We start from the raw sequence: 113,313 nt of genomic DNA, 5'->3' as shown, positions 1-113,313 counted from the left end.
CACGGGACTGCGGGTGATCCGCGCCTTCGTGCGCGACCACGCCGAGCAACAACGCTTTGCCCAGGCCAATGACGCCCTCACCGAGACGTCCCTGCGCGCAGGGCGCCTCATGGCCTTGAACATGCCGGCCGTCACCTCGGTGATGCACCTGACCGGCGTGGCCCTGATCTGGGTGGCCGCCGACCGCATCCGCGATGGACAACTGCAAGTGGGCGCCCTGGTGGCCTTCCTGTCATATCTGGCCTTGATCCTGATCTCGGTGATGATGGCTGCCATGCTGTTCGTGATGGCCCCGCGCGCCCTGATCAGCGCCCGGCGCATCAGCGAGGTGATGCACACCCCGGTGTCGATCCAGTCGCCACAGCCAGCGCTGCAACTGCCCGCCGCCCCACGGCTCGAATTGGCCTTTCATGACGTCAGCTTTGGCTACCCCGGTGCGCAAGCCATGGTGCTGGAACACATCAGCTTTCGCGTTTGCGCCGGCGAAACGCTGGGCATCATCGGGGCCACTGGCTCGGGCAAGAGCACATTGCTGAGTCTGATCCCGCGCTTCCATGACGTCACGGCAGGCGCCATCACGCTCAACGGTGTGGATGTTCGCTCGCTCGACAGTGCCGCGCTGTATCAACTCACCGGGCTGGTGCCCCAGCAAGCCTTCCTGTTTTCCGGAACGGTGGCCGACAACCTCCGCTATGGCTGCGCCGATGCAACCGATGAACAGCTCTGGCAGGCCCTCTCGCTGGCGCAGGCGCGTGATTTCATTGAAGCCATACCCGAAGGCGTGCAAGCCCCGGTCTCCCAGGGCGGCGGCAATTTTTCGGGCGGACAGCGCCAGCGCCTGACCATCGCCCGCGCCCTGGTCGCACAGCCCGCCATGCTCTTGTTCGACGACAGTTTTTCGGCACTCGACGCAGCCACCGATGCCCAGCTGCGTGCGGCACTCCGCCAGCAACTCGGCGCAGACACCCTCACCCTCATCGTGGGGCAGCGCGTGGCCAGCCTGCGCACGTGCGACCGCATCCTGGTGCTGGACAAGGGCCGCGTGATCGGCGAAGGCCCGCACCAGCACCTCTTGACCCATTGCCCGGCTTATGCCGAGATTGTGGCCAGCCAGTCTGGAACCGGAGGGGCCGCATGAGTCGCCCCGCCACACCCATGGGCATGCGTGGCCCGGGCAACATGAATGCCACCGGCGCTCGCGCTCGCGACACTGGCGCAGCTGCTCGTCGTCTCGCTCGGTTCCTTCTGGGCAGTCGCGGCCTAGTCGGGGGCAGCCTGCTGCTGACAGTGGGCAGTGTGGCCTTGACCACGCTCGGGCCTTGGCAGCTCGGCAAGGCCACCGACCTGGTCATCCACGGCATCGGTGCCCCGCTGGACAGCCAGCGCTTGCTGCACCAGTTGGGCTTCGTGGCCCTGCTGTATGTCGGCGCCGGGCTGATGAACTGGGCACAGGCCTGGGTCATCAACGGGCTGGTGCAGTCACTGAGCCGACGCCTGCGGCAGGATGCCGAAGACAAGCTGGCCCGCCTGCCCCTGGCCTGGTTCGACGGGCAGCCCCACGGCGAGGTGCTCAGCCGTGTCACCAACGACATCGACAACGTGACGCAGAGCCTGCAGCAGTTGCTCAGCCAACTGCTCATGTCGGCGCTCACCCTGGCCGGCATCATGACCATGATGCTGGTGCTCTCGCCGGCGCTGTTCGTGATCGCCATCGTGGCCCTGCTGGCCTCGGCCCGTTTCAGCGCCTGGGTCAGCCGGCACGCCAGACGCCATTTTCAGGACCAGTGGCGGCTCACCGGTGCGCTCAATGGCCAGATCGAGGAAACCTTCACCGGCCACAGCCTGGTCAAGGTCTTTGGTCACCGCGATCGCACCGTGGTCACTTTCCAGCAAGCCAACGAGGCCCTGGCCCGCAGTGCGGCGAAAGCACAGGTGATCGGCAGCATCGCCCACCCGGCCACCATGTTCATTGGCAACCTCAGCTACATGGCCGTGGTGATTGGCGGGGCGCTGCGCGTCATCGCCGGGCAACTCACCATTGGCGAGTTGCAGGCCTTCATCCAGTACATCCGTCAGATCGGCCAGCCGATGGCCCAGGTCACCAGCATGGTCACCATGGTGCAATCGGGCCTGGCATCCGCCGAGCGGGTGTTCGAGATGCTGGATGCCCCGGACATGCCTGTGGACCAGGGCAGCCCGATGGATACCCAGCAGGTGGCGGGCCACGTGCAGTTCAGGCAGGTGCGGTTTCGCTACCGACCTGAGCAGCCCTTGTTTGAAGACGTCAACCTGGAAGCGCGTCCAGGCCAGACGGTGGCCATCGTGGGCCCGACCGGCGCGGGCAAGACCACCCTGGTCAACCTGCTGATGCGCTTTTATGAAATCGATGACGGACAGATCACCCTGGACGGCACCGACATCCGACAGATCGAGCGTGAGGCCCTGCGTCGCCACTTCGGCATGGTGCTGCAAGACACCTGGCTTTTCACCGGCACGATCCGCGACAACCTGCTTTACGGCAACCCTCAGGCCAACGAGCAGACCATGCTGGAAGCCGCTCAAGCCTGCCACGTAGACGACTTCGTACGCACCTTGCCGAAGGGCTATGACACCGTGCTGGAAGAAAGTGGCGCATCGCTGTCAACCGGTCAGCGCCAACTGCTGACCATCGCGCGCGCCTTCCTGATGCGGCCCTCGGTGCTGATCCTCGACGAAGCCACCAGCTCGGTCGACACCCGCACGGAATTGCTGGTGCAGCGGGCCATGGCCAGGTTGCGCGAAGGGCGGACCAGCTTCGTCATCGCACACCGCTTGTCGACCATCGTCAATGCCGACCTGATTGCCTATATGGAACATGGCAACGTGGTCGAACAGGGCACTCACGCCGAACTGCTGTCCCGACAAGGGGCCTACTGGCGACTGCACCAGTCACAGTTCACCAGTCCCGATGAACCCTGAACGCTGCCACGGACAGCACTGTCACGAATGTGACAACTCTGCCAAACACGCTGTATATATTCATACATAACGCACAAACAGGCATGCGGACGAAGGACTTTCAGGCATTTTTCTAGCCGGCATGGCATTTGCAGATTCGCTATATATCTACATACATAGCAGTACAGCATGTCACGCCGCCGCTCAGCATCCCAAGCCGTCCCCTTGATCCTGGCGCTGTCGACCGCGCCCCATGTCCAGGCCGCAGATGGCGACAGCACACCAGCTGCCTCCGCTGCCCTGCCAACCATTGAAGTGCCAGCCGGCACCCAGCCCAAGCCGCCAGCCCGGCTGGCCACCGGTCGACCCGGCACCGTCTACGAGGTGGACGAAGACGGCATGGCGCTCTATGGCTCTGCCGGGGGAACGCAGCCTTACTCCATGGTCTCGGGCTTGCCTGGCGTCAAGGCCGCCTCGCTGGACCCCTATGGCATGACCAGCCGCATCGGCGGCAACAAGGGCATGCGGGTACGCGGGGTCGCCGCCTGGCACGGCGCCAATGGCACCGTCGATGGCCTGACGCTGTCCAACGTCAACCCCGGCCCGGGCTACCTGCACCTGTTCGATGAAGAAGCGCTGGGCGGGGTGTCGCTCGCCCAGGGGCCCATTGCCCCTGATCGCCCCGGCATCTTCAATTCAGCGGGCTCGCTCGACAGCGAGATCCTGTGGCCCAAAGCCCAGATGGGCGGGCAGATATCGGCCAGCGGCGGTGAGTACAACTTCCACCGCTATGCCCTGCGCGCCGACACCGGCAGCATGGGCGAGCACGACACCCGACTGGCCTTTGTCGGGTCCACTGCCGAATCGGACCTCTGGCGCGGGCCGGGCAAGTCCAAGCGGGACAACATGCTGCTGGCCATGAGCCAGCAAATCGGCGCGCTCGACTGGCGCGTGCTGGGTGTGCAAAGCCGACTCAACCAAAACAACTACCGGGCCCTGACGGCGGCACAAGCCAAGGACCTGAAGCACTACAACAACCTGGGGTACGACGCCACCCCCACCAGCGGCAGCTACCAGAACTACTACGACTACAACCGCCAGGCCTTCACCGACTACGCCTTCATCGCCGAAGCCGACTACCACTTCTCTGCAGACACGGTGCTGGGCGTCAAGGCCTTCCAGTTCAATGAATCAGGCAGCTCATTCGACGGCACCGCGACGAACCGCGTCCGCCAGTGGCTGATCGATCATGACAGCCGCGGCCTCTCGGCCGACCTCAGCACCAAGCTCGGTGAGGTCGGTCTGAAGACGGGTTATGCGCTGACATCGCTCGAACCGCCCGGCCCCCCCACCGCACAGCGCATGTACACGGCGACCGCCTCCGGCCTGGTGTGGACCAACGCCACCTCGAGCAGCACCAACCAGGGCTGGACCACGCTGAGCGAAGTCACCCACCGCCATGACATCCAGACGCTCTACGGTATGGCCGACCGCCAATGGAGCCAACTCAAGGTCACCGCCGGTGTGCGCTACTTCATCGAACGCTTCCCCAGCCTCACCGAATACCAGAAAGCGGGTGTCGGCGAGCTGTCGACCGACGACGCCATCGATGCCTCCAGCGGCGTGCGTGTCTCGGTCGAAGGCCAGACCGTGCGCAAGTGGCTGCCGTGGATGGAGTTGCGCTATGCCTTCACCCAGGAGGTGGAAGGCCGTGTCGCGGTGGGCCGCAATGTGGGCACCCCGTCGTTCGACCTGTGGAACAGCAACATCAAGAGCCTGGCATCGAGCCAGCAAGCCCGTGCCCAGGCCCTGTGGAACACCCTCAAGCCGGAAACCGATGACGCCATCGATCTGGGCCTGACCTTCAACTTCCCCAACGGTTACCTGGCACCGACGCTCTATTACGCAGCCATCCACGACAAGTCGGTCACGGTCTATGACGAAACACTGGGCCTGAGCTACGGACAGAACATCGCCGACGGCCACCTGGCGGGGGCCGAACTGGCCTGGTCCTGGTCTCCGCTGAATACGGTATCGCTGTTCGGTGCGGCCTCCTACAGCCAGGCCGTGTTCGACGACGATCTGCGCACGGCAGCTTCCACCACGCTGGCCGTCAAGGGCAAGCAGTTCCCTGACACCCCACGCTGGATGGCCAATGTGGGCGCGCAATGGCAGAGCCAGGGCTGGCAGGCTGGTGGTGTGCTGCGCTACCTGGGTGGCCGCTACGACGATTCCGTGCACACCAACCACTTCGGCGGCTACACCCTGCTCGACCTCAAAGCCGGTCACCAATGGCAACTGGGCCGCACCACCGTGAAGGCCGAAGTGAGCGTGCTCAATGCGCTGGACAAGCGCTACATCGCGGTCATCGACGTGGGCGACGTGCAAAGTGGCACCATCGGCTACTACCCTGGCGCGCCGCGCACCGCACTGGCCACACTGACCATCCAGTACTGAGCGGGGACACCATGTGGCATGCCACTTGCCGAGCCTTGCTGGTCCTCGCCCTGTGTTGTGCGACCGTCGTGCGGGCTGATCAGACCGTGCGCGTGGCCATCGTCGGCGGGCCTGTGCTGGCTGGCGTCTGGCCGCGCCTGGTCGAACGCGCACAACAGGCCACTCACCTGCACATCAGCACGGTGATGGCCGCGCCCAAAGACGGCGTGGTGCCGGCTTTCGCCCGCGGTGACGCCGATCTGCTGCTGATCCATGGCAGCGACGAGGCCTTCTTCCTGGCGGGCCATGGTCTGTCTGGGCCGCTGCGCCCCTGGGCCCTCAACGGCTTTGCCATCGTCGGCCCCCATGACGACCCGGCTGGTGTGCGACAGGCCACAGACGGCACCGATGCGATGCGCCGCATTGCCGCAGCCGATGCGCCGCTGCTGGCCTTCCGCGACCCCGGCAGCTTCACGATTGCCCAACGCTTGTGGAAGCGTGCCGGCATCCGACCGGGCGCGCGCCAACAGTGGCCCGATGAGTCAGCAAAACCGCAACAGGTGCTGGTGACCGCCGCGCAGCAAGGCGCCTATGCCATCGTGGGCTACATCCCCGTGCGCTTTGGCCGCATTCCGGATGCGGGCCTGGACGTGCTGCTGCATGGTGACCCACTCATGCAGCGCATGTACGTGATCCTCGAGCCCGGACCACGCCACCCGGCCAGCCGCGTGCAGCGGCAGCGGGCGGCCCGTCTGGCGCAGTACCTCGTCAGTGCTGCAGGCCAGGCCGCGCTGGTACAGGCCGATCAGGACGCGGGCGGCCCCTGGTTGCAGCCCTTGAGTCAAACCCCCGACCTTTACCCCTCCGGAGAATGAGCATGCCGCGTCTGCTGCTGTCTGCACTGTGTCTTGCATGGAGCCTCCTGTCCGTGGCCCACGCCCGTGTCGTCACCGACATGGCTGGCCGACAGGTCGAGATCCCGGAGCGCATCGAGCGCGTCTGGGGCTCTGCCCCACCCTTGAGCGTGCTGCTGACCATGGTGGCACCCCAGACCGTCGTCGGCTGGAACCTGGCATTCGAGCCCCAGGCTGGCCGTTATCTGCCGCCCGGTCTCACACAGAAGCCCGTGCTGGGCGGTGTGTATGGCATGGGCCGCACAGCCGATGCCGAAACGGTGCTGGCTGCCCGCCCTCAGGTGGTGCTGGCCTGGCAAAGTCCACTGGTTGACCCCGCCATGGTCGAGCACTTCTTCGCCCGGCTGCGCATACCGGTGTTGTTCGTCAAGCTCGACACCCTGGCAGACTGGCCCGCCGCCATGCGCTTCACGGCCCGCGCCCTGGGCATAGATACCGCCCAGGCCAGCAGACAGGCTGCCTATATCGAGCAGGCTCTGGCCCGCACCCTCGCCAAGACGGCCCGCCTGAGCGACAAGGACAAGGTGCGGGTGTACTACGCAGAGGGACCCGCAGGGCTGAACACCGACTGCCACCGGTCCTTCCACACCGAGGCCATCGAGCTGGCAGGCGGCTACAACATCTACCGCTGCGAACCCAGCACCCACATGGGCATGGAAGCCATCAGCCTGGAACAGGTCATCGCGGCCAACCCGCAGGTCATCGTCGCGCAAGACCCCCAGTTCGCGGCCACCGTGCTGAAAGACCCGCGCTGGCAGCAGATCGAAGCGGTTCAGAAAGGCCGCGTCTATGCGGTACCGCACTGGCCGATGAACTGGCTGGACCGCCCGCCCTCTGCCATGCGTGCACTGGGCATCCAGTGGCTGTCACAGGTCTTCTATCCGCAGGCGGCCCCCACCATCGATCTGCCCGCCGAAACACGCCGTTTCTATCAACTCTTCCTGCATGTCGACCTGGACCAGGCTGCCTTGCAGGCACTCATGCCCCACCCCTGAAACCCACGCCAACCGGAGGTCACCATGTGCCAAGCCCAAGCCAATGCAGCCTGTTCCCACCAGCGCGCCGACGCCCCCGTCCCCGAGGGCGAGCCCGTGGTGCACTGTCTCAAGGAAGCCCTGCAGGTCAGCGAGCAGCGCCGCTGGGTGCATGGCGGTCACGACATGGACTTCCCGCCCGTGCCGTTTCCCAGCAACCGCGTCATCCTGATCACGGGCGAGCCCCTGCTGCGGTCCGTGGTTCGAGAGCACCACGAACGCCTGCGCCGCTTGCCTGATATCGGCGACCTCTTCCCTCGCGACAACGCCACCTTCGACAAGGTGGTCGAACGGATTGCCGATTTCGTGGTCGAAGCCTGCGGCGGTCCCAGCCGCTACACCGAAGCGCAAGGCCACACCTGCATGCGCACCCGCCACTTCCCTTTCACGATCGATGAGTCCGCGCGCGAGTCATGGCTGAAGGCCCTGTGGTCCACCCTGGAAGACCTGAACTTCCCCGCTGAAGTGCGCGAGGAATACTGGGCCTGGCTTGAGGCCATGTCCATCCGCATGATCAACCGCCGCACCACCAAGGAGCAGCCCCGGCGCTATCCCTACAGTGCCATGCACATCCGGGCTGCGGCGTGAGCGCCAGCCGCCCCCTGCCCCTGCAAGCTGGTCTGGCGGGCTGCAGCACATGGTCGCCATGGCTGTGGTCCGTCTGGCTGGCAAGCCTGGTGTGCGCCGCCATGGTGCTGGCTCTGGGGCTGGGCCGCTACCCCGTCGCGGTCAGCGACATCCTGCGTTTCCTGGCAAGCAGTGTCGGGCTGGCCGACATGCCGGCAGACCAGTACGCGCTGCTGCACAACCTGCTGGTGCAGATCCGTCTGCCACGCGTGCTGGCAGCCGCCCTGGTCGGGGCCGCGCTGTCCGCATCCGGCGCCACATTCCAGGCCGTGTTCCGCAACCCACTGGTGTCCCCCGGCCTGCTGGGCGTGCTCGCAGGTTCGGCCTTTGGCGCCGCCCTGGGCATCTTGCTGGCCCTGCCGTGGTGGCTGGTACAGACGATGGCTTTTGGCATGGGCATTGCCGCGGTGCTCATGGCCCTGGGCATTGCCGGCACCTTCCGGCAAGGGGGGCTGGTGCTGCTCGTCCTCGGCGGCATCCTGGCTTCAGCCCTGTTTTCTTCGCTGCTGGCCTGCGTGAAGTACGTGGCCGACCCCTACAACCAGCTGCCCGCCATCGTGTACTGGCTGATGGGCAGCCTGGCGGTGGCCGACCTCCAGCAGTTGCGCTGGGTGGCGTGGCCCATGCTGGTGTCGACGCTCATGATGTGCCTGTTCGGCAAGGCGCTGGATGCCCTGACCATGGGCGACGAGGAAGCGCACACTCTGGGCATACCGGTTCGCCCATTGCGCTACACCCTCATCGCGGCCGCCACCCTGGCCTCGGCTCTCACCGTCTCGCTGGCCGGCATGATCGGCTGGGTCGGCCTGATCGTGCCGCACATGGCGCGCCTGCTGGCAGGCCCGGGCAATGCCCGCCTGCTGCCACTGTGCGTGGCCCTGGGTGCCCTGTTTCTGCTTGGGGCCGATGCGCTGTCGCGCACACTGGCCACCACCGAAGTGCCGATCGGCATCGTCACCGAGTTGCTGGGCATCCCGGTTTTCATCCTGATTCTGAGCCGGGCCCGACGCGCCTGGGTCTGACCATGCTGCATGCCCACCAGCTGCATTTCCGCTACGGCGGCCGCTCCGTTCTGAAGGGGGTCAGCTTCCACCTCGCAGCGGGTGAAGTGGTATCGCTGCTCGGAGCCAATGGTGCGGGCAAGAGCACCTTGCTGCGCCTGTTGCTGGGGCTCATCCGCCCGGACCAAGGCCAAGTCACGCTCGACGGCACCCCCATTGGCAGCATCGGCCGACGACAACTGGCCCAGGCACTGGCCTATGTACCCCAGGCTCATCAGGCACCCTTCCCTTACACTGTGCAAGAGGTGGTGACGCTGGGGCGACTGGCGCACCGTGGGTTGCTGCAGGCCAGCCAATGGGCAGACCGACAAGCCGTGCAAGCCGCACTGCAGCGCCTGGGCATCGTGCACCTGGCCCAGCGGCCTTACACCGACATCTCGGGGGGCGAACGGCAACTGGCCCTGATCGCCCGGGCGCTCGCACAAGGCGCCCGCATCCTGGTCATGGACGAACCGGTGTCCGGATTGGACTACGGCCACCAGATGCGCCTGCTGAGCCTGCTCCGGGAACTGGCCCGGGAGGGCTACGCCATCATCAAGAGCACCCACCACCCCGAGCACGCCCTGCTGGGCTCAACGCGGGTGATCGTACTGCAGGAAGGTCAGATTCGCCGGGATGACACGCCAGAGCGGGTGCTCACCAATGAGCTGCTCACCTCCCTCTATGGGGTTGGGGCCGATGTGGTGATCCTGCCTGATGGCCGCACCGCCCTGGTCCATCAGCACAGCGCCCCCGACGCCTGATCGCCACACCCCTCTGATTCTTGAACTGCTTCAAGGACAGGGGAACTCTCCAGTTTGACCATACCCAGGCATTCGACAAGGGTATCCCGCCGCCCTTGGCGCGTGTCTCGCCGAGACATTTCAGAACGGCTGGTCGGGAGCCCACTGTCCCTGGCTCCCATCAAAAATGGAGATACCACATGAGCACTCCGCGCATGGCCAGACTGGCCGCTGCCTTGCTGGCAGCCCTGGCATTGGGCGCACAGGCTGAAGACAAAAAAGCCTTTTCGCCAGACATGAAGTACCAGGAGGGAGGTACATCCCCCCTCATCAACGAGCCGATGTATCAGAGCACCAATCCCAAGGCGCCTCCGATGACACAGGCCGAATTTGACAAGGCACGCAACATCTACTTCCAACGCTGCGCCGGCTGTCACGGCGTGCTGCGCAAAGGTGCCACGGGCAAGCCACTGACCCCTGACATCACCCTGACCAAGGGCACCGATTACCTGAAGGTCTTCATCGCCTACGGCTCGCCAGCCGGCATGCCGAACTGGCAGACCTCGGGCGAACTGTCCGAGCAGGAAGTCGACCTGATGGCGCGCTACATCCAGCAGGATCCTCCGCAGCCGCCCGAATTCGGCATGGATCAGATGAAGGCCACCTGGAAGGTCATCATCCCGCCCGAAAAGCGGCCGACCAAGAAGATGAACAACTACAACATTGCCAACATCTTCTCGACCACGCTGCGTGATGCCGGTGAAGTGGCGCTGATCGACGGCGACACCAAGAAGATCATCAACATCGTCAAGACCGGCTACGCCGTGCACATCTCGCGCACGTCGGCATCGGGTCGCTATCTCTATGTGATCGGGCGTGACGCCAAGATCAACATGATCGACCTGTGGATGGAAAAGCCTGACAACGTGGCCGAAATCCGCGTCGGTCTGGAAGCCCGCTCGGTGGACACATCCAAGTACAAGGGCTACGAAGACAAGCTTGCCATTGCCGGCAGCTACTGGCCGCCTCAGTACACCATCATGAAGGGTGACACCCTCGAGCCCCTGAAGATCGTGTCGACCCGCGGCATGACAGTGGACAAGCAGGAATACCACCCCGAGCCCCGCGTGGCCTCGATCGTGGCCTCGCACTTCAAGCCTGAGTTCGTGGTGAACGTGAAGGAAACCGGCAAGACCCTGCTGGTTGACTACTCCGACATCAACGCACTGAAGACCACTGAAATCGGTACCGCCCGCTTCCTGCACGACGGTGGCCTGGACTCGACTCACCGCTACTTCATGGTTGCTGCCAACCAATCCAACAAGATTGCAGCGGTTGACCTGAAGGAAGGCAAGCTCGCAGCCCTGATCGACGTGGGCAAGATCCCTCACCCAGGTCGGGGTGCCAACTTCGTTCACCCGAAGTACGGCCCGGTCTGGGCAACGGGCCACCTGGGTGACGACAGCATTGCCCTGATCGGTACCGATCCGGTCAAGCACAAGCAGTACGCCTGGAAGATGGTGGACACCCTCAAGAGCCAGGGTGGTGGGTCGCTCTTCATCAAGAGCCATCCGAAGTCGAACCACCTGTATGTCGACAACCCGCTGAACCCGGATCCGAACGTATCGCACAGCGTGGCCGTCTATGACATCAAGCACCTCGACAAGGGCTTCACGGTGCTGCCAATCGCCGAGTGGACCGGCATCAAGGACGGTGGCGCCATGCGTGTGGTCCAGCCTGAATACAACAAGGCGGGCGATGAAGTCTGGTTTGCCGTGTGGTCGGCCAAGGACAAGCAATCGGCCGTGGTCGTGGTGGATGACAAGACGCTGAAGCTCAAGACCGTGATCAAGGACCCCAACCTGATCACCCCGACCGGTCACTTCAACGTGAACAACACCCAGCACGACATCTACTGATCAAGGCAAAGGAGTCTCGACATGATCAAGCAATTGCTGATTCTGAGCAGTCTGGCCGTGGCGGCCACCACCGCCCTGGCCGCCCCTGAAGATGCCATGAACAAGGCCGGCTGCATGGCCTGTCACGCCAAGGACAAGAAGATCCTCGGCCCGGCATTCAAGGATGTGGCCGCCAAGTACAAGGGTGACAAGGACGCCGTGACCAAGCTCACTGAGAAAGTGCGCAAGGGTGGTTCCGGCGTCTGGGGTCCCATCCCCATGCCAGCCAATGGTCCCGAGAAAATCAATGATGCGGACCTGAAGGCAGCTGTGGAATGGGTGCTGAAGTCCTGATCGGACCTGGCCATGCCCTCTGAGCGCTCCCCCATCCTGCGGCATCGCCTCATGCGGTGCACCGTGCTGGTGGTTGCGCTCGCCGGTGCCGTCCGGGCACCGGCCCAGGCTGCCCCAGAACTGGGGCAGCCTTCTTCATCTCGCCAGCAGGAATTGGTGCACGTGGTGCGCCAGGACTGCGGCTCCTGTCACGGCATGAAGCTGACAGGCGGCCTGGGCTCCCCCCTGACGCCTGAGCGCATGCGTGAACTGCCAATTGACACGCTGGTGGCCACCATCCTGCACGGACGTCCGGGTACGCCGATGCCGGGCTGGCAGACCATGCTCAACGAATCTGACGCACGCTGGATCGCATCACAGCTCCAACGTGGTTTTCCTGAAGAGAGCCGACCATGAGCTTGTGGACACGACTCACCACCTTGGCGATCTGCTGGACCCTGTCCGCATGCAGCACACTCGCTCCACGCACGGATGGAACCGGTGACCTGGGCGTGGTCATTGAGCGGGCCAACGGCACCGTGGCGGTCATCAACACCACCCAGCGCACCGTGCTGGCAGAAGTTCCCGGTCTCGGCGACCTCTCTCACGCCTCGGTGGTGTTCTCTCGCGACGGCGGTCACGCCTTTGTGTTCGGGCGCGATGGCGGCCTCACCAAGGTCAACCTCCTGACCCATCAGATCGAAGCCCGAACCCTGCAAGCAGGCAACAGCATCGGTGGCGCCATTTCGCAGGACGGGCGCTACGTTGCGGCGCAAAACTATGAGCCCGGCGGCGTCAAGGTGTTCGACGCTGCCACGCTGAGACTGGTGGCAGACATCCCCGCAGCATACGAGACCGGCAAACTGTCACGTGTGGTCGGGCTGGCAGATCTACCCGGTCAGCGCTTCATTTTTTCGCTGTTTGATGCGAACCAGATCTGGGTCGCCGACCTCAGCCAGGACCCGGCCCATCCGCGCATCCAGATCTTCAAGGACATCGGCAAGCAACCCTACGACGCCCTGGTCACCCCGGACGGCCGCTATTACATCGCCGGTTTGTTCGGCGAAGACGGCCTCGCCTTGATCGACCTGTGGGATGCACAGCCCCGTGCGCGCAAGATCCTGCAAGGCTATGGCCGCGGCCAGGACCCCCTTCCGGTCTACAAGATGCCCCACCTGAGGGGCTGGGCCGTAGCCGGGCATCAAGCCTGGTTGCCGGCCATCGGCCGCCATGAGGTCCTCATCGTCGACACCGACACCTGGACCGAAGTCGGCCGCGTTCCGGTCGCCGGACAGCCTGTTTTTGTGATGGCCCGACCGGACGGACGTCAGGTCTGGGTCAATTTTGCTGTGCCCGACTACCACCGTGTGCAAGTGATTGATGTGCCATCACGGCAGGTCATTCGCACCCTGGAGCCCGGCAAGGCCGTGCTGCACATGGAATTCACGCCACGGGGCGAAGCCGTCTGGATTTCTTCGCGGGATGCCAACCTCGTATCGGTGATCGACACCGCCACGCTGGACACCACCGCCACGCTGTCGCTGCCCTCTCCCAGCGGCGTCTTTTTCACCAGTCGTGCTGCACGCATGGGGTTTTGAATGGACCTGTCTGACCGCCCATCGCTGGACCAGATGCTGTTGAATGACTGGCAGCGTGATTTCCCGCTCAGCGAAGCTCCCTTTGCGGACATCGCCCACGAGTGCGGCTCCAGCGAATCGCTGGTCCTCGCCACGTATCGCACGCTGATCGACGAAGGCAGCATCAGCCGCATAGGCGGCATCTGGGGGGCCGGAGCCGGCGGTGCAGCGATGCTCTGTGCACTGGCCGTCCCAGCCCAACGCCTCGAAGAAGTGGCCGTCATGGTCAATTCACAGGACGGCGTCAACCACAACTATGAACGCGAGCACCACTACAACCTGTGGTTCGTCGTCACCGGCCTCGATCGCGTCGACATCCACGCACAGGTTGATCACATCGAACACCTGTCGGGTCTGATCGCCTTGCGTCTGCCGATGGTGCGCCCCTATCGCATCGACCTGGGCTTTGACCTGCGCCAGACCTCGGTACCCACCCACCCGGCGGAACATCTGCCCTGCACCCATCACAAGGCACAACCCGTGGCAGAAAACGAGCGGCAGCTCGCCGCCCTCGTCGAACACGGCTTGCCGATGGTGTCTCATCCGTATCAGTGGTGGGCCACCCAATTGCAGTGGCCTCATGCCCGTGTGATCGATACCCTGCGTCGCTGGTCTGACCAGGGAACCTTGCGCCGCTTTGGCGCCATCGTGCGCCATCACGACCTCGGCATCCGCGCCAATGCCATGACGGTCATCGACGTGCCGGACGACGAAGTAGATGACGCGGGACGACGCCTGGCCGCCCAAGCAGGCGTCACCCTGTGCTACCGGCGCCAGCGCCACCCGCAATGGCGGTTCAACCTCTATTTCATGGTGCATGGCCAATGCCGCCAGGCCGTATCGCAAGTCATTGACTCGGCGGTCAACCTGGCTGGCCTGGCTCATCACCCACGGCAATCACTTTTCAGCGGCCAGCGATTCAAGCAAACGGGTGGCCGGTACTTCCGTCAACCGGGCAGCGTAGCCAACAAGGAGGCCAGTTGTGTCCACACCGCATGACCGCTCATCCGCCTGGATGGATGCCACCGACGCCATGCTCATTGACCGCCTGCACGGCGGCCTGCCCCTCACCGAACGCCCCTTCGCCGAGGTGGGCATCGATGTGGGGCTGAGCGAAGACGAGGTCCTGCAACGGCTGCAGCGTCTGCTCGACGTGGGGTTGCTGACACGCTTCGGGCCACTCTTCCAGATCGAGCGCGCGGGTGGTCAGTTCATGCTGGCAGCCCTGGCGGTGCCAGACAGCGAGTTCGATCGCATCGCCGCCATCGTCAATGCGCTGCCAGCGGTGGCACACAACTATCGGCGCACACACCAGCTCAACATGTGGTTCGTGCTGGCCGGCGAAACCCCGTCCAAGGTGGCGCAAGCTTGCGAAGCGATCGAAACCGCGACCGGACTGAAGGTCTATGCCTTCCCGAAAGAGCGGGAGTTTTTTGTTGAACTTCGCCTGAGCGCCCAGGCTGCGCTGTCCGCGCATGAACGCGCCCGCAGCCTGCAAAGAGGAGCCCACGATGTCACTCACTGAATTCGATCGCCAATTGATCACCGCCACGCAGAGCGGCCTGCCCCTGGTGCCCCGCCCCTATGCGGCTGTAGCAGAGCAGCTCGGCGTCACCGAAGCTGCCGTGCGGGAGCGCCTGGCCAGCATGCTGGACGAGGGGCTGATCCGGCGCATCGGGGCCGTACCCAACCATTACCGCCTGGGCTACACCGCCAACGGCATGACGGTATGGGACGTTGACGATGAGCGAGTCGATGAGTTGGGCGCCAAGATCGGAGCGCTGTCCTCCGTATCGCACTGCTACCGCCGCCCGCGTGCCCTGCCACTGTGGCCTTACAACCTGTTTGCCATGGTGCATGGTCACTCGCACGACGAGGTCGAACGCGAGGCGATGCGCATCCATTGCCTGCTGGCCGATGCCTGCCGAGGCTTTGACATTCTCTACAGCACGGCCATTCTCAAGAAAACAGGTCTGCGCCTGTCTTCCCATTGAGCCCCAGAACAGGAGTCAACCGTGTTTCGCATCTCCCAATACCTCAGAGAAGTGGCACAGGCTGAGCGCGAAGGGCATTACCCGCAGCCACGCCGTCATGGCAACCCGCCGGGCCCCGTCGTCATCTGGAACCTGACCCGGCGCTGCAACCTGACCTGCAAGCATTGCTACGCCTTGTCGGCCGATCACGACTATCCGGGCGAGCTGTCAACCCAGGACGTATTCAGCGTGATGGATGACCTGCGCGCCTACCGCGTGCCTGTGCTCATCCTCTCGGGCGGTGAACCACTGTTGCGCCCCGATCTGTTCAACATCGCCACACGCGCCCGTGAAATGGGCTTTTACGTCGCCTTGTCGACCAATGGCACCCTGATCGATGCGCCCATGGCCGAGCGCATCGCTGCCATGGGCTTCGACTACGTGGGCATCAGCCTGGATGGGCTGAGAGAAACCCATGACCAGTTCCGCCGACAAGTCGGTGCCTTTGATGCATCGCTTCAAGCCCTGCGCCTGCTGCGCGGCCACGGCGTGAAGCTGGGCCTGCGCTTCACCATGACCTCGCTGAATGCCCACGATCTGCCCGCCTTGCTGCAGCTCATGCGTGATGAAGGCATCGCCAAGTTCTACTTCTCTCACCTGAACTACGCTGGGCGAGGCAACATCCATCGCGCCAAGGACGCCCACTTTGCCGCAACCCGACAGGCCCTGGACCTGCTCTATGAGACCGCGTGGCAAGCCGCCATGGCTGATCGCGATGAGGAGTACGTTACCGGCAACAACGATGCCGACGCACCCTACCTGCTGCAATGGCTGCAGCCCCGACTGCCGCAGTGGACCGATGCCTTGCGCGCAAGGCTGCAAGCCTGGGGCGGCAACGCCTCCGGCCTGTATATCGCCAACATCGACAACCTGGGCGAAGTGCACCCCGACACCATGTGGTGGCATCACAGCCTGGGCAACATCCGGCAACGCCCGTTCTCGGCCATCTGGTCAGACACAAGCGAACCCTTGATGGCGGGCCTGAAATGCCAGCCTCGTCCGGTTGAAGGTCGCTGCGCACGGTGTACCCATCTGGCGATCTGTGGAGGCAATACACGCGTACGTGCCGAGCAGGTCACCGGCAATCCCTGGGCGGAAGACCCAGGCTGCTATCTGGACGACCAGGAAATTGGTCTGACCGATGCTGCCACGTCGACCGCGCAGCGCGTCACCGTGTCGCCGTTCCGCTCACAGCGGCGGTCTCCACGCATCCCCATCACTTCCGAGACCTGATCAGGTCGTTTTCATCATGTACACGGATGTCATCTGGCGCCTGCTGGTCGCCATCGCGATGCTCGCCATGGGTTGGGATATCTGCCGTGCCGAGTCACTGCCGCCCACACTCTTTCAACAGCATTGCGCCAGTTGCCACGGCAACCAGCGCACCGGCGGCATGGGGCCAGCCCTGCTGCCAGAAAGTCTGGAGCGACTCAAGCGGGCCGACGCTGTCCAGACCATCACACACGGTCGACCCGCCACCCAGATGCCCGCCTTTGAAGGCAAGCTGAGCAGCGAGGACATCAACCAACTGGCCAACTGGATCTACAGTCCTGTCGTTCCTGCACCGACCTGGTCAGAACAAGACATCCGCACCTCTCACACGCTCACGGACAAACTGCCCACAGCCAGTGACCGCCCCCTGTGGAAAGCCGATCCGCTCAACCTCTTCGTCGTCGTCGAAGGCGGTGACCACCATGTCTCCGTTGTGGATGGCGACAAGTTCGATGTCATCACCCGCTTCGCCAGCCGCTATGCCCTGCATGGTGGCCCGAAGTTTTCACCCGATGGCCGCTTTGTCTATTTCGGCTCGCGAGATGGCTGGATCACCAAATACGACCTCTACACCCTGCGCGTGATCGCCGAGGTTCGCGCTGGCCTCAACATGCGCAATGTGGCGGTCTCGGGCGACGGCAAATGGGTTCTGGCAGGCAACTACCTGCCCGGCAATGTGGTGCTGTTCGACAGCGACCTGAATCTGGTGCGCCTCTACCCGGCCCAAACCCTCGACGGCAAGGCGAATTCCCGCGTGTCGGCCGTCTATGACGCAGAACCGCGCCACAGCTTTGTCGTCGCGCTCAAGGACCTGCCCGAGTTGTGGGAGATCTCCTACGACCCCAAGGCCGAGCCCATCCACGACGGCTATGTACATGACTTCCGCATGGGCGAGTCGATTGCCAAGCCGGGCTACCTGGGCGTACGTCGCACCCCCTTGAGCCAACCCCTGGATGACTTCTTCTTCGACCCACCATACCGCCATGTGATTGGGGCCGGCCGCACACCAGGCAGCAAGGACGCGCCACCGGTCACCCAGGTCATCAATCTGGACGCCCGTCAACAGATTGCCACGCTGCCCTTGCCCGGCATGCCACACCTCGGCTCCGGCATCGCCTTTACCTACCAGGGACGGCCGGTGCTGGCGACACCGAATCTGCAGCAGGGCCTCATCAGCGTGATCGACATGCAGAACTGGACCATCATCAAACAGATCCAGACACCAGGCCCAGGCTTCTTCATGCGCAGCCATGAGCGGTCCCGCTATCTGTGGACCGATTCGATGATGTCCCCCAAGGCACGCAACACGCTCACCATCATCGACAAGACGTCGCTCGAATCGGTTGCCGAGGTGAAGGTACCGGAGGGCCAGACCCTGGCTCACATCGAGTTCACACGGGATGGCCGCTACGCGCTGGCCAGCCTCTGGGAGATGAACGGTGCACTGATCGTCTACGACGCAGCGACCTTCAAGGAAATCAAGCGTCTGCCCATGAGCAAACCGGTTGGCAAGTACAACGTGTTCAACAAGATCACACGTTCTGAAGGCACCTCGCATTGATCGGGCGACATGGCCGGCCGCACCCTATTCTGATCTGGACACTTCATTTCCGTTGACGAGGGTCAACCAAGGCACCCAAGCAAGCAGGAACACTACCGCTAGCGTTTTGCAACCAACGCAAACACTACATCTAGTAGGAGACCTGCATGCCACCCATTCCAGAAATTGCCACTGGCAACGCCTTTCCCGTGGCGGTCATCAAGCGCCACGGTGCCACTGCCCGCTTCCAGCTCGACAAGATCACACAGGCCATTGCACGAGCGGGCAAAGCCACCGGTGGGTTCGATGAGACACAGGCGGGCGAGCTCGCCAGACAGGTTGGCGTGGCACTGCACCGACGGGTGCCCACCGTCGAGCAGATCCAGGATCAGGTCGAACGCACCCTGGTCGATGCAGGTCACTTCGACACAGCACGGGCCTACATCGTGTACCGCGAGCAGCGCAGCCACCTTCGTGCCGACAAGGCCTGCGCCGTCGATGTAGAGCGTTCAGTCAACGAATACCTTTCCCAGCAGGACTGGCGTGTCAACGCCAATGCCAACCAGGGTTACTCACTGGGCGGATTGATTCTGAACGTGTCCGGCAAGGTCATTGCCAACTACTGGCTCAACCATGTCTACCCACCCGAGATAGGCCACGCCCATCGCGAAGCCGACCTCCATATCCACGACCTCGACATGCTCTCCGGGTATTGCGCCGGCTGGTCACTGCGGACCCTGCTGCACGAAGGCCTGAATGGTGTACCAGGCAAGGTCGAGGCCGGACCGGCCAAACACCTGTCCAGCGCAGTCGGTCAGATCGTCAATTTTCTGGGCACCCTGCAAAACGAATGGGCCGGTGCGCAAGCCTTCAGCTCCTTCGACACCTATCTGGCCCCCTTCATCCGCAAGGACCAACTCCATTACGACCAGGTTCGGCAGTGCATCCAGGAGTTGGTCTACAACCTCAATGTCCCTTCGCGTTGGGGCACGCAGACGCCCTTCACGAACCTCACGTTCGACTGGACCTGCCCTGAGGACCTGAAGGAACAGGTTCCCGTCATCGGCGGGCAGGAAATGCCCTTTGCCTACGGTGAACTGCAAGCCGAAATGGACATGATCAACCAGGCCTATATCGACGTGATGATGCAGGGTGACGCCAAAGGGCGGGCGTTCACCTTCCCGATTCCCACTTACAACATCACGCGTGATTTCGACTGGGACCACCCGAACACCGAGCGCCTGTTCGAGATGACCGCCAAATATGGGCTGCCCTACTTTCAGAACTTCCTCAACTCGGATCTGCAGCCCAACATGATCCGCTCAATGTGCTGCCGACTGCAACTCGACCTGCGCGAGCTGCTCAAGCGCGGCAATGGTCTGTTCGGTTCCGCTGAACAGACCGGCTCCCTGGGTGTGGTCACCATCAACTGTGCCCGGCTGGGCTATCTTTATCAAGGGGATGAAGCGGCACTGCTGGCCCGCACCGATGAGCTGATCGAGCTGGGCAAGACCAGCCTGGAAATCAAGCGCAAGGTCATCCAGCAGCACATAGACAACGGCCTGTTTCCGTACACCAAGCGCTATCTTGGCACCTTGCGAAACCACTTCTCAACGCTCGGTGTCAATGGCATCAACGAGATGGTCCGCAACTTCAGCGGAGATCGGGAAGACATCACCACCGAACGTGGCGTGGCACTGGCCCTGCGCTTCCTGGACCACATCCGCGCACGCATCGCCGACATCCAGGAAGAAACCGGCCACCTCTATAACCTGGAAGCCACACCGGCCGAAGGGACCACCTATCGCTTTGCGAAGGAAGACCGCAAGCGCTTCTTCGACATCCTGCAGGCTGGCCCGAGCGACATGCCTTACTACACCAACTCGTCGCAACTGCCCGTGGGCTTTTGCGACGACCCCTTCGAGGCTCTCGAGCGCCAGGAGGCTCTGCAGGCGAAATACACGGGTGGCACGGTGCTGCATCTGTACCTGGGCGAACGGGTCTCATCGGCCACGGCCTGTCGTGAGCTGGTTCGCCGAGCGCTGAGCCATTTCCGTCTGCCCTACATCACGGTCACACCGACTTTCTCGATCTGCCCCGTCCATGGCTATCTGTCCGGCGAGCATGAGTTCTGCCCGCTGTGCGACGAAGAAGCTCTGGCTCGAAAACAGCGGACCGACATGTCTCCCGACAGCTGTTGCGCTCATTGAGCCCCGGCCCGATCTTCTGACCCCTGTTTCACACCAAAGGAGTTCTCCATGAATACGCTTCGCACCTCTGCACCCCATCCCATCCTGTCCGAGCAGGAACGTCAACGCTGCGAAATCTGGACCCGCGTCATGGGCTACCACCGGCCCGTGTCCTCCTTCAACATCGGCAAAAAGGGTGAATTCGCCGAGCGCCAGTATTTCCAGGAACCGTCTGCGCAGGCACCTGAATCGACATGCTGAAAGTCGGCGGGTTCACCCCCCTGAGCACCACGGACTGGCCCGACCAGCTCGCTGCCGTGGTGTTTGTACAAGGTTGCCCCTGGCGCTGTCATTACTGCCACAACCCCGAGTTGCAGCCACGGCAAGAAGCCAACGTGCCCGTTGGTCTCGTGCCGGACTGGCCGCATGTCCTGCACACGTTGGCACGCCGGCAAGGATTGCTCGACGGGGTGGTCTTCAGCGGAGGTGAGCCCACCCTTGACCCCGCATTGCCCGATGCCATGTTGGCCGTCCGCGCATTGGGTCTCAAGGTTGGACTGCATACCGCCGGCATCTATCCAGATCGCCTGAGCCAGGTGCTGCCCCACATCGACTGGATCGGTTTCGACCTCAAGGCCGGGTTTGCAGACTACGAGAAGGTCACCGCCATACCCCAGAGCGGACAGCCCGCCCTGCGCAGTCTGGAGGCCGTACTCCTTGCCCGCTCCACTGGCAGACTGGCCGTTGAAGTGCGCACGACCTACCACCCCCGTCTGCACCCAGGCGACACCCTGCCCGAACTGGCTCGGCAACTCGCTGCAGCAGGCCTGGACAGCTGGGTTTTACAGACATTCCGGCCTGCCTGTGACGGCCATGCGAGCTGGGCTGCCGACGCCAGCGCCGTATCGCACCGTCTGCTTGATCGGATCAAGGCTCAAGGCCTGTCGGTCACCGTGCGATGAGGCCGACAGCATAGGCCCCGATGATGAACACCGTCACGACAAGCAGCCACCCCAGGATCAACAGCCGCCACATCAGCGGCGCCCGTCGCAAGCCCATGTAGTCCTGCGTGATCAGGTAGCCCTTCACCAAGGTGAGCGAGAACATCAACAGGGTCGCCCACATGCCCATGCGGCCGGATGCACCGCTTTCACCCAGACCATAGGTGATCAGCGTCGCCGCCACCAATACCAGCCAGACCCCGTTGATGCGACGTATGCCTGTGATCGGCATGTCCTTTTCCCTCATGCCTCACCTCATCACATAGACCAGCGGAAACAGCACGATCCACAACAGGTCGACCATGTGCCAGAACGCCGCGCCACTTTCCAGAGCATGGTGGTCATGGCGTCCATAGCGGCCTCGCACCGTGAACACGAACAGCCACAACAGAAACAGCTCGGCCACCAGCACGTGCAGAAAGTGAAACCCTGTGAGGATGAAGTACAGGGTGTAGAAGTCGTTGGTCGATATGTCGATGCCATGGTGCAACTTGGCTGCATATTCCAGGCTCTTGACCAGCAGGAAGGCGCCGCCACAAGCCAGGGCACCAAGCAACCAGCGCGCTCCGGCACGGATGAGATCGTGCTGGATGGCCTGCACGGCACGCGCCACGCACCAGCTACCGGAGACCAGCAAAAGCGTGTTGATGACACCGCTGTGCAAATCCAGCGTCTGCTGGGCGGCAGAGAACACTGCCGGTTGCCGCACGCGTGTGACGGCAAAGCTCAGAAACAGGATGCCAAAGGTCAGCAACTCAGCCAGGATGACCAGCCAGATGACGAAGTCACCCGCCAACCTCGGCGGAACAGGAACCTCGTTGTCGGTAGACATCACGCAGGCACAACCCCATCAACCCGGACGACCGTCCAGACGCGGCCGGCCAAACCAGCGACCATAGCGAACGGACCAGCCCACGACTGCCGTGGTCCAGACCCCGGAAGCTGCCAGCAAACCCACACCGGCATGGGCACCCCACCAGGCCGAGGCCACGCGCAGCACAACGGCCAACTGCACCAGCCAGAACAGGCTCCAGGCGATGTTGTCGGCCGCCAGGGTACGTCCACCATGACCACAGCTGACGCGGGTCGCCATGGCAATCAGTACGCTGCCGAGAAAGCCCATCGTCAAGGCATGCAAGGCCGCCAGGTGGCTGGCCGTCGTCAGCCCCATGACCTGCTGTATGGCGTTGGCCCCATCCAGCAGGAAAGTGATGCCCAGCCACATAAAGCCAATGTGCAGCATGGCCAGCAGCCGCACGCTCAGACTTTGCACCAGCCCCCAGCGCACGGCCAGCGCCAGCAGCAGTGCACCAATGACGATGGAGCTGAACGCGCGGACCACCGACCACCCTGTCCCATCCAGCCCCACAGCATCCAGCACAAACCACAGGCCCTGCAGGCCGGCAGCCGCCAGCATGGACCACAGCAACCAGTTGGGTCGCCAGGCGTCCAGCGCCGGAACGACGGCCGCCGTGAAAAAAGGAATCATGCGATGGGCCACAGCCACATAGACCGGGACCACGAACCACCACAAGCCCAGCCATGTCGCCCAGCGCAAACAGTCAAAACGCCCCAAGGCCACACCTGCAGCAGTCAGCAGCAGCCCAGCCACACCGACCCAGGATGCCACCATCACCACGGTCCCATGCACCTTGTCCCTGGCCGGGCTCTGACGTACCAGACGGCTGAAGTGCACCGCCAGCCATCCCCATCCGATCGCCGCCAGCACCGCACCCAATGCAGCCACGCCGGCGTGCCAGCGGGCTCCGATCAGCCAGGCACACCACCCCATCAACAAGGCCATGACACCCGGCCGAATCGTGTTCGCCTCCCCCTCGGGCATCTGCAACCACCGCGGCCCTGCTGTGAACAGGAAGCCACTGAAAAACAAGGGCATGAAGCCATAGGTCATCAGCACGGCATGCACGAAGCTGGCAGGCACGGCCACAGCCAGTGAACCTGCACCCAATTGCCGAAGAATCAACTCCACACACCACCAGATGGCCGACGCGCTCATCACCAGGGCAGCAGCCAGAAAGCCCAGTCGATGGGGGGCTGCCATGATGGTCCCCAAGCGCCAGGGCGCTGCCACGCGAACAGCATCAGGTCGGGCTCGGCTGGCGCCCGCGCTCACGACAGAGGGAATGGACATAGGACCTCACTGCAGGTGATACCGCGACAGTCCTTGCACATCGAGGATGCGGATATCGCGGCGGTCGATGGCGATCAGTCCACCATCTTCCAGTTCGCGCAGGACGCGCGAGAAGTATTCGGGTGTCAGCGACAACAGCGACGCAATGGTGGCCTTGCTCACAGGCAAGGACACCGTGGTCTCCTGCACCGGCATGGCCTCGTCGATCGCCTGATCGCGCAAGAGGTAGCCGATGACACGCTGAATGCCGGAGTGCAAGGCGGCCGATTCGACGTCCTGAACCAGCCCATGCAAACGACGCGAGATGCCGGCCAGCATGCGCATCGAGAAACGGGGGTCCCGCTCGATTTCAGACAGCACAGCCTCCTTCCTCACCGTCATCACCACGCTGTCAGTCAAGGACTGTGCACTGACGATATAGGGCTTGCCGGTGAACATCAGCGCTTCCGCAAAAGTGTTGCCTGGGCTGATGATCTCAATGACCTTTTCATTGCCGGACGGCGACAGCGCGTACAGCTTGACCTGCCCACTCATCACCACATGAAAGCCATCACACGAATCACCCACCCGGAAGATCTCGTCGCCACGGGCGCAGCGTCGAATCACACAGGCATCGGCAATGCGCTCCAGCTCTGCAGGACGCATCTCGTGAAACAGCGGCAAAACCGACAGGTACGACGGGATATCCAGACTGGAAAGACGCATGGTGAGCTCCTTGGCAATCAGATGAATGAGGCGGATTCTGGAAACCCGACACCCTCATGGATTTGCGTTAGATCAAGCCACACCAGTCGGTGGATGCGCTTGACACCCACCCCTGGCCAAACGGCCTACTACCAAAGAACTATGCGCGGGCATACCCTGTAGACATGCTGAAAAGCCGCGAATGATCATGTCAGGTTGCCCCATCATGCAGACAGCTGTCCCACGATCTGTGTGAGGCGAGACACCAGGTCCTGAGGCTTGTGCACGAGTGCATAGCCACGCTGCCCAAAAAGGAAAGGCAGGTAGTCGGCAGCCTGCTCATCAATGGTGATGCAAAACGGCACCAGCCCTGCACGCCGCGCAGCCTGAACCGCATGGCGTGTGTCTTCCAGCCCAAAGCGCCCTTCATAGTGATCAAGGTCATTCGGCTTGCCGTCGGTCAGCAACAGCAGCAGGCGCTGACGCTCCGTCCTTGTCTCCAGCACCTGGGTGGCATACCGAATGGCGGCACCCATGCGGGTGTAATAGCCCGGCTTGATCGCGCCCACGCGGTCCCTGCTCACGTCGCTCCACCGCTCACCGAAACGCTTGAGCGCATGCACGCGAACATGCTCCCTCCGGACTGAGCTGAAACCCAGCATCTCGAAGGGGTCTCCCAGTCCGTCCATGGCCTGACCGAACACGTACAGAGCATCACGGATGACATCGATGACACGGGCATCCTGACTCGCCCAGGCATCCGTGGACAAGGACAAATCCGCCAGCAGAAGCGTGGCCAGGCTACGATCTTCACGTCGGGGACGCAGGAATGCACGAGGCTCATCCAGGGGAACATCTCCGCCCGCACCGCACTCAGCCTGCCAGCGCACCCACGCATCGACATCCAGCCGCTCGCCAACCACATGTCCACGCTCCCAGCGCGGCAAGGCCCTCAGGCTCTCAAGGCGCCGCCGCATGCGATGCGCAGTGGCACGCAGTGATGGCGGTGGTTGCCACGGCTGCTCGATGCGAGGCAACAGCAACTGCACACCACACCGGTCAGGCAACAAGGCTTGCTTGCGATGATCCCATTCGGGCAACCGAATGCCTTGCTGCAGGACAGTGTCATCTGCCGCGGCACTGGGCAGGTCCAGGTCGAAGCGAACACGTGAAGCCAATGTCTGACCATCCGGCGCCACGCTGAGCTGGTCCATGTCGTTGGCCACCTGTTGTGCGTCAGCCAGGTCCTCGTCATCGGTTTGCCGGTTGATGTTCACAAACTCCGACCAGGACAGGAGGGACTCGGTCCGGAAGAACATGATCAAGGCATGGCGCTCGGCATCAGAGCGCGCCTGCTGCGCCCGTCGACGCGTGCGATCGGCAGACATGTCCCGTGATGACCCGCCCCCGTCGTGCCCCTGCCTGGTTTCGGCTGACAACATGCCCTCTGCAGCCAACTGCCCCACCCCCACCCACATCGGCACAGGCGCCAGCCCACCCAGGTCGACATCCACATCGTCCGGGGGCCAAACTCCTTGCGCGGAGTCCACCAGAATCTGGCGCAAGATGCTTTCCGACTGCGCTGGCCTAGCCGCCTGGCGGCTGTGTCGGGTCTGCGGTGCCACGCGCTCATGGAGGTGCGCTTGCACCAGGCGCCGGTATCGTGGCCACCAACCTGGAAAGCTTTGCAACAAGCTGCGGGTGGCACCAAGGTGTTGCGACAGCGCGTTGCGTGAACCTTGCACTGCATCATCCAGCGCCATCTGCAGTCTCACGGCCCCCATGCCCGCCAGCCAGAAATACAGGTCCCGATTGAGCTGTTGATCAGGAAAGATGGCCAGCACCGGCGGCAAGGCCAGTGTCTCTGCATCGAGCTCGGGCTGCTCGGCACGCAAGCCTGTCCCTGCCACTCGCTGCAACAATGACCGAGCTCCAGCCTGCTGCTGCGCAGACGCCGTTGCCAGGCGCCATTCAGGTGAGCCGCCCAACGCCCTGAATACGACACCCAATTGAGATCGCACATCATCCAGACGAACGGCGGCAGACGCGTGACTGCGATCTGCCAAGCGCGTTGCAATGCGGTGCCACCACTGACCAACCCACTCTTCCATCAGTCTTCTCCGTGCGGCCGCTGAGCAGCTTTTTTCTGGCGCAGCGTTTCTCTTACCGCATCGACACCCACCGCCCAAGTGAGCACAGGTGTTCTAAGCTGCCGATCCTGAGACTGCGCGCACTGACTCAGGCACTGTCCGCACTGCACGCACGAAAACATCATGCGCTTGATGTTGCGGGGATGCAGACGCATGGGGCAGGTGTTGTCGCAGGCCGAGCCCGTTGGCGGGTTGCACGTTCGGCACTCCCGGGCGCGCTCCCGCTGGAATGCCACGACCATGCCCTTGGGATTGGCCATCCACATGAGGCTCTGAAAGAAGCCCACCGCACAGCCAAATCGGCAAAAGAGGTGGCGCGCAAGCAGGAATTCGGTTGAAAACACGGCCGTACCGATGACCAGAAAGCGTGCCTCGGCCGGCGTCAAGGCGCCATGCCACAAATGGCTCCACAGCCGCCAGGGTGGCAACAGGTAGCTCAACAAGGTGATGGCCCATGCAAACCCCAGCGACACGCACGCCACCAGAAAGACAGGCCACCAACGGGCATCCGGCTTCATCTCGTGCCCAGCACGGTCTGTCTTGCTGGTGCGATGGTTGTCCCATAGGCTGAACTTCCCAATGGCCTTGTGCAACAAGTCATTGAGCAACTCGACAACCGAAAAATGCGGGCAAAGCCAACCACAGTAGAGGCGACCATACCGCCAGGCAACGGTCAGAAACACTGTCACCACCAGCACGATGGGCATCAGGCCACGCCAAACCAGGCTCCAGGCAGCCTGAGCCGGTGAAACCTCATGATGGATCAGGGCATCAATCCCCAGTGACCAGGGCATGCCCAGCACCCACAAGCGGGTATCGGTCAAATCAAACCGAAACAGGTTGCATAGCGGGGCCAACAGGAAGAGCAGGAAGAAGCCCACCTGCCCGACCCGCCGGCGCGTTTGCAAATCAAGGCTGCGCCATGACACCACGCACGATCTCCATGAGCGCCGCGGCAGTCTCCAGATCGTCGGTCAGCGCATCGACCACGGCCGCACGACAGGCGGACTCGGTATCGACACCCGCGGCCATCAGCCGACCTGCCATCACCAGCAGACGGGTGCTGGCTGTTTCCTCCAGGTCGTGATCTGTGACCCGACGCAAAGCACCGGCCAAGCGCACGAGGCCCTCGGCCATCGCCGGCGACACACCGCCCTCGCTGCACACGATGTCGCGCTCGATCAAGGGCTGCGGGTAATCGAACGTCAGCGACACGAAGCGCTGACGCGTACTGGGCTTGAGGGTCTTGAGCAGATTCTGGTAGCCCGGGTTGTAGGAAATGACGAGCATGAACTCGGCTGGCGCCTGCAGCAACTCACCGGTCCGCTCGATGGGCAGCACTCGCCTGTCATCGGCCAGCGGGTGCATGACCACGGTCGTGTCCTTGCGTGCTTCGACCACCTCGTCCAGGTAGCAGATGGCTCCTTCCCGCACAGCGCGGGCCAAGGGCCCATCGACCCATACCGTACTGCCCTGGCCAATCAGATGACGACCGACCAGATCGGCCGCACTCAGATCATCATGACAGGACACCGTGATCAAGGGGCGCCCCAGCCTGGCTGCCATGTGCTCGACAAAGCGTGTCTTGCCGCAACCTGTGGGCCCTTTGATCAGGAGTGGCAACTGGCAACGCCAGGCCTGCTCGAACAGGGCACATTCCTGGCCTTGTGAAACGTAGTGGGGAGCCCCCTTCGGGGCCCCCACCAGCGCATCAGGATGAAGCATGTCCATGCTGCTGCTCCCTGCGCTGTCGTGCTCAGGCACGTTGTGCCGGTACGGCACGGGCGTCGCCGCCACTTGCAGGCACCACGGCAGGCTCACCACCGATGAAGAAGCTCGACAAGTAGGTCAGCAGACCGATCAGGAAGCCCACACCCGACCACAAACGGATCCAGTAGAAGAAATGCAACTGGTTCTGTGTGTCCATATAGGGCATGGGGTTCTCGGCCATGCGTTGCAGCCACACTTGCAAGATGCCAGCACCGGTCAGTGCCAGCACCATGGAACCCATGCTGATGGTCATGATCCAGAACGACCACATTTCCACGCTCTGTGCCAGCTCGCTATTGGCCACCCGACCGCGCATCAGCGGCATGGCATAGCTGATCATGGTGATCACCACCATCACGTAAGCGCCGTAGAAAGCCAGGTGACCGTGTGCTGCGGTGATCTGCGTGCCGTGGGTGTAGTAGTTCACCGAAGACAGGGTATGGATGAACCCCCACAGGCCTGCGCCCAGGAACCCCATCACGGACGTACCGACAGCCCACAGCACGGCGGCCTGATTGGGGTGGTCACGACGTCGACGCTGCACCATGTTGAAGGCAAACATCGTCATCATGAAGAAGGGGATGGGCTCCATGGCGGAGAACACCGACCCGATCCAGTGCCAGTAAGGCGGCAGACCGATGAAGTAGAAATGGTGTCCGGTACCAAGGATGCCGGTCATCAGTGAGAACGCGATGATCACGTACAGCCACTTGTCGATCACTTCGCGGTCGACACCCGTGGTCTTGACCAGCACGAAAGCCAGCAGCGCGCCCAGGATCAGCTCCCACACGCCTTCCACCCAGAGGTGCACCACAAACCACCAGTAGAGCTTGTCGCGCACCAGGTTGTGCGGGTTGACGAAGCTGAACAGGAACAACAAGGCCAAGCCCCACAGGCCCAGGTGCAACACCAGCGAAATCGCCGTCTTGCGGCCCTTCAACAGGGTCATGGTGATGTTGAACAGGAAGCCAAGGGCGACGACCACGATGCCCACCTTGGTCGGCAAGGGTTGCTCCAGGAACTCTCGCCCCATGGTCTGCAGGTACTCGTTGCCGGTCAACTCAGCCAGCTTGGCGTATGGCAAGGAGAGATACCCCACCACGGTCAGCGCGCCCGCCACCAGAAAGACCCAGAACAGCACCAAGGCCAGCTTGGGACTGTAAAGCTCCGTCTCGGCTTCTTCCGGAACCAGGTAATACGCCGAACCCATGAAGCCGAACAGCAGCCACACGATCAGCAAGTTGGTGTGGACCATGCGGGCCACATTGAAGGGGATGGCCGGGAACAGGAAGTCCCCGATGATGTACTGCAACCCCATGGCGAGACCAAATATGATCTGTCCGACAAAGAGCAGCAAGGCCGCCACGAAGTAGTACTTGGCGACCGACTGAGATTGATACTTGATGGTCTTGATCATGATGTCTTTCTCCCGATCAACCTTGGATATTGGGAGGCCAGTTTTCGGTATTGATCTCGCCTGACCACTTCAGGAAGTCAACCAGATCGTTGAGTTGCTGGTCGGTGAGGTTGAACTGCGGCATCTGACGGCGGCCCGGCGCATTGGTCGGTTGGCCCTTGATCCAGGCCTTGATGAACTCAGGGCCTCGGCGCTTGTACACATTGCCCAGTTCCGGCGCGAAATAGGCGCCTTCGCCCAGCAAGGTGTGGCAGCCGATGCAGTTGCGGGTTTCCCAGATGTACTTGCCGCGCACCACCGAATCGGTGATGTTCTGCGCATTGGAGCGCTGAGGAATCTTGCTTTCGCTGTCAAACACGATGCCGGCAAACAGCAGCGTGAAAAACACTGCGCCACCGTAGAAGATGTTGCGGGCAGCTTGCTTGGTAAAGCCGCCCTGGGTGCCCTGATTCATGGCCGATCTCCTTCTTGTATAGGGACGGTCGTGAGACTAGGCCCGGGGGCGATTCATTTCCTTGAAGCGCTTCAAGAAACCACATCCCCTACCGAGCGTGGGGGGTTTCACACGCAGGCCAGCCGCCCGGCATCCAGGATGTGGATGCGCCTGCGATCAATCGCGATCAGGCCACGGTCCTGAAGATCATGCAGGATGCGCGAAAAGTGCTCGGGCGTGACTGACAGCAGCGAGGCAATCGTGCCTTTGCTGGCAGGCAGCGCCACCGTCAAGTGGTCGCGATGCGCTTCTGCTGCTACCGGTGCGTGCAGCAGGTAATCAACCACCCGCCCAACACCCGAGCGCAAGGTCAGCGCCTCAATGGCCCTGGTCAGGCGGTTCATGCGTCCGGACATGCGGGTCAGCAAACTGATAGCCAGATGGCCGTTGCGCGCGATTTCACCCAACAGCACATCACGCGGCACACACAGCACCAGCGCATCGGTCAGCGTGGTGGCGCTCACCGTGTGGGTTTCATCGCTGAACGTGAGTGCCTCGGACACACAGTCCCCAGCACCGATCACTTCGATGACCTTCTCGTGTCCGCTTTCCGATTGCACGTACAGCTTGGCCTGACCGTGAGCGACAAAATAGAGCCCATCACAGGCTTGGCCGGCGCGAAACAGCGTGGCCTGACGGGGCAGGCTGCGCACCGTGACGGCATCGGCCAACCGTCCGAGTTCGCCAGCAGTCAGATCCTGAAACACAGGTTGGGCCGACAAAAAGGTCTTCACATCCAGTTGGATCGAGCGCATCTGGGTCTCCTTGCTGTTTGAATCGATGCGATCGATTGTGGAAACCTGTGGCACGCATGGACTTGATGCGGCGCAAATATACCCAAGCAGAACACTCGGCTAATCGAGCTAGTACTTTCGAACTAGGCGGCCGTCACCTGGTTGCGGCCCGCCTTCTTCGAGCGGTACATGGCCTGGTCCACGCGCTGCAGCACGGTGCCAAATGACTCATCGGCTTCAGTGATCTCGGTCACCCCAAAGCTGGCCGTGAAGCGCAGCTTCTTCACCCCGACCTCCAGTGCCGCCATTCGCTCACGCAGACGCTCGGCCGAGACCACAGCTTGTGCGGTATTCACCTCGGGCAGCAAGACGATGAACTCCTCGCCACCGATGCGCGCCACGAAGTCCACCGAGCGAACCGCATCCTTCACCAGACCTGCGGCCAACCGGATGACCAGGTCACCCATGGCATGTCCATAGACATCGTTGATCTGCTTGAACAGATCGATGTCGAACATGATGACGGCCAGGGGTTCGCCATAGCGCTTCACGCGCGTGAACTCCCGTGCAGCTACCTCTTCAAAATAACGACGGTTCGACACGCCGCTGAGTACGTCGATGCGCGCCAGATGCTCGGCCTCATCCCGGGCTCGTGCCAGTTCGGCGGTGCGCTCGGCCACGGTGCGTTCCAGCTCCTCCTTGGCCACCTCAAGCAGGGCGCTGGCCTTCAACTTCTGCTCGATGACAGCCCGCTCGGCTGCTTCCTTCTGTGCCCGCAGGAAATTGATGCGGTCCGCCAGGGCGAGCGCCAGCAGCACCACATCGGCCATCACACCGAATTCGGCAGCATGGAATGAGGCAAACGAATAGGGCACGAACCCACTGACCGTGAGCGCCGTGATCAGGGAACCGGCCAGGGATGCGATCGAGGCCAGCACAAAGAACCGGGCTGCGCGGTAGCCAGACCGCCATGCAGCGACACCACTGGTCAGCAGCAACGGCGTCATGAAGAAGAAGAAATAGACCGGCACAGCGTTGTACAGGACGACGTTGCCGCTGACCACGATGAGCAGCCAGGTCAGCACCACGGCCAGGAGGTAGCCTTTCAGGATGCGATGCAGCATGGGCATGCGGCTTTGCGAATCGAGAAAGCCCATGGCAAACACGACTGCTGCCATCTGGTACAGGAAGATCCAGACGGTGTGGCTCCAGTTGCTCCAGCGTGGTGACTCCGGCCACAGGTACTGAAAGGCAAACCCGCTGTACGAGAAATTCATGGCGAAGAAGCCCAGCAGGTTCAGGCAATAGAGAAGGTAGTTGCGGTCCCGCGTCGACACCCAGATGAAGCCGTTGTAGAGCACCATGACCAACAGCACGCCATAGAACATCCCGAAGTAGCCGGTCAGCAAGCGGTCGCTGTCGTGGAAGGCCTCTGGTTGCCACAGTTCGACGGGGGTCATGAACGCTTGCGTGGAGGTCACACGCAGGTAGTAGGTGTGGCGCCCCGGAGTGAGGTGCAGGTCCACCAGGTATTGCGGGTTGAGATGCGCCCGCGCGGCAAACGGCAGGGTGTCACCCACATGGTGAAGCAAATGGGGACCATCCGGCCTGTCTTCATAGATGTGGATCGAATCAAGCCAGGGCGTGCGCAGCACCAGCATCATGTCTTGCGCATCGGCAGCCGGGTTGTTCACCTCGAAGCGGAACCAATAGGCGGCCACCGTGAAGCCGTAGCTGGACAGGCCGCCTGGTGGTGGCGCGACGTCGGCAGCAGCCATGCGTACGCGAACGTCATCCATCGTCATCCGGCCGGAAGCGTCTTCCACCACATCCATCAGGTGGTTGACCTTGTAATGGGTCTCAGCAGGGGACAAGGTCAGGACACCCGCGACAGCACGCGCGCTGACCAAGGTGATCAGCAGCGTCGTCAACAGAAAACGGAGAACCGAATGAATCACCGACCGCACCAGAGGAGAAGCAAAACCGCACGCAGGGGATGGAGCAACACATTATCTGTGGCTGGAACTTGTACGGTTTGAGCGCTTTACAGACGTTGTGGGATTCCACACCGCACAGCAGTGCTCAGCTCGGTATTCTTTAACGCTTCGTTACTTGTTTGAATCGCGGTAGTCCATGAAGCGCCTCACCTCGCATCTGTATTTCTGGGTTGTGCTTGCCATCATTGCAGGCGGCACGCTGGGGGTGGTTGAACCGAAGATCGGTGTTCAGCTCAAACCACTGGGGGATGGCTTCATCGCGCTGGTGAAGATGCTGATCAGCCCCATCATCTTCTGCACCGTGGTGCTCGGCATCGTCAACGGTGGTGACATGAAAAAGGTCGGCCGCGTTGGTGCGAAGGCGCTGCTGTATTTCGAACTGGTGTCCACGCTGGCCCTGATCATTGGCCTCGTGGTCGTCAACGTGCTCAAGCCCGGCGCCGGCTTCAACGTCGACCCCAGCACGCTCGACAGTTCGGCGGTGGCCAACTATGCCAAGAAGGCCGGCGAGCAAAGCACGGTTGATTTCATCCTGCACATCATCCCCAAGACCTTCACCGATGCCTTCACCGGCTCGGGTGACCTGTTGCAGGTGCTGCTGCTGGCTGTGCTCTTCGGCTATGCCATGCAGCGCATGGGCTCAACCGGCAAGCTGGTGCACACCTTCATCGAAGAATGCAGCCATGTGTTCTTTGCCATGATGAACGTGATCATGAAACTCGCCCCCATCGGTGCGGGTGGTGCCATGGCTTTCACCCTCGGCAAGTATGGCTGGACGGCCCTCAAGCCGCTGGCCGCGCTGATGGGCAGCTTCTACCTGTGCTGCATCCTGTTCGTGCTCGTGGTGCTGGGCACCATCGCCCACTTCACCGGTTTCAGCATCCTGCGCTTCATTTCCTACATCAAGGAAGAGCTCCTGACGGTGCTGGGTACCTCGTCGTCCGAGTCCGCCCTGGTTCCCCTGATGAACAAGCTGGAGCGCCTGGGCTGCTCCAAGTCGGTGGTGGGTTTGGTGGTGCCTGCTGGTTACTCCTTCAACCTTGATGGCACCAACATCTACCTGACAATGGCCGCCATCTTCGTGGCGCAGGCCCTCAACATCGACCTCACCCTGACCCAGGAGCTGACGGTGCTGGGTGTCGCCATGCTGACCTCCAAGGGGGCCTCGGGTGTGACCGGTGCCGGCTTCATCACGCTGGCAGCCACCCTGGCCGTGGTGCCTGACGTGCCTGTGGCCGGACTGGCACTCATCCTGGGTGTGGACCGCTTCATGTCCGAAGCACGCGCCCTGACCAACTTCATCGGCAACAGCGTGGCCACCGTGGTGGTCGCCAAGTGGGAAGGTGAGCTCGACAAGGACAAGCTGAACGCAGAGTTGAGCCAAGGCAGCTGATCGCCACTGGCTTGCACTGTCGGGATAAAGGCGTCGCGCACGGGAGTGCCCGGCGCTTTTTTCATGGTGAACTCATCGACAAGGTCAGACCCGGGTTGATGTCCTGTACGGACAACGATTTGCGATAAAAGAGCAGCCAGCCCGGGGCATTCACTGCAACGGAACTGGAGCTGTTTCTTGGTCAGACCCAGCGGCCGCTGCGGGGCATGCGGATGATGTCCTGCGCACCATGATCGGACAGCACCACCGCGCCAAAGAACATGCTCAACAAGGCGATGAAGATGCTGGCGAACAGGGCTGTCCAGAAGCCCGACACCTTGAAGCCCTTGACCAGCGACGACACCAGCATGAGCATCAAGGCGTTGATCACCAGCAGGAACAGGCCGAAAGTCAGCAGCGTCAGCGGCAGGGTCAACAGCACCAGAATGGGTTTGACGATGGCGTTGGCAAAGCCCAGCAACAGCGCCGCCACAATCAGGTCGGACGTGCTGCTGATGCGGATGCCCTGGAACACGCGGCTGGCGATCCACAGGGACAAGGCCGTGATGCCCCAGTGAAGCAGGAAATCGACAAGATGGTGGTGCATGGTGTGAACAGCCGGAAACAAACAGACAGCGCCGATGTTAGCGCCCTGCTGATCACCCCACGTGCTCACGGGGCGGACAATTCCGCATTGTGCTCAGCCGCCCTTTCCACCACAGTGCGGCGCTATGAAATCCGCCCTGTTCGCACAGCCCGCCGCCCAGCAGGCCGAAACCCTCTTCCAGCAAGCCATGGCCCAGCATCAGCAGGGCTTGCTGGCCGAAGCCCTGCACAACTACCTCAAGGTCACCCAGCTGCAACCACGGCATTTCAATGCCCTCAATCTCGGTGGCGTGGTGGCCTTGCAGATGGGCCAGGCACAGCAAGCCGTGGACTTGCTCAACAAGGCAGCCAAGATCGAGCGTGAACATGCCGGTGTCTACCTCAACCGGGGCACGGCCTATCAGCAACTGGGCGAACTGGATCTCGCCCTCATCAACTTCAACAAGGCCGTTTCCCTGGCCCCGGACAACGGCAAGGCCTACGCCAACCGCGGCACCCTGCTGACACAGATGCAGCGCCCTGAAGAAGCGCTGGCCGATTTCGACCGTGCGCTGGCCATCCAGGACGACCATGTGCCCCACAACAGCCGCGGCCTGGCGCTGGGCGAGCTGCAACGCCACGAAGAGGGTCTGCACGCCTTCGAACGGGCGGTGGCCCTGGCACCTGATTCGGTCGATGCGCACTGGAACCTGGGCATGGCCCTGCTTCGGCTCGGGCAGTTCGAGCGCGGCTGGCTTGAAAGCGAATGGCGCCTGCAACGGCCCGCACACATCGGTCTGTGGGCTGAACAGCCCGCACCCCGCTGGCAAGGTGAAGCGCTCGAGGGCCGCACCATCCTGCTGCGACACGAGCAGGGGCTGGGCGACACCATCCAGTTCGCCCGCTATGTGCCGCTGGTGCAGGCCCGCGGTGGCCGGGTGCTGCTGCAAGTGCAGGCGCCGTTGAAGACCTTGCTGTCCGATCTGCCCGGTGTCGCGGTGTTCGCTACCGACGAGCCTCTGCCCGCATTCGATTGCCACTGCCCGCTGCTGTCACTGCCTCGTCTGTTTCAGACCGACCTGGGCTCCATGCCGGCACCCGTCTCCAAGCTGCTGATTCCCGAAGCGACCCAGGCCCACTGGCAGGCGCTGCTGGGCGAGCGGCAACGCCCGCGCGTCGGTCTGGCCTGGAGCGGCAACACGGCCCACGTGGACGATGCCAAACGCAGCCTGGCCTTCGCCCAACTGGCCACAGTGCTGGGCAGTGACATCGACTGGGTGGTCCTGCAAAAGGACATCCGATCCGCCGACCAGACAGCCCTGGCGCAACACCCGCATGTCTGCCACTTTGGCGCGCAGTTGAACGACTTCACCGACACGGCAGCCTTGTGCAATCTGATGGATGTGGTGGTCAGCGTGGACACCAGCGTGGCCCACCTGGCAGCTACCCTGGGCAAGCCCACCTGGATCATGCTGGCACACAACCCGGACTGGCGCTGGCTGCTCGCCCGCGAAGACAGCCCCTGGTATCCCGCAGCACGGCTTTACCGCCAAAGTGTGCCCGGTGACTGGGCTGGCATGCTGCAAAAAATAAGGGCCGATCTCTCGGCCCTGTTCATCACCCCATAGCGCCCGGCACCCTGCCGTCCACCGCCATCATCACGCTCAAGGCACAGATGGTGATGGTGGAAAACAGGAACACCTGCCGCGCCCAGAGGCGGTCGTCGGTCTCGGGCTTGTAGCCCGCCATCGCCATCTTCAGCCACCACAGGCTGGTGGCACAGGCCACCACCAGGTAGCCGTAGCCGGCATAGCCACCGACCGCCAGCATCACGGTCGCCACGGCAAACGCGATGATGTAGAGCACGATCTGGCGCTTGGCTTCGGGCACGCCCCGCACCACCGGCAGCACAGGGATCTTCGCTGCTTCATAGTCGTTGAAGCGGAAGATCGCAATGGCATACGAATGCGGCATCTGCCACAGGCAGAACATCAGCAGCAGGATCACGGCACCCATGTCGAACTGACCACGGGCGGCGCAATAACCGGCCACGGGCGGCACGGCCCCGGACAGCGAGCCCACCACCGTGCCATAGACCGAGTGGCGCTTCATGTAGAGGCTGTAGACGCCCACATAGATGAAGTAGCCAAACATGGCGCAAGCCAGGGCCAGCATGTTGGTCCAGATCGCCAGCGTGGCAAAGCCCGCCGCGCCCAGAACCACACCGTGGGCAAACGCCGCTTTCAGGCTCATCGCGCCCGTCACCAGCACGCGCTTTTGGGTGCGCGCCATGCGGGCATCGATGTCACGGTCAATGCAGTTGTTGATGGTGCAGCCCGACGCCACGACCAGCGACAGTCCCGCCATGGTGGCCAGCAACAGCCCCCAGTCCAGGGCATGACCCTGGCTGGCCAGCAGGAAGCCGCCGACGGTGGCGATCAGGTTGCCGGCGGTGATGCCGGGCTTGGTAACCTGCAGATAGCGCTTGGCGTTCAAGGCAGCCTCACTCAACGCAGCATCAGCGCGTCGGCCGTGGTGATGATCCAGATCGACAGACCCACCAGCAGCACGATCACGAAAGCCGTGAACAGGAAAGAGAAGCTGTTGACCTTGCCCTCGGTGGTCGTGAAGTTCAGGTGCAGGAAATACTTCAGGTGCACCACGATCTGCACGACCGCGAACAGGAAGATGCCCAGCGTGGCAGCCGACTTGCTGAAGCTGCCGCTCATCACCATCCAGAAGGGAATCGCCGTCAGGATGACGGACAGCACGAAGCCGACGAGGTAGCTCTTGACGCTGCCATGGCTGTCAGCGTGGTCATGCGATGCGCTCATCACAGGGCTCCTTTCAGGTAGACGACGGTGAAGACGCAGATCCAGACGATGTCCAGGAAGTGCCAGAACAGGCTCAGACAGCTCAGACGGGTCATCAGGCGGCTGGTCAGACCGGTCTTGACGGTTTCGATCATCAGCACGGCCATCCAGATCAGGCCGGCGGTCACGTGCAGGCCGTGCAAGCCCACCAGGCCGAAGAAGGCCGACAGGAAGGCACTGACTTGCGGGCCATGGCCCTCTTCGATCATGTGGTGGAATTCATTGAGTTCCATGCCGATGAAGCTGGCGCCAAAGGCGAAGGTCAGCGCCAGCCAGGCCAGCGTGGCCTTCTTGTTGCCCTTGTAGCCGGCAATCATCGCGAAGCCGTAGGTGATCGAGCTCAACAGCAGGGCTGCGGTTTCGACGATCACATAAGGCAGGTCGAAGATTTCCTTGGCCATCGGGCCGGTGGCGATGTTCCGATGCAGCACTGCAAAGCCCGCGAACGCCGTCGCGAACAGGATGCAGTCGGTCATCAGGTAGAGCCAGAAGCCCAGCACCGTCTGGGCACCACTGTCGTGGTGCGCGTGGTCATCGTGCGCGCCGTGCGCGCTTTCAACGTAGGTACTCATGTCACATCACTCACTGTCAGGCGGTGGCGGCAGGCAGAGCCTGACGCACCTTCTCCATGTGGGCGCCCTCGGTGGCGGCGATCTCGTCGGGCTGGATGTAGAAATCCTTGTCCGGGTCATAGGCACGCGCCAGCGCGCTGGCAAAGATGCCCAGCAGACCGACGATGGCCAGCCACCAGATGTGCCAGATCAAGGCAAAACCGAGCACCAGGCAGAAGCCACCGATGAACACGCCTGCCGAGGTATTGCGGGGCATGTGGATGGGCTCGTAGTGCGCCGGCTGCTTGTAGGCCAGGCCCTTTTCCTTCATGTCCGTCCAGGCATCGATGTCGTGCACGGTCGGGATGACGGCGAAGTTGTAGGACGGCGGCGGCGAGGCCGTCGACCATTCCAGCGTGTGGCCATTCCACGGGTCGCCGGTCAGGTCTTCCGCCTGCTTGCGCTGGATCAGGCTCACCACCAATTGCAGCAACTGGCAGGCGATACCGATGGCGATCAGGGCCGCACCGATACAGGCAATCCACAGCCAGGGCGTCCAGGCCGGGTTGTCGGTGTGGTTCAGGCGACGGGTCATGCCCAGGAAGCCCAACACATACAGCGGCAGGAAGGCGAAGTAGAAACCTGCTTGCCAGAACCAGAACGCAGCCTTGCCCAGCTTGGCATTGAGCTTGAAGCCGAACACCTTGGGGAACCAGAAGGCAAAACCCGCCAGATAGCCGAACACGGCACCACCGATGATGGTGTTGTGGAAGTGGGCAATCAGGAACAGGCTGTTGTGCAGCACGAAGTCAGCGCCCGGCACAGCCATCAGCACACCGGTCATGCCACCGATCGAGAAGGTGACCATGAAGCCCAGGGTCCACAGGATGGGCGGCTCGAAGCGCAGGCGGCCACGGTAGATGGTGAACAGCCAGTTGAACAGCTTCACACCGGTCGGCACCGAGATCACCATCGTGGCAATGCCGAAGAAGGCATTGACGTTCGCACCGGAACCCATGGTGAAGAAGTGGTGCAGCCAGACCATGAAGCCCAGGATCGAGATCACGCCGGAGGCGATGATCATCGAGGTGTGCCCGAACAGGCGCTTGCCAGTGAAGGTCGACACGACTTCCGAGAAGATACCGAAGGCCGGCAGAACCAGGATGTACACCTCAGGGTGACCCCAGGCCCAGAACAGGTTCAGGTACATCATGGCGTTGCCGCCAGCTTCCGCGGTGAAGAAGTGGAAGCCCAGGTAGCGGTCCAGGCTCAGCATGGCCAGGGCGCCAGTCAGGATCGGGAAGGAAGCCACGATCAGCACGTTGGCCCAGGTGCAGGTCCAGGTGAAGATCGGCATTTGCATGAGCTTCATGCCGGGGGCGCGCATCTTCCACACCGTCACCAGGAAGTTGATGGCGGTCAGCGTCGTCCCGATACCGGATATCTGCAAGGCCCAGGTGTAGTAGTCCACCCCCACATCCGGACTGAAGCCCAGTTCAGCCAGCGGCGGATAAGCCACCCAGCCGGTGCGGGCGAAGTTGCCCACGCCCAGCGACAGGTTCACCAGGGCCGCAGCAGCCACCAGCAGCCAGAAGCTCAGCGAGTTCAGGAAGGGGAAGGCCACGTCGCGTGCACCGATTTGCAGCGGCACCACGATGTTCATCAGGCCCGTCATGAACGGCATCGCCATGAAGATGATCATGATCACGCCGTGCGCGGTGAACACCTGGTCGTAGTGCTCAGGCGGCAGGAAGCCGGTGTGGCCGTTGGTGGCCAGCGCCAGCTGACCGCGCATCATGATAGCGTCGGCAAAGCCGCGCAGCAGCATGATCAGGGCGACGATGATGTACATCACACCGATCTTCTTGTGATCGACCGATGTGAGCCACTCGTTCCAGAGGTAGCTCCACTTGCCCAGTTTCGTGATCAGGCCCAGCAGGGCCAGGGCGCCCAGACCCACCGCGCCGAGCGTGATCATGATGATCGGCTCGTGGTACGGGATGGCGTCCAGGGTCAATTTACCCAAAAGCGTCGACATCGCTGATTACTCCTTCGCAGCCTTGGGCTGGCACAGCACACGGGTGAGTGCAGCCAGCTTCAGGTCTTCATCGCTGGCAGCCAGCGATTGCCGGCCAGCCATGTACTTGTGCAGCACGGCGTCAAACAAACGTGGCTCAGCCACGGTGTAGTACGCCGGCGGGTTGTTTTCGCTGGGGGCGGCCAGCGCCAGGTAGGACTGCGCGTCCAGCGGCTTGGCTTGGGCCTTCACCTGCTTCACCCAGGCCTCGAATTCTTCGGGGGTCTGGGTGGCGATGGCCTTGAACTTCATGCCCGAGAAACCACCGCCGCTGTAGTTGGCGGACATGCCGTTGTACTCACCGGCCTCGTCAGCCAGCAGATGCAGCTTGGTTTCCATGCCGGCCATGGCATAGATCTGCCCACCCAACTGAGGAATGAAGAAGGAGTTCATGGCCACATCGGAGGTGATGCGGAAGTTCACCGGCACGCCCTTCGGGAAGGCCAACTGGTTCACCGACGCGATACCCAGGTCCGGATAGATGAACAGCCACTTCCAGTTCAGCGCCACCACCTGCACGTTCACCGGCTTCTTGTCGGAGTCGAGCGGGCGATAGGGGTCCAGCTTGTGGGTGGTCTGCCAGGCCACAACGGCCAGAGCCATCACGATGATGATGGGGATGATCCACACCACCGCTTCGATCTTGTTGGAGTGCGCCCACTTCGGCGTGTAGACCGCGTCCGTGTTGCTCGCGCGGTACTTCCAGGCGAAGACCAGCGTCAGGATGATCACCGGGATCACCACCAGCAACATCAGCACGGTGGCCGTGATGATCAGGTTCTTCTCATCGGCCGCCACGGGCCCCTTGGGATCGAGGATGCCACCCGAGCAGCCCGACAGCAGTGCCGCCAGGCCGAGTGACACGCCCCATCGCCATCCGATGGTTCCAGCGTTTCTTGACATAGACATTCAAAAGTTGAAGGAAGAGAGCGGGGATCAGCCGGAACGGCAAGCCGTCAACAGAGGCTTCCTTCACCAGAACATCTCTAGAATTCGCGGTGGAGCAAGTCGACATCAGCGGCACCCAACACCCGAACTGCCCAATGTTGGTGCATTCTTGACGCACGTCAAGAAAAACTGCGCGAGTGTATTCTATAAACGCTGGTTTACCCTGACCAGAAGTCGGGTTTGTATCCCTATGCGCTCAGATTGCGCAGGGTTGCCACCATGTGGGAACGCGCATCCCGCGCCTCCCGGAAGCCCAGCAAGGGCCAGACATGCATCATGTCAGGCTGTACTTGCAGGTCCACCACCACGCCGGCTGATCGGGCCTGCGCAGCCATCTCGATGGCATCCGGGCCCAGCACATCGCACCCGCCCACATACATCGTCATCGACGGCAAACCGCGGAGATCGGCTCTGGCCGGACTGATGCTCGGATGGGCCACGCCCAGTTCACCCGCGTACAGCTCGCCCGCTGCGCGCACGCCATCCAAGGCCAGCATCGGGTCTGATGCTTCGATCCGTTGCGCCTTGGCGGACGGCACGGCCACATCCACCCAGGGTGTGATGAGCATGAGCCGTTCAGCCGCCACCCTGCCCTCATCCCGGCACGCCACAGCGAGTGCCAGCGCCAGGCCGCCGCCTGCCGAGTCGCCCATCAAGACCGTTGGCGCAGCAGCACGGCTTGCCCACTCGGTGTGGAGGCCTGACACGAAGTGCAAGGCACTCAGGCCGCAGGCCTCAGGCGCCAGCGGATACAGCGGCACCAGGATCTCTGCGTTGGCCCGCCGGGCCAGATCGATGAGCAGATGCCAGTGAAAGCGCGTGATCGGCCGACAGTAGGCGCCGCCATGGAGGTACAGCACCTGCACCTGGACCTCGCGCCGGGCTGGCCGCAACACATACACAGGGCATCCGTCCCGGGTGCCCATGGTCACCGACACATCAGCCAGTCCGCTTGGCGGTGCAGCCGGCCCTGCACGGCGGGTCTGTGCGACCCCTTCCAGCAACGCTGCCCTGGAGGCGTAGATGCGGCGACGGCGCATGAGGCGCAACAGCGTGAAGGTGGCGAGTGCGCCCAGGCTGCGGCTCATACCCGCATCAGAACTGGAACAGCATCACGCCCACACCCAGGCTGGTCTGGCGATGGTTGTAGTCGAGCAAGGTTTCGCCGTAGCCGGTAAACAGCTGCAAATACCAGCGCGGCCCCATGGGCTCGGTCTCATCGAAGGGGTAGCTCCAGTCGAGCTGCCAGGAACCACGCCCCAGGTTATCCGGGTTGATGCGCGCGGTCACAGTGGCCGTCGCTTTGCCAGGAAACCACACCCCACGCAATTCCAGTTTGCCGATGTAATCGAGCAGGTCCGGGTTGTCGTCATCATGGCGGGACTCGGGAATACGGAACATCGGCTGGACGAACAAACCAAACTCGCCTCGTTCAACGCCGAGCCCCGCATACAAACGGTTCCAGCTACGCGACAAGGGGTCGCTCTGCCCGTTCGACTGGTGGGCAAGGCCGACCTGCGCCATGCGCCAACGCCAGCCGCCCGGCAGGTTTCCCAGGCTTTCAGGGACCGGGGTCACGTAGATGGCCTCAGGCTGGTAGTCGGTGGTGCGAAACGGAGCAGAATCAGCGTGATCCCAAACCTGCCAACTGGATTTCTGTGTGTAGGCAAACCAGACACTGTCCCCCGAGAACAGCAGGCTGGTCGCCATCTTGGCCCGCAGCGAGATCTGCATCTTCGCTTCGGTGTTGAGGTAGTGCTTGTCGTCCGATGCGGCGCCTCGCGTCGGGCTGTACGGAGTCTGGTTCACCGAGCTGATGTAGTGAAGCGGCAGCAGGTAATTCGGCATGTAAGTGCGGATCACGAACTGTCGGCGCCGGGTTTCGGGCGTCAGCTCCCAGATCGCATCCATGGCTTCGGCCAGACTGAGGTCGACGCCCGGTTGGGGCGCTGCCTCCTCCACCGAGGTGGCCGTGCTCACCGAGTTGACCGCCGTGTCGACCACAGGGGTCGCTTTCTCAGGCTCGGCAGCAGGCACCTGTGGCGCACCGAAAATGCCGTCGTAGCAAGCCAGTCGGGTCTGGGCTTCCGTGAGCAAGCGGCAATCGGCCGCTGGCACGTCGACCACCGGCTCAGCCACAACCACCGAGGTACCCAACGCGCCCAGTGCGCTGGCCAGAATCCGCATTGACAGGTGCCCCACATCCGCTCCCTTCAAGGAAGCGGAAATGATAGTCGAGCGCGCATGACAAACCAATCAGCGTGACAAGGGCAAATCCAGACAAATCCTGGCCCCGTGGCCGGGCGTACTGTCCATGTGCAGGGCAGCCCCGAGCGTCGCTGCGCGTGACCTCATGTTGCGCAGCCCTCGCCCATCACGACCGCACTGTTCCGGGTCAAAGCCGCAGCCATTGTCGGCCAGCACCACGCGCACAGCATGGCTGCCGCGCTCGATGGACAACACCAACACCGAGCCCCTTGAATGGCGCAAGGCGTTGGCAATCATTTCCTGCACGATGCGCAGTATCTGCAGGGCACTGGGTGGATCGAGCCAGGGCAAGGGTGGCACATCCGGGTCAACCGCCCACTGCAGGCTCACCCCAGCCGCACCCAGCCGCTGGGCCACGCGCATGCGCAAGGTCCCCAGCAAGGTAGCCAGATCATCCTCAATCGGCTCCAGCGAATCGATCACCAGCCGCAGGTCATCAATGCATTCCGAGATGACCTGCACCAGATCGGCCTGCGTCAGCTGCCCTGTCTGCAGCAGTGCCTGCGCACTCAGCAGCGATGAACCCAAACCATCGTGCATGTCGCGCATGATCTGCTGACGCTCGCGCAGGCGCGTTCCCTCGAGTTCGGATGCCATCACGGAGCGGTGGATGGCTTCCAGCTCCGCCTGCTGCGCTGCGAGCTTGCGTTGCTGCTCATCATGCGCATGCTGCAAGGCCTCGAAGTTCTGCGCATGCTGGTTGGCCAGCACGTGCTGAAAGGCCAGCATCAGCAACAGATAGGCATAGGGCAACACATACACGTGGTCTGGCGGTAAACGCCCGCCCAGCAGCAACAGATCATGCACGGCCATGGCCGTACCGCCGATCAAGGCCAGTGCCAGCACACGCGGCGCCGTGTCGGCATACCGCCAGGCCCGAGCCACGATGAACCCACCCACCCCCAGCGCCATCAGCACCGTCGCCGCATGCTGAAACAGCAGGGTTTCGGCATGCAGAGGCCACAGCGGCACAGTCAGCAAGGTCACAGCCAGGCAATACACCACCAGCCCCTGCTCCAGCCTGCGCAAGCGGTCTGGCAGGAAGCGCAACACGAACAGGTGCAGGAACAAGGTCAACCAGTTCACAGAGACATTGGTCACCCACCAGAACCACTCGAAGGCTGCCGGCCCCGCCGGAGGAGCCACAAAGAAATGCAGGTTGCGCAGGCTCCAGGTGCCTGATATGGCCGCCAGCAACAGATAAGCGCCCGGCTGCTGGCCTCGCCAGGCCAAAGCCAGCGCCAGCGAGCCGAACAACAGACCCGCCAGGCTCATCACCCGGGGGCCTTCGACCTGCCAGAAGCGCCGCTCATCCAGCGACGGCAGCAAGGCATCGCTGGGACCATAGGCCACAGCACTCAGGCCGATGGGCGCCCCCTCGATCGCAGGCAAACCCAGCACCACGTCCCAGTGCTGCCCGGCAGGCCCCGGCAAGGTCACCATCACCGGGCGGTTCCATTGGGTCAGCCACCAGGGGCGGTTGTCCAGCAACCGCAGCCAGGCCCCGCCCGCCGGTGCCGATGGGCGCGCCCACACCACCAAAGGCCCGCCAATGGCCCTGGGTACATACAGCGCCCCCGGAGAGCGACCGGCCGGCTGCACCAGACCGACCAACCGGTACCAGCGCATGGACACCGTGTGGGCACGCGTCTCATCCAGCGCCATGGAGCGGGGCTGTTGGTCAGGCAGGGCAACCGGCTGCCACGAGGCGGCATCTGGCGGCAACATGTCGGTGTCCTCCAGATCCAGCATCGCAGACTCCGGCAGATGTCGCCCCAACTGAATGTGCTTGTCACCCAGGGGCACCACGGACAGCGACACCTCGCTGTACCAGCGTACCGAATCAGGCCTGACCGATCGAAAGTCGAGGAACAGGGTGGCCGCCACCATGGTCAACAGCAACAGCAACACCGCTGCAGCCGGCCATCGTGCAGGACGCTGTCCGTCAGTCATGCAGCAGGCCCAACTGCCGGGCCTCATGCAGCGCCTCGACCTTGGAGTTGACCTGCAACTTGCGGTAGCTGCGCTTCACATAGGTCATGACGGTGTGGCGTGACACCCCGATCAGTTGGGCGATCTCGTCATAGTTGAAACCTTTGGCCGCGTACTGCAACACCAGCACCTCCCGCTGGGACAGCGAGGGGTCACCACTGTCGCTGGCTACCGGCTGGTCTTTGGGTGCCCCCAGCCTCGTCAGCAGACGCCGGGCGATCACCGGGCTGATGGGGCTGCCGCCCTCTCGCAGCGCATGCAGTTGCCCGACCAGATCACGCGGCAGACAAGATTTCAGCAGGTAGCCAGAAGCACCTGCCTCAATGGAATCGAGCACGTGCTGCTCGTCACCGAACACGGTGATCACCATGACATCGCAATCAGGGCAATGTCGGTGGGCCTGCCGGATGATGTCCAACCCACTGCCCCCGGGCAGATCGAGATCGACCAGGAGCATGTCGGGGCGCAGCCGCATCAGCAGGTCCATGCCACCGCGCACATCCCCCGCCACCCCTGCCAGTGCAAAGTCGTCCTCGGCCGCAATGGCATCAGCCAGCGAGCGACGGAAGTCTTCGTTGTCTTCGACGATGCCAATCCGGGTCTGCGACATGGCCATGGCTCCTCCCTGGTGATGCCCGCACAGCAGCCTCCACAGTCTACCGACGAGTGCGCCGCCTGTGTCCCACTTTCATGGGACACCCGTACGCCAGCACATGCCCGGCACGTTGTTAGCTGCAATCATGCTTTTTTCCGGATCAACCCACAGGGAGCCGACCATGAACGCTGTTCGCACCTACCCCCATTTGCATGCCAGCCTCCTGTTGCTGGCCTGCTGCGCACTGACCGCTCAGGCGCAACCGCTGCAACGCAGAGCTGGCCTGTGGTCCATGACCGCACAAGACATGCCGATGGCCATGCGCCAATGTGTCGGCACCAGTGGTGACGACCTCGCCCAGGCACGCCCGACTGGTGGCAACAACAGTGTCCAGTGCGACAGCCCGAACTGGCAGCGTGACAGCAGCACGCGCGTGATGGTGTCAGCCCGCTGCCGCTCGCACGGCACGACCACCCTCACCAAGATGGTCTACACGGGCGACTTCAACCGGGCCTTCAATGCAGAAATCACCATGCATCAGGAATCACCGCGCACCAGCGAGCCCGACATGGTCATGCGGGCCGCCTACCGGTGGGAAGGAGCCTGCCCCGCAGGCGTTCGCCCCGGTCAGATGGTGATGCCCAACGGACAGGTCATCGATCCCGCCGCGATGGCGGCCCGACGCCGCTGAGCCCGACAGCTCGGCATTCTCACCGCAGTGCAACTCAACTCTGGAGGAATCCATCATGAAGACCACCTATCGCCTCACGCTCCTGGCTGCCTTGCTGGCCGCAGGCCTGGCTCAAGCCGCTTCGGCCGCAGAACAGGCAGAACCCCCGATCAAGAAAGCACCCGTGCACAAAGTCACCGCAGCCAAGGTCCAGACCGCGCAAGGTCTGAGTGGCACCGCCGCCGTTGGCAAGTCGGAAGGGGGTGACAAAGGCGGTGGCAAGGGTGGCGACAAGGGCGGTGATGGCAAACCGCCCAAGGGCCTGGCCCTCGGTGCGCAAAGCAAGACCACAGCCGGCATGTCCGCCCTGGGCAAGAGCGACGACGGTGGTGGCAAGGGCGGCGACAAGGGAGGAGATAAGGGTGGGGACAAAGGGGGAGACAAGGGCCCCAAGAAAGGCCTGGTCCAGAACAACGCCACCACAGCCGGCATGAATGAACTCAACTCGGCGAAGAACCTGGAATCTGCCCGCGGCGCCACGGCGGCCCAGCAGGCTCAGCGCGCCAACTCGGCCATGCACTGATGCCCTCACGCCTCATGCAATGGGGCTTCACAGGCTGGATGGGCTTCATGGGCCTGTCCAGCCTCGCCCTGGCTCAAACAGGAGTGCGGATGCTCGCCCCGCAATACAGCTGGACCATCGACAAGCGCTTGCACGTCGATGAGGTCGACGCGTCGGCCGCGCTCGTCCGCGTGACAGCGCTGCCCCCGCGCACAGCAGGGCAACCACCGCATTGGCCCCTGCTGACCGGGTGGCAAATCAGCCCCGCCGGTGGGACCGCCGAGGCGACATGGCACACCAGCGTGCAATGGCTGCTGGGTGCAGGCTATTCAGAGGCCAGCCGCCCCGGCCCTGTGGCGGCCGGCTGGACCATGGTGCTGAGTGACTTCGCCTGGCCCACAACCCCACAGCCGACCGACGGCGTCGCTCTGGGCTGGCTGCCTGATGTCGACACGGCCGGGTTGACCCCTCTGTCGGCCACCGCGGTGTCCATCCCCATGCTCAGGCTGTCGCGCTGTGTGGTCGTCACGGGCCGATGGCCTGCATCGACAGAGGCCACCGCCGGACCCGGCCCCCGCATTCCGGTAGCCGGCCAGCAGACGGCGCTCATACAGGGCCTGGCCATCCGGCCGGATCCCGGCCAGACGCCAATCACGCCCACCCACTTCGCGCTGCGACAGAAAGACGGTGCACTGACCCTGCAATGGCACGATGACGAAGGACGCAGCCCGGCCTACCAGTGGCTGGTTCGCTACTGCCTGCTTTGAAGACCAGTTGCCCCACCATGAGGCTTCGCACTGCGCATTGAAATTGCTTGGGTGTTCTCGTAGACTGTCTCCACACCCGAAGTTTCTGCGCGCTACCTCATGGCCTGCATCCCACCGTTCACGGCACTGCCCGAGCCGCTTCACACCGAAGCAAGGCTGGATCGCCCCCGCGATCAGGCTTTGGCGCGCGTGTGCGTACTCCGCGTGAACCTCGACTTCTGGGCCCTCTACCACTGTCGTCACGCTCGGCCACCGCAGCGCTGAGTCTCAGCCCAGCGCGCCCTTTGGCGCCCTCATCCCTTTTCCTTTTCTGATGGCATGACCGCCCTGGCGCCTGTGTGCGTGGGTGCGTCCGTGCGCGGCTGCATGCCTTGCCGAGGTACGACATGACTTTTGCTCCTGAACAAGAAGCGCTGGATTTCCTGGCGCGCCACCCCGACATCACCCTGTTCGAACTCTTCATCATCGACGCTGCCGGCGTCCCGCGCGGCAAGCTGCTGCACCGGGAAGAGTTGCTGACCGTCTTCCGTGACGGGCGCCCCCTGCCCAGCGCCATGATGAACCTCACCGTGCTGGGCGAAGACACCGATGGCAGCGGTCTGGTCTGGGACGTGGGCGACATCGACTGCCGTGCCTACCCGCTGCCAGGCAGCCTGGTTCGCCTGCCCTGGCGACAGATGCCCACCGGGGCGGTACAGGTCCAGATGCACCCGCACGAAGGCCTGCCCGCGGTGGTGGCCGACCCGCGCCACCTGCTGCAACAGGTCATCGGCCACATGGAAGCCGATGGACTGCACCCCATCATGGCCTGCGAGTTGGAGTTCTACCTGCTCGACGCACACAACGACACCCAAGGCCGCCCACAGCCCGCCCTCGATGTCGACGGCGGCCGCCCCGGTCAGACCCAGGTCTATGGCCTGCGCGAACTGGAACAGATCGAACCCTTCCTGGCTGACCTCTACGCCGCCTGTGAGGCACAGGGCATCCCGGCCCGCACGGCCATTTCGGAATACGCCCCCGGTCAGGTCGAGATCACCCTGGAACATGGCCCGGCACTCACGGCCATGGACCACGCTGTGCGCTACAAGCGCATCGTCAAAGGCGTGGCCCATGCGCATGGCATGCGGGCCTGCTTCATGGCCAAACCCTTCGCGCACATTGCCGGATCGGGCATGCACATGCACATCTCGGTGGCAGACCAGGCAGGCCACAACCTGTTTGCTTCGGACGACCCGGCCGGCACGCCCCTGCTGCGTCAGGCAGTGGGCGGCATGAAGCGCCATCTGCTTGATGCGCTGCTGATGTTCTGCCCCAACGCCAATTCCTATCGGCGCTTTCAGGCCAACAGCTATGCCCCGCTGACCCCGACATGGGGTGTCAACAACCGTACCGTGAGCCTGCGCGTACCAGGCGGACCAGCCTACAGCCGCCATGTGGAGCACCGCGTCTGCGGGGCCGATGCCAACCCTTACCTGGCCGCAGCGGCCATCATCGCGGCATCGCACACCGGCATCCGCGAACAGATCGACCCGGGTGCCCCCATTGAAGGCAATGGCTATGCGCAAGCCGACAGCCTGCTGCCCACCGACTGGCTGAGCGCACTCGATGCCATGGCGGCATCCGACTGGGCCCGCGGTGCCTTCGGCCCCGAATTCCTCAAGGTCTTCCTCGCCGTCAAACGCCAGGAGTACCGCCAGTACATGGGCGAAGTGGGTGAACAGGACTGGCGCTGGTACCTGAACCAGGCCTGAGCAACGAACACGAGATACACATCACATGAACACCCCGACACACAACGCCGTGGCCGCTGCACCCGAGCGCACCCGCTCTTACTACAGCGCCTCGCTGCGCGATGAAACCGCCTACCCCACCCTGCAAGGCACCGTGGCGGTCGACGTCGCCATCATCGGTGGCGGCTTCACGGGCGTGGCCACCGCCGTGGAACTGGCCGAACGCGGCCTCAAGGTGGCGCTGCTGGAAACCCACAAAGTCGGTTGGGGCGCCAGTGGCCGCAATGGCGGTCAGGTCACAGGCAGCCTTTCGGGCGATGGTGCCATGCGCAAGCAGATGCGTGCCACTCTGGGTCAGGAGGTCGATGATTTCATCTGGCACCTGCGCTGGCGCGGCCACGAGATCATCCAGCAGCGCGTAGCGACATACGGCATCCAGTGCGATCTGCAGCACGGCCACCTGCATGCCGCCATGACCCCCGCCCACCTGACCGAGTTGCGTGCCTCGTACGAAGAAGCCCTGCAGCACGGCATGGCGGACCAGGTCACCTTGCTGGACCAGACCGGCGTACGCGAAGCGCTGTGCAGCGAACGCTACATCGGCGCCATCCGCAACATGCGCAACATGCACCTGCACCCGCTCAATCTGTGCATCGGTGAAGCCCGTGCCGCCGAACAACTGGGGGTGCAAATCTTCGAGCACACCGAGGTGCTCGACATCGTGCATGGCGCCAAGCCCGCGGTGGTCACAGCCCAAGGCCGCGTCGAGGCCCGTCAGGTGATGCTGGCAGGCGACGTTTACCACCACCTCGAAAAGAAGAAGCTCGGCGGCAAGATCTTCCCGGCCATGGGCGGCATTGTCGCCACCGAACCGCTGGGCGACCTGGCCCGCCAGCTCAACCCCGACAACCTCGCCGTATACGACTGCCGTTTCGTGCTCGATTACTTCCGCTTCACGGCCGACCAGCGTCTGCTGTTCGGGGGCGGCGCCAACTACTCCGGACGCGATTCGCGTGATGTGGCTGGCGAGTTGCGCCCCTTCATCGAGCAGACCTTCCCGCAGCTGAAAGGCGTGCGCATCGATTTCGAATGGACCTGCGCCATGGGCATCGTCATCAACCGCATCCCCCAGTTGGGCAAGCTGTCAGACAACGTCTGGTACTGCCAGGGCTACTCCGGGCATGGCGTGGCCACCAGCCACATCATGGGTGAAATCATGGCTGAAGCCATCACCGGCACCCTCACGCGCTTTGACACCTTTGCTGCATGCAAACACATCAAGGTGCCTTTTGGCCGGGCCCTCGGCAACCCCCTGCTGGCCCTGGGCATGTGGTACTACACCCTGCTCGAAAAGCTGCGCTGAGCCCTCTGCTCACTGGCGCTGCCCACCTCGGTAGAAGGCGATCACGGGCGGATCAAACCGCTCGTGATCCAACTGCCACAAACCCAGCTTGCCGTGCACCATCGGGATCTGCACCACCGTGTCAGGCTCGAACTGGGCCCAGTACTCGGGTGCCCTTTTGAAACGCAGCACCGGCATGCCATGCTGCGTATCCACCGGGTACAAGGTGCCCACACTGGCAGACACCCGGTAAGCGTAGTTGACCGAGGGGCCCGCCGTCAGCTGGTCCACCCGCTTGAGCACCGGTGGGGTCACGAGCGCGGCCACCACCGCAACCAGAATGGCCAGCCCATAGGCTTCACGTGGCGGCACCGTGGCCCGACGCAATGACGTGAACACCAGCACCCCAACCAACAGCAGCCACAAGCCATAGCCTGCCAGCACGGTGGGCGTGCGCAAGAACTGCGCAATCTGGGCGTCAATCAACTCGAAGCGGCCCACCACAAAGGTGTCCACCACGGCAAACAGGAACAAGCCCAGCATCAGCACCATGGTGAACAGCGTGCCCTTGTGCTTTTCCAGCGCGAACTCATGGTCGGCACTGTCTGGCAGCAGCATGCCGGGGTACACCGAGCGCAGCATGTCGGCCAGCGCCTCACGCGAACCCAGCGTCTGCAGCCCGGTATCAATGGCCACCATCACATCGCCATCAGGGCATGGAAAACTCGCCCAGGCCATTTGTCCGGCCCGCAAGTTGAAAGGGCCTCGCCACTGGGGTTGCTGCGGCGCCTGCTTGGACAACACCACATCGGCATCTTCGTTGGCACCATGCCAGCGGCAGCGCAGCCGCACCTGAGCCCCCTCATCGACCAACACCCCCAGGGCCTGCACAGGCCCCAGCCGCCACAGCCGGTTAAGGTGCGCACTGCGGGCCAGCGCCACCCGCCAAAAGCGCACACCCGGAGGCAAAGCGGCCACGATGCGATTCTGATGCGCCTTCAGGGCACGACGCTGCAGGAACAAGGCCAGAACCAGGCCGAGTTGCAAGAGCACGATGGAGAGGAACAGCAGGGGTGTTTTCAGCATGGTGACCAGTATCCACTCAGGCAGGCTTGAATCCAACTCTATCAAGCGTTGCTCGCGCCCCTTGTCAGCGCGGCACGATGAACGTACTCGCCTCACTGACCAGGCTGCTATCACGGGCGGTGCGGCTGGCCACCTCGAAATGAATCGGTACCACGCGACCAGTCAACTGCACTGCCTGTGCCGGCGGCACCCGCACGGAAACCTGCACCATGCGGTCCTCGACCGGCCCCAGCACAACCGGGGGCGACGTCGTTGCAGCACCAGGCAAACCACGCACGCCAATCTGGATGCCTTGAGGCAGGTCGGTCTGGTTCATCAGCTGAACGCGGTAGACGTTCTCGATGGCACCGTCATCCACCGTGCGGGCCATCACGCCACGGTCACGGATCACGTCCACTCGGATATCGGGGCGACTCATCAAGGCGCCAACCAGGGCAAACAGTAAAACGCACATCACCCCGGCATACACACGCACGCGCAGCCTAGACCAGGACGATGCCTGACCGACCTGGCCACCTTGCCCCAGTTCACGCTGCGTGGCCACACGCACCAGCCCTCGCGGCTGCCCGGTCTTGTCCATGATCTGATCGCACGCGTCGATGCACAAGCCGCACCCGATGCAGGCGGCCTGCAGACCCTCGCGGATGTCGATCCCGGTCGGACAGACCTGCACACACATCGTGCAGTCGATGCAGGCACCCGCGGCCGAATGGAGTCTGCCGCGATGGGCGCCACGAGGCTCGCCACGCTGGGTGTCATATGCCACGATGCGGGTGTCACCATCCATCAGCGCCCCCTGGAAGCGACCATAGGGGCACATGTGCAGGCACACCTTCTCGCGCAGCAAGCCAGCGTTCATGTAGCAGAACCCGCCATAGAACAAGGCCCAGAAGCCATCCCAGAAGCTCAGCGTGCCCATGACCAGGCTGGGTACCAGCTCCCGCATCGGCGAAAACCAGCCGACGAAGGTCAACCCCGTCCACACCGAGATGGCGCCCCATGCCAGTTGCTTGCCACCACGCCGCCACACCTTATTGGCATTCCAGCCCGACTGGTCAAGCTTCAGGCGCTGGTAGCGATCCCCCTCCAGTCGCCGTTCGACCCACATGAACAACTCGGTGTAGACCGTCTGAGGGCAACTGAAGCCACACCACAGGCGGCCCCACAAGGTGGTGACCATGAACAGCCCCATGGCACAGAACACCAGCAGGCCTGCCAAAAAAATGAGGTCCTGGGGCAGCAGGATCAGGTTGCACAGATAAAAGCGCTTGGCCTCCAGGTCAAAGCGCACCATCTGGCGACCATGCCAGTTCAGCCAGGGCAAGCCGAAAAAAAACAGCTGTGTGGCCAGCAAACTGGCCCTGCGCCAACGCGAGAAGCGCCCCTGAGTGCTGCGGGCCTGAACCTTGTGGGCGGCCTCCACACCTGGAAGATCAAGTGACGGAAGGATGGGGACAATGCGTCGGGACTCGCTCATCGACGTGCTCCTAGATGTTCAAATTCATTGGGGCTGGATGGGGCAGCAGACACGCCGGACCAAAACGCCGCACGCAAGGCCTGATCCAATACACGCAGAGGTGTGCTCAGAGCTTCCGCATGGTCCGCCAGCAGCTCGTCTTCTCGGAAGTACACGGCCTTCAGGGTCACCGTGCCGCAGGCCGCCTGACGGGCCAGTGAACGGCTGCGATCCATCTCGTGTTGCAGCCCATCTTCTTCACCGCGCAGCAGGGTCCATCCCAAGCGATAGGTCGGTGCATCGGTCGCGGCGAACCACACCGGGCACAACACCACATAACCTCCCCACTGCAGGTTCAGCACCTGGTCCAGGCGGCCATCGAGGTGCCAACCTCTCTCCAGTGGCGTGGCGTGAACCGGCTTGGGTGCAGGGACCAAACCCAACTCGGTCACCCATGACACGGCACCGGCGCGCGTGCCATCGAGCAAATCAGGCAACACGGTTTCGCGCACCGCCACATTTGGCGAGCGGACCAGGGCCTCGATCACCAGGCCATGAGACCACGCCATCCAGGCTGCGGCCGGGTGGTGGCGGGCAAGACCTCGCAACGCTTCAGCCAACTGCTCTGGCGAGGCCCCCTCGCCCCCCATGTCGCGGGGCACGATCAGGCGCGGCCAACCCGACGTGATCACGTCGGCCAGCAAGCCCTCTGGGTCAGCTTCTGCGGTGGACGCCGGAAAGACAGTGCTTGTGTTCATGCGCACATGCTCCACCCAAGCCATCTGATACGCCAGATTCAGATTTCTATGAAAATAACCATATCAGTTTGACGCCAACACCATGTCTACCCTGTATGAACAGCTGGCCGATGCCGTGGCCCAACGCATCCTTGACGGCCAGTTGCAGCCGGGCGAGCGCCTGCCTTCGGTGCGGCAAACCTGCACCCAGGCACAGGTCAGTCCCGCCACGGTATTCCAAGCCTACGATCTGCTCGAAAGTCGGGGGATGATCGAGTCCCGGCCACGGTCGGGCTTCTATGTGCGCAAGCCGTTGCGCCGTGCTGCTGCGCCGGCACTGGCCGTGACGCCGCGGGCCGACAGCACCCCGGTAGCCGTCAGCGAACTGGTGTTCGACGTGCTGAACAGCACCCGGGATCGCGACGTGGTGCCCCTCGGGTCAGCCTTCCCGTCTCCCACGCTGTTCCCGCTGGAGCGCCTGGCCCGAGACGGTGCCCGAGCCATGCGGCAACTCGCCCCCCAGGCCCTGACCACCGAACTGACATCGGGCAACGCGCGCTTGCGCGAGGCCCTGCGCGCCCGCAGCGTGCGCCACGGGCTGCGCGTGGGCCATCAAGACCCCATCATCACCAATGGTGCCATGGAGGCCCTCAACCTGTGCCTGCAGGCGGTCACCCAGCCCGGGGACGTGGTCGCCGTGGAGGCCCCCACCTTCTACGCAGCGCTGCAGGCCCTCGAACGCCTGCACCTGCGCGTGGTCGAACTGCCCACCGATCCGCAGTCAGGCGTAGACCCTGATGGCCTGGCTGAGGTCATCCAGCGCCACCGCGTGGCCGCCTGCTGGCTGATGCCCAACTTTCAGAACCCACTGGGCGCGCTGATGCCTCATGCCCGCAAGCAGGCGGTCATGCGGGTACTGAATCAGGCCGGCATTCCCGTGGTGGAAGACGACGTCTATGGCGAACTGCACCATGGCAGCGCACGCCCCCTGCCGCTCAAGGCGTTCGACACCGAAGGGCAGGTGCTGTACTGCAGCTCGTTTTCAAAGTGCCTTGCACCTGGCTACCGCGTGGGCTGGGCCCTGGGCGGACGCTACAGCCACATGGTGCAAAAGCTCAAGATGATGAGCTCGCTGGCCACCTCCGTACCATCGCAGCTGGCCTTGGCCGAATACCTGGAAGAAGGCGGCTACGACCGCCACCTGCGTCAACTGCGCAAGACACTTGCCACCAGCCTGGCCCAACTGCGCCAATGGGTGCTGCAGCACTTCCCCAAAGGCACGCGGGTATCCAGGCCAGCCGGGGGTTACTTCCTGTGGGTGCAACTGCCCGATGGCATCGATACGCTGCGCCTGCATCAACTGGCCCTGGCACAGGGCATCAGCGTGGCGCCTGGCGCCCTGTTTTCAGCAGACCAGCGCTTTCAGTCGGCCTTGCGACTCAATGGGGGCCACCCGCAAGACCCTCGGGTGTTAGAGGCCGTGAAGGTGCTGGGCAGGCTGATAAGCCAATTGACCGCCTGACCCACAGGCAGCATGGCCTGTCATCCCGCATCAGCAAGCAAGCTCAATGACTCCTGCACCAAGTCATGCAAGGCCACCACGCGCTGCACCCCCAGCTTGTCGTTGACCTGATCTTGTGCCTTGCGCCAATGCCGTTGCGCCTGGTTGCGCAAGGCACGGCCCTCATCGGTGATGGAGATCAGCCGGCTGCGCTTGTCCTCTCCAGGCGCCTGCTGCAGCCAACCACCCGCCATCATCGGCTTGAGGTTGCGGGTAAGGGTTGAGGGGTCCATCTTCATCGCCACGGCCAGGTCACCGGGCCGGATAGGCCCCAGATGCAACACGCATGACAAGAGCGAATACTGGCTGGTCTTCAGACCCACCGCGGCCAGCTCAGCGTCATAGATGAGGCCCACTTGCCGCATGAGCTGACGCAACTGGAAGTGGGTACATCCACGCGGCGCCCTGGTTGTACAGTTGCCGGTCACAGGCTGAGCAGGGGCTTTCATCTGGCTGAGGGACAGTCTGCACGCGACAGGCTGACACGTGGACCAGGCCCTGGCGTCATTCACGCCGAGCATCTGAGCGGCAAGTCAGGGCTGGAAGTGATGCAGGCCATGCAGAAAGGCGAAGTGCCCCATGCCACGATCGGTGCCACGTTGAACTTCATGCCGCTGGAAATCGAACGCGGCCGCGCCCTGTTCCAGGGCCAGCCCGGCCCTGAGCACCTGAACCCGATGGGTACCGTCCATGGCGGCTGGTTTGCCACGGTGCTGGACTCGGCCCTGGGCTGTGCCGTGCACAGCATGCTGCCTGCCGGGCGTGGCTACACCACTGCCGAGTTGAGCGTGAACATCGTCAAGGCCTTGACCCCGAAAGCCGGCCCGGTGCGAGCAGAAGGCAAGGTGTTGCACTGTGGCAGGCAACTGGCCACGGCTGAGGCACGCCTGTTTGGTGCAGACGGCACCCTCTATGCCCACGCCACCACAACCTGCCTGGTGTTTGAGTTGCCGAAGAAAGCGTGAAGCAGTCACCTGAGTTGAGGCCCGTTTTGAGTGGACGACCCTCATCCACACCAGCCTGAGTGTAGATCGTCGGCTCTGCAGCGTCAGCGGCCTAAGGCATATGCGCCTGGCCCCTCCTTGCCCTGTCATGCCAGCGCAGGCTGGTATCCCAGGGCAAACCTCGGCGGCCGTTGGGCATGGCTGGATTTCAGCTTTCGCTGGGGGCGTGACGATCAGGTCAGACAAACATCCCGCCTGACACCTCTATCCGCTGTGCATTGATCCAGCCGCTACCAGGAGCCAGCAGCGCCGCAATCGCGCCGCCGATATCGTCGGGCAGACCGACCCGGCCGAGCGCAGTTTGTGCGGCGACAAAGGCGTTCAGTTGCGCGTTGTCCCGTACTGCGCCGCCGCCAAAATCGGTCTCGATGGCGCCGGGGGCTATGGTGTTGACCGCGATGCCTCGTTCGCCCAGCTCCTTGGCCATGTAGCGGCTCAGTACTTCCACCGCCCCCTTCATCGCGGCATAGGCGCCGTAGCCGGGCAGGGCGAAACGGGTCAGGCCGCTGGAGATGTTGACGATGCGGCCGCCGTCGTTCATCAAGGGCACCAACTTCTGGGTCAGGAAGAACACGCCCTTCAGGTGCATGTTCACAAGGTCGTCGAACTGCGCTTCGGTTGTCTCCATGATGCTGGCGTGACGACCTTCCCCAGCGTTGTTGACCAGATGGTCAAAACGGTCTCGCTGGAAGGTTTCGGGCAAGGCCTGCTGCACGCTGGTGGCGAACGCCGAGAAGCTGGCGCTGATGCTGGTGTCTAGCTGCAAAGCCACCGCACGGCGGCCCTTCGCCTGTATGGCGGCGACCGTGGCTTCTGCCTCCGCCTTGGCGCTGCGGTAGGTCAGGATGATGTCGCCGCCCTGGGCGGCCAGGTGCAGGGCGGTGTTCTTGCCAAGGCCGCGGCTGCCACCGGTGATGAGGGCGATGGGTGTGTTGCTTGCAGTCATGTGAAATGGCTCTTAGGTTGGAGTGATCGAAGTTTATTAATTGATTTAATGAACATAAAGTTGCTAAATTTGAATTAACTGTTATTCAACATTCGACCAATGGATCAGCTTGAGCGCTTGCAAATCTTCCACCGCGTGGCCGAACTGGCTAGCTTCAGCCAAGCCGCTTTGAGCCTGAACCTGCCCAAGGCCAGCGCCTCGACTGCCGTTCAGCAGCTCGAAGCCCAGCTCGGCACCCGCCTGCTGCACCGTACGACGCGGCGTGTGCAGCTGACGCAAGACGGCCAGACGTTCTACGAACGCAGCAAGGATGTGCTGGCCGATATGGATGAACTGCAGGCGATGTTCCTGCAGCAAGAGGCCGCCGGTCTGTGCGGACGCATCCGCATAGACATGAGTACAGGGCTGGCGCGAGATATCGTCATCCCCCGCCTGCCCGAATTGCTGGCCGTGCACCCGCTGCTGGAGGTGGAGTTGAGCAGCACCGAGCGCCGGGTAGATCTGGTGCGGGAAGGATTTGATTGCGTGCTTCGGACCGGCAGCGTGGTGGACACCAGTCTCATCGCCCGGCCGCTCGGTACGCTGCGCCAGTTAAACTGCGCCAGCCCGGCCTACATCCAGGCTTTCGGCATGCCGCAGACCTTGGCCGACCTGGCCCGCCATCGCCTGATCCACTTCGTAGGCACGCTGGGCGACAAGTCGGCCGGGTTCGAATACATGGACGACGCCGGCACGGTGCGCAGCATTGCGATGGCCGGTGCCGTGACGGTCAACAACTCGGAGGCCTATACCGCCGCCTGCCTGGCCGGCCTGGGCATCATCCAGGTGCCGCAGGTCGTTGAATCGGCCCATTTGCGCAGCGGGGCACTGGTGCAGGTGCTACCGCAATTCCTGGCGCCGCCGATGCCGCTGAACCTGCTCTACGCCAACCGCCGCAATCTGTCGCAGCGGGCGCGGGTGGTGATGGATTGGCTGGCAGGTGTGATTGCGGAGGCGCAGGTGGGCGGCTAGTCTGTTGCTAAGCTCTGTGCCCGCAATTGGCCGGGTGTGGGTGCCCCTCAGCCAACCTCGCCGCCCGAGAGCAGTCGCAGACACAAGTTTCTTAGAGCAGTCGTTGAGCGACCACATCGCTCCGTTACCGTAAAAGACACTTGATGTAAGTGAGCCTTCATTGGTCGCGCCCGCGCGGGCATCACGCCGATTGCGCATGCCCAGGCCGCATCAGTAGGAACGCGCCTATCGCGGCGACCGACAGTACCGTTGATGCAGCAAAAACAGCGCTCGGTGAGACGGACCACAAGGCCCCTGCGATCAGGGATGCGGGCAGGTACATCACGCCAACGACAAAGTTGTAAACGCCCACCGCCGTGGCGCGGCGCTCTGGCTCGAGGTCGGCGATGAAGGCCTTGCTCTGCGATTCGTCGATGGCGTAGAAAATGCCGTACACGGCAAAAATGACGGCGACCTCCCAGCGGCTGCTGGCGAACACCAGCCATAGGTTGAGGCTTGCATACACTGAGTAGCCGAGCAAGATGATGCGGGTGCGCCCGATACGGTCACCCAGCCAGCCGACCCATGGAGCTGCAATGACGCAGGTGGTGTTGAACAGCGCATACAACAGCACTGTCTCGGTAATGCCAAATCCTACGAGGTGAGCTTTGAGCAGAATGAAGCCAAGGCTGAAGTACGCGAGCGCGAAGACTGCACTCGGCAGCAGGAAGCGCTTGAAGGCCGGTGTGAGTTGCTGCCAATTCCGCCGCACGCTCTCGCGCTCGTGGACGACGCCCGGCTGGTCAGGGATGCGCGTGAGCACCAGAACGCTGATGCACGCAGGCACGAAGGCAACCAGGAACAGCGTAGCGTATGTGCTGGCCGACTCCCCCAGGCAGGACAACAGCGCATAAGCCACGAGCGGTCCGATCACTGCGCCTGTCTTGTCGAGAGCCTTGTGCACGCCGAATGCAAAGCCCCGTGACTCTTTGTCTGAAAGGGATGCCAGCCATGCATCGCGGGGCGGACCGCGAAAGCCCTTGCCCAAACGCTCAATGACACGAAAGATGCTGAGTGCAACGATAGACGACGACACCAGCAGGATGAGCTTTGCCAGCGTGGAGAAGGCGTAGCCTGCGACAGCGAACCACTTGCGCCGACCGCTGCGATCCGACAGCCAGCCGGCGAGGTAGTTCAGCGATGAGGCAGAGAAGTCCGCCAGTCCCTCGATCAACCCCAGCAACGCACTGGACGCACCGGCCACCGTTGTGAAGAAGACGGCGAACACCGCGAAGATCATCTCGGAACTGACATCGGTCAGGAAGCTCACCACACCGAGCTTGAGCACATCGGGGTGGAGTTCTTGGCGATGGTGGTGTGACATCCGGTTGGTTCTGTAGGAATAAGCGATCGTTGTGCTCGGGTCGGAAGAGCAAGATTCTTGGAAGTGTCACACGCCATAAAGCGCTCAGACAAGGCACGTAGCATCAAGGTGTTTGGCCGCGCCCCCCACCGACCAGTTGGCCAACAACGCCCCAAGGTCCTTGCGTTCCAGGGTGCGCCGCCAGGCAGCAATGGGTCGCTTTGAGTCAGTCTCTCTACGCGGGAGCAGCCGTTCAACCCGGCTCGCTGGTTGGGGTGCCGTCAAGCGACTGGTGCCAGGTGCAAAACGCGGTCGGTTGAGGCCGGCGTATCTCGATGACCGCTGTTGGCGGCCACCGCCGTCCAGACACCGCACTTGAATGTCTCAGATCAGCCTGAACCAGCCATCGATCGCATCACCAGCATGGGGTCCATGTACTCAGGAACTACCTCCTGCAGCCAGTTCCGGTACAAACCGCCTCACCAGATCCGCCTTGCGCGCCACCATCTTCTCCGCCAAGGCCGCGCTACCCCCGTGGCGCTGCACCGTCTGGCGAATGGCCTCATCCGGAATGCCGGCCAGCACCTCCACGGCCTGCCGTACCTCGGCGTCGCTCATGTCGCCAAACAGTCTGACCGCATGGGGGTTATCGCGGTCGTGCCGCAGGGTGTCGATTTCGTTCACCACATTGCCAAACGCCGCGCCTTTGGGGTCACCATGTGCACGAAACGCCAGCGCGCCACCCACGTCGAGCGTCAGCACCTGCCCCGCGGCGACGCCCTGGTTGTCACCACCGAAGCCGGCGGCATCCCAGTTGGCCGTCCACGCATGCACCGCCAGCCAGTGCTGGGCCTGTCGGCGTTCAGCCTCGTCGAGTTGCGCCACCAGCCGTTTGTCCAAAGGCTGCCACGCGGTCGCCACCTGATCAGGCGCCACCGTGTCCACATAGTGCAGCGTCGGTGCACCGGCCAATTGGTACAGGGCGGCAGCCAGCCGTTCATTGCGCGCATGCGCCACCGATTCAAGCTGCTTGACGTAATACCGCGCGCCCTGCGCATCTTCATAGAGGCCACCGGGGTTGCTGCCCAACTGCCCGCTCACGCGGCACAGCGTCGCCGTGTCGATCACCTGGCTGGAAGACGACATGACACGCGCTCAAGGCAGAGGCTGCGCCTGCCGCACCACCGCCAGCTGCGAAGGGGTTTCAATGGCGCCCTTGCGTGCCTTGCGCACCGTGCGAATGGCCTCGTCCGGCGCCACCCCCAGCTCGACCAGCAAGCGTGCAGCCATCATGCCGGCGCGCCCCAGCCCGCCCTTGCAGTGCACCAGCACATCGTGCCCATGGCGCAGCAGCGCGCGGATCTCTCGGCCATGCGTGAGCCAGTCCTGCTCAAACAGTTCGGTCGGCACCGAGTAATCGGCAATGGGCAGGTGCACCCAGCTCATGCCACGATCCTGCACGGCACGGCCCAGTTGCGGCACCTTCAGCATCTGCAGTTCGTGCGATTCAACCAGCGTGAGCACGAGCTTCGCGCCCCACGCCGCAATGGCATCCAGGTCCACAGCCAGGTCACGTGCCCAGGCACCAGTAACCGCCCCGTGGTCGTGCTTGCCGGGGCAAAACGTGATGCCGATGCGCCCGTGCGCAGGGCTGGCCTGCACCTCGGCAATCTGCAGAGGGTGTGTCTGGCTTGTCCGCACCAATGTCATGTCACCGGCCCCATGTCCATGCTGGCCGTCAGTCTGACAGAGCCCGCCGCACCACGGTGCGATGGGCGACTGATGCACTTCGGATACCCCATGGCAGATCAGGTCATGACAGGTGCGAGAAAATCATGCCCATGACCACCCGGACCGTGCCCCCAGAACAAGACCCGCTGGACCCGATGCCCCAGCCGCCCGAGGCCCCAGACATCAACGACTGCTGCGGCAACGGCTGCGATCCGTGCATTTTCGACCGCCACGACATGGCCATGGACGAGTACCGTCAGGCCCTGCGGGCATGGCGAGCCCGGCACCCCGAGGCTGATCAGCCCTGAAGCTTGAAACCTGCAGCGATCTGATTGAGGGTGTGGGCCTGCGTCTTGAGGCTTTCTGCGGCGGCAGCGCCCTGCTCCACCAGCGCCGCGTTTTGCTGCATGGACTGGTCCAGGCGGTCTACCGAGTCGGCGATCACCTGCATGCCTTCGGTTTGGGCGCGAGCCATGTGGGTCGCGTTGCCAATCAGTGCTGCCACCCGCTCCACGCTTTGCACGACGTCATTGAGCCGTGTGCCGGCATCAGCCACCAGACTCGCCCCCGCATCCACTTGCTCAACCGATGCCGTGATGAGGGTCTTGATTTCTCGGGCAGCCTCGGCTGAGCGTTGCGCCAGATTGCGCACCTCGGACGCCACCACGGCAAAGCCTCGGCCCTGCTCACCGGCACGCGCGGCTTCCACCGCAGCATTCAGCGCCAGGATGTTGGTCTGGAAAGCGATGCCATCGATCACGCCAATGATGTCGCCAATCTTGCGGCTGCTGTCGCTGACACCCGACATCGCAGCCACGGTACGGCGCATCACTTCGCCACTGGCGCGCGCATCAGAGCTGGTGCTCTCTGCCAGGGAACTGGCCTCGCTCATAGCCGCACTGCTCTGGCGCGCGGCATCGGTCATGTTGCGCATGGAGTTGGCTGCGGCTTGAAGCTCAGCACTGCCCTGCTCGGTGCGCTGGCTCAAGTCCAGGTTGCCTGCGGCGATTTCGCTGGCTGCGGTGTTCACTTGCTCGGCGCCGTCGCGCAGGGTGCTCAGCACCTCGCGCAGGCGGGTCTGCAAACGCTGCATCACCTGCATGCCTTGTTGCGCCGTGGCGTTCAAGCCGGCCGGCATGTCAACACGCAAGTCGCCCTGGCTCATGCGATCTGCGCCGCCGACCAGGTCCATCAAAAAACGGGCTGTGGCGCGAGCCCCATCCAGGTAAAGAAATGTGATGAGCCCACCCAGCAACAGTGAACCCGTGATGATGGTGCCGCTCGCCCACCCTTTCAAGGTAGACACGATGACCCAGCACTGCAGGGCCACGCTGAGGCCCAGGTAGATCGCAAGCCGCTGCTTGATGGTGAGTTTGGCGTACATCTTTTCTCCGAATTCCCAGCCGAATACCAGAGTCTGTTCTTTGTTGGACACGGGTAATGCGGACATCAAGCACCCAAAAACTGGCCTGCTTCTCGCTTTCAGGCAAACTGTTTCGATCTGTATCGCAGGCGTTTTCCATGGCGCCATCCATTCGTACAAGTACGCCATGTCCAACAACAAACTTGCAGCCCCCTTGTTCATCAAGGAAGTCCAACAGATCACGGTCGACACGGCCGCCACGCCCTGGCTCTTCAACAAAGGGGGCGAGCCGGTTTACCGCAAGAACGCACCGCCCAAAGCCACCGTGCTGACGCCTGCGGCCACCGACCCTGCCATGGCCATGGGGCATGAGCACATCGTGGCCGAGGTACTGGGTATCAAGCCCACGCCCCCCTATGGCACGGAAACCCAACTGGGGTTCGCCGCCAAAGAGGTGCAGTTTGAACCGTTGTGGGCCACGCCGGCCATTGCCGCCGCGTTTGGCATCACGCTGGTCAAGCCCGGTCAGGCCGTGAAGATCAGCAGCCCCGTGACCGAGTTGCAGCAGATCGAATACGAATACGGCGTCTTTGCTGGGCATTGGTCGCCGTATCAGGGCACGGGCAACAACCTGCTGAGCGTGGTGTGCACCGATCTGGAGCACCACGACTTCCCGCACGTTTTCGCATCCACCGACCCGACCAAGCCCTTGGTGATCTCGGTTGGCCGCTACTGGCCCAAGCTGGGCAAGATCCGACTGGCTGACCTGTGGGTGCCGCAAGGGTGCGCACTCTACATCCCACCCAAGCCAGCCCTGCCAGATGCCGAATGCATCGACCTGCACAACAACCGCAACTCGGCACGGGCCTGCTGGGGTGACATCCACCAGAACAGCATCGTTACCCACACGCTGCTTCAAAAGAACCACGGCTATTTCTACTGGTACTGGAACGCCATGGATACCCTCCATGGGCAACCACCCGCCATCGTCTGATTACGCATCACCCCGACAGACCATCAAGGAAGTAAGACATGTCTGATGACCACGACTTGCGCAGCGACAGCGCCGTCTACAAAACGCTGCTCGAATCCACCAAGGCCATCCCCTGGAAGATTGACTGGTCGACCATGACCTTTGCCTACATCGGGCCGCAGATCGAACCGCTGCTTGGCTGGAGCCAGGACAGTTGGGTGTCGGCTGATGACTGGGCTTCTCGCATTCACCCAGAGGACCGGGACTACGTTGTCAACTTCTGTATCTCTCAGTCCCAAGCTGGCGTCGACCATGAGGCGGACTATCGCGCCCTGACCAAGGACAACGGCTACGTCTGGATCCGCGATGTGGTGCACGTCGTGCGTAACAGCAAGGGCGAGGCCGAAGCCCTGATCGGCTTCATGTTCGACATCAGCGAACGCAAGAAAACCGAAGAAAAACTGCTCGCCCTTCAAAAGGAACTGGAAGCACTGTCCTTCAAGGACGGGCTCACGGGTATTGCCAACCGCCGCCTGTTTGACACCACACTGGAACGCGAGTGGGGCAATGCGCAGAAAACAGGTTTGCCGCTGTCGGTGGCGCTGATCGATGTGGACTTCTTCAAGCAGTACAACGACCTGTATGGTCACCTGCAAGGCGACCAGTGCCTGACCGACATTGCACAGGCCTTGAAGCTGGCGGTGGTCGGTCCGCGCGATCTGGTGGCCCGTTACGGCGGTGAGGAATTTGTGCTGGTGCTGCCCGAGACCGATGCAGCCGGCGCCCTGAAGGTGGCCGAGCGCTGCCAGCGTCTGATGGAACTCAAGGGCGGGATTGCCCACGAGCAGTCACCCATCGGACCGCGCGTGACCTTGAGCATCGGGGTCGGCACCATCATTCCCAAGGCTGGCGACCGCATGGCTGATTTTGTGCATGCCGTGGACGAGAACCTCTATGCCGCCAAACGGAATGGCCGCAACCGGATCGAGGCGCAAAGCTAAGCTGAACGGTGGTGCACTTCGATGGTGGAGTGCACGATTTCCTCATGCACGGACAAGCGCTCGCGCACCATGTCTGGCGTGAGGCTCGGGTCGGTGGTGAGCACGGTGAGCGCGCAGGAGTAAACCTGCTTGCCCACCCGCCAGACGTGCAGGTCGGCAATGTGCGTCTGCCCGGCCTCGCTGTCAGCTTCGACCACCTCGCGGATTTCGTCGACCACAGGGTGATCCATTTCCCGGTCGAGCAGCACCTTGCCGGTGTCAACGATCAACCCCTTGGCCCACACCGCCACCAGGATGGCGCCGACGATGCCCATGACCGGGTCCAGCCAGGACCAGCCGTAGAGCCAGCCACCAAACAAGGCCACGATGGCCAGTACCGAGGTCGCGGCGTCTGCAATGACATGCACATAGGCTGACTTCAGGTTCAGATCATGATGATGGTCATCGTGATGATGATGCCCATGACCATGGTCGTGCCCGTGTGCATGCCCGTGATCATGGTGGTGTGCCTTGCCAAGAATCAACGCACAAACGATGTTGACTACCAGACCGAGCACGGCAATCTCGATCGCCTGCCGATACTGAATGGGCTGCGGCGACACGATGCGTTCGACTGAACCAAACAGCATCAAGGCAGCCACACCCAGCAAGAAAATGGCACTGGCAAAGCCTCCCAGCACCTCGATCTTCCAGGTTCCGAAAGCAAACCGGGGGTCAGTGGCATAACGCCGCGCGGCGCCGTAGGCCAGTGCCGACAGGCCGATGGCCACGGCATGCGAGCTCATGTGCCAGCCATCGGCCAGCAAGGCCATGGAGTTGAACCACCAGCCGGCGGCGATTTCCACCACCATCATGGCCAGGGTGATCCACATGACCAGGCGCGTGCCACGTTCTGCCGCAGCATTGCTCTCGTCAAACACGTGGTCGTGGGTCAGTCGGGACAGGTCATCGGTATGCATGGTCAAACTCACTTCAGATAGGCTCGCAGGACATCAATCAGCTCTTGTGCACCCTGCTCGCGCTCAGCCGGGTCAGTGATGTCGGCCGAGGCCACATGCTCACGTACATGGCCTTCCAGGACCTCGTTCATCAGGCCGTTCATTGCGCCACGAATGGCTGCAATCTGGTGCAGCACATCGGCGCAACCTTTTTCGGCAGCCAAGGCGCGCTCCAGTGCTTCGACTTGACCGCGGATGCGCTTGACACGGCCCATCAATTTCTCTTTGGATTGAATCGTGTGCGCCATGACTGTTCAGATATATACCTAGGGCGGGTATCCTATTATGGACAACAAATGACCGATGCCGGTAAATTCCACACCATCCAAATCAGGAGCCCCTCCGTGCATGTTGCTGGCCTCATCGTGACCACTCTGGTCGCCTTTCTCCACATCTACTTTTTAGCCTTGGAAATGTTCCTGTGGACCAAACCCGCAGGTCGCAAGGCCTTCGGCTTATCCGCAGAGCAAGCCGAATCCACCAAGGTGATGGCAGCAAATCAGGGGCTCTACAACGGCTTTCTAGCCGCAGGTTTGCTGTGGGGCGTGGTACTGGGTGACACCGGCCTGCATATCCGGATCTTCTTCCTGGTGTGTGTACTGGTAGCCGGGATCTTTGGTGCAGCGACAGCCAGTCGCAAGATCCTGTTCGTTCAAGGTCTGCCCGCCACCTTAGGCCTTGTGCTCACCACCCTGGGCTGACGGGGCGCTCACATCAGCACATCCGGCTTGGTCGGCTCCCACGTCAACTCGTGCCCATGGTGCTGGTGGTCCGCCAGGTTGCCAATGATCCACAGCTTCAAGCGGTCCACGGTCATCGGCTTCGCGTAGAAATAGCCCTGCACCATCTGGCAACCAGCAGCCGCCAGCCAGTCCAGTTGGCGCTGCTCCTCGACCCCTTCCGCCACGCTCTTGATGCCGAGGCGGCTTGCCAGGGCCAGCATCATCTGCACCAGCACCGGGTCATAGGATGGGTCACCCAGCTGACGAATGAAGGAGCGGTCGATCTTCAGCTTGTCTGCCTTCATGCTCTGCAACCGAGCGAGAGACGAGTACCCTGTACCGAAGTCGTCCACAGCCAGCCGAAAGCCTTTCTTGGACAAGCGATCGAGCGCTGAGGTTTCGGTACCGCCATCTTCCATGACGGTGCCTTCGGTGACCTCCAGCTCCAGGTCACTGGTGCTCAGTTCGTTCTTCTTGAGCGTCTGGAGCAGGTGGTCAGGCCATGTCGGGTCAGCCAGCTGCTTGGGCGAGACGTTGACGCTGATGTAGGGCAGCATGACGCCGTCCTTGCGCAAGGCCACCAGATCCTGGCAGGCCAGCTCCACCACCCTCGTTCCCACGTGCAGGATCAAGCCGGTTTCCTCGGCCACCGGAATGAACTCGTCCGGGCGAATCATCCCTTCTGACGGATGCTTCCAGCGGATCAGTGCCTCCACACCACGTAACTGACCACGCATGTCCACTTGCGGCTGGTATTCGAGGTAGACCTGTGGTCCGGTGAGGGCCTGCCGCAGATCACGCTGAATGAGCTGACGCCGGCCCGCCCTGGCACCCAGATCGGCGTCATAGCGTACACAGCGGCCACGGCCTCGCCGGTGGGCTTCGGCCAGCGCAATGTCACCACGGCGGAACACCTCACCCTGGGTCAACTGGGCACTGTCCAACGGCACGATGGCGGCTGACACGGTGATCTGAACCGAGCGGTTGGCGTATTCGAAGGGCCGCGCCACCGCCGAAGCCATGCGGTCGCCCACCAGGGCATCCGGCAAGACGTTCTTGCGCAAGGGCAGCAACACAGCAAACTCATCCCCCCCCACGCGCGCCAGCATGCTGCCGGGCACCGCAAACACCTTGCCCAGCCGTTCGGCCAACTCGGCCAGCACGCTGTCCCCCGTCTTGTAGCCGTTCAGGTCGTTCAGATCACGGAAGCTGTCCACATTGATGAACAGACAGGCAAATTGCTCCGATGTACTGGCCACCCGTTGCAGTGCCTCTGACAGCGCATGCTGAAAGGCCGCACGGTTGAAGAGTCCCGTCAGTTGGTCCTTTTCAGTGGCCTCGCGCAAACGGCTGGCATCATGGGCCATGCGGTGACGCATCTTCCTGGCGGACAGGTACCAGACCCCTCCACCCAGCAAAAGTGCCACCAGGAAAATGGCCACGTCTCTGGCCACCTCCAGGTAAGCCGGGCCCAAGGAATGGAGAACAATCACACTCCACCGGCCGTCCAGTTTGGACTCGGCTGAGACGCACTGCCCCACCCAGCCGCCACCAGGCGTGCACGAACGGCCTCGCGCGTACCGTGCGTTGCACCCGGACTCTGTACACAGCGAGGCTGCCTGCACGTCAGGAAAGCCCTCGGCCGCCTGCTGCAATGCCCCCTCCAGGACCTGCGGTGAGCTTGCCAAGCCACCGGCAGAGTGAGCCCGCCACACCATATGCAAGATGGCGCTCGCTTCGACCTCGGCCTCTTCCTGTGCATCACTCAATGCAAATGCAAAGGCCTGCCAGATCAGCAGGCAGAAGGCAACCAGCAAGCCTGCCAACAAGGGGCGCAAGGACAGGCCCCACGCAGCAAGGGAGCCGTGCTCGATGTCACTCTGGGGCGTCATTCGGTTACCTGGTTGTCGCGCGTCCTGTTTGCGCAGGGTCCATGAAGCGGCCGTGGTGGATGAGCAGCCACAGCGTGAATACCAGGGCTCTATCGGCGACCACACCAAGAAACCTGAGACCACCGATGATCAGATCTCACTTTTTTCGGAAATTTGTCGCGATACCGAATACGAAAAAGCCCTCGCATGCGAGGGCTTTGAAAACCATACAGCCACGGCTGGCATGGGTCATCAGCTGCTCAGACCCATGCTCCCGCATGGTCTGAGCCGACCGTGATCAGTAGCTGCGACGACCGCCGCCGAAGCCACCGCGGTTGCCACCACCGAAACCGGAGGGGCGCTCTTCGCGGGGACGGGCTTCGTTGACCACCAGGGCACGGCCTTCAAACGATTGACCGTTCATGCCACGGATGGCAGCCTGGGCTTCAGCACCAGAGCCCATCTCCACAAAGCCAAAGCCCTTGGAGCGGTTGGTGTCACGGTCCATCATGACCTTGGCCGATTGCACAGCGCCAAAGGCAGAGAAATGTTGTTGGAGGTCGTCGTCGCGCATCGAATAAGGCAGATTGCCGACGTACAGCTTGTTGTCCATGTTGGACCCTTTCAGAACTTGCCGCGGTGAGTCGAAGGCCTGCCGCAGCGTCAGGCCGGAAATCAGAAACGTCGACGAGGCGCCGACGGTGCCGAGCCAGAACGAGGCTCGAGATGACGGAAGGTGATGCGGCCCTTGGTCAGGTCATAGGGCGACAACTCCAGCGACACCTTGTCGCCCGCCAGGATACGGATGTGGTGCTTGCGCATCTTGCCGCCGGTGTAGGCGACCAGGCTGTGTCCGTTTTCCAGGGTGACGCGAAAGCGGGAGTCGGGCAGGACTTCGTCGACCTGACCGCGCATTTCAATGAGTTCTTCTTTAGCCATGAGGAGGGTTATCCAATTGATTTGCGAGACAGAAGGACCTCAAGCCCGCAAGGTGGGTTGACTGAGGTAGTGGAGACCCTGATCGAAGGCAAAGCGCTCAGCGGCTCGCGCAGTTCGGAACAAGGGCGTGAAACGAAACACCCGATCGTGGGTATTGGAGCCGCGTCCGCTGCGAATGGACAGCGAAACGGCATATTGGCCGCAGTCTGTTTGGCGGGTCATTGATGACAGCTCGAAGCGGCCAACCGACAGGGCTTGGGGAGAGGAATGGATCAAAAAATGGGGGGCCGCTATATCGCGCAGCCAAAAATGCGAGGGTCAGGGCTGAAACAACCGCAGATACCCGTGATGAGAGAGGATTCAAGCCCCGCGGAAAGTGACTTGGTCAGTGAGCCAAGCGGGGAAACAGAACCAGACGATGCTTGCCTGGATGCGCAGCGAGCATGGCCAGATGCATGTGCTGCTGAAGGTGCGCGCGCAAAACGCGCGAATCGTCAGAATGCTGCGGAGGAAAGCGAAACTGCAGCTAAGCCCTCGCACTGTAGCAGTTCATGCGCGATCGCGCCAACTTTTTTTCCAACTCACCCCTGAGCATGCGTGGGCCTTACCCCGCATCGGTCGACAGCGCGCAGTCCGTGTGGGCCGGTTGAGGGAACCCGCGCCGTGTATCTTCAATGGCTCGACTATGGATCACCGGGGCCTGCGCCATGACGCCGCCATACATGCTGGCAAAAGGCACATCGGCCGCATCCCGTCCAGTCCCGATACGGATGAAGCCCATCGGAATGGCCGTTCCTGACGCATCAAAGATGTACCAGCCCCCCTCCAGATAGACCTCCACATAGGCATGGAAGTCGGGCGGCCCCAGGGCTGGGTCGGCACCCCAGTCGGTCCCCGTGCTGAAGCGAGCAGGAATGCACAAGGCACGACACAGCGCGATCATCAGATGGGCGAAATCGCGGCAGACGCCCTGCCCGCTGCGCAAGGTCTCTATCGCAGACGTGTTGGTGTCAGACACATTCGGGGTGAAACGCACGCGCTGCTGAACCCAACGTTGTATCGCCTGAACGCGCCGATAGCCTTTGGGCCATGCGCCGAACTGCTGCATGGCCAGTTGGCTGAACTGATCAGACTGGCAATACCGACTGGGATTCAGGTAGGTCAAGGTCTCGAATGGCAAGCTGCTGACGGCCACTTCACCTACGGCATCAGGGTCGCGTTGATGGTGGCGAACATCCACTGACGCGCTGTGCTGTACCTGCAACCAGCCAGGCAATGCACGCAGTCGCATGAACCGAGACCGCGTGACTGGGTCGACAAACATCTCGTATACGACCGGCTGGCTGATGTGCACACGCTCTTGACCAACCGACTGGCACGCCGTCTGCGCAGCGTGGATGTTGAGGATCAGGTCGGCACCAGCTGCGCCAATCTGATATTGGAGAGAAACCTGATGCTCGATGCGAATCATGCTGAGGCACACCCACGTCGTGTGCGTTCGGGCTGTTGGGATTCAACGTTCGCCGTGGCGGCACTGCCAATCGACGCTGCCATGATCAGACCGATGGCCAACCACTGTACCCCGCTCAACTGCTCGGCCAGCAAAACGGCCGCAATGCAGGCGGCCACCGCAGGCTCCATGCTGATCATGATGCCGAACGCCTTGGGAGACAGGCGCTTGAGTGCCAGCATCTCCAGCGAAATGGGAATAGCACTGGACAACACGGCCACACCCAGACCAGCCAGCAAGATGGCGGGCGACAGCAAGGCGCGGCCGGCATGCAGCACACCAACCGGCACCACCACCAGGGCGGCACAAGCCATGCCCAGGGACACGGCATGCCCGGCATGCAGGTGGCCAACGCGCTTGCCCAGCAAGATGTACAAAGCCCAGAACAGGGCGGCAGCCAGGGCACAGGCCACACCACCCGGGTCCAGCGCGCTGACGTGATGTCCCAGTGGCAGCAGCAGGCCAAGCCCTGCCACCGCGCAAGCCACCCAGATGAAGTCAGCCGGACGACGCGATGCAGCCAACGCCACAGACAGCGGGCCTGCGAACTCGATGGCCACCGCCACCCCGAATGGAATGGTGCGCAGGGACATGTAGAAGAAGAGGTTCATGCCACCCAGCGCCACGCCGTAGCACAGCACGCGCCACAGATCGCTGCGTGTGACCGGACGCTGCCATGGTCGCCACAGCACCCACAGGAACACCGCCGACAAGCCCACACGGATGGCCGTCGTGCCTTGCGCGCCCACCGTGGGGAACAAGGCCTGTTTGGCCCATGACGTGCCCAGTCCCAGAAAGGTGACCGAGCCCAATATGGCGAGCAAAGGCAAAAGCGAAGCGTAACGGGACGAGGATGCCGACATGGACTACAGGAAACGACAAGGGATCAGAGCGGACCGTCCAGCATCGACGAGAAACGTGCCATCCAGCGCCCCAGCTCATTGTCATTGGCGGGGCCCAGCTTGGCAAAGACATGTGCACGGTGGGTTTCAACCGAGCGCGAACTGCACTCGGGCACCAGGGTGCGCGCGATGGCCTTGTTCGACAGGCCCAAGGCCACCCACCGCGCCACTTCGCGTTCACGCGGCGTCAGACTACGCCATTGTGTCAGGGCCTCGATGCGATCGGCGGCCTCAGTGAGCGCCAGCGGCAGTTTGTCGAGCAATTGTTCGGTATCGGGCTTGACCACCCAGTCGAACGCCCCGCGCTTGACCGCTTCCAATGCAGTCGGGATGTCACCATGGCCTGACAGGAACAGCACCACCTGAGGGCTGCGGGCTTCTCGCAGCCGCTCGAACACCTGCAAGCCGCTCATGCCACCCAGACGCAAATCCAGGATCACGCAGCCCGGTTGCTGTGGGTCTACCGCGGCCAGAAAGTCCTCACCCGAAGCAAAGCCCTGTACCGCCAGCCCTTGCGGGAACAGCAGCATCAGCAACGACCGGCGAACAGCTTCATCATCATCGACAACCGAGACGGCTATCTGAGGGCGAGGGGGAGACAAGGTCATGACACGGAGGGGCCGCTTGGCGGGCGGGCAGTTCCATCTGCTGCCGACGAAGGATGTAAAGGCAGGCTGAATTCGAATTGTGCGCCACCGCCCGGCCGGGGTTGCCAATGCAGGCTGCCCCCCTGCGACTCGACGATGGAGCGACAGATGTTGAGGCCCAATCCCAGGCCGTCGGCCTTGGTCGTGAAGAATGGGTCAAAGAGATGCGGGGCGTCTTCGGGTCTGACACCAGGGCCGTGATCCGCCACTTTCAGCCACACATGCCCTGCCCGCACCTCGGCCGCGAGTTCGATCACGCGGCGCTCCATCGGCTGACCGTCCAGTGCCTGCAAGGCGTTTTGCAGCAGGTTCATCAACAGCTGCTCGGCGAGCACGCGGTCCGCCGTCAGCGGTGGCAGGTTGGGCGGAATGCCCCACTGCACGCGCACCTGCCGCGACTGGATGTCGCGCTTGAGCCAGCCCAGCACGGTCTTTACCCAGTCGTCGACCAGGAACTCTTCGGCCACGCCACGGTCCTGTCGAACCATGCTGCGGATGCGGCGCACGATCTCGGACGCGCGGCGCGCCTGGCCCTGGATGTCGTCCAGGCTGGCCTGCAGCAGATCTTGCGCCCCGCTACGTGCAAGGGCCTTGGCCGCCGCTGCAAAGTTGGACAAGGCCATCAGCGGCTGGTTCAACTCGTGGGCCACCGATGAGGCCATCTCACCCAGACTGGCCAGACGTGCACTACGCTGCAACTGGGTTTGCTGCAGGCGCTCGCGCGCTTCGGCCTGCTTCTGCGCCGTGATGTCGACCACCGAACTCATCCAGCCACGCTGCACGTTATCGGCATCGATCAGCGGCGCGGTGTAGACCATGGTGATCACATCATGGCCGTCCTTGTGCCGTATGCGCGACTCGAAGCCTGTCGGCTCGGCCAACCCGTGGAGCGCCGCATCGCTGTCGATCCAGTGCTTTTCCATGTCGTCCGGGTGCCAGTAGGGATAAGGCGGCTTCTGCCTCATCAGCTCCTGTGTGCTGTAGCCCACCATCTGGCACAGCGCCCGGTTGACATAGATGATGGTGCCGTCCATGTCGCGCGCCCGCATGCCCACCAGCAGGGAGTCCCCCATGGCATCACGGAAGGCATGGGCATCACGCAATTCCCGCGTGCGCTCGAGCACCCGCTGCTCCAGGTCGATGCGGGCCTGCTTCTGTTCGGCAAAGCGACGCTCACGCAGCCGCCAGTAAAGGCTGGCCATGGCGAGCAAAGCCAGCGCCAGGGCCGTCATGGCCGACGCCTCATTGCGGGTCTGCAAGATCGCGGCACGGTCCGACAGCACAGTCAGCGTCCAGTTGAACTCCGGCAAGGCGAGGTCTTCAGCCAGGTATTGGCGCGGGCGCCCATCCACCTCGGTGCGCAACACATATGAGCCCGCGCCGCCTGCAGCTTTGGTCCGCCACACCAGCGCCGGCATGTCGCCGCCACCAGGGCCATAAGCCTGGCTGGATTTCAGCTCGGTCTGTTCCGCCGGCGTCAACGGCCGGGTACGGTGGTAGCGCCAATCCGCGCGGCTGGCCATGAAGCTCACCCCATGCGCATCACGCAACAAGACGGGCTCGGGAGAATGCGTCCAGCTGACATTCAAGGTGTCCAGCGCCACCTTCACCGCCAGCACACCGGCAATGCGCCCCTTGACCCGCAAGGGCTCGGCAATGAACAGCCCCGGTTTGCCGGTCGTCATGCCCACGCCATAGAACATGCCGGTTCGCCCGGCGAGGGCCTGGATCACATACGGCCGGCGCGAGTAGTCATGCCCGACAAAGCTGTCGGCGGTTTGCCAGTTGCTGGCAGCCAGGGTTCGACCATGCACATCCATCACGAACAAGGCCATGGCACCGGCTCGGGCGTTGATGGCTTCCAGGTAGCGGTTGACCTCGGCTTGCCGCACGCCGTCCTGCGGGGTCACCAGCAGGTTCAACACATCGGCTTGCCCGCCAGCCAGCACGGGCAGGAACGCGTACTGCCGCGTGATGTCGCGCAGCCATTGGGCATGCATGTCCAGCGCCGAGCGCAAGGCATGACGGCGCTGCGCCGTCTCGCGCTGTTCGGCCCAGTTGCCGGCAACCAGCACCACCAGCGCAGCCAGCGCCAGCGCCAGCAGGCCGGCCAGCCAGCGCTGCCAGGGTCGTGAAAAGGAAAAAAGTGTGCGCATAGCTTGTCCGTGGCGCGATGTTGCACGAAATTCGTCTGGCGTCACCCGCACCGCTCTACGTAGATCTACGCAGAACCATCCTTGGGGCCCTGCGGATGCGCCACGCACTGCAAATCGAGACACTTTCACATTCGCCATATGACCGGGTAGACAGCCTGGCACCTCTTGAACAGGAGACTCGATGAGCACCCCTCAAGCTGCGCTCGACGCGGCCGCATCCAGCCCCGCATCCGAAGCCATTTCTGCCCAGCGCCTGAAGGCCATCTTCATTGGTTCGCTGGGCAACCTGGTCGAGTGGTACGACTTCTACTGCTACTCGGCTTTCGCGCTGTACTTCGCAGGTTCGTTCTTCCCCAAGCAGGACCCGACAGCCCAGCTGCTCGCCACGGCCGGCATCTTTGCCCTGGGCTTTTTCATTCGCCCGATCGGCGGCCTGCTGTTTGGCTATATCGGTGACCACCTGGGGCGGCGCACGGCGCTGATGACCTCGGTGCTGCTGATGTGCTGCGGCTCGCTGCTGATCGCCTGCGCCCCCACCTACGCCACGGTCGGCACGCTGGCCCCCGTGCTGCTGCTGCTCGCCCGCTTGCTGCAAGGTCTGAGCCTGGGCGGCGAATATGGCTCCAGCGCCACCTACCTGTCAGAGATGGCCAGCTCGAAGCACCGCGGCTTCTATGCCAGCTTCCAGTATGTGTCGCTGATTGGCGGCCAGCTGGTGGCCCTGCTGGTGCTGCTGGTGCTGCAAAAGCTGGTGCTCACCCCCGAAGAGCTGCGTGCCTGGGGATGGCGCATTCCGTTTCTCATTGGTGCCGCCCTGGCGCTGATCGCGGTGTGGATGCGTCAGGATCTGCCGGAGACCAGCCAGTTCGAAGCCGCCCGCAAGAAGGGCGCCAAGCAAGGTGGCTTGCGCACCCTGCTGCAATACCCGCGTGAATGCCTGATCGTGATCGGCCTGACCATGGGCGGCACCCTGGCCTTCTACGTGTACACGACCTACATGCAGAAGTTCCTGAAGCTGTCGGTGGGCCTGACGGACAACCAGACCACCGCTGTTTCTGCGGCCTCGCTGATCTTCGCGATGCTGTTGCAGCCCTTGTACGGTGCCCTGTCTGACCGCATCGGTCGCCGTCCGCTGCTGGTGGGCTTCGCGCTGCTGGGTACCCTGTTGACCGTGCCCCTGCTCACTGCCATCCAGCATGCCCAGGGCCCCTGGGAAGCCTTCGGCCTGATTGCCTGCGCTTGGTTGATCGTCTCGGGCTACACATCCATCAATGCCGTGGTCAAGGCCGAACTCTTCCCGGCTGCCATCCGCACCACGGGTGTGGGCGTGCCTTACGCACTGGCCGTGTCCGTGTTTGGCGGCACCGCCGAGTACATCGCCCTGTGGTTCAAGCAAGCCGGCAACGAAGGTGGCTTCTACTGGTACGCCTCGGCCGTGATTTTCTGCACCTTGCTGGTCAACGTCCTGATGCGCGACACCAAGAAGCAGTCCTACATCGACGCCGAACACAAGGCCTGACGACACATCGGCGCAGCCAGGGGTTCACAGGCCCCTGGCTCGCCGCCAGGTGTCAACATAAAGCGCCTCCACCTTCGCGCGCGCCCACGGCGTGCGACGCAGGAACTTGAGGCTCGACGCCACGCTCGGGTCATGCGTGAAGCAGCGGATGGGGATCATGTGCCCCAATTCCGCCCAGCCGTAGTGATCGGCCAGGCACTCAACGATGTGCTGCAGGGTGGCCCCGTGCAAGGGGTTGTCCGGTTGGTGATCCATGCGGGCGATTATGCAAGCCGCCACCCGCCGCGTCAGTCCGAATCCGGAAGCAACCCATCTGCCAACAAGCGGTAGCTGGCCTCCCACCGGATGGGGTCATCGGTATTGCTGTCACTCCAGCGCAGCCAGTTGTCCGAGCCAACACTGTCCTGGTTGTTGAGCCCGATGCTCTGAAGTTTGTGCCCACCGTTGGTGAACCGCAGGTCAAACCCCGTCAATACCGTGCGTCGGCGCATGACCTGACTGACAAAGGGTGCCCCTTCGCGGTCCGTGCCGCCCACGGTCGCGCGCAAGCGGTCGAACAGACTGACTGGCAGCCATTGAATCCGCACGGCAAACATGACTTCTTCCTGCTTGGCCTGGCCTCGAAGGGCGTCGCCACCATTGTTGTCACTGAAAAACAGCCGTGGCCCGGTGCCAGTGCCGGTGTCCGGCCACACGCCCAGACTGCGAATGGAATGGTCACCATTGAGAAAATAGGCACTGAAACAGTTGAGCGCCGGCATCAGCAACAGCTTGCCCGCCTCAGATGGCAAGGTCATGCCTTGCGGCCGTGCATGGGTTTGCCAGAAGTATGTCGACCGCCGCACGGTCCATGCGTCAGACAAGTCACTGTTGCCTTGCTTGCTTTGCAATGCGGCATTCAAGTCTCGCGACAGGCCCTCTGGCAGGCGCAGCACGGATGGTCGCTCCAGCGCAGCCCGCGCAAGCGACGGGCCACCGGCAGCGAGCCCAGCCAGCAGCAAGCGCTGCATGCAGTCACGGCGGTTCGGAAAGTGGGCATTCGGCATGGCACCCTCTGGCGTGTGTGTGATCGACATGACTAGGGACGTGGCAATTGCACATGCGACACCATGCCCGCTTGCCTGGACAAGAAGCGACAGCGGTTCACGGTCACAGCCTGATCGACATGGCGTGCCGTGCACTGCCGATGGACGTGGTCCATATCTGAAGCTCCTTGCGGCCGGTGGTCAGACATCTGGCGGCCTGCTCATCCAACGCGGGAGCCTCAGTAACGTGCACGGGTGTCCCCTTCATGCGGGACACCCTTTCTTCACCCGCCGTCAGTCAGCCCATCGTGACACAGGCAGGCAGGAGGTCTTGTCCCATAGATGCGGGACAAGGCCTGTCAGCAGCAAAATGCAGACAATCCGCTCGCCTTGGCTCTGCCACAAAAATTGGCAATCATCTGAAGGGGGTAGGCCCGTGCCCTGCAAACCCAAATCATGCTCAACCTCTCAGCAGCGCACATGGAACCAACAGCGCTCGCTGTCGTCGAAAATATCGCTATTCGCATAAATGTATCCCTGGATTCAGTTCTCTCATGCCCATCAAGAAGTCAGACCTCTATTCCAAACTCTGGGCCTCATGCGACGAGCTGCGTGGCGGCATGGACGCCAGCCAGTACAAGGACTACGTGCTGGTCCTGCTGTTCATCAAGTACATCAGCGACAAGTACGCTGGCCAACCGTTTGCCCCCATCCAGATCCCCGAAGGCGCGAGCTTTGCCGACATGGTGGCCCTCAAGGGCCGCAGCGACATTGGCGACCAGATCAACAAGAAAATCGTTCGCCCACTGGAAGAAGCCAACCGCCTGCGCATCAAGGCCGACTTCAACGACGATGCCCTGCTGGGCTCAGGCAAAGAGAAGGTTGACAAGCTCACCAATCTGATCGGCATCTTCGAATCGCGCGACCTGGATTTCACGCGCCACCGCGCCGATGGCGACGACATCCTGGGCGATGCCTACGAATACCTGATGCGCCACTTCGCCACCGAAAGTGGCAAGAGCAAGGGGCAGTTCTACACCCCGGCCGAAGTCAGCCGCGTGATGGCCCAGGTGCTGGGCATTGCCAAAGCCAAGACCAGCCCCGACACCACCGTGTATGACCCGACCTGCGGTTCAGGTTCCCTGCTGCTGAAAGTGACTGAGGCAGCACCCACCGAGGTGAGCGTGTACGGCCAGGAAAAGGAAGAAGTCACCAGCGGCCTGGCCCGCATGAACATGATCCTGCACCACAACCCCGGTGCCGTGATCGAGCAAGGCAACACCCTGGCCGACCCCAAGTTCCTGGACGGCGACCAGCTCAAGACTTTCGACTACGTGGTGGCCAACCCGCCGTTTTCTGACAAGCGCTGGAGCACCGGCCTCACCCCGCAAGCCGACGCCTTTGGCCGCTTCGACGGCCACGGCATCCCGCCCGACAAACAAGGCGACTACGCCTACCTGCTGCACATCATCCGCTCGCTCAAGAGCACCGGCCGGGGCGCGTGCATCTTGCCGCACGGCGTGCTGTTCCGGGGCAATGCCGAAGCCGAGATCCGCAAGAGCCTGGTGCGGCGCGGCCTGATCCAGGCCATCATCGGCCTGCCCGCCAACCTGTTCTACGGCACCGGCATCCCGGCCTGCATCATCGTCATCGACAAGGGCGGTGCAGCGGCGCGCAAAGGCATCTTCATGATCGACGCCTCGCAAGGCTTCATGAAAGACGGCCCCAAGAACCGCCTGCGCGAGCGCGACATCCACCGCATCGTGGACACCTTCACCCAGCTGGACGACAGCGACCCGCGCTACGCCCGCATGGTGGGGCTGGACGAGATCGAGAAGAACGACTTCAACCTCAACCTGCCGCGCTATATCGACAGCAGCACGCCCGAAGACCAGCAGGACATTGATGCCCACCTGAACGGCGGCATTCCCGAGGCCGATGTGCAAGCGCTGGGCCGCTACTGGGCCGTTTGCCCGCAGATGCAGGCTGCCCTGTTCAAACCCCGTCGCCCCGGCTATGTGGACTTGACGGTGGCGCCTGCGGCCATCAAAGCCACCATCCACCATCACGCCGAGTTCCAGGCCTTCACCCAGGCCATGAACGGGCACTTCGATGCGTGGCGAACACCCGCGACCCAACGGCTGAAAACGCTGGCACCCGGCTTCCACCCTAAAGAGCTGATCCATGAGCTGGCCGAAGGTCTGCTGGCGCACTACGAGCACCAGCCCACAGCCCGGGCCCTGATCGACCCCTATGCCGTGTACCAGCACCTGACGGACTACTGGGCCAACACGATGCAAGACGACGCCTACCTGATTGCCGAAGACGGCTGGAAGGCCGAGCCCTACCGCGTGCTGGAGACCAAGAAAAACAAGGATGGCACGCCCGGCAAGACCGTGGACAAAGGCTGGGCCTGCGACCTCGTACCCAAGGCCTTGCTGGTGCAGCACCACTTCGCGGCCGAGCAAGCCGAACTGGACAAGCTGACGGCCGAGCTGGACAGCGCCCAGGCTGCGCAAACCGAACTGGAAGAAGAGCACAGCGGCGACGATGCCGTGTTCAACGGCTTCGACAAGATCAACGACAAGGAAGTGAAGTCGCGCATCAAGGAGATCGGGCCAGATCCGGATGCCGCCGAAGAACTGGCCGTGCTCAAGCGTTGGGCGGTCTTTTCAGAGCAGGTGAGCAGCCTGAAGAAGCGCATCAAGACACTGGATGCCGAGCTGGACGCGATGGCACTGGCGCGTTACGCCACACTGACTACCGATGAGGTAAAGACGCTGGTGATAGACCACAAGTGGATGACTGCGCTGGATGCCGCAGTGCATGGCGAGCTGGACCGTGTGAGCCAGGCGTTGACGGGGCGGGTGAAAGAATTGGCCGAGCGGTATGGCCAGACGATGCCGGAGATGGCGCAGCAGGTGGATTACCTGGAGGCGCGGGTGGCTGGTCATCTGGCGATGATGGGGTTTACATGGAAGTGAAGGAGCCCAACGTCAAGTACTTGACAGCTCAGTTCAAACGAACCGAGGCCGGTGACATTCCAATCGATTGGCTCGACAAAACGGTTGGCGACATGGCGGAAGTGACTTCTGGTGGCACACCCAGTCGCAAGGTGACCGCATATTGGGATGGCGACATTCCCTGGGTTACAACCGCAGAACTTGAATGTGGCCAAGTAACTAGCGCCGCCCAGCACATCACCTTAGCCGGACTCCAGAACTCAGCGGCGAAGTGGCTACCCGCGGGCACGCTACTCATCGCGCTCTATGGCCAAGGCAAGACTCGTGGCAAATGTGCTGTTCTGCGCATCGCAGCAACAACCAACCAGGCATGTGCTGGCATCAAGCTCGAAGAGGGCGTGGACGGTGACTTTGTACGACACAACCTAACCCATCGCTACGAGTACATCCGCAGCCTCAGCAATGGCGGAAGTCAGGAGAACCTCAGCGGTGAGATCGTCAAGAAGATACACATCGGGATGCCGAGTACGCCGACTGAGCAGCGAGCCATTGCTGCCGCCCTCACCGACGCCGACTCCCTGATCGACTCGCTGGAGCAACTGCTGACCAAGAAGCGCCAGATCAAGCAAGGCACCATGCAGGAACTGCTCACCGGCAAGCGGCGGTTGCCGGGGTTCGCCGGCGATTGGACTTGTGCCCCATTGGGAGAGATAGCAAGAATCAAAACAGGTTCGATGAACAACCAAGACAAGGTTGAGGATGGCGAATTCCCGTTCTTTGTTCGATCGCAAAGTGTTGAGCGGATTGATACCTACACGCATGACTGTGAGGCAATTCTGATTCCGGGAGAAGGTGGAATCGGCAGCATCTTTCACTACTTCCATGGCCGCTTTGCCCTGCATCAGCGCGTCTATGGCATCACTGACTTTAGTGAAAGTGTCCTAGGTCGTTTCGTGTATTTCTTCATGCGCGTCTTCTTCGGCCCCCACGCAATGGAGAACTCAGTCAAAGCAACTGTTGACTCATTGCGTCTGCCGACGTTCATGACCTTCGAGGTTCGCCTTCCGCCTACCGTAGCTGAGCAAACAGCTATCGTCGAGGTACTTTCCGACCTTGAAGTGAATATCGCAGCTCTCGAGGAGCGCCTCACAAAAGCCCGCGCCCTCAAACAAGCCATGGCCCAAGCCCTGCTGACCGGCCGCATCCGCCTCGTGGAGCCAACCACATGAGCAAACCTGCCAAGCGCTACTACCGCGTCATGCTGGGCCGCCAGAGCGTGCACGCAGCAGAATGCCACACAGCCGGCTTCATCGGTGCCGATTTCGGCATCCACGTTGACCTCACCGGCCAACTGCCCGATGAGTGGAGGCAGTTCAACGCTGCCTTCATCCCCGTGTTCCTGGCTGGCCACCCCGACAAAAGCAAGATCGCCGCTGGCCTGGCCTGCGGTGCGCTGTGGACGGTGGCCAAAGGCATCGAAGCGGGCGACATCGTGCTGTGCCCCGATGGCTCGGGCAACTATCTCGTGGGTGAAGTGCAAGGAGGCTACACCTATGCGCCAGGCCAGGTGCTGCCCCACCGCCGCAGCGTGAACTGGCTGCCCATCACCATCGCCCGCGCCGCCATGAGTGAGGCGCTGCGCAACTCCACCGGCTCCATCGGCACGGTGAGCAACATCACCGACCACCACCAGGAAATCGAGCAGTTCCTCTCGACCCTGCCCGGCCAGGCCGCGCCCAGCATCGTGGCCACCGACCCGGTGGTGGAAGACCCCGTGGCCTTCGCCATGGAAAAGCACCTGGAAGACTTCCTGGTGAAGAACTGGGCGCAAACCGAACTGGCGCAGCACTTCAAGATCGTTGAGGAAGACGGCGAGCTGGTGGGCCAGCAATACGCCACCGACGCCGGCCCCATCGACATCCTGGCCGTGAGCAAAGACGGGCAGCGCCTGCTGGTGGTCGAACTCAAGCGTGGTCGCGCCTCTGACGTGGTGGTCGGCCAGATCCTGCGCTACATGGGCTACGTGAAGGAGCAGATCGCCGAGCCCCACCAGACGGTCGAGGGCGCCATCATCGCGCTGGACGATGACCAGAAGCTGCGCTGGGCCCTGCTGGCGGTGCCGAACATCAGCTTCTATCGCTACCAGGTTAGTTTCAAGCTGATCCGGCACTGAGTTGCAACTGGCCATGCGGCGGCCTCAGGCCGAAGCATCCGCCCGATTATTGACTTTTATCCACATTTGGATAAATTATCGTTTCAACAGTAATCGACAATAATCAGCATGATCGCCTTTCCCCGCACCGCCCTGGCTCAGGAACTGGTGGCCGCCCTGCAAGGCAAGGCCCTGCTGGGCGACGCCCACAACGGACTGTTCCTGGCCGCGCCGCGCCGCACCGGCAAGTCCACCTTCTTGCAGGGCGATTTGCGCCCCGCCTTGCAGGCGGCCGGTGTGGTGGTGGTGTATGTGGATTTGTGGGCCGATGCCCGGCGTGACCCAGGCGCATTGATTGCCGAAGCGATCGCACGGGCCCTGGAGCCCCAGCTTGGCCTGGTGGCGCGCACCGCACGCAAGGCCGGACTCGACAAAGTCAAGCTCGGCGGGCTGGAAGTGGATACCAGCAAGATCGGCAAGATCGATGGATTGACACTGACCGACGCCCTGAGATTGCTGCACGAGCATGCGGGCCAACCTGTGGCGCTCATCATTGACGAAGCTCAGCACGCCCTCACCAGCGAGGCTGGCGAGGCCGCGATGACGGCATTGAAGTCTGCCCGTGACCAGCTCAACCAGCCCGGTCAGGTCAACTTGATGCTGGTCATGTCGGGCTCAGACCGCGACAAACTGCTGCGCCTGGTCAACACGGCTGGCGCGCCGTTTTACGGCTCGCAAATCCAGCGCATGCCCCCTCTGGGACTGGACTTCATTGCCCATGTGGCTGCGCTCATCGAGGCCCAGCGGCCCGACCTCAAGCCAGTGAACCAGGCCCTGTTGCAACAGGCCTTCGAGGTCTTCGGCCACCGCCCTCAGTTTTTCATGGCCGCTTTGGGCCAGGTGCTCAGCCCGCTGGCAGCCTTGAACGGGCGCTTCGAGCCTGCCCTGCTGCAAGCCGCTGAGCAACAGCAGGCGCAAGATGAAGCGCAGATGGAGTCAGATTACTTGGGCCTCAAACCCACCGAGCAAGCTGTGCTGTGGCGCATGCTGGAACAAGGCCCACGCTTTCGCCCTTACGACGCCGAAGCGCTGCGCTTTTACCGTGACAAGGTGGGCCACCCCGTGAACGCTGCCCAGGCGCAGCGAGCCTTGGAGGCCTTGCGTCAGCGCATGCCTGCCCTGGTGTGGAAATCCGCCCGTGGTGAGTACGCGCTGGAAGATGCTGCGATGCACCGCTGGTATGAAAAGCGCAGCCAGGCCAAGCAATGGCCCCCGGCACCGCCCCAGGGGCTGCTGCCTCTGGAAGACGACTGAGCCGCGCCCAGGGAGGGCCGAATGAGCAGCATCAACAAACCCGAACGCGCCACCCAAGACCGGGTGATCAAGCTGTTCACCGACACACTGAAATACCAATATCTGGGCGATTGGTCGGAGCGTGCTGGCAACCACTGCATCGAAGAGGGCCTGCTGTCGGCTTATTTGGCCCGCAGTGGTTACAGCCCCGCCCACATCAGCGCGGCGCTGCACAAGCTGCGGTCTGAGGCCTCACTGCATGGCCGCACCCTGTATGCCGCCAACCAGGCGGTGTACGAGCTGCTGCGCTACGGCGTGTCCGTACGGGTTGAGGCTGGGCAAGCCACCGAAACCGTGCACCTGGTGAACTGGGCTGAGCCTAGCAAGAACGACTTCGCCATCGCTGAAGAGGTCACCCTCAAAGGCGGCCACGAGCGCCGGCCAGACATCGTGCTGTACGTCAACGGCATCGCCGTGGGTGTGCTGGAGCTGAAAAGCAGCCGCGTGGGCCTGGGTGAAGGCATTCGCCAGTGCCTGTCGAACCAGCAGCCTGAGTTCAACGACTGGTTCTTCAGCACAGTGCAACTGGTGCTGGCGGGCAATGATTCGGAAGGCCTGCGCTACGGCACCATCGAGACGCAAGAAAAGTACTTCCTGACCTGGAAGGAAGACGAGGCCGACAACAACGGCTACAAGCTCGACAAGTACCTGACCAAGCTGTGCAGCAAGCACCGCCTGCTGGAGCTGATCCACGACTTCGTGCTGTTCGATGGCGGCGTGAAGAAGCTGCCCCGCGTGCACCAGTACTTCGGCATCAAGGCTGCGCAGAAGCATGTGGAGCAGCGGCGCGGCGGCATCATCTGGCACACGCAAGGCGCAGGAAAGAGCATCCTGATGGTGATGCTGGCCCGCTGGATTCTGGAGAACAAACCCGCCGCCCGCGTGGCCATCATCACCGACCGTGACGAGCTGGACCGCCAGATCGAGCGCGTGTTCAAAGATGCGGGCGAAACCATCCACCGCAGCCAAAGCGGCCACGACCTGATGGCCCAATTGGCGCAGCCCAACCCGCGCCTGTTGTGCTCGCTGGTGCACAAGTTCGGCCGCCGCGATGTGGATGACTTCGAAGCCTTCCTGCGTGACCTGGCCGCCCAGCCCAGCCCCACCCAAGGCGAGATCTACGTGTTCGTGGACGAATGCCACCGCACCCAGGGCGGCAAGCTGCACCGGCTGATGAAGGCCATGATGCCGAATGCCGTGTTCATCGGCTTCACGGGCACCCCCTTGCTGAAGCAAGACGCTCAGACCAGCCTGGAGGTGTTTGGCGGCTACATCCACACCTACAAGTTTGCCGAGGCTGTGGAAGACGGCGTGGTGCTGGACTTGGTCTACGAGGCCCGCGACATCGACCAGAAGCTGGGCAACACCGACCAGATTGACCAATGGTTCGAAGCCAAGACCAAGGGCCTGAACGACTGGCAGAAGGACGAGCTGAAGAAGCAATGGGGCACGATGCAGAACGTGCTCAGCTCACGAGCCCGCATGGACCGGGTGGTGGCCGACATCGTGTTCGACTTTGCCGTCAAACCTCGGCTGTCGAACGAGAGGGGCAACGCCATCCTCGTGGCGTCCAGCATCTACGAGGCCTGCAAGTACTTCGTGCTGTTCGGCAAGACGGTTTTCAAAGGCCGCTGCGCCATCGTCACCTCATACAACCCACAGGCCGCCGACATCAGCAAGGAAGAGACCGGCGCCAACACTGAGAGCGACAAGCAGTTCATCTACAACACCTACACCGAGCTGCTGAAGGACGTGACGCCCAGCCCGGGCATGAACAAAACCGAGTCGTACGAGCAAGACGTGAAGCAGCGTTTCATCAAGACGCCTGCACAGATGAAGCTGATGATCGTGGTGGACAAGCTGTTGACCGGCTTCGATGCGCCGCCGTGCACCTACCTGTACATCGACAAGTCGATGCAGGACCACGGGCTGTTCCAGGCCATTTGCCGCACCAACCGACTCGACGGTGAAGACAAGGACTTCGGCCACATCGTTGATTACAAAGATCTGTTCAAGAAGGTCGAAAAGGCCATCGCGGTGTACACGGCGGAGCTGGACCACAGTGCAGGCGGCGCCGACCCCGAGATCATGGTCAAGGACCGCCTTGAGGCTGGCCGCGCGCGACTGGACGACGCAGTCGAAGCGCTGGCCCTGCTGTGTGAGCCGGTGGACCCGCCCAAGTGTGATCTGGAGCACATCCACTACTTCTGCGGCAACACCGAGATCCCTGACGACCTGAAGGCCCGCGAGCCGCACCGCGTGGCGCTGTACAAGGCGGTGGTGGCTCTGGTGCGTGCCTTCGCTGGCATTGCCGACGAGCTGGAAGCCGCAGGCTACACGCCCGAGCAGATCGAGAACCTGAAGAGCCTGCAAAAGCACTACCTGAACCTGCGAGAGATCATCCGCAAGGCTTCAGGAGAAACGCTGGACCTGAAGCCCTATGAGGCGGACATGCGCCACCTCATCGACACCTACATCGAGGCGCAGGCACCGCGGAAGATTTCGCCGTTCGATGGCATCGGCCTGCTGGACCTGATCGTGAAGACCGGCATCGCCGACGCGATCGCCGAGCGCTTGAGCGACATGAAAGGCAACCAGGAATCCATTGCCGAGACGATCGAGAACAACGTTCGCAGCAAGATCCTGAAGGAACAGCTGACCGACCCGGCCTACTTCGCCAAGATGTCGGCCCTGCTGGACGAGATCATCCGCCTGCGCAAAGAAAAGGCCATCGAATACGAGGACTACCTGGCGCGCATTGCCGAGGTGGCCAAGAAGGTGAGCGCTGGCAAGGCTGATGACACCCCTCAGCAAGTGAAGACTGCAGGCCAACTGGCCCTGTACAACAACCTGAAGGACCATGTGGCCACAGACGCTGCACAGCAACCTGATGTGCCTTACGGCGATGCCAACAAAGCCCTGGACACCGCGATGCTGCTGGACGCTGCCATCAAGGCCAAGCGCCCCGATGGTTGGCGCGGCGTGGTGGCCAGAGAGCAGATGGTCAAACAGGCCATGTTCGACGTGCTGAAGGACATCAAGGAAGTGAACCGCCTGTTCCCCATCGTGTTTGCGCAGAAGGAGTACTGATGCGCGACTTGCTGGACCTGGGGGAGCTGCATGCGGAAGTGACCCGTAAGGCGATCAAGCACGTTCACCTGAGCGTGCTGCCGCCCGTGGGCAAGGTTCGCGTGGCAGCGCCGCAGGGCATGCCGCTGGACACGATTCGGCTGTTCGTGATCTCGAAGCTGAGTTGGATTCGGTCACAGCAGCGCAAGCTGCAGGACCAGGAGCGCGAAACGCCCCGCGAGTACCTGAACAAGGAAAGCCACTACCTGTGGGGCAAGCGTTACCTGCTGGAGATCAGCCATGCTGATGCAGCGCCAAACGTGAGCCTGACGCCTCGCAAGCTGAAGCTGCAAGTGCGGCCGGGTGCAGATCAGGCCAGGTGCGAAGAGGTACTGGACGGCTGGTACCGGCAGCAGGTGCGAGATGCTGTGCCCGCATTGCTGGAGAAATGGGAGCCCCTGCTGAAGGTGAAGGCGCAGAGGGTGTTCGTGCAACGCATGAAGACCAAGTGGGGCAGCTGCACGCCTGAGTCAGGCTACATCCGGCTGAATACGGACCTGGCCAAGAAGCCGATGGAGTGCTTGGAATACATCGTGGTGCACGAACTGGTGCACCTGCTGGAGCCCACACACAACCAGCGCTTCATCGACCTGATGGACTTGTACTTGCCGCATTGGCAGCAGTTGAGGAGGCGGCTCAACAGGTTGCCGGTTAGGCATGAGGATTGGGGATACTAAGTCGCTCACCTCAAAAATCACCGTAGATTCTTGGAAATTTGGACTTCATCCACGAACTGCTACGACGTGCGTTAATGACAGATAGGTATCAATCTAGAAATCAACAGTCTGCTTGACAGGGGAGCTTACGCATCCTCTACCGATGCTGTCTACGACTTTATTGGCAAAGAACACCAACACGGACCTCACAACAACTCACTCCACCGTCACGCTCTTGGCCAGGTTGCGCGGCTTGTCGACATCGGTACCGCGTGCGCAGGCCGTGTGATAGGCCAACAGCTGCAGCGGCACCACGTGCAGGATGGGGCTGAGTGCACCGTAGTGCTCGGGCATGCGGATCACGTGGATGCCCGGCTCGGCCTGGATCTGGGTGTCCGCATCAGCGCACACATACAGCTCACCGCCACGCGCACGCACTTCCTGCATGTTGCTCTTGAGCTTTTCCAGCAACTGGTCGTGCGGCGCCACGGTCACCACCGGCATCTCGGCGGTCACCAGCGCCAGCGGGCCATGCTTGAGCTCGCCAGCCGGGTAGGCCTCGGCATGGATGTAGCTGATTTCCTTGAGCTTGAGGGCGCCTTCCAGCGCAATCGGGTAGTGCAGGCCACGCCCCAGGAACAGGGCGTTGTCCTTGCGCGCGAATGACTCGGCCCAGGCCATGACCTGCGGCTCCAGCGCCAGCACCGACTGCAAGGCCACCGGCAGGTGGCGCATGGCGGTCAGGTGTGCCGACTCTTGCTCGGGCGACAGATGGCCGCGCAGTTTGGCCAGGGTCAGCGTCAGCAGGAAGAGGCCCGCAAGCTGGGTGGTGAAGGCCTTGGTCGAGGCCACACCGATTTCGACACCGGCGCGGGTCACATAGGCCAGCTTGCACTCACGCACCATGGCGCTGGTCGACACATTGCAGATGGTCAGCGTCTGGCGCATGCCCAGACTTTGCGCGTGCTTGAGCGCGGCCATGGTGTCTGCCGTTTCGCCCGACTGGCTGATGGTGACCACCAGGGTGCGCGGGTCAGGCACGCTGTCGCGGTAGCGGTATTCGCTGGCAATCTCGACACTGGTCGGGATCTTGGCAAGGGACTCCAGCCAGTATTTGGCGGTCGAGCCCGAGTAGTAGCTGGTACCGCACGCCAGGATCAGCACACGGTCAATGTCCTTGAAGACGGCTTCTGCCCCCTCGCCAAACAGCGCAGGGGTGATGGACACCACGCCTTCGAGCGTGTCGGCAATGGCGCGCGGCTGCTCGAAGATTTCCTTTTGCATGTAGTGGCGATAGGGACCCAGCTCCACCGCACCACTGTGCGCGGTGACGGTGCGCACCGGACGCTCGGCCGCGTCGACACGGCGGTGCTCGCCGCTGCCCGGCACCAGGTTCTCGATCCAGTGGCGACCCGGCTGCAGGTCCACCACATCGCCCTCTTCCAGGTAGACGATCTGATCGGTGACCCCCGCCAGCGCCATCGCATCAGAGGCCAGGAAGCGCTCGGAGGCATCCACCCCACCCACGCCCAGGATCAAAGGCGAGCCCTGGCGGGCGCCGACGATACGCTGCGGCTCATCACGGCAGAACACGGCAATGGCGTAGGCGCCCGTCAGGCGCGCCGTAGCTGCTTTCACGGCGGCAAACAGGTCACCGTCGTAGAGGTGGTCGATCAGGTGGGCGATGACCTCGGTGTCGGTCTGACTGAGGAAGGTGTAACCCTTGGCTTGCAGCTCGCGACGCAGTTCTTCGTGGTTTTCAATGATGCCGTTGTGGACCAAGGCGATGCGGCCTGGACGGGATTGGGCGGCATCGGCACCGGTGCCATGCGAGAAATGCGGGTGGGCGTTGTGCACGGCCGGGGCCCCGTGGGTAGCCCAGCGTGTGTGGGCGATGCCCAGCGTGCTCTCGATGCCATCGGCATGCAGTTGCTTGTCGAGTTCGGCCACGCGTGAGGTGCTGCGCGAGCGGCGCAGTTGCCCGTCTTGCAGAACCGCCACGCCACAGGAGTCATAGCCGCGGTACTCCAGACGCTTGAGACCTTCGACCAGAACAGGGGTGATGTTGCGAGAACCCACAGCGCCAACGATGCCGCACATAAGCAGAACTCCAAAAGAGAAACTGTGCGGATGCTAGCTGCTATCGTGAGAAATGTTTTTTTGATTTCCGCCTGTTTTTGAACTAAATTTCTAACCAGTTAATGCAGAGAAATTTTTTTCCAATTTGTACATGCATTCAAAATAACTATCCATGCAACCCACCCAACTGGATGCCATCGACTGGCAATTGCTCGACCTGCTTCAGCACGATGCCACGCTGTCCAACCTGGCGCTGGCCGAGCTCGTGCACATCTCGCCGGCCACTTGCCACCGCCGGGTCAAACGCTTGTGGGACACCGGTCTGATCGACAAGCAGGTGGCGGTGCTGTCCCCTGGCCGGGTAGCTGAACAGCAGGGCTGGGGCCTGAGCGCACTGGTGGAGGTGAGCCTCGACACACAGACACAGGAAGCCCTGGACGCTTTTGAGCAAAAGGCCTGCGCCCACGCGCACATCCAGCAATGCTGGCGGGTGTCACCCGGGCCTGACTTTGTGCTGGTGGCCCAGGTGCGCGACATGCCGGCCTACCAGGAGCTGGCCCGCACGCTCTTCACCGAAGACAGCAATGTGCGCAATGTGCGCGCCTTCTTTGCCGTGAAACGCGCCAAGTTCGGCACGCAGATTCCGCTGACGCGACTGGATCAGGGCTGAGCGTCGGTCGCCAGCGGGTCAACCAGACGGCGATCCGTCTGCAACCTCAGGGGTTGCCCATCCAGCGGATGGGGCTTGGTCATCGCGGCACCCTGCCGCTGCGGCACAGCCCCCGCAGGTGGCGCATGGGTATCCAGCGTGGGGAGCACTTTCACGAGTTCGTCGTCCGACATGCGGGCCAACTCATCCACCGTCGGCTGCTCATGCCCCACCTCAACGCTTCCCACAGGGCGCGCCGAGAAATTCTCAGACAGCCTGCGCCCCTGGTTGAAAGCGTCAAACGACTGCCACAGCCAGATGATCAAACCCAGCACCACCAGCACACCGAGGCCTCCAGCCACCCACTTGGATTGAACAGTGGCCCCACCGGGTGCAGCAGCAGCCACATAGCCCGCAAACGGCACGTCCGCCGCCACGGGCACCTCGATATCAACGGGGGAGTCTGACAATTGCGCGTCGTATTCGGCGCGCATCGCCGCATCCATCAACACATCGTGGGCGGTATGGAGCGCGACCCTCCGCTCATGCCGATCTGCGCGCCCGACCGGGTCGTCGTCGCCCTCATCGGCTTGCCCATCGTCACACGACGCCACCAATGCCTGGTAGGCCGCATGGACCACGGCTGGTGGGGCATCCCGCGTGATGTTCAGACGTTCATAGTGGTTCATGGCGCGCCAGACGTCAGCGCTTGACCTTCTGCGGCCGCTGCCAGCCTGCCAGGGAGATCTGCTTGGCACGCGCCACCGTCAGCTGCCCGGCAGGGGCATCCTTGCTGATGGTGCTGCCGCCACCGATGGTGGCGCCGTCACCCAGCGTGATGGGCGCAATCAGCACGCAATTGGAACCGACATGCACATCGTTGCCGATCACGGTGCGGTGCTTGTTGGCCCCATCGTAATTGGCGGTGATGCTGCCTGCGCCGTAGTTGACTCGCTCACCCACGGTCGCATCACCCAGATAGGCCAGGTGGTTGGCCTTGGCGCCGTTGGCCAGGGTGCTGTTCTTCACCTCGACAAAGTTGCCGATGTGCACTTCTTCACCCAACTGTGCCCCCGGGCGCAGACGGGCAAAAGGCCCGATCAGGGAACCCGCGCCGACCTGTGCCCCTTGTGTGTCCCCATCGATGTGGGTGAAGGGGTGGATGACCACGTTGTCGCCGATGACCACATTGCGCAGCACACAGTTGGCACCGATGCGCACGTTATGGCCGAGTTGCACCTCGCCTTCGACGATCACGTTGACATCGATCTCGACGTCCTGACCGCACTGCAAGACACCGCGCAGGTCAAAGCGGGCCGGATCGGCCAGCCGCACACCCTGCTCCATCAGGCGCGCGGCCTGAGCCCGTTGATGGCGACGCTCCAGATCAGCCAACTGCATGGGGCTGTTGACACCCAGCACTTCAACTTCGTCACGCGGCTGAGCCGACACCACGGTCACCCCATCGGCTTGCGCCATGGCCACCACGTCGGTCAGGTAGTACTCGCCTTGCGCATTCTGATTGGTGAGTTGCCCCAGCCACTTCTTCAGCAAGCGGGTCGGGGCGGCCATCATGCCGGTGTAGACCTCCTGGATGGCACGCTGCGCCTCGGAGGCATCCTTGTGCTCGACGATGGCCAGCACGCGCTCACCCGATGCGTCACGCACGATGCGCCCATAGCCGGTCGGGTCAGGCAGGTTGATCGTCAACAGCGCCAGCCGCTCGCCCTGGCAGGCATCTACCAGCGCCCGTGCGGTAGCGGCTTCGATCAGGGGTGTGTCGCCATTGAGGATCAGCGTGGTGCCTTCATCCGGCAAACAGGGCACAGCCTGCTGGACCGCGTGACCGGTACCCAGTTGCGGTTCCTGGCGCACGAAATTGAGCGGCGCCTGCGGATAGAGGGCACGCATGGTCGCCTCGACCCGCTCAGCACCGTGGCCAGTGATCACGATGTCACGCGCCGCCCCCAGGCTGGCGGTGGTGCCAATCACATGGGCCAGCATGGGCCGCCCGGCGATCTGGTGCAACACCTTGGGCAAGGCAGACTTCATGCGGGTTCCCTTGCCCGCGGCCATGATGACGATCGACAGTGACATGTGATTCCTGAACTTCTACAAACAGCCTCAAGGCTCGTACGGCACGGTCACCACCTTGGGGCCGGACGATGCCTGGGGAAACCCTTTCAGGGCTGCCGCAAACATGGCGGGCAGCACCTTGTCCACATAACCGGTGTTCTGCTCACGCACCGCATGCGTTTCATAGAGCACCTCGTTGGTCTTGCGGTCGCGCACCAGCAGGTCCACCTGAACCTGGTTGGTCGACGGCTCGACCATGATGCCCAAGCTCACGCCACTCCAGCCACCGGAGCCCCACCACCCCCCTATGCTGGGGTACCAGTAGGGACCAGGCCGATCGACGTAACGCGGCGGCATGTTCACCACGTGAGCCGACACCTGCACCGCATATTCTGCCTTGGCAGCGTCTTCCACCTTGGTGAAGCCGGCCTCCGCCAGCGCCGGCTCGGCTGCCGCTTCAATCTTGTCCTGCGAGGCGACATCGACCTTCTGCGAGGGCAGGCGCTCGAACGCATAAGCGCCGGGCGCCCGGGTAGTCGGCCAGGTGCCAAAGCTCGACACCTCGCTGGACAGCGACTTCATCGCCGCGCAACCGGACAAGAGCCCGGCCGCAGACAGCGCTAGCAGCCCCATGGCCGCTCGGCGCGACAGCACTGCTGGCTCAGTCGCCAGATCGGATGTTGATGATCGAGACGGGCGTTTCCGAGGGTCCACAGTTTTCCTCCTCGTCAAAGGCGATGTCGCCGCCTGCCATGGGCGTACCGGTCGCCTTGATGGTGGTGAACGGATAAAGCTTGCGGTCCATCATGTGCGAGGGAATGATGTTCGACAGCGCGGTGAACATGTTGTCCACGCGGCCGGGGAATTTCGCATCCCATTCGTTGATCATTTCACGCATCTGCTGACGCTGCAGGCCTTCCTGACTACCGCACAGATTACACGGAATGATAGGGAACTCGCGCCACTCGGCGTATTTGGCCAGATCCTTTTCGCGGCAGTAGGCCATCGGGCGGATCACCACATGTTCACCGTTGTCGGTCACCAGCTTGGGCGGCATGCCCTTGAGGGTGGAACCGAAGAACATGTTCATGAACACGGTCTGCAGGATGTCATCGCGGTGGTGGCCCAGGGCGATCTTGGTACAGCCCAGCTCGGTGGCCACGCGGTAGAGGATGCCGCGGCGCAGGCGCGAGCACAGCGAGCAGGTGGTCTTGCCCTCGGGCACCACGCGCTTGACCACGCTGTAGGTGTCCTGCTCTTCGATGCGGAACGGCACCCCCACCTTGGTGAGGTATTCCGGCAGCACGTGTTCCGGAAAACCGGGCTGCTTCTGGTCCAGGTTGACCGCCACGATCTCGAACCGGATGGGCGCCCGCTTTTGCAGGTTCATCAGGATGTCGAGCATGCCGTAGCTGTCCTTGCCGCCGGACATGCACACCATGACCTTGTCACCGTCTTCAATCATGTTGAAGTCAGTGATGGCTTCGCCCACCTCACGGTGCAGGCGCTTGCTGAGCTTGTTCATCTCGAAGGCGTGCTTCTTCGCACGCTTTTCTTCTTCGGCGATGTCGGCTTCGGTCGGCAGAACGGACAGGGGGGCGGTGGCTTGACTCATGGGGGCGGATTTTCGCCGATCTCGCGAACCCTCGCACACATTCCCTTCAAAGAGATGGCCAGATTCACGAAAGAGATGCTCAGAGGGGCTTGCTCAGGATCACCGCCACGCCACCGCTCGCGGGTGACTCAATGCGCAGCGTGGCCCCCAGCATCTGGGCTCGCCGATGCATGCTGTTGAGCCCACACCCCGAAGAGGCCGCCTGGACATCAAAGCCAGTCCCGTTATCGATCAAGGAGACCTGCACCCCCTGTCCCAGGGGCTCCACCATCAATTGGACCCGCGTCGCCCGCCCATGGCGCACCGCGTTGGTCAGCGCCTCTTGCACGATGCGCAGCAGGTGCAGTGCATTGGGCGCGTCCAGCCAGGGCTGTGGAGCGACTTCTCCTGTCACCCGCCAGTCCAATTGCACGCCGGCCGCCTGCAAACGCGGCGCCAGACGAAAACGCAGGCTGCCCAGAATCAGAACGGGATCTCGCTCATCCAGGTTGCTCATCGAATCGATGGCAACGCGCAAATCGTCCAGGCAGTCCTGAATGGTGTCTGCCAGCACCTGTGGCTGAACGCCCTCCGAACGGGCCAGCCGCAGCGCAGTCAGCAGATGGAGCCCCAGACCGTCATGGAGGTCGCTGACCAGGCGCTCACGCTCACCGGACACCACGCGCGCGCGCTCCGATTCCATCAGTTGTTCGAAGTTCTTCTGCAGCAGGACCCGCTGCGCATCCACCTGCGCCTGCAAGCTGTTTGACAGGTGTTCAGCCTCCCGCAAGGCCTCCCAGTACCGCCGCGTCCAGACCAATGTGACCGACAGGAACAGTGGAACCGCCGCATATTGCCGCAGGAACAGCCCCCCCACCGTGACGTGGTCGTTGGCCACCTGCAGGTCATTGATGATCAGCACCAGATAAGCCAGCCCAGCGCAGGCCACTGAAATCACAGGCCATGACCTGACCTTGACGGCAGTGCTCAGCAAGTGCCACTGGCTCCACAGCGTCAACAACAACCCGCCCATGCCGAGTGGCTTGAACAACTGGCGAACAGCCCCGGTGTCACTGGGAATCAGCAACAAGACGATGCTGCCGAGCACGTAGGCCAGCGGAATCGCCCGCTGCCACCAGGGCAAGGCTTCTTGTCGAAGCACCCATCGGCTGTACTCCAGGGTGAACAGCGCAAACAGCCCCACGAAGGTGACGGCCCCCACCAATGACCACTGGTTCCACAAACGGTTGTCCCACGTCGCAGAGAACGGGCTTGTGACCAGAACGAAATTCAGGTTGCGGACACCCCAGACCAGGGCAGCCACAGTGAACCACGCGAACATGGTGCTTCGCGGCGAACGCGCCCACAGCAAGATGCCGTATAGCCCCACGCTCAACACCACCACCGAGGTCACCAACGTGCCGGTGTTCTGCCAGAAGTGGCGTTCACCCCAATATGTTTGCAGGGTAGCGGCATCACCCACGTACACCACCCCCAGGCCACTTCGATACTGCCGGTACCCCATGACAAGCACATGGAGTTCGTTGAGTTGACCCGGTGGCTTGAGGGCGGATGCGGGCAGGTTGAAGAGCAGCGGCGTATAGAAGTGCCGCGTCACCGGCTCCACCATGCGGCCCTGTTGCCCCAACATGTGGCCGTTCACGTTCACACGGGCATTCATGCTGACGTACGGAAGGTAGACGGCCAAAGCGCCGTCAGATGCGGCAGGTGTCGCAAAGCGCAGCCGGTACCACACATAACCCTGGTAGTCAGGGCGATGCGCATCCCAGGCATCCGGCAGGGTCACCGGTTGCCAGCCCGACAAAGCCAGAGGTGGATCTGTCTGAAACTGGTTTCCCGTAGCCAACGCATCGCCCAAGGCCAACGCCAACACGCGCGGCCCTGAGGGCTCTGCCAACTTGCACCCGCTCAAACCGAGCAGCGCCAGCAGCAGTGTCAAGAGAAGGCATGCGCGCCAAGCCATCAGGTCAAGGGTGGGCGACCTTGAGCCGCTCTCAACAGGTTGTATTCATAGACCGCCTCACTGCGGGAATTGACGGAGAGCTTCTGATAGATGCGCTTGATGTATGTACGCACGGTATTGGCCGACACGCCCAGCATCTCTGCCCCTTCCTGGTAGCTGAATCCCTTCGCGATGAAGGTCAGCACCTCGACCTCTCTGGCCGTCAAAAGTGCGTCCCCGTTGGAGGACGCTGCGTCCGAAACAGGAGGACGGCTCTCCGCACCGCGATGGCGCCGGATCAGTGTTCGCGCGATCTGGGGGCTCAAGGGCGAGCCCCCTTCGCGCAGATGCTGCAACTGCTCACCCAGGTTGTCGAAGCTGGAGTCCTTGAGCAGGTATCCGCTGGCACCCGCTTCGATGGCTGCGACCACATGCGCCTCGTCACCAAAGATGCTGATCACGAGCACCTCCGATCGCGGGTGAAGCCGAACGGCGCACTCGATGACATCGATGCCGGAACCGTCCGGCAAACCCAGATCGGTCAACACGATGTCAGGGCTATTCGAGTGCAGCCATGACACCGCCTCGGACACGGTCGCGCAGCAATGTACCTGCACATCTGGCATGGCGAGCAAGGCCGACGCCAACCAGTTCTGGGTGGCGACATCGTCTTCAACGATGAGGATGGCTTCGGCACGCGATTCCTTCATGCCGGGCAGTCTAAAGGGCGAATCCTGCGCCCGATCTACTCCCCCCCGAGACTCGGGATCACATCTTCATGTGACTACAGCCGCACCCAACCTGTAACAAAGTGACCTGTCGTTGAAACACACAGAAATACTGACATGAACAAGCCATACACACAGGGAGCATGGTTCTGGATGACCTCGGCCGTCCTGGGAGTCGTTCTGACGGGTTGCGGCGGAGGTGGCGGCAGCGACAGTGCAGTCCCCGAACTGACCGGCACAGCGGCAGTCGGCGCTGCGCTCTCCGGCGCCAGCGTGACCGCACGCTGCGCCTCCGGCCCGGATGTCACGGGAACCACGGCCGCCGATGGCCACTTTGACCTGACGCTGGACGGCAACCAGACCCTGCCCTGCGTGCTGCGCGTCACCGGCGGCTCACCCACGGTGACGCTGCACAGCCTGGCCACGGACGCGGGTCGCATCAACATCACACCGCTGACGGAGTTGATTCTGGCGCGGGCAGCAGGCCAAACGCCCACGTCGGTCTTTGACACCTTTGATCCAGCTTTGGTACGGCAAGCCGCAAGCGTCCTTGGGCAAGCCGTCACGGCATTGGGTGACGACCTGGTGGCCGCTGGCTTGAACCGGCCAGGGATCAATCCGCTCACGGGCGTGTTTGCCGTGGGTGATGCCGAAGACCAGATTCTGGATGCCATTGGCACCCGCCTGGATGCCAATGGCACGACGCTGGAAGCCTTGGTTGCCGAGAGCGTGGCGGGCAGCCTGCCTGGCCTGGTAGAGGCTGATACCGGTTCAGGCGGCGGAACGGGCACCCTGTTCGGTCGAAACAAGGTGCCTGCCGATGTGGCCTTGCTGCAAGGGCTGTCGGGCACGGTCAAGAACTATGGCGCAGCCGAGGCCGTGGGCACCGACTGCAGCTACAGCTATGCCGATGGCACCCTGACGGTCAGTGCGGGCAGCACCACCATCAGCGCCACATTCAGTGGTGATACGGAAGACCGGGTCAACGCACTCAATGGCGCACAGGTCCGCATGCAGGCTGCCGATGGTGCAGCCAGCAATGGTGTGCCGAGCGCCGCCGGCAGCAGTGTCGTCAAGTTCGACTTCACAACCTTGGGTGGCGGCTCGCCTCGCCTCTACGAAATTGCGGCCACGACCCATGTCGGCGGCACCCTCAAGGGGCTGCTGTGTCGAGCGCCATCGGGCCAGATCGCCACCACGATCCCGCTGGAAAGCTTCACGCGTTCCACCGGCACGCTCAACTTGATCGGCACCTACGCGACCACCTGGCTGGACCTGACGCTGAACAACATCAGCGCCTTCGTCGGGACACACACCGGTCTCGCCACTGGCGGCGGCTACTACCGCAGCTGCACCACCGCTGCCACCGCCAACGGCTGCGTCGCCAGCAACCTCTCCAACAAGACCTGCTCAATGGAAGTCAAGAGCGATGGCGCCGTGGTGCTGACGGTAGACGGCAAATCACCCAGCCACGCCCTGACACTGGTCGGCCGGACACTTGATGCGGACATCGAGATCGCCCTGGTCTCTCCAGGTGATGCCACCACATCGGAGTATGTCAAAGGCTACAAGCTGAATCTGCCCGGCGGAGGCTTCAGCGGCTCGGACGGCTATATCCGTTGGGTCGATGCCAGCTTCTACGCTGGGGCCTACACCGTGTCGTTCCGCGAGATCGGCCCGGCTGGAACGGGCGACACGGTGGAGTACGCCTGCGACTTCAGACGCTGATGGACAGACCGGGCATCACCACTGCCCGGTTTCCATGCGAATGGCGACTTCGCAGTCCTCGAAAATTTCCAGCTTGGCAATCTTGACCCGCACCCCCAGCACGCCCGGCAGGCCCATCAAACGCAGGCACAGCTTGCCAATGAGGGACTCCAGCAGGTTCACGTGGCTGGCGGTGCACTCTTCGATGATGATGGCGCGCACGCGGCGGTAGTCCAGCACATGGTGGATCTCGTCATCTCGCGGCAGCAAGGGCTGCGTGCCCATGTTCAGCTCGGCATCCACCTGGATGGGCTGGGGGTTGTTGATTTCGTGGTCGAGCACGCCCAGGCTGGCATTGAAACGCAAGCCGGTCAGGTTCAGGGTCTGGGTGCCTTTGGTCAGCGACATGGGCGCCTCACATTTTTGAAAAATCGCGGTCAAACCGCTGAAGGTGCTGGCCGCCATCGACCAACACGGTACTGCCCGTCATCGAGCGATTGGCCAGCGCAAACGCCACGGTGGCCGCCACATCCTCTGCTGTAGACGAGCGCCCAAGGGGTGACAGCTTGTGCAACTGCTCAAAGCGTTCGCCTTGCAGCCAGTCACTGGTCAGCGTCAGGCCGGGTGCCACACCCACCACCCGCACACGCGGGGCGAGTGCCAGCGCCAGCAAGGTAGTGGCCGATTCGAGCGCCGCTTTCGACAGGGTGTAGCTGAGGAAATCAGGGTTCGGATTCCACAGCTTCTGGTCCAGCAGGTTCACCACCGCACCCTGTGCGTCGGGCCGGGAACGCAAGTGTTCGTACAAAGTCTGCGCCAGGACCACCGCCGGTGCCGTGTTGGCACGCAGGTGGCGCTCCAGCATGGAATAGGTGAAGGTGCTGGCGTCGTCAAACTCGAACGCCGACGCGCTGTTGACGACGGCATCAAGTTGCCCCAGGGCCTGCACCGCTGCCGGGATCAGGCGCCGGCACGACACCTCGTCAGACAGATCGGCTTGCAAGGCCACCGCATCCAGGCCCAGGGCACGGATATCCGCCACCGTGGCGTCAGCCTCGGCCACGGAGCTGCGGTAATGCACGGCCACGCGCCATCCCTGTCGCGCCAGCGTCAGGGCGATCTCGCGGCCAAGCCGTTTGGCAGCCCCGGTCACCAGGACGGCCTTGGGGGCGGAAATGTGATCTGCCATGAACTTTCTACAATAAGGGATGCATCGCCCAGAATCCAAGGACCACAGTGTAGTGGCCGCCCCCCTCAATCCACACCCCCTGGCCCGCATGATCCGCGACGAGATCATCGAGCGCCGTGGGTGGATGCGCTTCGAGCGCTTCATGGAGCTTGCCCTGTATGCCCCCGGTCTGGGCTACTACAGCGGTGGTCGCCGCATTCTGGGCCGTACCCCGGAAGATGGCAGCGATTTCGTCACCGCCCCCGAACTGACCCCCTTGTTCGGCCAGACGCTGGCCAAACAGGTCGAGCAGGCGCTGGATGCCACCGGAACCGACGAGGTCTGGGAATTTGGCGCGGGCTCAGGGGCCCTGGCCGAGCAGTTGCTGGGGACCTTGGGCAGCCGCATCCGCCGCTACACGATTCTGGATGTGTCCGGCACCTTGCGTGACCGCCAGCACCAGCGGTTGCGCAAAGCCCTGCCTGAGCTGGTCCACAAGGTGGTCTGGGCCGACAGCCTGCCCGAGACGCTGGAAGGCGTGGTCGTGGGCAACGAGGTGCTCGACGCCATGCCGGTGCACCTGCTGCGCTGGAGTGGCGAACAATGGCAGGAACGCGGCGTGGGCTTGGCCCCCGAGGACACCCCGGAAGCCCCTGTGTTTGCCTGGGTGGACCAGCCGGCGCCTGAAGGGGCACGCCCCAGCACCGAACACACCGATGCCGAGTTCGTGCCCGGCACCGTGGTGGAAAGCCACGGCGAAGCCGAAGCCTTCATCTCCACTCTGGCCAGCATGATGACGCGCGGCGCCGCGTTCTTCATCGACTACGGCTTCCCGGAAGCTGAGTACTACCTGCCCCAGCGCATCGGCGGCACGATCATGTGCCACCACCTGCACCAGAGTGACCCTGACCCGCTGACCCACGTGGGCGAAAAGGACATCACCACCCATGTGAACTTCACCGGCATTGCCCTGGCCGGACAGGAAGGTGGCTGGGAAGTGCTCGGCTACACCACGCAGGCGCGTTTTCTGATCAATTGCGGGCTGCTGGCCCAGATGGGCACGGCAGGACAGCCGGAAAGCACCTCGGCCGCAGACTTCAAGACACGCGCAGCCGTGCAGATGCTGCTCACCGAGCACGAGATGGGCGAACTGTTCAAGGTGATCGGCTTCGTCAAGGGTGAGTGGTTCGATGCCATCGGCTTCGACGAGGGCGACCGCACCCATACGCTCTGAAAAGAAAGGCTGCCGACAAGCAAATCCGTGCAATGAAAGCCCCTGGGAACACCCAAGATTGGTGCAAAACCGGATAATGCTGCCCATGCTGCAACAACGCACCCTCAAATCATTGACCCGCGCCGTTGGCGTTGGCCTGCACAGTGGCCAGCGCGTCGAACTGACGCTGCGCCCCGCGCCCGCCGACACCGGCATCGTGTTCCGTCGTGTCGACCTGCCCAATCCGGTCGACATCCCGGTCAATGCCAAGACGGTGTGTGACACCCGCATGGCGACAACCATCTCGCCCGGTGGTGACCCAGGCGCCCCGAAGGTCAACACCATCGAGCACCTGATGTCGGCTTGTGCCGGGCTGGGGCTCGACAATGTCTACATCGACATCACGGCCGAAGAAGTACCCATCCTCGATGGCTCGTCTGCTGCCTTTGTCTACCTGCTCCAGAGCGCCGGCATCGAGCTGCAGAAGGCGCCCAAGCGCTTCATCCGGGTGCTCAAGCCCGTGGAGGTGCGCGAAGGCGAAGGCCGCGCTCTGAAATGGGCCCGCCTGGAGCCGTATCACGGCTACAAGCTCACCTTCGAGATCGATTTTGACCATCCGGCGGTCGACCAGACTGGCCAGCGGGTCGAGTTCGACTTCAGCACCGGCCAGTACAAGCGCGACATTGCCCGCGCCCGCACCTTCGGTTTCACCAAGGATGTGGAAACCATGCGTGCGCGAGGCCTGGGCCTGGGCGCCAGCATGGACAACGCCATCGTGGTGGATGACTACCGGGTGCTCAACAGCGATGGCCTGCGCTACGACGATGAATTCGTGAAGCACAAGATCCTCGATGCGATTGGCGACCTGTACGTGGCCGGCCACGCCCTGCTGGCCAGCTACACCGCCTTCAAGTCGGGCCATGCGCTCAACAACGTGCTGCTGCGCGCACTGCTGGCGGACAGCACGGCCTACGACATCGTCACCTTCGAGGACGAAGCCCGGGCGCCTCGCGGCATGGCCGAACTGGCCCCGGCCTGGTAAGCCCGGCGGACACATGGGCTTGCTGTATCGGGCATTGGCCCTGCTCGCCTTGGGTGTGCTGCTGAGCAAATTGCTGCATCAACTCACCGGCGACGCACTGTGGCAGCGGGCCAGCAAGGCCCTGCTGAAATGGCTGGTGGTGGCGATCCTGGTGGTGCTCGGCGCCCTGGTGCTGCGACGCGGTGCCATGTTCATCTGACCCCGTCCGGACACCCCAGTAGTCCGAAAATCCTATACAAAACCCCGGGCAAACCCCCTGACAGACTCAGGGTTGTTCCTCCTACGATGCGGACATCAAAGCAAGGTTCGCCAAAGCAGGAAGTCGGGCAGGTGTCATGAGCAGTCTGTTCGGCCGCAAGAGCGACCGAGGAGACGCCATGAACTACGAAGAACTGTACCGTCGCTCCATCCATGACCGCGACGGCTTTTGGGGTGAGCAAGCCAAGCGCATCGACTGGCACCGCCCTTTCGACACGGTATGCGACTACAGCGAACCGCCGTTTGCGCGCTGGTTCGCAGGGGGGCAGACCAATCTGTGCCACAACGCCGTCGACCGGCATGTGGCCGCGCGCCCCGACCAGCCCGCGCTGATCCACGTTTCAACCGAAACCGGCAAGGAAGAGATCCTCACCTACGCCCAGTTGCACGTCGAAGTGCAGCGCATGGCAGCCATCCTGCAAAGCCTCGGCGTGCGCAAGGGTGACCGGGTGCTGATCTACATGCCCATGATTTCCGAAGCCGTGGTGGCCATGCTCGCCACGGTGCGGCTGGGCGCCATCCACTCGGTGGTGTTTGGCGGCTTTGCCAGCCACTCGCTGGCCAGCCGCATCGAAGACGCCACACCGAAGGTGGTGGTGTCTGCCGACGCGGGCTCACGCGGCGGCAAGGTGGTGCCCTACAAGCCCTTGCTCGACGAAGCCCTGCAACTGTCTGCCCACAAGGTAGAGCGGGTGCTGATGGTCAACCGCGGCCTGGCTGAAGCCACCATGCTCAGCCCGCGCGATGTCGACTATGCCGAAGCGCGTGCCGCTCACATGGATGCGCAGGTGCCCTGCGAGTGGGTGGATTCGACCCACCCCAGCTACACCCTCTACACCAGTGGCACCACCGGCAAGCCCAAGGGCGTGCAGCGTGACACCGGCGGCTATGCCGTGGCGCTGGCGGCCTCCATGGAGCAGATCTACTGCGGCAAGCCAGGTGAAACCTTCCTGTGCACCAGCGACATCGGCTGGGTGGTGGGCCACAGCTACATCGTCTATGGCCCGCTGATCTCCGGCATGGCCACCATCGTCTACGAAGGCCTGCCGATCCGTCCTGATGCCGCCATCTGGTGGTCCATGGTCGAGAAGTACAGGGTCAGCGTGATGTTCTCGGCACCCACGGCCATCCGTGTGCTCAAGAAGCAGGACCCGGAGTGCCTCAAGCGCCACGATTTGTCCTCGCTCAAGCATCTGTTCCTGGCGGGTGAGCCGCTCGATGAGCCCACCGCCCGCTGGATCGCCGATGCCATCGGCAAGCCCATCATCGACAACTACTGGCAGACGGAAACCGGCTGGCCCATCCTGAGCGTGGCCCGCGGTGTGCAGCCGGATCAACCCACCCGCTTTGGCTCACCCGGCGTGCCCATGCTGGGCTACAACGTCAAGCTGCTCAACGACCTCACTGGCGAAGACCTGACCGAGCCCAATCAGAAGGGTGTGCTGACCATCGAGGGCCCGCTGCCCCCCGGTTGCCTGCAAACCGTCTGGGGTGACGATGCCCGCTTCGTAAAGACCTACTGGAGCACCTTCAAGCGTCAGGTCTACAACACCTTCGACTGGGGCATCCGCGATGCCGACGGCTTCTACTTCATCCTGGGGCGCACCGACGACGTGATCAACGTGGCCGGCCACCGCCTGGGCACCCGTGAAATCGAAGAGGCCATCAGCAGCCATGCCGGTGTGGCCGAAGTGGCCGTGGTCGGGGTGGCGGACAGCCTCAAGGGCCAGGTCGCCCATGCCTTCGTGGTGGTGCGCGACCCCGCCCGCGTGGCCAGCGATGCCGACCGCCAGGCCCTGGAAAAGGACGTGATGCACACGGTCGACAGCCAGTTGGGGGCCGTGGCCCGCCCGGCGCGCGTGCACTTCGTCAACGCCTTGCCCAAGACCCGCTCGGGCAAGCTGCTGCGCCGCGCCATGCTGGCGGTGTGCGAAGGCCGCGACACGGGCGACCTCACCACACTGGAAGACCCAACCGCCCTGCAGCACATCAAGGACGTCGTCCAGCGAGGCAACTGAACCTTGCCCCACCAGGCGGTTAACGCTCAGACAGCCGTCTGGTGGATCACATCCCGCACACGCGGGTAGATCTCGTTTTGCCAGCGGCGGCCACTGAAGACCCCATAGTGGCCCACACCCGTCTGCACATGGTGGTTGCGCCAGTAGGGGCGCACCGCGGTGCACAGGTCCTGCGCCGCCACCGTCTGCCCGACCGAACAGATGTCGTCGCGCTCCCCTTCGACCGTGAACAGCGCCGTGCGGCGAATGGCCTTCGGGTCGACCACGGTGTCGCGCCAGGCCAGCACGCCACGCGGCAAGTCGTAAGTCTGGAACACCTTCTCGACCGTTTCCAGATAGAACTCGGCCGGCAGGTCGCTCACCGCGAAATACTCTTCGTAGAAATCGCGTGTGTGACGGGCCTTGGCATGGTCCCCTTCCGACAAGGCCACATACATGTCCTGGAAGGCCTTGATGTGGCGCTCCATGTTCATGCTCATGAAGGCCGACACCTGCACGAAACCCGGGTAGACCTTGCGGAACGCACCACGTTGGCCCAGCGGCACCGTGTAGATCATGTTCTCGCGGAACCAGTCGATCGACTTGCTGGTTGCCAGTTCGTTGACGCCGGTGGGGTTCACGCGGCAATCAACCGGCCCGGCCATCAAGGTCAGGCTGCGGGGTTGGGCCGGGTGGGCGTCCTGCGCCATCAGCGCGGTGGCGGCCAGCGCTGCCACACAGGGCTGGCAAATAGCCACCATGTGCGAGCCCGGGCCCATGCGCTCCAGAAAGCGGATCAGGTGTTCGGTGTACTCGTCCAGACCGAAGCGACCGTGCTTGAGGGGCACATCGCGGGCGTTGTGCCAATCGGTGATGTACACATCGTGGTCCTGCAGCAGGGTACGCACCGTGTCACGCAGCAAGGTGGCGAAGTGCCCTGACATGGGCGCCACCAGCAGCACCCGCGGCTGCTCCAGGTCGCGGTCCTTGCGGAAATGCAGCAAGGTCCCGAAGGGGGTGACCAACACCGGCTCTTCGGTGATGCCACACGTCATGCCCTGTGAGACCACCGACTCGATCTGGTAGGACGGACGGGCATGCGTCATGCCCAATTGCGAAAAGACATCGTTGACCGCGGCCACGCTGCGGGCAAACATGCCCCCCGCAGCCAGTTCATGCGGGGTCGGCTGACTGGGGCCGTCCGGCAGGATCTGATGGATCCAGTCGGATACGCCGCGGGCCATGACACGCCAGGGTTCCAGCATCGTGTGCTGGGCCTGATAGCTTGAATACAACATGCACAGGTCCTGTGAGGAATTCAGGACAGGACCAGCAAGTTACGCGCCACATTCGACATGGCACGTGCCTTGCATTTCGGGTTTTACCTTTTGTCGCAGCACGAACCGACCGCCATGGCCACCACCGCCCCCACGCGCCCCCGTTCCGCCAAGACCCCGACGGCCAAGGCGCCGGCTCCCAAGGCCAAGCCCCCTGTTCCGAGCGACGCCACCCTCACCATCACCAGCAAGAACTACTCGTCTTGGTCGCTGCGCGGCTGGCTGCTGGCCCGATTTGCAGGCCTCGACTTCACCGAGCACGTGCTGCCGCCAGACGACCCCAGCACCCGGGCCGAAATCCTGCTGCTGTCCTCGTCCATTCTGGTGCCGGCACTCACCCACAAGGGCATCAAGGTATGGGACACCCTGGCCATCGCCGAGTACCTCAACGAAACCTGCCCGGACGCCCACCTGCTGCCAGCCGACCCGCAGGCCCGCGCCTTGTGCCGCGCCATTTCCGGCGAAATGCACTCGGGCTTCTCCGCCCTGCGCTCGTCCCTGCCCATGAACCTGCGGGGGCACTTCCCCGGCTTCAAGATCTGGTCGCGCGCCCAAGCCGATATCGACCGCATCTGCACCATCTGGCGTGATTGCCTGGACGCCTATGGCGGCCCCTTCCTGTTTGGTTCGCAACGCACCATCGCGGACGCGATGTACGCACCGGTCTGCACCCGCTTCACCACCTACGACGTCAAGCTCGACCCGGTGTGCCGGGCCTACTGCAACACCATGCTGGGCCAGCCCGAAATGAAAGAGTGGATCAAGGCCGCCAAGGCGGAACAGATCGACAACATCGACGAACTCGACGTCGAGTTCTGATTCCCTGAAGCGGGGCAACATGGCCCCGAACTGGGGCAGACGCACCACACTGCCCCGTTGCCGGCACAATGGCGGTCTTGCACACCTTTTTCGGGCGCCACCGCGCCAGACCGATCCATGAAGCCCACCCCCAAGCTCTCCGACGCCGAAATCAACGAACTGGACACGCTGCTCGAAGCCGTGCCCGCACCGCATGAAGCGGTCGACGCCGTGATGCTGGATGGCTACCTGGCCGGCGTGATCGTGCAACCGATCCAGATCGAACCCGAGCAGTGGCTGCCGCCCATCTTTGGCGAAGCCGGCTTGCCGGTGCCAGGCCAAAACGGCTGGACCGAAGCCCAGCACAGCCGTCTGCTGGCCCTGATCCAGCGCCGCAAGGACGAAGTGCTGCGTGGCATTCTGGAAGAAGGCTGGTTCGACCCGATCGTGCCGCAGCTGGAAGACGAAGAAGGCAACCTGCTGACCGGCAAGGATGCGCTCGAAGGCCTGGGCTACTGGTCTGCCGGCTTCGAGTGGGCGCTGGCCAACTTCCCGCAACTGGAAGACCTCGGCGCCGCTGGCGTGCCCGATCTGCTGGACTCGATCTGGCGCCACCTGCCCGATCAGGACGAAACCCAGCGTGAGATGACCAAGGCACTTGACCAGGAACACCCGCTGCGCAATCTGGATGAAGCCATCCAGGCGCTGGTGTTCGACGTGGTCGACCTGGCTCAGGTCGGCATTGCCGAGCGCCACAAGGTCACCACCGTGAAGCACGAACAGCCCAAGGTGGGCCGCAACGACCCCTGCCCTTGCGGCAGCGGCAAGAAGTTCAAGCAGTGCCACGGCAAGGACTGAGTCCAGCTTGAACATCCAGATCCTGTCGGACCTGCACCTCGAAACCGAGGTGTTCCAACCCGAGCCCGCCCCGGGGGCCGATGTGCTCGTCGTGGCAGGTGACGTCGACAGCACCTGGCAAGGGCTCAGCCTGTTTGCCAACTGGCCTGTGCCCGTGCTCTATGTGCCAGGCAACCACGAGTTCGACCAGCGCGATGTGGACGAAGCACTGGCCGGCCTGCGCACACGCTGTGCCGAGCTGGGCCTGATCATGCTGGAGCGTGACCACTGCATCCTCAACGCGCCGGATGGCCGACGGGTGCGCTTTGTGGGCACCACGCGCTGGTCAGACTTTGATCTCTTTGGCGAGCAGCACCGCGCCAAGGCCATGCGGGCTGCCAGCTACTACGTGAGGGTGATGCGGGCCAGCCGCCATGGTGCGCCCTTCGACCCTGCGGCCGTGCGCGACGAGGCCCTGTCCAGCCGGGCCTGGCTGGCGGACACCTTGCGAGAAGCGCCCACCGCCGCCACGCCATGGGACGTGACCGTGGCCATCACCCACTTCGGCCCCAGCCTGCGCAGCGCCGACCCCCGCTATGGACGCCAGCCTGGCACGGCCAGCTTCTGCAATGCCGATGACGCGCTCTTGCCGCATGCAGCCCTGTGGATTCATGGCCACCTGCACTGCCGGCACGACTATGTGGTGGCGCATGCCCAGGGCGAAACCCGCGTCGTCAGCAATGCGCGCGGACACAGTTTCAAGGGCGAGGCCGACGGCTACGACGGCCTGCGCTGCGTCAGGCTTTGACGCCCCCGAGCCTCGGGTAAGGCACTGATCACTGTTGCACGCCAGCGCTGCTGTACTTCGTGACGAAGGCATCCTCTGAGCCCGTCACGGTGTTGCCATCCAGCCCCCCCGATGTGCGGCCGGTGATGAACACCTCGCTGGATTTGTTCACAGCCACGGCATAGCCCCGCGTGATGACACCCACCACGCCCAACTGCAGGGTGAATTGCTTCGTGCCACTGCTGTCGAACTTCGCCAGGAACGCGTCTTCAGAGCCCGTCAGAGAATTGCCATCCAGACCGCCTGAGGTATAGCCGGCCAGATACACATTGCCACTGCTGTCAACCGCCGCGCCCGCATTGATGGCCTCGAAACCGGTCACGCCCAACACTGCCGAAAACTGCTTCGTCCCGCTGCTGTTGAACTGCACGAGGAAGGTATCGCGAGAGCCCACCAGCGTGTGCCCATCGAAATCACCGGTGGTGGTACCGGCTACATTCACACGCCCGTTGCCATCAATCGCCACCGATTTGGCCATCACGCGGCCCGACGTCGAGCCCATCTGGCGGGTCAGCAGCGCATTCCCGCTGCTGTCGAGCTTCATCAGGAACAAGTCATACTCACCCGTCTGGGTCTGCCCATTGAGGCCGGCCATGGTGTCGCCAACCACGTAGACGTTACCGGACGAATCAAGTGCCACCGCCGTGCCCTCGGTATTGGAGCCAGACACCCCGAACTGCTTGGTGTACTGTTTCACACCGCTGCTGTTGTACTTGCTGACGAACACATCGGTATGGCCGGCGCTTGTATTGCCATCCAGTCCACCGGCGGTGTACCCCACCACATACACATTGTTGCTGGCGTCTACAGCAACGGACGTGGCGCGCGTCTCGGCGCCCCCCACACCGGTCAGTTTGGTGAACTGCTTCGTGCCGCTGCTGTTGTATTTGATGAGGAAGGCGTCGTAGGAGCCCAATCGCGTCTGCCCATCAAGATCACCACTCGATTGACCCACGACATAGACATTGTTGTTGCCGTCGACCGCGACACCGTAGCCAACGGCCTGACCACCGGACACACCCAACTGCCGGGTGAACTTCCTGTCACCACTGCTACTGTATTTCGTGAGAAACACATCATAAATGCCTGCCAGGGTGTTGCCATCCAGCCCGCCAGACGTGGTGCCCGCGACATACACATTGCCGCTGGCATCAGTGGCGATCGCAACACCATCGGTACTGACACCCGCCGCACCCAACTGCTTGGACCCCGACCAGGTGCTGGGCTCAGGTGAGCCCCCGCCACCCCCACCACCGCCGCAAGCGGACAGCAAGGACAAAAGCGTGGCAGTCGCGGCCACCATCATGGCGCGTTGGAAAAGCTTGATGCGCTTAGGGCTCCCGGGGCGCCTTCTGAACACACCGACCAAGGGCCATGTGACACACCGACGCCGCATTGTGAATGAACGGTGAAGTTATAGCACCGAACAAACCCACAGACTCACCCGCAGACTCGGCCCCGAGTCGCACTACACTTGGTTGCCAGCCCTTGTGCTCGCACCTACTGATACAAGATTGAAGAGGACACCATGAAGATCTTGCTTCCCGTTGACGGCAGCCCATACACCAAGCGCATGCTCGCCTGGTTGGCCACCAACGAAGAATGGCTGAAGGCCCCGCACGAATTCGTCATCCTGACCGTGGTGCCCCAGGTGCCGCCCAATGCCGCATCGATGTTCCCGCCTGACGAGCTCAAGAGCTATTACAACGACACGGCCGACGCCATCTTCAAGCCCATCCGCAAGTTCCTGGCCAAGCATGACCTGGGCACCCGCTATGTCAGCAAGACCGGCCACGCCCCGGAAGTGATCTCCAAGCTGGCCGAAAAGGAAAAGTGCGACATGATCATCATGGGCACGCACGGCCACGGCAACTTCCTGAACCTGATCATGGGCTCGGTCACCAACCAGGTGCTGGCCCGCACCAAGCTGCCAGTACTGCTGGTTCGCTGACGCGCTACCCTGGCCTCGGCGCTCAAGGTGCCGATGCCGCAGAGGCCGCCGACGCGGCCCCTCCTGCTGGGGTCGTGCGCACCACCACACCCGGCGTCAGCGAGATGTCGTCCACCGCGGTGACGTGGGTGACGAAGTAGCGTGTATCGCCAAAGCAACTGGTGGGCAGCCCCACCTTTTCTTCGTAGTGCAGGGCGACACGTTTGCCCATCAGCTGGTTGATCTGCTCGGCCACGGCATCATCGTGCACCGTGAAGTAAAACTTTTCGGCCACCATGCCGGGTGCGGCCACCATGGCCTGCTCACCTTCCCAGGTCTTGCAGACCCAGCCTTTTTTCGACAGTTTCTGCACCCAGCCGGCACGCTCACCCGTGGAGTAGCTCCACCTGACTGCCAGCGTCAAATAGCCGGCAAACAGGCCGATGAGGATGAGCAGCGGCAGGAGCACACGCTTGAACAACAGAGACATGACAAGACGGCGTCTTCAGTGCAGATGCAGCATCTTGACATGAAATCCGTGCGCGTCAGGCCAGCTTGAAGCCACCCACCATGTCCTGCAGGCGCGCAGCCTGATCGCGCAGGCTGGTCGCGGCGGCGCTGGACTCCTCGACCAATGCGGCGTTTTGCTGGGTGGTCTGGTCCAGCGTAGACACCGCCTGGTTGACCTGTGACACCCCCAGATGCTGCTGCTCGCTGCTCGTGGCGATCTCGGACACCATCCCGCTGACCTGCAGCACACGCTGCACCAGGCGATCAATGGAATCGCGGGTCTCGGCTGCCAGGCTGTAGCCGGCATCAATGCTTTCCACACTGCTGCCGATCAGGGTCTTGATTTCACGTGCGGCCGTGGCCGACCGTTGTGCCAGGCTGCGCACCTCGGATGCCACCACGGCAAAGCCCCGACCCTGCTCGCCGGCACGGGCGGCCTCCACCGCGGCATTGAGCGCCAGGATATTGGTCTGGAAGGCGATGCCGTCAATCACCGAGTTGATCTCGGCAATCTTGGCGCTCGATTGCTTGATGGCTTCCATCTTGTGCACCACCTGACCAAAGATGTCGCCGCTCTGGCGCGCATCCTGGGAGGCCTGGGTGGCCACATCGTTGGCCGCCCGCGCCGTGTTGGTGTTGTTGCTGACCGTGGAGGCAATCTCTTCCATCGATGAAGCCGTCTGCTGCAACGATGACGCCTGGTTTTCAGTCCGCGCACTCAGGTCCAGATTGCCCTGGGCGATCTGAGTCGCGGCCGTCGCCACCGACTCGCTGGCAGTCTTGATGCCATCGACCATGCCGCGAAACTGCAGCATCGCCTCACCCAGCGACTGCACCATCTGGCCGATCTCGTCACGCTGCTCAATGCGCACCACACGGCTGAGGTCGCCCTGTGCCAGGCTTTGCGTCATGTGCAGGGCGGTTTCAACCGCACGGGTGGTCTGCCGGACCACCAGCCACGTCAGCACGCCGCCCAGCGCGGCGATCAGACACACGGCCACGGACACGACCACAACCAGAGTCCAGGCCTGCTGCCCACGCGCGGCGAACAAGCCATTCAACTGCACGATGACTTCATCGGTCAGTGCATATTGCGCCTTGATGGCGTCGGTCATGTCGGCAAAGAAGCGCGTATCGTTCAAATCACCAGCTTGTCCATCGATGATCCTGGCTACCAGGGTGTGGGCTGCGACCTGCCCTTTGTCCGCAGCCTCGCGGCTGGCGGCCAATGCGGCAGGCACCGCCTGTCCGCTCGCAAAAGCTGCGGCAAGGTCTCGATGCAGGTCGTCGGCATAGGCCACGGCCAACTCGCTCATGGACTTCAGTTGCACCAGACCGGGGATGTCACTGGCTTTGCTGGCCAGCATGGCCGCGCCACGTCCACGCGTCAGGGCAAGCTTCTCCGTCATCCTAGGCAGGTCGCGCAATGCCGCCACGATCAGGTTGTAGGACTCGGTATCGGCGTCCAGCGCCAGCCCGCTGACGGCCATTTCCTGTTCGACCAGCGCCAGTTGACGAGCCACCAGTTTGGTGTGGCGCTGCAGGCTCTCGCCCGCCGTCAAACTGCCGCCTGACACAGCAGACTGCAGCGCACGCCAGTCTTGCTGAATGGCCTCCATGTTCTTGCCAACATCGGGCTGCGCCGCATCCTGCAATGCCTTGCCCAGATCAGCATAGGCCACTCCGAGTGCCTGCTGACGGGCCAGCACATCGTTGCGCTTGCTGCTGTTGCCACTGAGCATGGCAGCTGACAGGCCTCGGTGCTCCTGGGTCAGCTTGACCACCTGCAGCATCTGCTTGGACAACGCCACACCGTTGCCCTCTGCCTTGAGAACCCGAACCTGCTCGAACAAGCCCCCCATCAACCAGATGGTCGGAATGCCCGCCATCACCAGGGCCAACAAGCCCAGCAGTGCGAATTTCTTTTTGAGGGCCAGATTGCCCACCCATGTGCTCAGCATGATTCAGACTCCATTGGTCTCTGTACTACTTTTATCAACGGCCAAGCGGACGACCGCACCCAATGTGTCTCTCTCGGGGGCCCGCCGACACCAGCGGGACGAATTTCCCCCTGCTCACGCCCCAGCGGAGCCTGAACAGGCGTTCTATCGGTGGTAATCGGACAATCTTGAGTATCAAACCGTAACTTGCCGAATTCCCTAGAATGTTTGCGCCCCACGCACTGCCCGCAAACAAGGTCGTCCATGTCTGTCATCCGCATCCGAGGTGCTCGCCAGCACAACCTCAAGAATCTCGATCTCGACATCCGGACCGGTGAGCTCACCGTGGTGACCGGCCCCAGCGGCTCTGGCAAGTCATCCCTGGTGTTCGACACCCTCTATGCCGAAGGCCAGCGGCGCTATGTCGAAACCTTCAGCGCCTATGCCCGCCAGTTTCTGGACCGCATGGATCGCCCTGCTGTCGACAGGGTTGAAGGGGTGCCTCCGGCCATTGCCATCGACCA

Annotated in this window: 107 protein-coding genes (2 of these 107 running past the window's edge); 53 read left to right on the top strand and 54 right to left on the bottom strand. The window is 62.8% G+C overall.

Annotated elements, in window-relative coordinates:
• The 20 genes from ACE3PH_RS09195 to ACE3PH_RS09100 form a co-directional block, all read left to right on the top strand.
• On the top strand, window positions 1-1,138 hold the 3' portion of the coding sequence (locus ACE3PH_RS09195; protein WP_374318129.1) for an ABC transporter ATP-binding protein. It extends 638 nt beyond the left edge of the window; only the last 1,138 of its 1,776 coding nucleotides appear in the window; the start codon falls outside the window, past its left edge; the stop codon is at window positions 1,136-1,138.
• The gene (locus tag ACE3PH_RS09190) at window positions 1,135-2,958 is read left to right on the top strand and encodes an ABC transporter ATP-binding protein (RefSeq protein WP_374318127.1); all 1,824 of its coding nucleotides are present in this window, start codon (window positions 1,135-1,137) and stop codon (window positions 2,956-2,958) included. Before ACE3PH_RS09195 ends, ACE3PH_RS09190 begins: the two co-directional genes overlap by 4 nt.
• 168 nt (window positions 2,959-3,126) lie before the next feature.
• Complete coding sequence (locus ACE3PH_RS09185; RefSeq protein WP_374318125.1) at window positions 3,127-5,394, top strand: TonB-dependent receptor; 2,268 nt, start codon at window positions 3,127-3,129, stop codon at window positions 5,392-5,394.
• Window positions 5,395-5,405: 11 nt separating this feature from the next.
• Window positions 5,406-6,248, top strand: a complete 843-nt coding sequence (locus tag ACE3PH_RS09180) for a substrate-binding domain-containing protein (protein WP_374318123.1) — start codon at window positions 5,406-5,408, stop codon at window positions 6,246-6,248.
• A 2-nt stretch (window positions 6,249-6,250) separates the two neighbouring features.
• A complete protein-coding gene (locus ACE3PH_RS09175) occupies window positions 6,251-7,282 on the top strand; it encodes an ABC transporter substrate-binding protein (RefSeq protein WP_374318121.1) in 1,032 nt (343 codons plus the stop codon).
• 24 nt (window positions 7,283-7,306) lie between these two features.
• Window positions 7,307-7,909 carry a hypothetical protein gene (locus ACE3PH_RS09170; protein WP_374318119.1) on the top strand — a complete coding sequence of 201 codons (603 nt, stop codon included), beginning with the start codon at window positions 7,307-7,309 and terminating at the stop codon, window positions 7,907-7,909.
• Window positions 7,906-8,970 (top strand): FecCD family ABC transporter permease, encoded by a 1,065-nt coding sequence (locus ACE3PH_RS09165; protein ID WP_374318117.1) that lies wholly within the window; start codon window positions 7,906-7,908, stop codon window positions 8,968-8,970. Before ACE3PH_RS09170 ends, ACE3PH_RS09165 begins: the two co-directional genes overlap by 4 nt.
• Before the next feature lie 2 nt (window positions 8,971-8,972).
• Complete coding sequence (locus tag ACE3PH_RS09160) at window positions 8,973-9,752, top strand: ABC transporter ATP-binding protein (protein WP_374318115.1); 780 nt, start codon at window positions 8,973-8,975, stop codon at window positions 9,750-9,752.
• Window positions 9,753-9,931: 179 nt separating this feature from the next.
• Window positions 9,932-11,650, top strand: a complete 1,719-nt coding sequence (locus tag ACE3PH_RS09155; protein ID WP_374318113.1) for a cytochrome D1 domain-containing protein — start codon at window positions 9,932-9,934, stop codon at window positions 11,648-11,650.
• Window positions 11,651-11,674: 24 nt separating this feature from the next.
• Window positions 11,675-11,983, top strand: a complete 309-nt coding sequence (locus ACE3PH_RS09150) for a c-type cytochrome (protein WP_374318430.1) — start codon at window positions 11,675-11,677, stop codon at window positions 11,981-11,983.
• 12 nt (window positions 11,984-11,995) lie between these two features.
• Window positions 11,996-12,379, top strand: coding sequence for a cytochrome c (locus tag ACE3PH_RS09145; protein WP_374318111.1), 384 nt, complete (start codon window positions 11,996-11,998; stop codon window positions 12,377-12,379).
• Window positions 12,376-13,560 carry a cytochrome D1 domain-containing protein gene (locus ACE3PH_RS09140; protein ID WP_374318109.1) on the top strand — a complete coding sequence of 395 codons (1,185 nt, stop codon included), beginning with the start codon at window positions 12,376-12,378 and terminating at the stop codon, window positions 13,558-13,560. The genes ACE3PH_RS09145 and ACE3PH_RS09140 overlap by 4 nt, the downstream gene beginning before the upstream one ends.
• Window positions 13,561-14,598, top strand: a complete 1,038-nt coding sequence (locus tag ACE3PH_RS09135; protein ID WP_374318107.1) for an Lrp/AsnC family transcriptional regulator — start codon at window positions 13,561-13,563, stop codon at window positions 14,596-14,598. It abuts the gene before it with no gap.
• 16 nt (window positions 14,599-14,614) lie between these two features.
• Complete coding sequence (locus ACE3PH_RS09130) at window positions 14,615-15,124, top strand: Lrp/AsnC family transcriptional regulator (protein WP_374318428.1); 510 nt, start codon at window positions 14,615-14,617, stop codon at window positions 15,122-15,124.
• Window positions 15,111-15,593 carry an AsnC family transcriptional regulator gene (locus tag ACE3PH_RS09125; RefSeq protein ID WP_374318105.1) on the top strand — a complete coding sequence of 161 codons (483 nt, stop codon included), beginning with the start codon at window positions 15,111-15,113 and terminating at the stop codon, window positions 15,591-15,593. Before ACE3PH_RS09130 ends, ACE3PH_RS09125 begins: the two co-directional genes overlap by 14 nt.
• A gap of 21 nt (window positions 15,594-15,614) precedes the next feature.
• The gene (gene nirJ / locus ACE3PH_RS09120) at window positions 15,615-16,865 is read left to right on the top strand and encodes a heme d1 biosynthesis radical SAM protein NirJ (protein WP_374318103.1); all 1,251 of its coding nucleotides are present in this window, start codon (window positions 15,615-15,617) and stop codon (window positions 16,863-16,865) included.
• Between the two features lie 58 nt (window positions 16,866-16,923).
• Entirely contained in the window at window positions 16,924-18,465 is a 1,542-nt protein-coding gene (locus tag ACE3PH_RS09115) for a cytochrome D1 domain-containing protein (protein ID WP_374318426.1), read from the top strand.
• 146 nt (window positions 18,466-18,611) lie between these two features.
• Window positions 18,612-20,654 carry a ribonucleoside triphosphate reductase gene (locus ACE3PH_RS09110; protein WP_374318101.1) on the top strand — a complete coding sequence of 681 codons (2,043 nt, stop codon included), beginning with the start codon at window positions 18,612-18,614 and terminating at the stop codon, window positions 20,652-20,654.
• Window positions 20,655-20,702: 48 nt separating this feature from the next.
• Window positions 20,703-20,894 (top strand): anaerobic ribonucleoside-triphosphate reductase, encoded by a 192-nt coding sequence (gene nrdD / locus ACE3PH_RS09105; RefSeq protein ID WP_374318098.1) that lies wholly within the window; start codon window positions 20,703-20,705, stop codon window positions 20,892-20,894.
• Window positions 20,888-21,595, top strand: a complete 708-nt coding sequence (locus ACE3PH_RS09100; RefSeq protein WP_374318096.1) for an anaerobic ribonucleoside-triphosphate reductase activating protein — start codon at window positions 20,888-20,890, stop codon at window positions 21,593-21,595. Before nrdD ends, ACE3PH_RS09100 begins: the two co-directional genes overlap by 7 nt.
• Here the strand turns inward: ACE3PH_RS09100 and ACE3PH_RS09095 are convergent.
• From ACE3PH_RS09095 to ACE3PH_RS09045, 11 genes are all read right to left on the bottom strand, one after another.
• Window positions 21,582-21,866: a cytochrome C oxidase subunit IV family protein gene (locus tag ACE3PH_RS09095; protein ID WP_374318094.1), complete on the bottom strand. Its 285-nt coding sequence runs from the start codon at window positions 21,864-21,866 to the stop codon at window positions 21,582-21,584. The two genes, ACE3PH_RS09100 and ACE3PH_RS09095, sit on opposite strands and share 14 nt — an antisense overlap.
• An 18-nt stretch (window positions 21,867-21,884) precedes the next feature.
• Window positions 21,885-22,466 (bottom strand): cytochrome c oxidase subunit 3 family protein, encoded by a 582-nt coding sequence (locus tag ACE3PH_RS09090; protein ID WP_374318092.1) that lies wholly within the window; start codon window positions 22,464-22,466, stop codon window positions 21,885-21,887.
• An 18-nt stretch (window positions 22,467-22,484) separates the two neighbouring features.
• On the bottom strand, window positions 22,485-23,786 hold the full coding sequence (locus ACE3PH_RS09085) for an NnrS family protein (protein ID WP_374318090.1): 1,302 nt from the start codon (window positions 23,784-23,786) through the stop codon (window positions 22,485-22,487).
• A 6-nt stretch (window positions 23,787-23,792) separates the two neighbouring features.
• Window positions 23,793-24,491 carry a Crp/Fnr family transcriptional regulator gene (locus ACE3PH_RS09080; RefSeq protein WP_374318088.1) on the bottom strand — a complete coding sequence of 233 codons (699 nt, stop codon included), beginning with the start codon at window positions 24,489-24,491 and terminating at the stop codon, window positions 23,793-23,795.
• 203 nt (window positions 24,492-24,694) lie between these two features.
• Complete coding sequence (locus tag ACE3PH_RS09075; RefSeq protein WP_374318086.1) at window positions 24,695-26,581, bottom strand: nitric oxide reductase activation protein NorD; 1,887 nt, start codon at window positions 26,579-26,581, stop codon at window positions 24,695-24,697.
• Window positions 26,581-27,552: a 4Fe-4S binding protein gene (locus ACE3PH_RS09070; protein WP_374318084.1), complete on the bottom strand. Its 972-nt coding sequence runs from the start codon at window positions 27,550-27,552 to the stop codon at window positions 26,581-26,583. The genes ACE3PH_RS09075 and ACE3PH_RS09070 overlap by 1 nt, the downstream gene beginning before the upstream one ends.
• Window positions 27,530-28,351, bottom strand: coding sequence for a CbbQ/NirQ/NorQ/GpvN family protein (locus ACE3PH_RS09065; RefSeq protein ID WP_374318082.1), 822 nt, complete (start codon window positions 28,349-28,351; stop codon window positions 27,530-27,532). Before ACE3PH_RS09065 ends, ACE3PH_RS09070 begins: the two co-directional genes overlap by 23 nt.
• 25 nt (window positions 28,352-28,376) lie before the next feature.
• Window positions 28,377-29,807, bottom strand: a complete 1,431-nt coding sequence (locus ACE3PH_RS09060; protein WP_374318080.1) for a cbb3-type cytochrome c oxidase subunit I — start codon at window positions 29,805-29,807, stop codon at window positions 28,377-28,379.
• 16 nt (window positions 29,808-29,823) lie between these two features.
• Window positions 29,824-30,261 (bottom strand): cytochrome c, encoded by a 438-nt coding sequence (locus tag ACE3PH_RS09055; RefSeq protein WP_374318078.1) that lies wholly within the window; start codon window positions 30,259-30,261, stop codon window positions 29,824-29,826.
• A 107-nt stretch (window positions 30,262-30,368) separates the two neighbouring features.
• Window positions 30,369-31,055 carry a Crp/Fnr family transcriptional regulator gene (locus tag ACE3PH_RS09050; RefSeq protein ID WP_374318076.1) on the bottom strand — a complete coding sequence of 229 codons (687 nt, stop codon included), beginning with the start codon at window positions 31,053-31,055 and terminating at the stop codon, window positions 30,369-30,371.
• Window positions 31,056-31,177: 122 nt separating this feature from the next.
• Window positions 31,178-32,992: a diguanylate cyclase gene (locus ACE3PH_RS09045; protein ID WP_374318074.1), complete on the bottom strand. Its 1,815-nt coding sequence runs from the start codon at window positions 32,990-32,992 to the stop codon at window positions 31,178-31,180.
• A 175-nt stretch (window positions 32,993-33,167) separates the two neighbouring features.
• On the opposite strand from ACE3PH_RS09045, the gene ACE3PH_RS09040 reads away from it, so the two are divergent.
• Window positions 33,168-34,424, top strand: a complete 1,257-nt coding sequence (locus ACE3PH_RS09040) for a dicarboxylate/amino acid:cation symporter (protein ID WP_374318072.1) — start codon at window positions 33,168-33,170, stop codon at window positions 34,422-34,424.
• A 181-nt stretch (window positions 34,425-34,605) separates the two neighbouring features.
• On the opposite strand, the gene ACE3PH_RS09035 is transcribed toward ACE3PH_RS09040, so the two are convergent.
• The gene (locus tag ACE3PH_RS09035) at window positions 34,606-35,010 is read right to left on the bottom strand and encodes a phage holin family protein (RefSeq protein ID WP_374318070.1); all 405 of its coding nucleotides are present in this window, start codon (window positions 35,008-35,010) and stop codon (window positions 34,606-34,608) included.
• Between the two features lie 124 nt (window positions 35,011-35,134).
• Between ACE3PH_RS09035 and ACE3PH_RS09030 the strand changes: the two genes are divergently transcribed.
• Window positions 35,135-36,616 (top strand): tetratricopeptide repeat protein, encoded by a 1,482-nt coding sequence (locus ACE3PH_RS09030; protein WP_374318068.1) that lies wholly within the window; start codon window positions 35,135-35,137, stop codon window positions 36,614-36,616.
• Here the strand turns inward: ACE3PH_RS09030 and cyoE are convergent.
• From cyoE to ACE3PH_RS08985, 9 genes are all read right to left on the bottom strand, one after another.
• Window positions 36,606-37,499, bottom strand: a complete 894-nt coding sequence (gene cyoE, locus ACE3PH_RS09025) for a heme o synthase (RefSeq protein ID WP_374318066.1) — start codon at window positions 37,497-37,499, stop codon at window positions 36,606-36,608. The genes ACE3PH_RS09030 and cyoE overlap by 11 nt on opposite strands.
• Window positions 37,496-37,822 carry a cytochrome o ubiquinol oxidase subunit IV gene (cyoD, locus tag ACE3PH_RS09020; RefSeq protein ID WP_374318064.1) on the bottom strand — a complete coding sequence of 109 codons (327 nt, stop codon included), beginning with the start codon at window positions 37,820-37,822 and terminating at the stop codon, window positions 37,496-37,498. Before cyoD ends, cyoE begins: the two co-directional genes overlap by 4 nt.
• Window positions 37,822-38,433 carry a cytochrome o ubiquinol oxidase subunit III gene (cyoC, locus tag ACE3PH_RS09015; RefSeq protein ID WP_374318062.1) on the bottom strand — a complete coding sequence of 204 codons (612 nt, stop codon included), beginning with the start codon at window positions 38,431-38,433 and terminating at the stop codon, window positions 37,822-37,824. Before cyoC ends, cyoD begins: the two co-directional genes overlap by 1 nt.
• A 16-nt stretch (window positions 38,434-38,449) precedes the next feature.
• Entirely contained in the window at window positions 38,450-40,450 is a 2,001-nt protein-coding gene (gene cyoB / locus ACE3PH_RS09010) for a cytochrome o ubiquinol oxidase subunit I (RefSeq protein ID WP_374318060.1), read from the bottom strand.
• Between the two features lie 6 nt (window positions 40,451-40,456).
• A complete protein-coding gene (cyoA, locus tag ACE3PH_RS09005) occupies window positions 40,457-41,353 on the bottom strand; it encodes a ubiquinol oxidase subunit II (protein WP_374318058.1) in 897 nt (298 codons plus the stop codon).
• Window positions 41,354-41,625: 272 nt separating this feature from the next.
• The gene (locus tag ACE3PH_RS09000; RefSeq protein WP_374318056.1) at window positions 41,626-42,525 is read right to left on the bottom strand and encodes an alpha/beta hydrolase fold domain-containing protein; all 900 of its coding nucleotides are present in this window, start codon (window positions 42,523-42,525) and stop codon (window positions 41,626-41,628) included.
• Between the two features lie 7 nt (window positions 42,526-42,532).
• Window positions 42,533-43,624 carry a phospholipase A gene (locus ACE3PH_RS08995; RefSeq protein WP_374318054.1) on the bottom strand — a complete coding sequence of 364 codons (1,092 nt, stop codon included), beginning with the start codon at window positions 43,622-43,624 and terminating at the stop codon, window positions 42,533-42,535.
• A 69-nt stretch (window positions 43,625-43,693) separates the two neighbouring features.
• Window positions 43,694-45,658, bottom strand: coding sequence for a sensor histidine kinase (locus tag ACE3PH_RS08990; RefSeq protein WP_374318052.1), 1,965 nt, complete (start codon window positions 45,656-45,658; stop codon window positions 43,694-43,696).
• On the bottom strand, window positions 45,651-46,307 hold the full coding sequence (locus tag ACE3PH_RS08985) for a response regulator (protein WP_374318050.1): 657 nt from the start codon (window positions 46,305-46,307) through the stop codon (window positions 45,651-45,653). The genes ACE3PH_RS08990 and ACE3PH_RS08985 overlap by 8 nt, the downstream gene beginning before the upstream one ends.
• Window positions 46,308-46,473: 166 nt before the next feature.
• Here ACE3PH_RS08985 and ACE3PH_RS08980 point away from each other — a divergent pair, with 166 nt between their 5' ends.
• The 5 genes from ACE3PH_RS08980 to ACE3PH_RS08960 all read left to right on the top strand — a co-directional run bounded on the left by ACE3PH_RS08980 (window position 46,474) and on the right by ACE3PH_RS08960 (window position 51,384).
• Window positions 46,474-46,983, top strand: a complete 510-nt coding sequence (locus tag ACE3PH_RS08980; RefSeq protein ID WP_374318048.1) for a DUF3617 domain-containing protein — start codon at window positions 46,474-46,476, stop codon at window positions 46,981-46,983.
• A 55-nt stretch (window positions 46,984-47,038) separates the two neighbouring features.
• A complete protein-coding gene (locus ACE3PH_RS08975; protein WP_374318046.1) occupies window positions 47,039-47,545 on the top strand; it encodes a hypothetical protein in 507 nt (168 codons plus the stop codon).
• Window positions 47,545-48,291, top strand: coding sequence for a hypothetical protein (locus ACE3PH_RS08970; protein WP_374318044.1), 747 nt, complete (start codon window positions 47,545-47,547; stop codon window positions 48,289-48,291). Before ACE3PH_RS08975 ends, ACE3PH_RS08970 begins: the two co-directional genes overlap by 1 nt.
• Window positions 48,292-48,677: 386 nt before the next feature.
• Complete coding sequence (locus ACE3PH_RS08965) at window positions 48,678-50,042, top strand: glutamine synthetase family protein (RefSeq protein ID WP_374318042.1); 1,365 nt, start codon at window positions 48,678-48,680, stop codon at window positions 50,040-50,042.
• 25 nt (window positions 50,043-50,067) lie between these two features.
• Window positions 50,068-51,384, top strand: a complete 1,317-nt coding sequence (locus tag ACE3PH_RS08960) for an NAD(P)/FAD-dependent oxidoreductase (protein ID WP_374318040.1) — start codon at window positions 50,068-50,070, stop codon at window positions 51,382-51,384.
• Window positions 51,385-51,393: 9 nt separating this feature from the next.
• Here ACE3PH_RS08960 and ACE3PH_RS08955 read toward each other — a convergent pair whose 3' ends face one another.
• From ACE3PH_RS08955 to ACE3PH_RS08945, 3 genes are all read right to left on the bottom strand, one after another.
• Window positions 51,394-52,449, bottom strand: coding sequence for a hypothetical protein (locus ACE3PH_RS08955; RefSeq protein ID WP_374318038.1), 1,056 nt, complete (start codon window positions 52,447-52,449; stop codon window positions 51,394-51,396).
• A 64-nt stretch (window positions 52,450-52,513) separates the two neighbouring features.
• Complete coding sequence (gene ccoG, locus ACE3PH_RS08950; RefSeq protein WP_374318036.1) at window positions 52,514-53,926, bottom strand: cytochrome c oxidase accessory protein CcoG; 1,413 nt, start codon at window positions 53,924-53,926, stop codon at window positions 52,514-52,516.
• On the bottom strand, window positions 53,923-54,663 hold the full coding sequence (locus ACE3PH_RS08945; protein WP_374318034.1) for an acyl-CoA dehydrogenase family protein: 741 nt from the start codon (window positions 54,661-54,663) through the stop codon (window positions 53,923-53,925). The genes ccoG and ACE3PH_RS08945 overlap by 4 nt, the downstream gene beginning before the upstream one ends.
• Window positions 54,664-54,745: 82 nt before the next feature.
• Between ACE3PH_RS08945 and ACE3PH_RS08940 the strand changes: the two genes are divergently transcribed.
• Entirely contained in the window at window positions 54,746-56,164 is a 1,419-nt protein-coding gene (locus tag ACE3PH_RS08940; RefSeq protein ID WP_374318032.1) for a PLP-dependent aminotransferase family protein, read from the top strand.
• A 20-nt stretch (window positions 56,165-56,184) separates the two neighbouring features.
• On the opposite strand, the gene ACE3PH_RS08935 is transcribed toward ACE3PH_RS08940, so the two are convergent.
• Window positions 56,185-56,568 (bottom strand): MarR family winged helix-turn-helix transcriptional regulator, encoded by a 384-nt coding sequence (locus ACE3PH_RS08935; protein WP_374318030.1) that lies wholly within the window; start codon window positions 56,566-56,568, stop codon window positions 56,185-56,187.
• A gap of 66 nt (window positions 56,569-56,634) precedes the next feature.
• On the opposite strand from ACE3PH_RS08935, the gene ACE3PH_RS08930 reads away from it, so the two are divergent.
• The gene (locus ACE3PH_RS08930) at window positions 56,635-57,168 is read left to right on the top strand and encodes a PaaI family thioesterase (protein ID WP_374318424.1); all 534 of its coding nucleotides are present in this window, start codon (window positions 56,635-56,637) and stop codon (window positions 57,166-57,168) included.
• Between the two features lie 217 nt (window positions 57,169-57,385).
• Here the strand turns inward: ACE3PH_RS08930 and ACE3PH_RS08925 are convergent, their stop codons facing one another.
• Window positions 57,386-58,153 (bottom strand): SDR family NAD(P)-dependent oxidoreductase, encoded by a 768-nt coding sequence (locus ACE3PH_RS08925; protein ID WP_374318028.1) that lies wholly within the window; start codon window positions 58,151-58,153, stop codon window positions 57,386-57,388.
• Window positions 58,154-58,252: 99 nt separating this feature from the next.
• On the opposite strand from ACE3PH_RS08925, the gene ACE3PH_RS08920 reads away from it, so the two are divergent.
• Entirely contained in the window at window positions 58,253-59,164 is a 912-nt protein-coding gene (locus tag ACE3PH_RS08920; RefSeq protein WP_374318026.1) for a LysR family transcriptional regulator, read from the top strand.
• Between the two features lie 181 nt (window positions 59,165-59,345).
• Here ACE3PH_RS08920 and ACE3PH_RS08915 read toward each other — a convergent pair whose 3' ends face one another.
• The 3 genes from ACE3PH_RS08915 to ACE3PH_RS08905 all read right to left on the bottom strand — a co-directional run bounded on the left by ACE3PH_RS08915 (window position 59,346) and on the right by ACE3PH_RS08905 (window position 62,216).
• Window positions 59,346-60,527 (bottom strand): MFS transporter, encoded by a 1,182-nt coding sequence (locus ACE3PH_RS08915; RefSeq protein WP_374318024.1) that lies wholly within the window; start codon window positions 60,525-60,527, stop codon window positions 59,346-59,348.
• A gap of 417 nt (window positions 60,528-60,944) precedes the next feature.
• On the bottom strand, window positions 60,945-61,652 hold the full coding sequence (locus tag ACE3PH_RS08910) for a hypothetical protein (RefSeq protein ID WP_374318022.1): 708 nt from the start codon (window positions 61,650-61,652) through the stop codon (window positions 60,945-60,947).
• 9 nt (window positions 61,653-61,661) lie between these two features.
• Window positions 61,662-62,216: a cyclin-dependent kinase inhibitor 3 family protein gene (locus tag ACE3PH_RS08905; RefSeq protein WP_374318020.1), complete on the bottom strand. Its 555-nt coding sequence runs from the start codon at window positions 62,214-62,216 to the stop codon at window positions 61,662-61,664.
• A 131-nt stretch (window positions 62,217-62,347) separates the two neighbouring features.
• Here ACE3PH_RS08905 and ACE3PH_RS08900 point away from each other — a divergent pair, with 131 nt between their 5' ends.
• A complete protein-coding gene (locus ACE3PH_RS08900; protein WP_374318422.1) occupies window positions 62,348-62,545 on the top strand; it encodes an oxidoreductase-like domain-containing protein in 198 nt (65 codons plus the stop codon).
• On the opposite strand, the gene ACE3PH_RS08895 is transcribed toward ACE3PH_RS08900, so the two are convergent.
• Window positions 62,536-63,672: a methyl-accepting chemotaxis protein gene (locus tag ACE3PH_RS08895; protein WP_374318018.1), complete on the bottom strand. Its 1,137-nt coding sequence runs from the start codon at window positions 63,670-63,672 to the stop codon at window positions 62,536-62,538. The two genes, ACE3PH_RS08900 and ACE3PH_RS08895, sit on opposite strands and share 10 nt — an antisense overlap.
• A 115-nt stretch (window positions 63,673-63,787) precedes the next feature.
• Between ACE3PH_RS08895 and ACE3PH_RS08890 the strand changes: the two genes are divergently transcribed.
• Both ACE3PH_RS08890 and ACE3PH_RS08885 read left to right on the top strand, forming a co-directional pair.
• A complete protein-coding gene (locus ACE3PH_RS08890; RefSeq protein ID WP_374318016.1) occupies window positions 63,788-64,594 on the top strand; it encodes a hypothetical protein in 807 nt (268 codons plus the stop codon).
• A gap of 38 nt (window positions 64,595-64,632) precedes the next feature.
• Window positions 64,633-65,574 (top strand): sensor domain-containing diguanylate cyclase, encoded by a 942-nt coding sequence (locus tag ACE3PH_RS08885; protein WP_374318014.1) that lies wholly within the window; start codon window positions 64,633-64,635, stop codon window positions 65,572-65,574.
• Here the strand turns inward: ACE3PH_RS08885 and dmeF are convergent.
• Both dmeF and ACE3PH_RS08875 read right to left on the bottom strand, forming a co-directional pair.
• Complete coding sequence (gene dmeF, locus ACE3PH_RS08880; RefSeq protein ID WP_374318012.1) at window positions 65,571-66,533, bottom strand: CDF family Co(II)/Ni(II) efflux transporter DmeF; 963 nt, start codon at window positions 66,531-66,533, stop codon at window positions 65,571-65,573. The two genes, ACE3PH_RS08885 and dmeF, sit on opposite strands and share 4 nt — an antisense overlap.
• An 8-nt stretch (window positions 66,534-66,541) precedes the next feature.
• Window positions 66,542-66,820 carry a metal/formaldehyde-sensitive transcriptional repressor gene (locus tag ACE3PH_RS08875; protein ID WP_374318010.1) on the bottom strand — a complete coding sequence of 93 codons (279 nt, stop codon included), beginning with the start codon at window positions 66,818-66,820 and terminating at the stop codon, window positions 66,542-66,544.
• Between the two features lie 48 nt (window positions 66,821-66,868).
• Between ACE3PH_RS08875 and ACE3PH_RS08870 the strand changes: the two genes are divergently transcribed.
• Window positions 66,869-67,273 (top strand): DUF1304 domain-containing protein, encoded by a 405-nt coding sequence (locus ACE3PH_RS08870; RefSeq protein ID WP_374318008.1) that lies wholly within the window; start codon window positions 66,869-66,871, stop codon window positions 67,271-67,273.
• Between the two features lie 8 nt (window positions 67,274-67,281).
• Here ACE3PH_RS08870 and ACE3PH_RS08865 read toward each other — a convergent pair whose 3' ends face one another.
• From ACE3PH_RS08865 to ACE3PH_RS08835, 7 genes are all read right to left on the bottom strand, one after another.
• Window positions 67,282-69,186 carry a putative bifunctional diguanylate cyclase/phosphodiesterase gene (locus ACE3PH_RS08865; RefSeq protein WP_374318006.1) on the bottom strand — a complete coding sequence of 635 codons (1,905 nt, stop codon included), beginning with the start codon at window positions 69,184-69,186 and terminating at the stop codon, window positions 67,282-67,284.
• A 277-nt stretch (window positions 69,187-69,463) separates the two neighbouring features.
• Complete coding sequence (locus ACE3PH_RS08860; protein ID WP_374318004.1) at window positions 69,464-69,778, bottom strand: RNA recognition motif domain-containing protein; 315 nt, start codon at window positions 69,776-69,778, stop codon at window positions 69,464-69,466.
• A gap of 62 nt (window positions 69,779-69,840) precedes the next feature.
• A complete protein-coding gene (gene infA / locus ACE3PH_RS08855; protein WP_374318002.1) occupies window positions 69,841-70,104 on the bottom strand; it encodes a translation initiation factor IF-1 in 264 nt (87 codons plus the stop codon).
• A gap of 604 nt (window positions 70,105-70,708) precedes the next feature.
• Window positions 70,709-71,575 (bottom strand): transglutaminase family protein, encoded by an 867-nt coding sequence (locus tag ACE3PH_RS08850; RefSeq protein ID WP_374318000.1) that lies wholly within the window; start codon window positions 71,573-71,575, stop codon window positions 70,709-70,711.
• Window positions 71,572-72,477, bottom strand: coding sequence for an EamA family transporter (locus ACE3PH_RS08845; RefSeq protein ID WP_374317998.1), 906 nt, complete (start codon window positions 72,475-72,477; stop codon window positions 71,572-71,574). Before ACE3PH_RS08845 ends, ACE3PH_RS08850 begins: the two co-directional genes overlap by 4 nt.
• Window positions 72,478-72,500: 23 nt before the next feature.
• Window positions 72,501-73,124 carry a response regulator transcription factor gene (locus ACE3PH_RS08840; protein ID WP_374317996.1) on the bottom strand — a complete coding sequence of 208 codons (624 nt, stop codon included), beginning with the start codon at window positions 73,122-73,124 and terminating at the stop codon, window positions 72,501-72,503.
• On the bottom strand, window positions 73,121-75,319 hold the full coding sequence (locus ACE3PH_RS08835; protein WP_374317994.1) for an ATP-binding protein: 2,199 nt from the start codon (window positions 75,317-75,319) through the stop codon (window positions 73,121-73,123). The genes ACE3PH_RS08840 and ACE3PH_RS08835 overlap by 4 nt, the downstream gene beginning before the upstream one ends.
• A 181-nt stretch (window positions 75,320-75,500) precedes the next feature.
• Between ACE3PH_RS08835 and ACE3PH_RS08830 the strand changes: the two genes are divergently transcribed.
• Window positions 75,501-76,838 carry an MFS transporter gene (locus ACE3PH_RS08830; RefSeq protein ID WP_374317992.1) on the top strand — a complete coding sequence of 446 codons (1,338 nt, stop codon included), beginning with the start codon at window positions 75,501-75,503 and terminating at the stop codon, window positions 76,836-76,838.
• A 24-nt stretch (window positions 76,839-76,862) separates the two neighbouring features.
• Here the strand turns inward: ACE3PH_RS08830 and ACE3PH_RS08825 are convergent, their stop codons facing one another.
• Together ACE3PH_RS08825 and ACE3PH_RS08820 are read right to left on the bottom strand one after the other, a co-directional pair.
• On the bottom strand, window positions 76,863-77,093 hold the full coding sequence (locus ACE3PH_RS08825; RefSeq protein WP_374317990.1) for a VF530 family DNA-binding protein: 231 nt from the start codon (window positions 77,091-77,093) through the stop codon (window positions 76,863-76,865).
• Window positions 77,094-77,125: 32 nt separating this feature from the next.
• The gene (locus ACE3PH_RS08820; protein WP_374317988.1) at window positions 77,126-77,914 is read right to left on the bottom strand and encodes a hypothetical protein; all 789 of its coding nucleotides are present in this window, start codon (window positions 77,912-77,914) and stop codon (window positions 77,126-77,128) included.
• Window positions 77,915-78,417: 503 nt separating this feature from the next.
• Between ACE3PH_RS08820 and ACE3PH_RS08815 the strand changes: the two genes are divergently transcribed.
• From ACE3PH_RS08815 to ACE3PH_RS08790, 6 genes are all read left to right on the top strand, one after another.
• On the top strand, window positions 78,418-80,847 hold the full coding sequence (locus ACE3PH_RS08815; RefSeq protein ID WP_374317986.1) for a type I restriction-modification system subunit M: 2,430 nt from the start codon (window positions 78,418-78,420) through the stop codon (window positions 80,845-80,847).
• Window positions 80,838-82,055 carry a restriction endonuclease subunit S gene (locus tag ACE3PH_RS08810; protein ID WP_374317984.1) on the top strand — a complete coding sequence of 406 codons (1,218 nt, stop codon included), beginning with the start codon at window positions 80,838-80,840 and terminating at the stop codon, window positions 82,053-82,055. Before ACE3PH_RS08815 ends, ACE3PH_RS08810 begins: the two co-directional genes overlap by 10 nt.
• The gene (locus ACE3PH_RS08805) at window positions 82,052-82,999 is read left to right on the top strand and encodes an endonuclease NucS domain-containing protein (protein WP_374317982.1); all 948 of its coding nucleotides are present in this window, start codon (window positions 82,052-82,054) and stop codon (window positions 82,997-82,999) included. The genes ACE3PH_RS08810 and ACE3PH_RS08805 overlap by 4 nt, the downstream gene beginning before the upstream one ends.
• Before the next feature lie 108 nt (window positions 83,000-83,107).
• The gene (locus tag ACE3PH_RS08800) at window positions 83,108-84,292 is read left to right on the top strand and encodes an ATP-binding protein (RefSeq protein ID WP_374317980.1); all 1,185 of its coding nucleotides are present in this window, start codon (window positions 83,108-83,110) and stop codon (window positions 84,290-84,292) included.
• Window positions 84,293-84,313: 21 nt separating this feature from the next.
• On the top strand, window positions 84,314-87,421 hold the full coding sequence (locus tag ACE3PH_RS08795; protein ID WP_374317978.1) for a type I restriction endonuclease subunit R: 3,108 nt from the start codon (window positions 84,314-84,316) through the stop codon (window positions 87,419-87,421).
• Complete coding sequence (locus ACE3PH_RS08790; protein ID WP_374317976.1) at window positions 87,421-88,137, top strand: M48 family metallopeptidase; 717 nt, start codon at window positions 87,421-87,423, stop codon at window positions 88,135-88,137. The genes ACE3PH_RS08795 and ACE3PH_RS08790 overlap by 1 nt, the downstream gene beginning before the upstream one ends.
• 195 nt (window positions 88,138-88,332) lie before the next feature.
• Here ACE3PH_RS08790 and glmS read toward each other — a convergent pair whose 3' ends face one another.
• Window positions 88,333-90,216, bottom strand: coding sequence for a glutamine--fructose-6-phosphate transaminase (isomerizing) (gene glmS, locus ACE3PH_RS08785; protein WP_374317974.1), 1,884 nt, complete (start codon window positions 90,214-90,216; stop codon window positions 88,333-88,335).
• A 151-nt stretch (window positions 90,217-90,367) separates the two neighbouring features.
• Between glmS and ACE3PH_RS08780 the strand changes: the two genes are divergently transcribed.
• Window positions 90,368-90,865, top strand: a complete 498-nt coding sequence (locus ACE3PH_RS08780; protein WP_374317972.1) for an Lrp/AsnC family transcriptional regulator — start codon at window positions 90,368-90,370, stop codon at window positions 90,863-90,865.
• On the opposite strand, the gene ACE3PH_RS08775 is transcribed toward ACE3PH_RS08780, so the two are convergent.
• The 5 genes from ACE3PH_RS08775 to ACE3PH_RS08755 all read right to left on the bottom strand — a co-directional run bounded on the left by ACE3PH_RS08775 (window position 90,856) and on the right by ACE3PH_RS08755 (window position 95,031).
• Window positions 90,856-91,533, bottom strand: coding sequence for a hypothetical protein (locus tag ACE3PH_RS08775; RefSeq protein ID WP_374317970.1), 678 nt, complete (start codon window positions 91,531-91,533; stop codon window positions 90,856-90,858). The two genes, ACE3PH_RS08780 and ACE3PH_RS08775, sit on opposite strands and share 10 nt — an antisense overlap.
• Before the next feature lie 13 nt (window positions 91,534-91,546).
• Window positions 91,547-92,941 (bottom strand): bifunctional UDP-N-acetylglucosamine diphosphorylase/glucosamine-1-phosphate N-acetyltransferase GlmU, encoded by a 1,395-nt coding sequence (gene glmU, locus ACE3PH_RS08770; RefSeq protein WP_374317968.1) that lies wholly within the window; start codon window positions 92,939-92,941, stop codon window positions 91,547-91,549.
• A 27-nt stretch (window positions 92,942-92,968) separates the two neighbouring features.
• Window positions 92,969-93,553 (bottom strand): DUF4136 domain-containing protein, encoded by a 585-nt coding sequence (locus ACE3PH_RS08765; protein WP_374317966.1) that lies wholly within the window; start codon window positions 93,551-93,553, stop codon window positions 92,969-92,971.
• A gap of 28 nt (window positions 93,554-93,581) precedes the next feature.
• On the bottom strand, window positions 93,582-94,535 hold the full coding sequence (ttcA, locus tag ACE3PH_RS08760) for a tRNA 2-thiocytidine(32) synthetase TtcA (protein WP_374317964.1): 954 nt from the start codon (window positions 94,533-94,535) through the stop codon (window positions 93,582-93,584).
• 79 nt (window positions 94,536-94,614) lie between these two features.
• Window positions 94,615-95,031 carry a sensor histidine kinase gene (locus ACE3PH_RS08755; RefSeq protein WP_374318420.1) on the bottom strand — a complete coding sequence of 139 codons (417 nt, stop codon included), beginning with the start codon at window positions 95,029-95,031 and terminating at the stop codon, window positions 94,615-94,617.
• A 664-nt stretch (window positions 95,032-95,695) separates the two neighbouring features.
• On the opposite strand from ACE3PH_RS08755, the gene ACE3PH_RS08750 reads away from it, so the two are divergent.
• Window positions 95,696-96,067, top strand: coding sequence for a hypothetical protein (locus tag ACE3PH_RS08750; protein WP_374317963.1), 372 nt, complete (start codon window positions 95,696-95,698; stop codon window positions 96,065-96,067).
• 430 nt (window positions 96,068-96,497) lie between these two features.
• On the opposite strand, the gene ACE3PH_RS08745 is transcribed toward ACE3PH_RS08750, so the two are convergent.
• Complete coding sequence (locus ACE3PH_RS08745; protein ID WP_374317962.1) at window positions 96,498-97,187, bottom strand: response regulator; 690 nt, start codon at window positions 97,185-97,187, stop codon at window positions 96,498-96,500.
• 135 nt (window positions 97,188-97,322) lie between these two features.
• On the opposite strand from ACE3PH_RS08745, the gene ACE3PH_RS08740 reads away from it, so the two are divergent.
• The gene (locus ACE3PH_RS08740) at window positions 97,323-98,933 is read left to right on the top strand and encodes a hypothetical protein (protein ID WP_374317960.1); all 1,611 of its coding nucleotides are present in this window, start codon (window positions 97,323-97,325) and stop codon (window positions 98,931-98,933) included.
• 15 nt (window positions 98,934-98,948) lie between these two features.
• Here ACE3PH_RS08740 and ACE3PH_RS08735 read toward each other — a convergent pair whose 3' ends face one another.
• Entirely contained in the window at window positions 98,949-99,320 is a 372-nt protein-coding gene (locus ACE3PH_RS08735; protein ID WP_374317958.1) for a dihydroneopterin aldolase, read from the bottom strand.
• A 7-nt stretch (window positions 99,321-99,327) separates the two neighbouring features.
• Window positions 99,328-100,101, bottom strand: coding sequence for an SDR family oxidoreductase (locus tag ACE3PH_RS08730; protein ID WP_374317956.1), 774 nt, complete (start codon window positions 100,099-100,101; stop codon window positions 99,328-99,330).
• 19 nt (window positions 100,102-100,120) lie between these two features.
• Here ACE3PH_RS08730 and ACE3PH_RS08725 point away from each other — a divergent pair, with 19 nt between their 5' ends.
• The 4 genes from ACE3PH_RS08725 to ACE3PH_RS08710 all read left to right on the top strand — a co-directional run bounded on the left by ACE3PH_RS08725 (window position 100,121) and on the right by ACE3PH_RS08710 (window position 104,611).
• Window positions 100,121-101,314 (top strand): class I SAM-dependent methyltransferase, encoded by a 1,194-nt coding sequence (locus tag ACE3PH_RS08725; protein WP_374317954.1) that lies wholly within the window; start codon window positions 100,121-100,123, stop codon window positions 101,312-101,314.
• A gap of 85 nt (window positions 101,315-101,399) precedes the next feature.
• Window positions 101,400-102,335 (top strand): UDP-3-O-acyl-N-acetylglucosamine deacetylase, encoded by a 936-nt coding sequence (gene lpxC, locus ACE3PH_RS08720; RefSeq protein ID WP_374317952.1) that lies wholly within the window; start codon window positions 101,400-101,402, stop codon window positions 102,333-102,335.
• Window positions 102,336-102,348: 13 nt separating this feature from the next.
• A complete protein-coding gene (locus ACE3PH_RS08715; RefSeq protein WP_374317950.1) occupies window positions 102,349-102,534 on the top strand; it encodes a hypothetical protein in 186 nt (61 codons plus the stop codon).
• A 136-nt stretch (window positions 102,535-102,670) separates the two neighbouring features.
• Window positions 102,671-104,611 (top strand): propionate--CoA ligase, encoded by a 1,941-nt coding sequence (locus tag ACE3PH_RS08710; RefSeq protein ID WP_374317948.1) that lies wholly within the window; start codon window positions 102,671-102,673, stop codon window positions 104,609-104,611.
• Between the two features lie 26 nt (window positions 104,612-104,637).
• On the opposite strand, the gene ACE3PH_RS08705 is transcribed toward ACE3PH_RS08710, so the two are convergent.
• The gene (locus tag ACE3PH_RS08705; protein ID WP_374317946.1) at window positions 104,638-105,888 is read right to left on the bottom strand and encodes a polyhydroxyalkanoate depolymerase; all 1,251 of its coding nucleotides are present in this window, start codon (window positions 105,886-105,888) and stop codon (window positions 104,638-104,640) included.
• A 114-nt stretch (window positions 105,889-106,002) separates the two neighbouring features.
• Here ACE3PH_RS08705 and ACE3PH_RS08700 point away from each other — a divergent pair, with 114 nt between their 5' ends.
• The 3 genes from ACE3PH_RS08700 to ACE3PH_RS08690 all read left to right on the top strand — a co-directional run bounded on the left by ACE3PH_RS08700 (window position 106,003) and on the right by ACE3PH_RS08690 (window position 108,370).
• Entirely contained in the window at window positions 106,003-106,746 is a 744-nt protein-coding gene (locus tag ACE3PH_RS08700) for a glutathione S-transferase family protein (RefSeq protein WP_374317944.1), read from the top strand.
• A gap of 117 nt (window positions 106,747-106,863) precedes the next feature.
• On the top strand, window positions 106,864-107,583 hold the full coding sequence (locus tag ACE3PH_RS08695; RefSeq protein ID WP_374317942.1) for a UPF0149 family protein: 720 nt from the start codon (window positions 106,864-106,866) through the stop codon (window positions 107,581-107,583).
• A gap of 7 nt (window positions 107,584-107,590) precedes the next feature.
• Window positions 107,591-108,370 (top strand): metallophosphoesterase, encoded by a 780-nt coding sequence (locus ACE3PH_RS08690; protein ID WP_374317940.1) that lies wholly within the window; start codon window positions 107,591-107,593, stop codon window positions 108,368-108,370.
• A gap of 28 nt (window positions 108,371-108,398) precedes the next feature.
• Here ACE3PH_RS08690 and ACE3PH_RS08685 read toward each other — a convergent pair whose 3' ends face one another.
• A complete protein-coding gene (locus tag ACE3PH_RS08685) occupies window positions 108,399-109,715 on the bottom strand; it encodes an SBBP repeat-containing protein (RefSeq protein ID WP_374317938.1) in 1,317 nt (438 codons plus the stop codon).
• A 222-nt stretch (window positions 109,716-109,937) separates the two neighbouring features.
• Between ACE3PH_RS08685 and ACE3PH_RS08680 the strand changes: the two genes are divergently transcribed.
• The gene (locus tag ACE3PH_RS08680) at window positions 109,938-110,360 is read left to right on the top strand and encodes a universal stress protein (protein WP_374317936.1); all 423 of its coding nucleotides are present in this window, start codon (window positions 109,938-109,940) and stop codon (window positions 110,358-110,360) included.
• Window positions 110,361-110,382: 22 nt separating this feature from the next.
• Here the strand turns inward: ACE3PH_RS08680 and ACE3PH_RS08675 are convergent, their stop codons facing one another.
• A complete protein-coding gene (locus ACE3PH_RS08675; protein ID WP_374317934.1) occupies window positions 110,383-110,829 on the bottom strand; it encodes a hypothetical protein in 447 nt (148 codons plus the stop codon).
• Window positions 110,830-110,884: 55 nt separating this feature from the next.
• Entirely contained in the window at window positions 110,885-112,810 is a 1,926-nt protein-coding gene (locus ACE3PH_RS08670; protein WP_374317932.1) for a methyl-accepting chemotaxis protein, read from the bottom strand.
• A gap of 243 nt (window positions 112,811-113,053) precedes the next feature.
• Between ACE3PH_RS08670 and uvrA the strand changes: the two genes are divergently transcribed.
• On the top strand, window positions 113,054-113,313 hold the beginning of the coding sequence (gene uvrA / locus ACE3PH_RS08665; protein WP_374317930.1) for an excinuclease ABC subunit UvrA. Its footprint extends 5,488 nt past the window's final position; the window shows 260 of its 5,748 coding nt (coding positions 1-260); it begins with the start codon at window positions 113,054-113,056; the stop codon falls past the right edge of the window.

The organism is Aquabacterium sp. (assembly GCF_041909175.1).
Classification (GTDB): Bacteria; Pseudomonadota; Gammaproteobacteria; order Burkholderiales; family Burkholderiaceae_C; genus Aquabacterium.
Note: the sequence above shows the minus strand (reverse complement) of the source record. Positions and strands in the feature narration are given on the sequence as shown.

Bases quoted from the DNA above. Each gene is read 5' to 3' on its own strand.
- lpxC (WP_374317952.1), top strand. From the start codon at position 101,400: ATGCTGCAACAACGCACCCTCAAATCATTGACCCGCGCCGTTGGCGTT.
- ACE3PH_RS08825 (WP_374317990.1), bottom strand. From the start codon at position 77,093: ATGGATCACCAACCGGACAACCCCTTGCACGGGGCCACCCTGCAGCAC.
- ACE3PH_RS08810 (WP_374317984.1), top strand. From the start codon at position 80,838: ATGGAAGTGAAGGAGCCCAACGTCAAGTACTTGACAGCTCAGTTCAAA.
- ACE3PH_RS09000 (WP_374318056.1), bottom strand. From the start codon at position 42,525: ATGAGCCGCAGCCTGGGCGCACTCGCCACCTTCACGCTGTTGCGCCTC.
- ACE3PH_RS08875 (WP_374318010.1), bottom strand. From the start codon at position 66,820: ATGGCGCACACGATTCAATCCAAAGAGAAATTGATGGGCCGTGTCAAG.
- cyoD (WP_374318064.1), bottom strand. From the start codon at position 37,822: ATGAGCGCATCGCATGACCACGCTGACAGCCATGGCAGCGTCAAGAGC.
- ACE3PH_RS08700 (WP_374317944.1), top strand. From the start codon at position 106,003: ATGGCCACCACCGCCCCCACGCGCCCCCGTTCCGCCAAGACCCCGACG.
- ACE3PH_RS08965 (WP_374318042.1), top strand. From the start codon at position 48,678: ATGACTTTTGCTCCTGAACAAGAAGCGCTGGATTTCCTGGCGCGCCAC.
- ACE3PH_RS09115 (WP_374318426.1), top strand. From the start codon at position 16,924: ATGCTCGCCATGGGTTGGGATATCTGCCGTGCCGAGTCACTGCCGCCC.
- ACE3PH_RS08725 (WP_374317954.1), top strand. From the start codon at position 100,121: ATGCATCGCCCAGAATCCAAGGACCACAGTGTAGTGGCCGCCCCCCTC.
- ACE3PH_RS08850 (WP_374318000.1), bottom strand. From the start codon at position 71,575: ATGATTCGCATCGAGCATCAGGTTTCTCTCCAATATCAGATTGGCGCA.
- ACE3PH_RS08805 (WP_374317982.1), top strand. From the start codon at position 82,052: ATGAGCAAACCTGCCAAGCGCTACTACCGCGTCATGCTGGGCCGCCAG.
- nrdD (WP_374318098.1), top strand. From the start codon at position 20,703: ATGAATACGCTTCGCACCTCTGCACCCCATCCCATCCTGTCCGAGCAG.
- ACE3PH_RS08715 (WP_374317950.1), top strand. From the start codon at position 102,349: ATGGGCTTGCTGTATCGGGCATTGGCCCTGCTCGCCTTGGGTGTGCTG.
- ACE3PH_RS08990 (WP_374318052.1), bottom strand. From the start codon at position 45,658: ATGACTGACGGACAGCGTCCTGCACGATGGCCGGCTGCAGCGGTGTTG.
- ACE3PH_RS09135 (WP_374318107.1), top strand. From the start codon at position 13,561: ATGGACCTGTCTGACCGCCCATCGCTGGACCAGATGCTGTTGAATGAC.
- cyoC (WP_374318062.1), bottom strand. From the start codon at position 38,433: ATGAGTACCTACGTTGAAAGCGCGCACGGCGCGCACGATGACCACGCG.
- ACE3PH_RS09185 (WP_374318125.1), top strand. From the start codon at position 3,127: ATGTCACGCCGCCGCTCAGCATCCCAAGCCGTCCCCTTGATCCTGGCG.
- ACE3PH_RS09075 (WP_374318086.1), bottom strand. From the start codon at position 26,581: ATGGAAGAGTGGGTTGGTCAGTGGTGGCACCGCATTGCAACGCGCTTG.
- dmeF (WP_374318012.1), bottom strand. From the start codon at position 66,533: ATGCATACCGATGACCTGTCCCGACTGACCCACGACCACGTGTTTGAC.
- ACE3PH_RS08755 (WP_374318420.1), bottom strand. From the start codon at position 95,031: ATGAGCAACCTGGATGAGCGAGATCCCGTTCTGATTCTGGGCAGCCTG.
- ACE3PH_RS08680 (WP_374317936.1), top strand. From the start codon at position 109,938: ATGAAGATCTTGCTTCCCGTTGACGGCAGCCCATACACCAAGCGCATG.
- ACE3PH_RS09155 (WP_374318113.1), top strand. From the start codon at position 9,932: ATGAGCACTCCGCGCATGGCCAGACTGGCCGCTGCCTTGCTGGCAGCC.
- ACE3PH_RS08730 (WP_374317956.1), bottom strand. From the start codon at position 100,101: ATGGCAGATCACATTTCCGCCCCCAAGGCCGTCCTGGTGACCGGGGCT.
- ACE3PH_RS08940 (WP_374318032.1), top strand. From the start codon at position 54,746: ATGTCTACCCTGTATGAACAGCTGGCCGATGCCGTGGCCCAACGCATC.
- ACE3PH_RS08985 (WP_374318050.1), bottom strand. From the start codon at position 46,307: ATGTCGCAGACCCGGATTGGCATCGTCGAAGACAACGAAGACTTCCGT.
- ACE3PH_RS09080 (WP_374318088.1), bottom strand. From the start codon at position 24,491: ATGCGTCTTTCCAGTCTGGATATCCCGTCGTACCTGTCGGTTTTGCCG.
- ACE3PH_RS08710 (WP_374317948.1), top strand. From the start codon at position 102,671: ATGAGCAGTCTGTTCGGCCGCAAGAGCGACCGAGGAGACGCCATGAAC.
- ACE3PH_RS08820 (WP_374317988.1), bottom strand. From the start codon at position 77,914: ATGTCGATCACACACACGCCAGAGGGTGCCATGCCGAATGCCCACTTT.
- ACE3PH_RS08685 (WP_374317938.1), bottom strand. From the start codon at position 109,715: ATGATGGTGGCCGCGACTGCCACGCTTTTGTCCTTGCTGTCCGCTTGC.
- ACE3PH_RS08955 (WP_374318038.1), bottom strand. From the start codon at position 52,449: ATGCTGAAAACACCCCTGCTGTTCCTCTCCATCGTGCTCTTGCAACTC.
- ACE3PH_RS09175 (WP_374318121.1), top strand. From the start codon at position 6,251: ATGCCGCGTCTGCTGCTGTCTGCACTGTGTCTTGCATGGAGCCTCCTG.
- ACE3PH_RS09145 (WP_374318111.1), top strand. From the start codon at position 11,996: ATGCCCTCTGAGCGCTCCCCCATCCTGCGGCATCGCCTCATGCGGTGC.
- ACE3PH_RS09110 (WP_374318101.1), top strand. From the start codon at position 18,612: ATGCCACCCATTCCAGAAATTGCCACTGGCAACGCCTTTCCCGTGGCG.
- ACE3PH_RS08775 (WP_374317970.1), bottom strand. From the start codon at position 91,533: ATGAACCACTATGAACGTCTGAACATCACGCGGGATGCCCCACCAGCC.
- ACE3PH_RS08795 (WP_374317978.1), top strand. From the start codon at position 84,314: ATGAGCAGCATCAACAAACCCGAACGCGCCACCCAAGACCGGGTGATC.
- ACE3PH_RS09040 (WP_374318072.1), top strand. From the start codon at position 33,168: ATGAAGCGCCTCACCTCGCATCTGTATTTCTGGGTTGTGCTTGCCATC.
- ccoG (WP_374318036.1), bottom strand. From the start codon at position 53,926: ATGAGCGAGTCCCGACGCATTGTCCCCATCCTTCCGTCACTTGATCTT.
- ACE3PH_RS08900 (WP_374318422.1), top strand. From the start codon at position 62,348: ATGACCACCCGGACCGTGCCCCCAGAACAAGACCCGCTGGACCCGATG.
- ACE3PH_RS08910 (WP_374318022.1), bottom strand. From the start codon at position 61,652: ATGTCGTCTTCCAGCCAGGTGATCGACACGGCGACGCTGTGCCGCGTG.
- ACE3PH_RS08840 (WP_374317996.1), bottom strand. From the start codon at position 73,124: ATGACCTTGTCTCCCCCTCGCCCTCAGATAGCCGTCTCGGTTGTCGAT.
- ACE3PH_RS08995 (WP_374318054.1), bottom strand. From the start codon at position 43,624: ATGCGGATTCTGGCCAGCGCACTGGGCGCGTTGGGTACCTCGGTGGTT.
- ACE3PH_RS08865 (WP_374318006.1), bottom strand. From the start codon at position 69,186: ATGACGCCCCAGAGTGACATCGAGCACGGCTCCCTTGCTGCGTGGGGC.
- ACE3PH_RS09065 (WP_374318082.1), bottom strand. From the start codon at position 28,351: ATGGACATGCTTCATCCTGATGCGCTGGTGGGGGCCCCGAAGGGGGCT.
- ACE3PH_RS08765 (WP_374317966.1), bottom strand. From the start codon at position 93,553: ATGGGGCTGCTAGCGCTGTCTGCGGCCGGGCTCTTGTCCGGTTGCGCG.
- ACE3PH_RS08860 (WP_374318004.1), bottom strand. From the start codon at position 69,778: ATGGACAACAAGCTGTACGTCGGCAATCTGCCTTATTCGATGCGCGAC.
- ACE3PH_RS09125 (WP_374318105.1), top strand. From the start codon at position 15,111: ATGTCACTCACTGAATTCGATCGCCAATTGATCACCGCCACGCAGAGC.
- ACE3PH_RS08790 (WP_374317976.1), top strand. From the start codon at position 87,421: ATGCGCGACTTGCTGGACCTGGGGGAGCTGCATGCGGAAGTGACCCGT.
- ACE3PH_RS09055 (WP_374318078.1), bottom strand. From the start codon at position 30,261: ATGAATCAGGGCACCCAGGGCGGCTTTACCAAGCAAGCTGCCCGCAAC.
- ACE3PH_RS09085 (WP_374318090.1), bottom strand. From the start codon at position 23,786: ATGTCCATTCCCTCTGTCGTGAGCGCGGGCGCCAGCCGAGCCCGACCT.
- infA (WP_374318002.1), bottom strand. From the start codon at position 70,104: ATGGCTAAAGAAGAACTCATTGAAATGCGCGGTCAGGTCGACGAAGTC.
- ACE3PH_RS09060 (WP_374318080.1), bottom strand. From the start codon at position 29,807: ATGATCAAGACCATCAAGTATCAATCTCAGTCGGTCGCCAAGTACTAC.
- ACE3PH_RS08845 (WP_374317998.1), bottom strand. From the start codon at position 72,477: ATGTCGGCATCCTCGTCCCGTTACGCTTCGCTTTTGCCTTTGCTCGCC.
- ACE3PH_RS09030 (WP_374318068.1), top strand. From the start codon at position 35,135: ATGAAATCCGCCCTGTTCGCACAGCCCGCCGCCCAGCAGGCCGAAACC.
- ACE3PH_RS08980 (WP_374318048.1), top strand. From the start codon at position 46,474: ATGAACGCTGTTCGCACCTACCCCCATTTGCATGCCAGCCTCCTGTTG.
- ACE3PH_RS08890 (WP_374318016.1), top strand. From the start codon at position 63,788: ATGTCCAACAACAAACTTGCAGCCCCCTTGTTCATCAAGGAAGTCCAA.
- ACE3PH_RS09180 (WP_374318123.1), top strand. From the start codon at position 5,406: ATGTGGCATGCCACTTGCCGAGCCTTGCTGGTCCTCGCCCTGTGTTGT.
- ACE3PH_RS08740 (WP_374317960.1), top strand. From the start codon at position 97,323: ATGAACAAGCCATACACACAGGGAGCATGGTTCTGGATGACCTCGGCC.
- ACE3PH_RS08735 (WP_374317958.1), bottom strand. From the start codon at position 99,320: ATGTCGCTGACCAAAGGCACCCAGACCCTGAACCTGACCGGCTTGCGT.
- ACE3PH_RS08815 (WP_374317986.1), top strand. From the start codon at position 78,418: ATGCCCATCAAGAAGTCAGACCTCTATTCCAAACTCTGGGCCTCATGC.
- cyoB (WP_374318060.1), bottom strand. From the start codon at position 40,450: ATGTCGACGCTTTTGGGTAAATTGACCCTGGACGCCATCCCGTACCAC.
- ACE3PH_RS09050 (WP_374318076.1), bottom strand. From the start codon at position 31,055: ATGCGCTCGATCCAACTGGATGTGAAGACCTTTTTGTCGGCCCAACCT.
- ACE3PH_RS08695 (WP_374317942.1), top strand. From the start codon at position 106,864: ATGAAGCCCACCCCCAAGCTCTCCGACGCCGAAATCAACGAACTGGAC.
- ACE3PH_RS08835 (WP_374317994.1), bottom strand. From the start codon at position 75,319: ATGCGCACACTTTTTTCCTTTTCACGACCCTGGCAGCGCTGGCTGGCC.
- ACE3PH_RS09190 (WP_374318127.1), top strand. From the start codon at position 1,135: ATGAGTCGCCCCGCCACACCCATGGGCATGCGTGGCCCGGGCAACATG.
- ACE3PH_RS09035 (WP_374318070.1), bottom strand. From the start codon at position 35,010: ATGCACCACCATCTTGTCGATTTCCTGCTTCACTGGGGCATCACGGCC.
- ACE3PH_RS09100 (WP_374318096.1), top strand. From the start codon at position 20,888: ATGCTGAAAGTCGGCGGGTTCACCCCCCTGAGCACCACGGACTGGCCC.
- ACE3PH_RS08800 (WP_374317980.1), top strand. From the start codon at position 83,108: ATGATCGCCTTTCCCCGCACCGCCCTGGCTCAGGAACTGGTGGCCGCC.
- ACE3PH_RS09130 (WP_374318428.1), top strand. From the start codon at position 14,615: ATGGATGCCACCGACGCCATGCTCATTGACCGCCTGCACGGCGGCCTG.
- ACE3PH_RS08945 (WP_374318034.1), bottom strand. From the start codon at position 54,663: ATGAACACAAGCACTGTCTTTCCGGCGTCCACCGCAGAAGCTGACCCA.
- ttcA (WP_374317964.1), bottom strand. From the start codon at position 94,535: ATGAGTCAAGCCACCGCCCCCCTGTCCGTTCTGCCGACCGAAGCCGAC.
- ACE3PH_RS08935 (WP_374318030.1), bottom strand. From the start codon at position 56,568: ATGCGGCAAGTGGGCCTCATCTATGACGCTGAGCTGGCCGCGGTGGGT.
- ACE3PH_RS08915 (WP_374318024.1), bottom strand. From the start codon at position 60,527: ATGTCACACCACCATCGCCAAGAACTCCACCCCGATGTGCTCAAGCTC.
- ACE3PH_RS09090 (WP_374318092.1), bottom strand. From the start codon at position 22,466: ATGTCTACCGACAACGAGGTTCCTGTTCCGCCGAGGTTGGCGGGTGAC.
- ACE3PH_RS08705 (WP_374317946.1), bottom strand. From the start codon at position 105,888: ATGTTGTATTCAAGCTATCAGGCCCAGCACACGATGCTGGAACCCTGG.
- ACE3PH_RS09170 (WP_374318119.1), top strand. From the start codon at position 7,307: ATGTGCCAAGCCCAAGCCAATGCAGCCTGTTCCCACCAGCGCGCCGAC.
- ACE3PH_RS08920 (WP_374318026.1), top strand. From the start codon at position 58,253: ATGGATCAGCTTGAGCGCTTGCAAATCTTCCACCGCGTGGCCGAACTG.
- ACE3PH_RS08960 (WP_374318040.1), top strand. From the start codon at position 50,068: ATGAACACCCCGACACACAACGCCGTGGCCGCTGCACCCGAGCGCACC.
- glmS (WP_374317974.1), bottom strand. From the start codon at position 90,216: ATGTGCGGCATCGTTGGCGCTGTGGGTTCTCGCAACATCACCCCTGTT.
- ACE3PH_RS09140 (WP_374318109.1), top strand. From the start codon at position 12,376: ATGAGCTTGTGGACACGACTCACCACCTTGGCGATCTGCTGGACCCTG.
- ACE3PH_RS08925 (WP_374318028.1), bottom strand. From the start codon at position 58,153: ATGACTGCAAGCAACACACCCATCGCCCTCATCACCGGTGGCAGCCGC.
- ACE3PH_RS08830 (WP_374317992.1), top strand. From the start codon at position 75,501: ATGAGCACCCCTCAAGCTGCGCTCGACGCGGCCGCATCCAGCCCCGCA.
- ACE3PH_RS08745 (WP_374317962.1), bottom strand. From the start codon at position 97,187: ATGAAGGAATCGCGTGCCGAAGCCATCCTCATCGTTGAAGACGATGTC.
- ACE3PH_RS08975 (WP_374318046.1), top strand. From the start codon at position 47,039: ATGAAGACCACCTATCGCCTCACGCTCCTGGCTGCCTTGCTGGCCGCA.
- ACE3PH_RS08905 (WP_374318020.1), bottom strand. From the start codon at position 62,216: ATGACATTGGTGCGGACAAGCCAGACACACCCTCTGCAGATTGCCGAG.
- ACE3PH_RS08670 (WP_374317932.1), bottom strand. From the start codon at position 112,810: ATGCTGAGCACATGGGTGGGCAATCTGGCCCTCAAAAAGAAATTCGCA.
- ACE3PH_RS08870 (WP_374318008.1), top strand. From the start codon at position 66,869: ATGACCGATGCCGGTAAATTCCACACCATCCAAATCAGGAGCCCCTCC.
- ACE3PH_RS08970 (WP_374318044.1), top strand. From the start codon at position 47,545: ATGCCCTCACGCCTCATGCAATGGGGCTTCACAGGCTGGATGGGCTTC.
- ACE3PH_RS08885 (WP_374318014.1), top strand. From the start codon at position 64,633: ATGTCTGATGACCACGACTTGCGCAGCGACAGCGCCGTCTACAAAACG.
- ACE3PH_RS08780 (WP_374317972.1), top strand. From the start codon at position 90,368: ATGCAACCCACCCAACTGGATGCCATCGACTGGCAATTGCTCGACCTG.
- ACE3PH_RS09160 (WP_374318115.1), top strand. From the start codon at position 8,973: ATGCTGCATGCCCACCAGCTGCATTTCCGCTACGGCGGCCGCTCCGTT.
- ACE3PH_RS08675 (WP_374317934.1), bottom strand. From the start codon at position 110,829: ATGTCTCTGTTGTTCAAGCGTGTGCTCCTGCCGCTGCTCATCCTCATC.
- ACE3PH_RS09095 (WP_374318094.1), bottom strand. From the start codon at position 21,866: ATGCCGATCACAGGCATACGTCGCATCAACGGGGTCTGGCTGGTATTG.
- glmU (WP_374317968.1), bottom strand. From the start codon at position 92,941: ATGTCACTGTCGATCGTCATCATGGCCGCGGGCAAGGGAACCCGCATG.